General features: G+C 72.1%; 111 protein-coding genes and 2 pseudogenes (2 of these 113 running past the window's edge). 59 read left to right on the top strand and 54 right to left on the bottom strand.

Annotated features, from left to right (window positions below):
* Positions 1-61, bottom strand: the start of a protein-coding gene (locus A4E84_RS36240) for a pirin family protein (RefSeq protein ID WP_062930606.1). The gene continues 905 nt to the left of window position 1, outside the view; 61 of the gene's 966 nt are visible here — the first part of the coding sequence; the start codon lies at positions 59-61; its stop codon lies beyond the left edge, outside the window.
* 112 nt (positions 62-173) lie between these two features.
* Between A4E84_RS36240 and A4E84_RS36235 the strand changes: the two genes are divergently transcribed.
* The 3 genes from A4E84_RS36235 to A4E84_RS36225 all read left to right on the top strand — a co-directional run bounded on the left by A4E84_RS36235 (position 174) and on the right by A4E84_RS36225 (position 1,533).
* Positions 174-656, top strand: coding sequence for a MarR family winged helix-turn-helix transcriptional regulator (locus A4E84_RS36235; RefSeq protein ID WP_062930605.1), 483 nt, complete (start codon positions 174-176; stop codon positions 654-656).
* Positions 653-1,099, top strand: coding sequence for a winged helix DNA-binding protein (locus A4E84_RS36230; RefSeq protein ID WP_062930604.1), 447 nt, complete (start codon positions 653-655; stop codon positions 1,097-1,099). The genes A4E84_RS36235 and A4E84_RS36230 overlap by 4 nt, the downstream gene beginning before the upstream one ends.
* A gap of 74 nt (positions 1,100-1,173) precedes the next feature.
* A complete protein-coding gene (locus tag A4E84_RS36225) occupies positions 1,174-1,533 on the top strand; it encodes a tetratricopeptide repeat protein (protein ID WP_062930603.1) in 360 nt (119 codons plus the stop codon).
* Between the two features lie 64 nt (positions 1,534-1,597).
* Here the strand turns inward: A4E84_RS36225 and A4E84_RS36220 are convergent, their stop codons facing one another.
* Positions 1,598-3,001, bottom strand: a complete 1,404-nt coding sequence (locus A4E84_RS36220; RefSeq protein ID WP_062930602.1) for a PepSY-associated TM helix domain-containing protein — start codon at positions 2,999-3,001, stop codon at positions 1,598-1,600.
* 154 nt (positions 3,002-3,155) lie between these two features.
* Between A4E84_RS36220 and A4E84_RS36215 the strand changes: the two genes are divergently transcribed.
* Together A4E84_RS36215 and A4E84_RS41590 are read left to right on the top strand one after the other, a co-directional pair.
* A complete protein-coding gene (locus tag A4E84_RS36215) occupies positions 3,156-3,800 on the top strand; it encodes a peptide deformylase (RefSeq protein WP_062930601.1) in 645 nt (214 codons plus the stop codon).
* Between the two features lie 74 nt (positions 3,801-3,874).
* A pseudogene (locus A4E84_RS41590) lies at positions 3,875-4,408 on the top strand (ATP-binding cassette domain-containing protein); the annotation flags it as partial.
* A 45-nt stretch (positions 4,409-4,453) separates the two neighbouring features.
* Here the strand turns inward: A4E84_RS41590 and A4E84_RS36210 are convergent.
* On the bottom strand, positions 4,454-5,884 hold the full coding sequence (locus A4E84_RS36210) for a dihydrolipoyl dehydrogenase family protein (RefSeq protein WP_062930600.1): 1,431 nt from the start codon (positions 5,882-5,884) through the stop codon (positions 4,454-4,456).
* Between the two features lie 119 nt (positions 5,885-6,003).
* On the opposite strand from A4E84_RS36210, the gene trxA reads away from it, so the two are divergent.
* Entirely contained in the window at positions 6,004-6,390 is a 387-nt protein-coding gene (gene trxA, locus A4E84_RS36205; RefSeq protein ID WP_062930599.1) for a thioredoxin, read from the top strand.
* A gap of 60 nt (positions 6,391-6,450) precedes the next feature.
* Here trxA and A4E84_RS36200 read toward each other — a convergent pair whose 3' ends face one another.
* The 3 genes from A4E84_RS36200 to A4E84_RS36190 all read right to left on the bottom strand — a co-directional run bounded on the left by A4E84_RS36200 (position 6,451) and on the right by A4E84_RS36190 (position 9,913).
* The gene (locus A4E84_RS36200) at positions 6,451-7,887 is read right to left on the bottom strand and encodes a benzaldehyde dehydrogenase (protein WP_062930598.1); all 1,437 of its coding nucleotides are present in this window, start codon (positions 7,885-7,887) and stop codon (positions 6,451-6,453) included.
* Between the two features lie 225 nt (positions 7,888-8,112).
* Positions 8,113-9,162 carry a LacI family DNA-binding transcriptional regulator gene (locus tag A4E84_RS36195; protein WP_418082242.1) on the bottom strand — a complete coding sequence of 350 codons (1,050 nt, stop codon included), beginning with the start codon at positions 9,160-9,162 and terminating at the stop codon, positions 8,113-8,115.
* Between the two features lie 82 nt (positions 9,163-9,244).
* Entirely contained in the window at positions 9,245-9,913 is a 669-nt protein-coding gene (locus tag A4E84_RS36190) for a TetR/AcrR family transcriptional regulator (RefSeq protein WP_062931756.1), read from the bottom strand.
* A gap of 126 nt (positions 9,914-10,039) precedes the next feature.
* On the opposite strand from A4E84_RS36190, the gene A4E84_RS36185 reads away from it, so the two are divergent.
* Complete coding sequence (locus A4E84_RS36185; RefSeq protein WP_062931755.1) at positions 10,040-10,603, top strand: NAD(P)H-dependent oxidoreductase; 564 nt, start codon at positions 10,040-10,042, stop codon at positions 10,601-10,603.
* 99 nt (positions 10,604-10,702) lie between these two features.
* Here the strand turns inward: A4E84_RS36185 and A4E84_RS36180 are convergent, their stop codons facing one another.
* Positions 10,703-11,608: a LysR family transcriptional regulator gene (locus tag A4E84_RS36180; protein ID WP_062930597.1), complete on the bottom strand. Its 906-nt coding sequence runs from the start codon at positions 11,606-11,608 to the stop codon at positions 10,703-10,705.
* 115 nt (positions 11,609-11,723) lie between these two features.
* Here A4E84_RS36180 and A4E84_RS36175 point away from each other — a divergent pair, with 115 nt between their 5' ends.
* Positions 11,724-11,939 carry a hypothetical protein gene (locus tag A4E84_RS36175; RefSeq protein WP_062930596.1) on the top strand — a complete coding sequence of 72 codons (216 nt, stop codon included), beginning with the start codon at positions 11,724-11,726 and terminating at the stop codon, positions 11,937-11,939.
* A 56-nt stretch (positions 11,940-11,995) separates the two neighbouring features.
* On the opposite strand, the gene A4E84_RS36170 is transcribed toward A4E84_RS36175, so the two are convergent.
* Together A4E84_RS36170 and A4E84_RS36165 are read right to left on the bottom strand one after the other, a co-directional pair.
* On the bottom strand, positions 11,996-12,832 hold the full coding sequence (locus A4E84_RS36170) for a hypothetical protein (protein ID WP_237305052.1): 837 nt from the start codon (positions 12,830-12,832) through the stop codon (positions 11,996-11,998).
* The gene (locus tag A4E84_RS36165; protein WP_062930595.1) at positions 12,829-14,481 is read right to left on the bottom strand and encodes a serine/threonine-protein kinase; all 1,653 of its coding nucleotides are present in this window, start codon (positions 14,479-14,481) and stop codon (positions 12,829-12,831) included. The genes A4E84_RS36170 and A4E84_RS36165 overlap by 4 nt, the downstream gene beginning before the upstream one ends.
* A 419-nt stretch (positions 14,482-14,900) precedes the next feature.
* Between A4E84_RS36165 and A4E84_RS36160 the strand changes: the two genes are divergently transcribed.
* From A4E84_RS36160 to A4E84_RS36150, 4 genes and pseudogenes are all read left to right on the top strand, one after another.
* Positions 14,901-15,875: an alpha/beta hydrolase gene (locus A4E84_RS36160; protein ID WP_062930594.1), complete on the top strand. Its 975-nt coding sequence runs from the start codon at positions 14,901-14,903 to the stop codon at positions 15,873-15,875.
* A gap of 79 nt (positions 15,876-15,954) precedes the next feature.
* Positions 15,955-16,551: pseudogene (locus A4E84_RS45970) on the top strand (PucR family transcriptional regulator); the annotation flags it as partial.
* The gene (locus tag A4E84_RS45965; RefSeq protein ID WP_470661541.1) at positions 16,546-17,367 is read left to right on the top strand and encodes a PucR family transcriptional regulator; all 822 of its coding nucleotides are present in this window, start codon (positions 16,546-16,548) and stop codon (positions 17,365-17,367) included. The pseudogene A4E84_RS45970 and the gene A4E84_RS45965, both read left to right, overlap by 6 nt.
* 109 nt (positions 17,368-17,476) lie before the next feature.
* Positions 17,477-18,667, top strand: a complete 1,191-nt coding sequence (locus tag A4E84_RS36150; RefSeq protein WP_062930592.1) for a CaiB/BaiF CoA transferase family protein — start codon at positions 17,477-17,479, stop codon at positions 18,665-18,667.
* A 22-nt stretch (positions 18,668-18,689) separates the two neighbouring features.
* On the opposite strand, the gene A4E84_RS36145 is transcribed toward A4E84_RS36150, so the two are convergent.
* The 3 genes from A4E84_RS36145 to A4E84_RS36135 all read right to left on the bottom strand — a co-directional run bounded on the left by A4E84_RS36145 (position 18,690) and on the right by A4E84_RS36135 (position 21,152).
* On the bottom strand, positions 18,690-19,670 hold the full coding sequence (locus tag A4E84_RS36145) for a TerC family protein (RefSeq protein WP_062930591.1): 981 nt from the start codon (positions 19,668-19,670) through the stop codon (positions 18,690-18,692).
* Positions 19,671-19,755: 85 nt separating this feature from the next.
* On the bottom strand, positions 19,756-20,400 hold the full coding sequence (locus tag A4E84_RS36140) for a phosphoribosyltransferase (RefSeq protein ID WP_062931753.1): 645 nt from the start codon (positions 20,398-20,400) through the stop codon (positions 19,756-19,758).
* Between the two features lie 92 nt (positions 20,401-20,492).
* A complete protein-coding gene (locus A4E84_RS36135; protein WP_062930590.1) occupies positions 20,493-21,152 on the bottom strand; it encodes a dienelactone hydrolase family protein in 660 nt (219 codons plus the stop codon).
* Positions 21,153-21,270: 118 nt separating this feature from the next.
* On the opposite strand from A4E84_RS36135, the gene A4E84_RS36130 reads away from it, so the two are divergent.
* The 4 genes from A4E84_RS36130 to A4E84_RS36115 are packed head-to-tail and all read left to right on the top strand — an operon-like array spanning position 21,271 to position 24,516.
* Entirely contained in the window at positions 21,271-22,287 is a 1,017-nt protein-coding gene (locus A4E84_RS36130) for a GlxA family transcriptional regulator (protein ID WP_107308426.1), read from the top strand.
* A complete protein-coding gene (locus A4E84_RS36125) occupies positions 22,284-22,886 on the top strand; it encodes a DJ-1/PfpI family protein (protein ID WP_062930589.1) in 603 nt (200 codons plus the stop codon). Before A4E84_RS36130 ends, A4E84_RS36125 begins: the two co-directional genes overlap by 4 nt.
* Positions 22,887-22,942: 56 nt before the next feature.
* On the top strand, positions 22,943-23,398 hold the full coding sequence (locus A4E84_RS36120; RefSeq protein ID WP_062931752.1) for an archease: 456 nt from the start codon (positions 22,943-22,945) through the stop codon (positions 23,396-23,398).
* Between the two features lie 14 nt (positions 23,399-23,412).
* Positions 23,413-24,516: a CapA family protein gene (locus A4E84_RS36115; RefSeq protein WP_062930588.1), complete on the top strand. Its 1,104-nt coding sequence runs from the start codon at positions 23,413-23,415 to the stop codon at positions 24,514-24,516.
* A 246-nt stretch (positions 24,517-24,762) separates the two neighbouring features.
* Here A4E84_RS36115 and A4E84_RS36110 read toward each other — a convergent pair whose 3' ends face one another.
* On the bottom strand, positions 24,763-25,782 hold the full coding sequence (locus A4E84_RS36110; RefSeq protein WP_062930587.1) for a sigma-70 family RNA polymerase sigma factor: 1,020 nt from the start codon (positions 25,780-25,782) through the stop codon (positions 24,763-24,765).
* 107 nt (positions 25,783-25,889) lie between these two features.
* Between A4E84_RS36110 and A4E84_RS36105 the strand changes: the two genes are divergently transcribed.
* Positions 25,890-26,342, top strand: a complete 453-nt coding sequence (locus A4E84_RS36105; protein ID WP_062930586.1) for a YbhB/YbcL family Raf kinase inhibitor-like protein — start codon at positions 25,890-25,892, stop codon at positions 26,340-26,342.
* A 142-nt stretch (positions 26,343-26,484) separates the two neighbouring features.
* Positions 26,485-27,744, top strand: coding sequence for an MFS transporter (locus A4E84_RS36100; RefSeq protein ID WP_062930585.1), 1,260 nt, complete (start codon positions 26,485-26,487; stop codon positions 27,742-27,744).
* A 16-nt stretch (positions 27,745-27,760) separates the two neighbouring features.
* On the opposite strand, the gene A4E84_RS36095 is transcribed toward A4E84_RS36100, so the two are convergent.
* On the bottom strand, positions 27,761-28,189 hold the full coding sequence (locus A4E84_RS36095) for a VOC family protein (RefSeq protein ID WP_062930584.1): 429 nt from the start codon (positions 28,187-28,189) through the stop codon (positions 27,761-27,763).
* Between the two features lie 285 nt (positions 28,190-28,474).
* Entirely contained in the window at positions 28,475-28,924 is a 450-nt protein-coding gene (locus tag A4E84_RS36090; RefSeq protein ID WP_062930583.1) for a hypothetical protein, read from the bottom strand.
* A 263-nt stretch (positions 28,925-29,187) separates the two neighbouring features.
* On the opposite strand from A4E84_RS36090, the gene A4E84_RS36085 reads away from it, so the two are divergent.
* A complete protein-coding gene (locus tag A4E84_RS36085) occupies positions 29,188-30,372 on the top strand; it encodes an SH3 domain-containing protein (protein WP_062930582.1) in 1,185 nt (394 codons plus the stop codon).
* 63 nt (positions 30,373-30,435) lie between these two features.
* Here the strand turns inward: A4E84_RS36085 and A4E84_RS36080 are convergent, their stop codons facing one another.
* The 3 genes from A4E84_RS36080 to A4E84_RS36070 form a co-directional block, all read right to left on the bottom strand.
* A complete protein-coding gene (locus tag A4E84_RS36080) occupies positions 30,436-31,992 on the bottom strand; it encodes a serine/threonine-protein kinase (protein WP_062930581.1) in 1,557 nt (518 codons plus the stop codon).
* A complete protein-coding gene (locus tag A4E84_RS36075; protein ID WP_062930580.1) occupies positions 31,989-32,786 on the bottom strand; it encodes a hypothetical protein in 798 nt (265 codons plus the stop codon). Before A4E84_RS36075 ends, A4E84_RS36080 begins: the two co-directional genes overlap by 4 nt.
* 197 nt (positions 32,787-32,983) lie before the next feature.
* On the bottom strand, positions 32,984-33,940 hold the full coding sequence (locus A4E84_RS36070) for an SCO2400 family protein (protein ID WP_062930579.1): 957 nt from the start codon (positions 33,938-33,940) through the stop codon (positions 32,984-32,986).
* A gap of 347 nt (positions 33,941-34,287) precedes the next feature.
* Between A4E84_RS36070 and A4E84_RS36065 the strand changes: the two genes are divergently transcribed.
* The 4 genes from A4E84_RS36065 (at position 34,288) to A4E84_RS36055 (ending at position 39,416) form a co-directional block, all read left to right on the top strand.
* Positions 34,288-34,737: a hypothetical protein gene (locus A4E84_RS36065; protein WP_062930578.1), complete on the top strand. Its 450-nt coding sequence runs from the start codon at positions 34,288-34,290 to the stop codon at positions 34,735-34,737.
* Positions 34,738-35,643: 906 nt separating this feature from the next.
* Positions 35,644-37,410 carry a hydroxysqualene dehydroxylase gene (locus A4E84_RS36060; protein ID WP_062930577.1) on the top strand — a complete coding sequence of 589 codons (1,767 nt, stop codon included), beginning with the start codon at positions 35,644-35,646 and terminating at the stop codon, positions 37,408-37,410.
* Positions 37,411-38,089: 679 nt separating this feature from the next.
* Complete coding sequence (locus A4E84_RS43135; RefSeq protein ID WP_020277398.1) at positions 38,090-38,230, top strand: hypothetical protein; 141 nt, start codon at positions 38,090-38,092, stop codon at positions 38,228-38,230.
* A gap of 112 nt (positions 38,231-38,342) precedes the next feature.
* Positions 38,343-39,416, top strand: coding sequence for a TauD/TfdA family dioxygenase (locus A4E84_RS36055; protein ID WP_062930576.1), 1,074 nt, complete (start codon positions 38,343-38,345; stop codon positions 39,414-39,416).
* Positions 39,417-39,669: 253 nt separating this feature from the next.
* Here A4E84_RS36055 and A4E84_RS36050 read toward each other — a convergent pair whose 3' ends face one another.
* The 6 genes from A4E84_RS36050 to A4E84_RS36025 form a co-directional block, all read right to left on the bottom strand.
* Positions 39,670-40,317: a CoA transferase subunit B gene (locus tag A4E84_RS36050; RefSeq protein WP_062930575.1), complete on the bottom strand. Its 648-nt coding sequence runs from the start codon at positions 40,315-40,317 to the stop codon at positions 39,670-39,672.
* Positions 40,317-41,096 (bottom strand): CoA transferase subunit A, encoded by a 780-nt coding sequence (locus A4E84_RS36045; RefSeq protein WP_062930574.1) that lies wholly within the window; start codon positions 41,094-41,096, stop codon positions 40,317-40,319. Before A4E84_RS36045 ends, A4E84_RS36050 begins: the two co-directional genes overlap by 1 nt.
* A 103-nt stretch (positions 41,097-41,199) precedes the next feature.
* Entirely contained in the window at positions 41,200-42,360 is a 1,161-nt protein-coding gene (locus A4E84_RS36040; protein ID WP_062930573.1) for a zinc-binding metallopeptidase family protein, read from the bottom strand.
* On the bottom strand, positions 42,357-43,568 hold the full coding sequence (locus tag A4E84_RS36035; protein WP_062930572.1) for a Dabb family protein: 1,212 nt from the start codon (positions 43,566-43,568) through the stop codon (positions 42,357-42,359). Before A4E84_RS36035 ends, A4E84_RS36040 begins: the two co-directional genes overlap by 4 nt.
* Positions 43,569-43,589: 21 nt before the next feature.
* Entirely contained in the window at positions 43,590-44,117 is a 528-nt protein-coding gene (locus A4E84_RS36030; protein ID WP_063827533.1) for an aromatic-ring-hydroxylating dioxygenase subunit beta, read from the bottom strand.
* Positions 44,114-45,466, bottom strand: a complete 1,353-nt coding sequence (locus A4E84_RS36025; RefSeq protein ID WP_159029655.1) for an aromatic ring-hydroxylating oxygenase subunit alpha — start codon at positions 45,464-45,466, stop codon at positions 44,114-44,116. The genes A4E84_RS36030 and A4E84_RS36025 overlap by 4 nt, the downstream gene beginning before the upstream one ends.
* Positions 45,467-45,654: 188 nt before the next feature.
* Here A4E84_RS36025 and fdxA point away from each other — a divergent pair, with 188 nt between their 5' ends.
* The 3 genes from fdxA to A4E84_RS36010 all read left to right on the top strand — a co-directional run bounded on the left by fdxA (position 45,655) and on the right by A4E84_RS36010 (position 47,981).
* Positions 45,655-45,987, top strand: coding sequence for a ferredoxin (fdxA, locus tag A4E84_RS36020; RefSeq protein ID WP_418082241.1), 333 nt, complete (start codon positions 45,655-45,657; stop codon positions 45,985-45,987).
* A complete protein-coding gene (locus A4E84_RS36015; protein WP_062930570.1) occupies positions 45,984-46,982 on the top strand; it encodes an NAD(P)/FAD-dependent oxidoreductase in 999 nt (332 codons plus the stop codon). The genes fdxA and A4E84_RS36015 overlap by 4 nt, the downstream gene beginning before the upstream one ends.
* Before the next feature lie 204 nt (positions 46,983-47,186).
* Entirely contained in the window at positions 47,187-47,981 is a 795-nt protein-coding gene (locus A4E84_RS36010; protein ID WP_062930569.1) for an IclR family transcriptional regulator, read from the top strand.
* A gap of 210 nt (positions 47,982-48,191) precedes the next feature.
* Here A4E84_RS36010 and A4E84_RS36005 read toward each other — a convergent pair whose 3' ends face one another.
* From A4E84_RS36005 to A4E84_RS35990, 4 genes are read right to left on the bottom strand one after another with little or no spacing between them, the layout of a single operon-like run.
* Positions 48,192-48,548, bottom strand: coding sequence for a cupin domain-containing protein (locus tag A4E84_RS36005; protein WP_062930568.1), 357 nt, complete (start codon positions 48,546-48,548; stop codon positions 48,192-48,194).
* On the bottom strand, positions 48,545-49,318 hold the full coding sequence (locus A4E84_RS36000) for an aldolase/citrate lyase family protein (protein ID WP_062930567.1): 774 nt from the start codon (positions 49,316-49,318) through the stop codon (positions 48,545-48,547). The genes A4E84_RS36005 and A4E84_RS36000 overlap by 4 nt, the downstream gene beginning before the upstream one ends.
* Before the next feature lie 27 nt (positions 49,319-49,345).
* A complete protein-coding gene (locus A4E84_RS35995) occupies positions 49,346-50,509 on the bottom strand; it encodes an amidohydrolase family protein (protein ID WP_062930566.1) in 1,164 nt (387 codons plus the stop codon).
* A 26-nt stretch (positions 50,510-50,535) separates the two neighbouring features.
* Positions 50,536-51,396 carry a fumarylacetoacetate hydrolase family protein gene (locus A4E84_RS35990; protein WP_159029654.1) on the bottom strand — a complete coding sequence of 287 codons (861 nt, stop codon included), beginning with the start codon at positions 51,394-51,396 and terminating at the stop codon, positions 50,536-50,538.
* A gap of 432 nt (positions 51,397-51,828) precedes the next feature.
* Between A4E84_RS35990 and A4E84_RS35985 the strand changes: the two genes are divergently transcribed.
* From A4E84_RS35985 to A4E84_RS35970, 5 genes are all read left to right on the top strand, one after another.
* Positions 51,829-52,938 carry a sugar ABC transporter substrate-binding protein gene (locus A4E84_RS35985; protein ID WP_062930564.1) on the top strand — a complete coding sequence of 370 codons (1,110 nt, stop codon included), beginning with the start codon at positions 51,829-51,831 and terminating at the stop codon, positions 52,936-52,938.
* A 250-nt stretch (positions 52,939-53,188) separates the two neighbouring features.
* Entirely contained in the window at positions 53,189-53,563 is a 375-nt protein-coding gene (locus tag A4E84_RS35980; RefSeq protein WP_159029653.1) for a hypothetical protein, read from the top strand.
* A 304-nt stretch (positions 53,564-53,867) separates the two neighbouring features.
* The gene (locus A4E84_RS35975; RefSeq protein WP_062930562.1) at positions 53,868-54,536 is read left to right on the top strand and encodes a nicotinamide mononucleotide transporter family protein; all 669 of its coding nucleotides are present in this window, start codon (positions 53,868-53,870) and stop codon (positions 54,534-54,536) included.
* A 630-nt stretch (positions 54,537-55,166) separates the two neighbouring features.
* Complete coding sequence (locus A4E84_RS43130; protein ID WP_159029652.1) at positions 55,167-55,349, top strand: hypothetical protein; 183 nt, start codon at positions 55,167-55,169, stop codon at positions 55,347-55,349.
* A gap of 1 nt (position 55,350) precedes the next feature.
* Positions 55,351-55,911 carry a flavin reductase family protein gene (locus A4E84_RS35970; RefSeq protein ID WP_062930561.1) on the top strand — a complete coding sequence of 187 codons (561 nt, stop codon included), beginning with the start codon at positions 55,351-55,353 and terminating at the stop codon, positions 55,909-55,911.
* A gap of 845 nt (positions 55,912-56,756) precedes the next feature.
* Here A4E84_RS35970 and A4E84_RS35965 read toward each other — a convergent pair.
* Entirely contained in the window at positions 56,757-57,188 is a 432-nt protein-coding gene (locus A4E84_RS35965; RefSeq protein ID WP_062930560.1) for a nuclear transport factor 2 family protein, read from the bottom strand.
* Entirely contained in the window at positions 57,173-57,625 is a 453-nt protein-coding gene (locus A4E84_RS35960; RefSeq protein ID WP_062930559.1) for a VOC family protein, read from the bottom strand. The genes A4E84_RS35965 and A4E84_RS35960 overlap by 16 nt, the downstream gene beginning before the upstream one ends.
* Before the next feature lie 185 nt (positions 57,626-57,810).
* Here A4E84_RS35960 and A4E84_RS35955 point away from each other — a divergent pair, with 185 nt between their 5' ends.
* Positions 57,811-58,845 (top strand): aldo/keto reductase, encoded by a 1,035-nt coding sequence (locus tag A4E84_RS35955; RefSeq protein WP_079129245.1) that lies wholly within the window; start codon positions 57,811-57,813, stop codon positions 58,843-58,845.
* A 104-nt stretch (positions 58,846-58,949) separates the two neighbouring features.
* On the opposite strand, the gene A4E84_RS35950 is transcribed toward A4E84_RS35955, so the two are convergent.
* The 8 genes from A4E84_RS35950 to A4E84_RS35915 form a co-directional block, all read right to left on the bottom strand.
* Positions 58,950-59,864 (bottom strand): ABC transporter permease, encoded by a 915-nt coding sequence (locus A4E84_RS35950; protein WP_062930558.1) that lies wholly within the window; start codon positions 59,862-59,864, stop codon positions 58,950-58,952.
* Complete coding sequence (locus A4E84_RS35945; RefSeq protein ID WP_063827532.1) at positions 59,861-61,042, bottom strand: ABC transporter permease; 1,182 nt, start codon at positions 61,040-61,042, stop codon at positions 59,861-59,863. Before A4E84_RS35945 ends, A4E84_RS35950 begins: the two co-directional genes overlap by 4 nt.
* The gene (locus A4E84_RS35940; protein WP_062930557.1) at positions 61,039-62,595 is read right to left on the bottom strand and encodes an ABC transporter ATP-binding protein; all 1,557 of its coding nucleotides are present in this window, start codon (positions 62,593-62,595) and stop codon (positions 61,039-61,041) included. Before A4E84_RS35940 ends, A4E84_RS35945 begins: the two co-directional genes overlap by 4 nt.
* Before the next feature lie 30 nt (positions 62,596-62,625).
* Positions 62,626-63,714: a BMP family ABC transporter substrate-binding protein gene (locus A4E84_RS35935; RefSeq protein ID WP_079129244.1), complete on the bottom strand. Its 1,089-nt coding sequence runs from the start codon at positions 63,712-63,714 to the stop codon at positions 62,626-62,628.
* Between the two features lie 549 nt (positions 63,715-64,263).
* Positions 64,264-65,643 (bottom strand): amidohydrolase family protein, encoded by a 1,380-nt coding sequence (locus A4E84_RS35930; RefSeq protein ID WP_062930555.1) that lies wholly within the window; start codon positions 65,641-65,643, stop codon positions 64,264-64,266.
* Positions 65,640-66,662, bottom strand: coding sequence for a quinone oxidoreductase family protein (locus tag A4E84_RS35925; RefSeq protein WP_062930554.1), 1,023 nt, complete (start codon positions 66,660-66,662; stop codon positions 65,640-65,642). Before A4E84_RS35925 ends, A4E84_RS35930 begins: the two co-directional genes overlap by 4 nt.
* Before the next feature lie 253 nt (positions 66,663-66,915).
* Positions 66,916-68,118 carry a PucR family transcriptional regulator gene (locus A4E84_RS35920; RefSeq protein WP_062930553.1) on the bottom strand — a complete coding sequence of 401 codons (1,203 nt, stop codon included), beginning with the start codon at positions 68,116-68,118 and terminating at the stop codon, positions 66,916-66,918.
* Between the two features lie 10 nt (positions 68,119-68,128).
* On the bottom strand, positions 68,129-69,577 hold the full coding sequence (locus A4E84_RS35915; RefSeq protein WP_062930552.1) for an aldehyde dehydrogenase family protein: 1,449 nt from the start codon (positions 69,575-69,577) through the stop codon (positions 68,129-68,131).
* 73 nt (positions 69,578-69,650) lie between these two features.
* Between A4E84_RS35915 and A4E84_RS35910 the strand changes: the two genes are divergently transcribed.
* Together A4E84_RS35910 and A4E84_RS35905 are read left to right on the top strand one after the other, a co-directional pair.
* Positions 69,651-70,733 (top strand): NAD(P)-dependent alcohol dehydrogenase, encoded by a 1,083-nt coding sequence (locus tag A4E84_RS35910; protein ID WP_062930551.1) that lies wholly within the window; start codon positions 69,651-69,653, stop codon positions 70,731-70,733.
* 133 nt (positions 70,734-70,866) lie between these two features.
* Positions 70,867-73,068, top strand: coding sequence for a cytochrome P450/oxidoreductase (locus A4E84_RS35905; protein WP_062930550.1), 2,202 nt, complete (start codon positions 70,867-70,869; stop codon positions 73,066-73,068).
* On the opposite strand, the gene A4E84_RS45910 is transcribed toward A4E84_RS35905, so the two are convergent.
* On the bottom strand, positions 73,038-73,550 hold the full coding sequence (locus A4E84_RS45910) for a GPP34 family phosphoprotein (RefSeq protein ID WP_062930549.1): 513 nt from the start codon (positions 73,548-73,550) through the stop codon (positions 73,038-73,040). The genes A4E84_RS35905 and A4E84_RS45910 overlap by 31 nt on opposite strands.
* A gap of 148 nt (positions 73,551-73,698) precedes the next feature.
* Positions 73,699-75,087: a glycoside hydrolase family 43 protein gene (locus A4E84_RS35895; RefSeq protein ID WP_062930548.1), complete on the bottom strand. Its 1,389-nt coding sequence runs from the start codon at positions 75,085-75,087 to the stop codon at positions 73,699-73,701.
* Between the two features lie 241 nt (positions 75,088-75,328).
* Here A4E84_RS35895 and A4E84_RS35890 point away from each other — a divergent pair, with 241 nt between their 5' ends.
* On the top strand, positions 75,329-76,756 hold the full coding sequence (locus A4E84_RS35890) for an amidase (RefSeq protein WP_062930547.1): 1,428 nt from the start codon (positions 75,329-75,331) through the stop codon (positions 76,754-76,756).
* Positions 76,757-76,992: 236 nt separating this feature from the next.
* A complete protein-coding gene (locus A4E84_RS35885; RefSeq protein WP_062930546.1) occupies positions 76,993-77,439 on the top strand; it encodes a type II toxin-antitoxin system PemK/MazF family toxin in 447 nt (148 codons plus the stop codon).
* Here A4E84_RS35885 and A4E84_RS35880 read toward each other — a convergent pair.
* Positions 77,402-78,247 carry a TIGR02452 family protein gene (locus tag A4E84_RS35880; RefSeq protein WP_062931748.1) on the bottom strand — a complete coding sequence of 282 codons (846 nt, stop codon included), beginning with the start codon at positions 78,245-78,247 and terminating at the stop codon, positions 77,402-77,404. The two genes, A4E84_RS35885 and A4E84_RS35880, sit on opposite strands and share 38 nt — an antisense overlap.
* Before the next feature lie 292 nt (positions 78,248-78,539).
* On the opposite strand from A4E84_RS35880, the gene egtA reads away from it, so the two are divergent.
* The 5 genes from egtA (at position 78,540) to A4E84_RS35855 (ending at position 83,270) form a co-directional block, all read left to right on the top strand.
* Positions 78,540-79,841 (top strand): ergothioneine biosynthesis glutamate--cysteine ligase EgtA, encoded by a 1,302-nt coding sequence (gene egtA, locus A4E84_RS35875; protein ID WP_062930545.1) that lies wholly within the window; start codon positions 78,540-78,542, stop codon positions 79,839-79,841.
* Positions 79,838-81,175 (top strand): ergothioneine biosynthesis protein EgtB, encoded by a 1,338-nt coding sequence (egtB, locus tag A4E84_RS35870; protein ID WP_062930544.1) that lies wholly within the window; start codon positions 79,838-79,840, stop codon positions 81,173-81,175. The genes egtA and egtB overlap by 4 nt, the downstream gene beginning before the upstream one ends.
* Positions 81,175-81,969, top strand: a complete 795-nt coding sequence (gene egtC, locus A4E84_RS35865) for an ergothioneine biosynthesis protein EgtC (protein ID WP_062930543.1) — start codon at positions 81,175-81,177, stop codon at positions 81,967-81,969. Before egtB ends, egtC begins: the two co-directional genes overlap by 1 nt.
* Positions 81,966-82,928 carry an L-histidine N(alpha)-methyltransferase gene (gene egtD / locus A4E84_RS35860; RefSeq protein WP_062930542.1) on the top strand — a complete coding sequence of 321 codons (963 nt, stop codon included), beginning with the start codon at positions 81,966-81,968 and terminating at the stop codon, positions 82,926-82,928. Before egtC ends, egtD begins: the two co-directional genes overlap by 4 nt.
* A gap of 126 nt (positions 82,929-83,054) precedes the next feature.
* Positions 83,055-83,270: a dodecin gene (locus tag A4E84_RS35855; protein WP_033307910.1), complete on the top strand. Its 216-nt coding sequence runs from the start codon at positions 83,055-83,057 to the stop codon at positions 83,268-83,270.
* Positions 83,271-83,273: 3 nt separating this feature from the next.
* Here the strand turns inward: A4E84_RS35855 and A4E84_RS35850 are convergent, their stop codons facing one another.
* Entirely contained in the window at positions 83,274-83,804 is a 531-nt protein-coding gene (locus A4E84_RS35850) for a phosphatase domain-containing protein (protein WP_062930541.1), read from the bottom strand.
* A gap of 315 nt (positions 83,805-84,119) precedes the next feature.
* Between A4E84_RS35850 and A4E84_RS35845 the strand changes: the two genes are divergently transcribed.
* From A4E84_RS35845 to rpmF, 3 genes are all read left to right on the top strand, one after another.
* Positions 84,120-84,566, top strand: a complete 447-nt coding sequence (locus A4E84_RS35845) for a DUF485 domain-containing protein (RefSeq protein ID WP_062930540.1) — start codon at positions 84,120-84,122, stop codon at positions 84,564-84,566.
* Positions 84,560-86,155: a sodium/solute symporter gene (locus A4E84_RS35840; protein WP_062930539.1), complete on the top strand. Its 1,596-nt coding sequence runs from the start codon at positions 84,560-84,562 to the stop codon at positions 86,153-86,155. Before A4E84_RS35845 ends, A4E84_RS35840 begins: the two co-directional genes overlap by 7 nt.
* Before the next feature lie 104 nt (positions 86,156-86,259).
* Positions 86,260-86,430, top strand: coding sequence for a 50S ribosomal protein L32 (gene rpmF / locus A4E84_RS35835; protein WP_031108795.1), 171 nt, complete (start codon positions 86,260-86,262; stop codon positions 86,428-86,430).
* Here the strand turns inward: rpmF and A4E84_RS35830 are convergent.
* Positions 86,413-87,123 (bottom strand): nucleotidyltransferase domain-containing protein, encoded by a 711-nt coding sequence (locus tag A4E84_RS35830; protein ID WP_062930538.1) that lies wholly within the window; start codon positions 87,121-87,123, stop codon positions 86,413-86,415. The genes rpmF and A4E84_RS35830 overlap by 18 nt on opposite strands.
* Before the next feature lie 131 nt (positions 87,124-87,254).
* Between A4E84_RS35830 and A4E84_RS35825 the strand changes: the two genes are divergently transcribed.
* Both A4E84_RS35825 and A4E84_RS35820 read left to right on the top strand, forming a co-directional pair.
* Positions 87,255-88,241, top strand: a complete 987-nt coding sequence (locus tag A4E84_RS35825) for an LLM class flavin-dependent oxidoreductase (RefSeq protein WP_062930537.1) — start codon at positions 87,255-87,257, stop codon at positions 88,239-88,241.
* Positions 88,242-88,252: 11 nt separating this feature from the next.
* Positions 88,253-90,598 (top strand): ATP-binding cassette domain-containing protein, encoded by a 2,346-nt coding sequence (locus tag A4E84_RS35820; RefSeq protein WP_062930536.1) that lies wholly within the window; start codon positions 88,253-88,255, stop codon positions 90,596-90,598.
* A gap of 841 nt (positions 90,599-91,439) precedes the next feature.
* Here the strand turns inward: A4E84_RS35820 and A4E84_RS35815 are convergent.
* Both A4E84_RS35815 and A4E84_RS35810 read right to left on the bottom strand, forming a co-directional pair.
* Positions 91,440-92,255, bottom strand: coding sequence for a lysophospholipid acyltransferase family protein (locus tag A4E84_RS35815; protein ID WP_062930535.1), 816 nt, complete (start codon positions 92,253-92,255; stop codon positions 91,440-91,442).
* Positions 92,255-93,022, bottom strand: coding sequence for a GNAT family N-acetyltransferase (locus tag A4E84_RS35810; RefSeq protein ID WP_062930534.1), 768 nt, complete (start codon positions 93,020-93,022; stop codon positions 92,255-92,257). Before A4E84_RS35810 ends, A4E84_RS35815 begins: the two co-directional genes overlap by 1 nt.
* 219 nt (positions 93,023-93,241) lie before the next feature.
* Here A4E84_RS35810 and gvpO point away from each other — a divergent pair, with 219 nt between their 5' ends.
* The 8 genes from gvpO to A4E84_RS35770 are packed head-to-tail and all read left to right on the top strand — an operon-like array spanning position 93,242 to position 96,829.
* Positions 93,242-93,565, top strand: coding sequence for a gas vesicle protein GvpO (gvpO, locus tag A4E84_RS35805; RefSeq protein WP_062930533.1), 324 nt, complete (start codon positions 93,242-93,244; stop codon positions 93,563-93,565).
* Between the two features lie 37 nt (positions 93,566-93,602).
* Entirely contained in the window at positions 93,603-94,085 is a 483-nt protein-coding gene (locus A4E84_RS35800) for a gas vesicle structural protein GvpA (RefSeq protein WP_062930532.1), read from the top strand.
* A complete protein-coding gene (locus A4E84_RS35795; protein WP_062930531.1) occupies positions 94,082-94,843 on the top strand; it encodes a GvpL/GvpF family gas vesicle protein in 762 nt (253 codons plus the stop codon). The genes A4E84_RS35800 and A4E84_RS35795 overlap by 4 nt, the downstream gene beginning before the upstream one ends.
* A gap of 4 nt (positions 94,844-94,847) precedes the next feature.
* A complete protein-coding gene (locus tag A4E84_RS35790; RefSeq protein WP_062930530.1) occupies positions 94,848-95,105 on the top strand; it encodes a gas vesicle protein GvpG in 258 nt (85 codons plus the stop codon).
* Positions 95,102-95,446, top strand: coding sequence for a gas vesicle protein (locus A4E84_RS35785; RefSeq protein WP_062930529.1), 345 nt, complete (start codon positions 95,102-95,104; stop codon positions 95,444-95,446). The genes A4E84_RS35790 and A4E84_RS35785 overlap by 4 nt, the downstream gene beginning before the upstream one ends.
* Positions 95,443-96,294, top strand: a complete 852-nt coding sequence (locus A4E84_RS35780; protein WP_062930528.1) for a GvpL/GvpF family gas vesicle protein — start codon at positions 95,443-95,445, stop codon at positions 96,292-96,294. The genes A4E84_RS35785 and A4E84_RS35780 overlap by 4 nt, the downstream gene beginning before the upstream one ends.
* The gene (locus A4E84_RS35775) at positions 96,291-96,539 is read left to right on the top strand and encodes a gas vesicle protein (RefSeq protein ID WP_174569486.1); all 249 of its coding nucleotides are present in this window, start codon (positions 96,291-96,293) and stop codon (positions 96,537-96,539) included. The genes A4E84_RS35780 and A4E84_RS35775 overlap by 4 nt, the downstream gene beginning before the upstream one ends.
* Entirely contained in the window at positions 96,536-96,829 is a 294-nt protein-coding gene (locus tag A4E84_RS35770) for a gas vesicle protein K (protein WP_062930527.1), read from the top strand. The genes A4E84_RS35775 and A4E84_RS35770 overlap by 4 nt, the downstream gene beginning before the upstream one ends.
* Before the next feature lie 158 nt (positions 96,830-96,987).
* Here the strand turns inward: A4E84_RS35770 and A4E84_RS35765 are convergent, their stop codons facing one another.
* Genes A4E84_RS35765 through A4E84_RS35755 form a run of 3 tightly spaced genes read right to left on the bottom strand, consistent with a single transcriptional unit; the run spans position 96,988 to position 100,390 of the window.
* Complete coding sequence (locus A4E84_RS35765; protein ID WP_062930526.1) at positions 96,988-97,734, bottom strand: succinate dehydrogenase/fumarate reductase iron-sulfur subunit; 747 nt, start codon at positions 97,732-97,734, stop codon at positions 96,988-96,990.
* A complete protein-coding gene (locus A4E84_RS35760) occupies positions 97,731-99,680 on the bottom strand; it encodes a fumarate reductase/succinate dehydrogenase flavoprotein subunit (RefSeq protein ID WP_062930525.1) in 1,950 nt (649 codons plus the stop codon). Before A4E84_RS35760 ends, A4E84_RS35765 begins: the two co-directional genes overlap by 4 nt.
* Positions 99,681-99,682: 2 nt before the next feature.
* Positions 99,683-100,390 carry a succinate dehydrogenase gene (locus A4E84_RS35755; protein WP_062930524.1) on the bottom strand — a complete coding sequence of 236 codons (708 nt, stop codon included), beginning with the start codon at positions 100,388-100,390 and terminating at the stop codon, positions 99,683-99,685.
* A gap of 82 nt (positions 100,391-100,472) precedes the next feature.
* Between A4E84_RS35755 and A4E84_RS35750 the strand changes: the two genes are divergently transcribed.
* The gene (locus tag A4E84_RS35750) at positions 100,473-101,357 is read left to right on the top strand and encodes a LysR family transcriptional regulator (RefSeq protein ID WP_062930523.1); all 885 of its coding nucleotides are present in this window, start codon (positions 100,473-100,475) and stop codon (positions 101,355-101,357) included.
* A 192-nt stretch (positions 101,358-101,549) separates the two neighbouring features.
* Here the strand turns inward: A4E84_RS35750 and A4E84_RS35745 are convergent, their stop codons facing one another.
* The 4 genes from A4E84_RS35745 to A4E84_RS44940 all read right to left on the bottom strand — a co-directional run bounded on the left by A4E84_RS35745 (position 101,550) and on the right by A4E84_RS44940 (position 106,325).
* Positions 101,550-103,694: a putative bifunctional diguanylate cyclase/phosphodiesterase gene (locus A4E84_RS35745; protein ID WP_062930522.1), complete on the bottom strand. Its 2,145-nt coding sequence runs from the start codon at positions 103,692-103,694 to the stop codon at positions 101,550-101,552.
* Positions 103,691-104,503 (bottom strand): SAM-dependent methyltransferase, encoded by an 813-nt coding sequence (locus A4E84_RS35740; protein WP_062930521.1) that lies wholly within the window; start codon positions 104,501-104,503, stop codon positions 103,691-103,693. The genes A4E84_RS35745 and A4E84_RS35740 overlap by 4 nt, the downstream gene beginning before the upstream one ends.
* A gap of 330 nt (positions 104,504-104,833) precedes the next feature.
* The gene (locus A4E84_RS35735) at positions 104,834-105,826 is read right to left on the bottom strand and encodes an SCO0930 family lipoprotein (RefSeq protein ID WP_062930520.1); all 993 of its coding nucleotides are present in this window, start codon (positions 105,824-105,826) and stop codon (positions 104,834-104,836) included.
* Positions 105,827-106,118: 292 nt separating this feature from the next.
* The gene (locus tag A4E84_RS44940) at positions 106,119-106,325 is read right to left on the bottom strand and encodes a hypothetical protein (RefSeq protein ID WP_179955395.1); all 207 of its coding nucleotides are present in this window, start codon (positions 106,323-106,325) and stop codon (positions 106,119-106,121) included.
* A gap of 280 nt (positions 106,326-106,605) precedes the next feature.
* Here A4E84_RS44940 and A4E84_RS45300 point away from each other — a divergent pair, with 280 nt between their 5' ends.
* The 3 genes from A4E84_RS45300 to A4E84_RS35720 all read left to right on the top strand — a co-directional run bounded on the left by A4E84_RS45300 (position 106,606) and on the right by A4E84_RS35720 (position 108,278).
* A complete protein-coding gene (locus A4E84_RS45300; RefSeq protein ID WP_033308025.1) occupies positions 106,606-106,737 on the top strand; it encodes a hypothetical protein in 132 nt (43 codons plus the stop codon).
* Between the two features lie 54 nt (positions 106,738-106,791).
* Positions 106,792-107,526, top strand: coding sequence for a bestrophin-like domain (locus A4E84_RS35725; protein ID WP_062930519.1), 735 nt, complete (start codon positions 106,792-106,794; stop codon positions 107,524-107,526).
* Between the two features lie 224 nt (positions 107,527-107,750).
* Positions 107,751-108,278, top strand: coding sequence for a hypothetical protein (locus A4E84_RS35720; protein ID WP_062930518.1), 528 nt, complete (start codon positions 107,751-107,753; stop codon positions 108,276-108,278).
* Positions 108,279-108,393: 115 nt separating this feature from the next.
* Here the strand turns inward: A4E84_RS35720 and A4E84_RS35715 are convergent, their stop codons facing one another.
* Positions 108,394-108,915, bottom strand: a complete 522-nt coding sequence (locus tag A4E84_RS35715) for a hypothetical protein (protein ID WP_062930517.1) — start codon at positions 108,913-108,915, stop codon at positions 108,394-108,396.
* Positions 108,916-109,266: 351 nt separating this feature from the next.
* On the opposite strand from A4E84_RS35715, the gene A4E84_RS35710 reads away from it, so the two are divergent.
* Positions 109,267-109,935 (top strand): class F sortase, encoded by a 669-nt coding sequence (locus A4E84_RS35710; RefSeq protein WP_062930516.1) that lies wholly within the window; start codon positions 109,267-109,269, stop codon positions 109,933-109,935.
* A 38-nt stretch (positions 109,936-109,973) separates the two neighbouring features.
* Here A4E84_RS35710 and A4E84_RS35705 read toward each other — a convergent pair whose 3' ends face one another.
* On the bottom strand, positions 109,974-110,767 hold the 3' portion of the coding sequence (locus A4E84_RS35705; protein ID WP_062930515.1) for a polysaccharide deacetylase family protein. Its footprint extends 52 nt past the window's final position; the window shows 794 of its 846 coding nt (coding positions 53-846); its start codon lies off the right edge, out of view; it ends in the stop codon at positions 109,974-109,976.

Raw genomic sequence — 110,767 nt, 5'->3', positions numbered from 1 at the left:
CCACCACGAAGCCACGGCCACCGCACAGGGAGGGGGCCGCTTCGCGCTCAAGATTGCTCATGGCGCACAACCTAGTCCGGCGCGAGGGCCTGCGTCAGCGTCACGTTCGGGCCGCGCCGCGGGGCCCGGAAAAATAGTAGCCATGTACATAGTAGCCAAGTACTGTATTCGCCATGAGCAACGGTACCGAAGGCGCGACGCCCGGCTTCCTGGTGTGGCGACTGTCGATGAAGTGGCGGGTCGCGGTCGACCGTGCGGTGGCCCCGCTGGGCCTCACCCACGCGCAGTACTCGCTGGTCGCCTCACTGCACGGCATGCAGCGCTCCGGCGAACGGCCCAGCCAGCGCCGCCTCGCCGACCACACCGGGCTGGAGCCGCTCTACGTGTCGAAGCTGGCCCGCGCCCTGGAGGGCGCCGGGCTCCTGGAGCGCACCCGGGACCCTCGCGACCCGCGCGCTGTGCAGCTCGCCCTCACCGAGCAGGGCCGCGAGGTCACACGGCGGGCGATCGAGATCGTCCACGGGCTGCTCCAGCAGCTCCTCGGCCCGCTCGGCGGCCTCGACAGCGCGCGCACACGGGCGTTCACGCGCGAACTGACGGCCCTGCTCGACACACCTCTTGAACCCTTCAGCGAGACCGAGACGGAGCAGTCATGACCACCACCACACCCCTCGTCGATCCCCGTGTCATCGCCTTGGCCCACTACGCCGGCCGCGCCCTCCTTCAGCATGTGCTGGACCGGCACGGCATGACCTTCGAGCAGTCCGTCACCCTCCGCCTCGCCGCGATCGCCGACGGCCCGGCCGGGCGCGAGCAGCTCGTCGACGGTGTCACCGAAGCGCTGAAGACCGACGCCAGGGAGGTGCACGGCGTGCTCGACGAGCTGATCGCCGCGCGGTTGCTGGCCCCGGACGGGGAGGCGGACGTACGGATCACGGACGCCGGGCGCGAGCTGTACGCCAGGACCTCCGGCGAGACGGCACCCATCACCGCGCGGATCTACGCCGGTATCCCGGCGGAGGACCTGGCCGTCACGGGCCGCGTACTCGCCCTGATCACCGAGCGGGCCGGCACCGAACTGGCCACCCTGACCCGCTAGGGGCTCTCCCCTGACACCTGCCGGCGGAATACGGGACGGGCGGGCTCGGTTGTCGGCCTCGAAGGAGGCCCCGAGTGAACAACACGCAGGACACCACGTACTACGCTCACGGAACCCCGGCCGAGCGCTGGGAGCGCGCGCAGCTCTTCTTCGACGCCAAGGACTACGCCGCCGCCGCGCGCGTCCTGGTCGGGCTGGTCGAGCAGGTGCCCGAGCAGACCGGGCCCCGCCTGCTCCTGGCGCGCTCCTACTACCACTCCGCCCAACTGCACCGCGCCGAGGGCGAGTTGCGGACGATCATCGAGCGGGACCCCGTGGAGCACTACGCCCGGCTGATGCTCGGCCGCACCCTCCAGCGGCAGAACCGGCACGAGGAGGCGGAGTCGCACCTGCGGATCGCCTCGGCACTCGCGGGTGACTTCGGGGAGCGCTGACCCGGGCCGTACCCGGAGGTGCCCGGCTCCGTGAGGAGCCGGGCACCTGTGTGCCGGGGGGCCGCTACCCGGCCGGCGTGCCGTACGACCGCTGCCCCCGCCGGTAGGCGATCTCCCCCAGCAGGATGTCGACGGCGAGGAACGCGGCCAGCGGGATGCCGAACAGGGGCAGGAAGTACCCGAGGACTGCGGTGCCCGCGAGCAGCGGTACCAGGATCTGCGGCGGGACCTGCTGCCAGGCGCCGCGCGGGACGGGGCGGCCGAAGGCGCTGCCGCGGCCGCGCTGCCACCACATGCGGTAGCCCCAGACGATCAGCAGGATCAGGGACAGCGCGAGCAGCATCAGGGCGATCTGGTTGGGCAGGCCGAAGAGGATGCCGGTGTGCAGGTCGATGCCCCAGCGGGTGAGCTTCGCGAGCACCGGGTAGTCGGCGAAGCGCAGCACGTCGACGACCTGCCCGCCGGCCGGGTCGATGGCGACGGTGTCCTGCTTGGACGGCCAGCTGCGCTGCACCTGTTTGACGACGTACGCCGAGTTCGCGTCGGCGGGCGGCACGATCTCCACCGGGTCGCCGAGCCCCTCGGCCCGGGCCGCCGCCAGGACCTCGTCCAGGCCCACGCCGTGCGCGGCGTCGCCCGCCTGCCCGGCGGCGGAGTCGTGGCCGTCGTGCTCTCCGCCGGCCGCGGCCGACACCGACGGGGTGGCCTGGCCCAGTGAGGTCCGCAGCTCATCGATGTGGGCCCCGGCGTACGCCGACCAGGTCAGACCGGTCGCCGAGAGGAAGAAGAATCCGGCCGCCGCCCACACGCCGACGCTGCCGTGCAGTCCGAGCGTGCGGCGCCGCCCCTTGGTGCCCCGCACCTTGCGCAGGGCACGGCGCCGGGAGAACCAGAGCACCAGTCCGCCCGCCGAGATGACGCCCAGCCAGCTGGCCGCCAGCTCGCTGTACAGCCGCCCCGTCTCCCCCAGGTGCAGGTCCCGGTGGAACTCGTCGATCCAGGTGCGCAACGGCAGGGCGCCGGTCGAGCCGTACTGTTCGAGGGAGCCGCGCACCGTCGCGGTGTACGGGTCGACGAACACGGCCAGCGTGTGGCCCTCGCCGACGCCCGGGACGCCGGACAGCATCACCCTGGTCGTCGCGTCGGCCTCCGGCGAGGGGCGTACGGCCGAGATCGCGCCCTCGGGGTGGGCCTTGCGGGCCGCGGCCACCTGCTCGCTGACCGGCAGCTTCCGCTCTCCGACGGGGACGGTCATCTCGTGGGCGTACACGAGCTTCTCGGCCTGGAAGGAACCGGCGTACAGAAGGCCGGTGACGGCGGCGACGAGGAGGAACGGCGCCACCAGCACCCCGGCGTAGAAGTGCAGGCGGAGGATCAGCGGGCGCAGGGGTGCCCAGGTGCTCTTCGACGGGGCCGGGGCGGCTGGTTGGGGGGCCTCGTCCGTGGTGGTCGAGGGAGCGGTGGTCATCGGCGGGCTTCTCCGGGTGATGTCTTCTGGGCCGTTGCGGTGTCAGCGGTGGCCGTTGCGGTGCAGTAGTCGGGGCGGAGGGGCGTTCAGTTCCCGGGGAAGCCGTGTGACGTGCATCACGCGGGGGTGGGGGGTGCCGTGCCATCCTGAAGCGATGGGAACTCCGGACGATCGCGCACCCCTGGCCGAGCGGGTCGGGCAACTCCTCGACGCGGGGCTGCCGTTGACCATCGTCGCGGCCGGTGACCCGGTGCTGCGGCGCGGCGCCGAGCCGTTCGACGGTCAGCTGGAGCCCGCCCTGCTGGCCCGGTTCGTCGAGGCCCTGCGGATCACCATGCGTGCGGCGCCCGGAGTCGGTCTGGCGGCGCCGCAGGTGGGCGTGGAGCTCCGGATCGCCGTGATCGAGGATCCGGCGCCGGTGCCGGAGGAGGTGCGCCGCGTGCGCGGGCGGGTGCCGCAGCCGTTCCGCGTCCTGGTCAATCCCTGCTACGAGCCTGTCGGTGACGCCCGGGCCGCCTTCTTCGAGGGCTGCCTGAGCGTGCCGGGCTGGCAGGCGGTGGTGGCGCGGCCCGCCGAGGTGCGGCTGACCGGACAGGACGAGCACGGGCGGGCCCTGGACGAGGTGTTCTCGGGCTGGCCGGCCCGGATCGTGCAGCACGAGACGGACCACCTCGACGGTGTCCTGTACCTGGACCGCGCCGCGTCGCGTTCGCTGTCGTCCAACCAGGCGATGGCGGAGCGCTGGGCCCAGCCCACGCCGGAGGAGGCGGCGCGGGCGCTGGGTTTCGAGCTGCCGTAGCGAGCAGATCCGTCCGGCCGCATACGGAGGCGTCCGTCGTGGCGCCTCGCTACCGTGACCGCATCGGCCTGGTCGGCCGCAACGGCGCCGGGAAGACCACTTTGGCTGCGCCTCCTCGCCGGGCAGGACACGCCCGACAGCGGCCGGATGGTCCACGGACACGGTCTGCGCCTGGGCTGCTTCGCGCAGGAACACGACACCCTGGACCCGGGTCGACGGGTTGCGAGCACCTGGCCGGGGGCCGCCCCGCACCTCATCGACGGTGAGGTCCGCCAGGTCCTGGGCGCGTTCCTGGTCACCGGCGACGACACCGGCAAGCGCGCCGGCGTCCTGTCCGGCGGTGAGAAGACCCGGCCGCACCGGCGAGCCTGGTCCACTCGGGCGCGAACGTCCTGCTCCCCGGCGAGCCCACCAACACCCTGGCCCCGTCCTCCCGGGCCGAGGTCCTGGCCGCGGTGGGCACCTGCCCGGGCGCGATCGTGATGGTCACGCACGACGCGGGCGCCGTCGACGCGCTGCGGCCGGACCGGGTGCTGCTCCTGCCGGAGGCGGAGGAGGGCCTGTGGGACGACGACTACCGGGAGCTGGTGGTGCCCGCGCACGCGTAGCGCAACCGTCGCCCCCGTCTCACCCCGGCCCGGACGGACCGCGGGTCACGCGTCCCGGTACGCCTCCAGCAGCCGCAGCCACACCTCGCTGATCGTCGGGTACGACGGGACCGCGTGCCACAGGCGGCTGATCGGGACCTGGCCGGCGACCGCGACGGTCGCGGAGTGGATGAGTTCGCCGACGCCGGGGCCGACGAAGGTGACGCCCCGCAGGATCTCGTCCTCGATGTCGACGACCATGCGGGCGCGGCCCTGGTAGCCGTCGGCGTACAGGCCCGCCCCGGAGACCGTGGACAGGTCCACGTCGACGGCCTTCACCCAGTGCCCCGCCTCTTCCGCCTCGGCCAGGGACAGGCCCACGGCCGCCGCCTCCGGGTCGGTGAAGACGACCTGCGGGACGGCCGTGTGGTCGGCGGTCGCGGCGTGGGCGCCCCAGGGGTCCGCCAGGAGGGTCTCCCCGGTGGCCCGCGCGGCGATGGCGGCGCCCGCGATGCGGGCCTGGTACTTGCCCTGGTGGGTGAGGAGGGCGCGGTGGTTCACGTCGCCGACCGCGTACAGCCAGTCGTGGCCGGTCACGCGGAGGCTGTCGTCCACCGGGAGCCAGGAGCCGGGGTCGAGGCCGATCGACTCCAGGCCGATGTCGTCGGTGCGCGGGGCACGGCCGGTGGCGAAGAGGATCTCGTCGGCCTCGATGCGCTCGCCCGTGCCGGTGACGGCCACGACGGTCCCGTTCTCCCGGGTCACCGACTCCACCGAGGTGCCCGTACGGACGTCCGCTCCGGCCTCCGTGAGCGCTTCGGCGATCAGTTCTCCGGCGAAGGGCTCCATCCTGGGGAGCAGGCCCTTGCCGCGGACCAGCAGGGTGACCCGCGAGCCGAGGGCCTGCCAGACGGTGGCCATCTCGGTGGCGACCACACCGCCGCCGATCACGATCAGCCGGCCGGGCACGGTCGGGGAGCTGGTGGCCTCCCGGCTGGTCCACGGCTTGACGGCGTCGAGCCCGGCGAGGCCGGGCAGGGCGGCACGGCTGCCGGTGCAGACGGCGACGGCGTGCCGGGCGGTCAGGACGCGCTCGCCGCCGTCGGGGCCGGTGACCGTGACCGTGCGCGGGCCGGTGAGGCGGCCGTGGCCGCGGTGGAGGTCGGCACCGATGGAGTCGAGCCAGGCGACCTGGCCGTCGTCCTTCCAGTTCGAGGTGTAGTAGTCCCGGTGGGCGAGGACCGCGGACGCGTCGAGGGGGCCCTGCACCGCCTGGCGCAGGCCGGGCACGCGGCGGGCGTCCGCGCGGGCGATGACCGGCCGCAGCAGGGCCTTGCTGGGCATGCACGCCCAGTAGGAGCACTCGCCGCCGACGAGTTCGCTCTCCACGACCGCGGTGGTCAGTCCGGCGGCGCGGGTGCGGTCGGCGACGTTCTCCCCCACGGGCCCGGCCCCGAGCACCACGACGTCGTACGCGTTGGTTTCCGTTTCCGTCATGGGGTCAGTCTGGTGGGTGGTGTGCGCCCTGGCCACATGGGTAGGGGCGCGGAATACGTGTCCGGTCGGCCGTGTTGTGCCGACGGCTTGACCCCACACCAGGAAGAGGGATTTACGCCATGAGCAGCACCGTGGAGCTCACCAAGGAGAACTTCGACCAGACGGTCACGGACAACGAGTTCGTCCTGATCGATTTCTGGGCCGACTGGTGCGGGCCGTGCAAGCAGTTCGCCCCGGTGTACGAGAAGGCGGCAGGGGAGAACCCGGACCTGGTGTTCGGGAAGGTGGACACCGAGGCGCAGCCCGAGCTGGCCGCGGCCTTCGGTATCCAGTCCATCCCCACGCTGATGATCGTCCGGGACCAGGTCGCCGTGTTCGCACAGCCGGGCGCCCTGCCCGAGGCCGCCCTGACGGACGTCATCGGGCAGGCCCGCAACCTCGACATGGACGAGGTGCGCAAGTCGATCGCCGAGCAGCAGGCCCAGGAAGGCCAGCAGGCGGGCTAGCGGACGCCCCGCCGGAGCGGACGGCCCCGGGAGCGGACGGCCCCGGGAAGGGGACGCCTTCTAGAAGGGGTACGGAGCCACGTCTCCGCGTACCGTCGTCCAGCGCAGTTCGGTGAAGGCCTCCAGGTTGGCCTCACCGCCGAAGCGGGCGCCGGTGCCGGAGGCGGCGACTCCGCCGAAGGGCGCCACGGCCTCGTCGTTCACGGTCTGGTCGTTGATGTGGACGATGCCGGTCGGGATGCGCTCGGCGAGGTCCAGGCCGCGGGCCGGGTCCCTGGTGACGATGCCCAGGGAGAGGCCGTACGGGCTCTGCGCGGCCAGGGCCGCCGCCTCGTCGGCGGTGGTGAAGGAGCGGACGGGCGCGACGGGGCCGAAGACCTCTTCCGCGTACGCGGGGGTGCGGTCATCGACGTGGGCGAGGACCGTCGGCCGGTAGAAGAGCCTGTCGTGAGTGCCGCCGGCGGCGAGCTTGGCGCCCGCGCTCGTGCTGGCGTCGACCAGACCACTGATCTTGGTGAGCTGGGCCGAGTCGATGATGGGGCCCAGGTGGACCTGGTCCCGGTAGGGGTCGCCGACGGCGAGTGAGTCGGCCTTGGCGGCCAGCCGCTCGACGTACTCGTCGTACAGGGACGCGTGCACCAGGTGGCGTCCGGTGGTCATGCAGATCTGGCCCTGGTGGAAGAACGAGCCCCAGGCGGCCGTGGAGATCACCGCGTCGAGGTCGGCGTCCTCCAGCACGATCATGGCGGAGTTGCCGCCCAGTTCCAGGTGGGCCCGCTTGAGGTGGCGTCCGGCCGCCTCGCCCACGGCCCGTCCGGCGGCGGTGGAGCCGGTGAAGGAGATGACCGGCACGCGCGGATCGGCGACCAGGGCCTGCCCGGCGTCCGGGCCGCCAGGGAGCACGTGCAGCAGTTCCTCCGGAAGGCCGGCGGCGGCGAAGACCGCGGCGAGGGACAGCCCTCCGCAGACGGCCGTGCGCGGGTCCGGCTTCAGCAGGACCGCGTTGCCCAACGCCAGGGCCGGCGCCACGGAGCGGATGGACAGGATCAGCGGGGCGTTGAACGGCGAGATCACGCCCACCACACCGGCCGGGACGCGGCGCGTGTACGACAGGCGGGGTGCCTCGCTGGGCAGGACCTGACCGGCCGGGCGGGAGGCGAGTGCGGCGGCCTCGTAGCACTCCTGGGCGGCCACGTGCAGTTCGAAGTCGGCCTTGCCGGGGACGGAACCCGATTCGCGGACGAGCCATTCCCGCAGTTCTTCGGCGTGCGCGGCGAACAGGTCACCCGCCTTGCGGAGCACGGCGGCACGGGCGAAGTGCGGGGTGCGTGCCCACTCCCGCTGTGCGGTGGCGGCCCGCTCGGCGGCGGCCCCGACGTCCTCCGGGGTGGCCAGGGCGAGGGTGCCGAGGGCCTGGCCGGTGGCGGGCTCGGTGATGGTGTACCCGGGCCCCGCGAGGCGGCGGGGCTGCCAGGTCCTGGTGTCGAGGAACGGCATGACGACTCTCCGATCGATCGTCACCGGCTGACGGGGTGGTCTGAACTCCCGTACGTGCGCGGCCGGTTCGGCGGTCACATGGCGGGACGCGCCGAGCGGGCGCAGCCGTGTGCCGCGCCGCCCAGGGGTACGCCCCCGTTTTTGTTGAGCATGCAACATCCTAGCCGTGCCGCGGCACGAAAGCCGGGTCCCCGGTCACGCGTCGGCCGGGCAGGTGCCGTGGCGTCAGCTCGATTCGCGGTGCAGCACCGTCGCCCCCAGCATCTTGTGCGTCTCGGGTTCGGTGGCGGGCTTGCGTACCGCGCGGTCGACCAGTTCGGCGAGTTCACGGCCGCAGGGCAGCTCCAGACGGACCGTACTCAGGCGGGGCCGCATGAGCCGCCCGAGCATCAGGTCGTCGGCGCCGACCACGGCCGTCTCCTCGGGGACGCGGATGCCCTCGTCCAGCAGGGCCCGCATGAGCAGCATCGCGTACTCGTCGTTGTAGGTGAACACGGCGTCCAGGCCCAGGGACCGCCAGCGGGCGGCGAGGCGCGCCGCGGCCTGTTCGTCGTAGGCGAGGGGCAGTTCGGTCACCGTGGCGTCCGTGCCGCGCACGGACTGGCGCACGCCGTCGAGGCGGGGCGCGGAGAACGTCTCCAGACCGGGCTCCTGCGGGACGACGACGCCGATCCGCCGCCGGCCGCGGTCGTAGAGGTGGGCGCCCGCGCTGTGGCCGACGACGTCGTGGTCCATGAGCAGGGCGTGCGCGCCCTCGATGGTCTCGGGGCCGAGGGTGACCACGACTCGCGCCCCCGAGCGCTTGAGCACCGCCACCCCGCGCGGACCGAGCCCGGAGCCCGGCACGAGCACGGCGACGGGCCGCAACTCGGCCCAGGCGCGGGCGGCTTCGTCGCCGTGCGGGCCGCCGGTGCCGTGCTGCACGACCGTGTAGTCCAGGGCGGCGAGCGCGTTCTGGAGGTCGGTGAGGAACCGGCTGTAGAGCGGGCCGACGGGGAAGGTAGGCGCGGGGATCAGGACCATGCGACTGTGCCCGGCGCGCAGGCTGCGGGCCGCCGCGTGCGGTACGTAGCCGAGCTCCTTCGCCGCCTCGTGCACACGGCGGCGGGTGGGTTCGCTGATCCGTACGGCGCTGGTGTTGTTGAGGACGTAGGAGACGGTCGCGCGCGAGACGCCGGCCAGGCGGGCCACATCGGCGCTCGTGGGCACGGAGCGCGACGGTGCGGGAGACGGGGGCGCGGGCGTTTTCGGTATCTGCACCATGACGTACGGCATCTTGGCAGAAGCCCCAATGCGCGCTTCCGGCGGGGGAGTTGTGAGGAAGCCGTGAGCGGTCACGGGGATCCGGGAACGGGTCTCAGCCGGTCGGGGCCGTACCCGTCACCCGGTCGACCAGATCGCTCCACGCCTCCTCCAGACGGGCCATGGGCAGACCGCGCTGCTTGGTCAGGTGGTGTATCAGGGCCGGGTCGAGCTGCCCCATCAGCGCGTGGGAGAGCAACTCGCAGTCGGCGTGCGGGACCGCCTGCCGCAGCAGCATGACGACGTGGTGGCGCAGCACGCTGCGGGCCGGGTTGGTGAAGCGGCGGGACGCGCACGGCTCGGCGGCCAGCTGGAGCTCCAGGTCCTCGGCCGACCGGCGCAGCATCGCACAGCCGAACGCCCGCAGCCGCTCCACGGGCGGCGCTCCGGGCCCGAGCGGTGGCGGGCCGCCGAGGAAGGAGGCCTGGAACTTCTTCTCCGAGTGGTCGAGCAGCGCCGTCAGGAGGCCGGTACGGTCGCCGAACCTGCGGAAGACCGTGCCCTTGCCGACGCGCGCCTCCGCTGCCACCGCCTCCATCGTGACGGCCTCCGCGCCGCGCTCCGCCACCAGCCGTCCGGCGGCCTCCAGCAGCCGGGCGCGGTTACGTGCGGCGTCGGCCCGCAGGCACGGCTCGTCTCCTTCCAGGGCGACCCCCAGCTGCACCAGCTCGGGGTGGCCGACGGGCTCCTGGGGCGTCGGAACGGGGGGCGGGACGGCGGACATGAAGCCAGCGTAAGGCATCGGGAACAAAACTGGACCGCGGTCCGGTTTGATGCTACAAAGTTAAACGGACCCCGGTCCGGATCTTCAGCAGTCGTCAGAGCAGCGCCTCAGATGTGGGAGTTCAGCATGTCCGTTCGTATCCTCGCCCTCGTCGGCAGCCTCCGTGCCGGTTCGCACAACCGCCAGCTCGCCGAGGCGGCCGTCAAGCTCGCCCCCGAAGGCGCCGAGGTGAACCTGTACGAGGGTCTGGCCGAGGTTCCCTTCTACAACGAGGACATCGACGTGGAGGGCAGCCTCCCGGCCGCCGCCGCGCGGCTGCGTGAGGCCGCGAACACCGCGGACGGCCTGATCCTCTTCACCCCCGAGTACAACGGCACCATCCCGGCCGTCCTGAAGAACGCCATCGACTGGCTGTCCCGCCCGTACGGCGCCGGCGCCCTCAGCGGCAAGCCGGTCGTCGTGGTCGGCACCGCCTTCGGCCAGTACGGCGGCGTCTGGGCGCACGACGAGACCCGCAAGTCCGTGGGCGTGGCCGGCGGCAAGGTCCTGGAGGACGTCAAGCTGTCCATCCCCGGCTCGATGACCCGCTTCGCCGAGACCCACCCGGCCGACGACGCCGAGGTCGCCCAGCAGCTGACCGAGGTCATCGCCCGGCTGCACGGTGATGTCTCGGAGGCCGCCGCGGCCTGACCGTCCTCACCCGGTGCCCACGAAGGGGCCGCGGCCGGCAACGGCCCCGGCCCCTCCTGCATGCCGGAGGCGGGGCCGCCGCTCAGGCGCCCGGGCCGTTCAGGCAACCGTCGTGGGCGCGAGGGCCCGCAGCTCCTCCAGTGCCGCCGCCACCGCGGGCCGGGCGTGCCCGCCGCCCCGGGTGCAGGTCAGGAGCTTGCGGTGGGGGTTGCCGGTGCAGCGCACCCGGGCGATCGGCAGGTGCGGGGTCAGATGGGCCAGGCGCGGGATGAGGGCGACGCCGAGCCGGTGGGCCACGAGGTGGGCGCTGACGTTCCAGTCGAGGGCGTGGTGGACGACCTCGGGGGTGAACCCGGCCGCGCCGCAGGCGGACAGGACGTGCGGACGGCAGGGACTGTCCTCCACCGGCGCGATCCACGCCTCCCGCGCGGCCTCGGCGAGATCGACCCGGGCCCGCCCCGCCAGCCGGTGCCCCTCGGGTACGACCAGGTCGAACGGGTCGTCGAGCAGCGGCTGCTGGTCGAACCGCGCGTCGCTCAGCGGCGGGTTGTGCGGAGTCGCCTCGACGACGGCCAGGTCGGTGCCGCCCTCGAAGAGCAGGTCGAAACTCGCCGGAACGCCCGCCTCGGTGATCCGGACGGACAGCCGCGGATGCCGCTCCCCCAGCCGGGCTGCCATCGGCGCCAGCAGTACCGAGACGGCCACCGGGAAGCCGGTCACGCGCAACACACCGGAGGGCGCCCCGTGGTCGGCCCGCAGATCCAGTTCCGCCTGGTCCCAACGGGCCTGGATGGCGTCGGCGTGCGCGAGCAGGCTCTCGGCGGCCGGGGTGAGCCGCACCCCGCGCCCCTGCGGCTCCAGCAGGTCGACGCCCAGGTCCCGGGCGAGCTGCCGGACCTGCTGGGAGGCGGCGGACGGGGTGAAGTGCAGGGCCCGGGCGGCCGCGGTGACCGTGCCGTAGTGGGCGACCGCCCTCAGGACGTGCAGTCGGCGCAGGTCAATCATGAAGGCCAGCCTTCACAGTGACGTTCGCAAAGTCAACCTGGACGTGTACGGACTCCCGGACGCACCCTGGCTGTGTCGCGACGGTCAACCAGCCACGACGTACGAGGAGTCAGCCATGCCCAGCACCGACACCACCGCCTGCCCGCACTGCGGCCGGCCGGACCGGGGCGAGCCGTTCCGGGTGCTGTCCCGGCACACCACCGCGACGGGGCACACGGAGTGGACGCGCTGCGAATGCGGCTCGCTGCAGGTCCGGGTGGCCGACGGCCGCGGCACGCGCGTCGTCTCACGCAGCGGGCCGGCGGCCCGGTCGGGTGCCGCGAGCCACTAGGCGCGGCACCCGGGCTTCCCGAAGCCGCCTCGCACCGCGACACCGGTCACGACCGGTCAGGGGCAGTCGTACGCGAAGCCGGTGGTGGCCGTGCGCACCGTCCCGGAGAGGATGCGCAGTTCGGCCCGTGCCGTGCGGTGTCCCGGGCCCTCGAAGGTCCAGCGCAGGTGGAGGCGAGCCTGCCGCTGGCCCCGGACCAGCTCTTCCTTCAGCACGCCCGAGGCAGTGCCGTCGCTCCGGATCCAGCGGTAGGACAGCGTGCCCGGGCGGCCGTTCGTGGTGACGAGGCCGACGAGGTCCGCGGTGCCGTCACACCCCAGGGCCGTCGGCCGAGCCGTGACCGTCACCGTGTTCACCCTCAAGGGCGGGCCGAGACGCTGCCAGGCGAGGAACGCGAGGACGCAGACCAGGACCAGCGCGGGCAGGGCGTGCCTGCGCAGCCGACGGCCCCGGGGCGCGGGAGGCGGCGGTACGGCGGGGAGCGTCAGGCGGGTGCGCTGCCGAGCGGCGGCGGTCACGCCCGGGCCGAAGCGCAGCACGCTCCCCTCGACCCGGTCGGGGGGCGCCGGCCGCGCCGGTCCCTGCTCCGTGGCCGGCTGCCCGACGGAGGTCCCGTCCGGTCCGGGGCGCTGGATCCAGTGGCTGGCGAGCACGGTGGCGCTGTATTCCGCGTCGTCCGGGCCGGGTCGGTCACTCGGGGCGGGGCCCTCGGCGGGGCCGTGGGCGGGACCATCAGCGGGGTTGAGGACCCGAGTCCGCTCCCCGGCGGGGCTGAGGAGCCGAGTTCGCTCATCGGCGGGGTCGAGGATCCGAGTCCGCTCCCCGGCGGCGTCCAGCACCTCGGTCCGCTCGTCGGCCGACGCGGGTGTGCGGTCGTCGTCGTGTGTGGTCATCTCAGGTCGCACCGCCTGGTCAGGAGCTCCTGCGAGGCGCCGCCGTCGGCGGCGGCGGGGGTCGTGGTGGCCTGCACCGTCCAGTAGCAGCCGAGGGTCTGGAAGGTGTGGTCGACGGTGAGCGTGTACTGGGTGGCGCCGCTGCGCTCGAAGGTCTGTGACGCGCCGTCCGGGGTGCCCGGCTGCCCCGCCGCGTTTCCCGTGAACCAGGAGACGGTGATGGAGACCGGGCCGGGACCGTCCGTGGTGACGCCGAGGGTCGCCGTGGCCGTCGTGGGGCCCGTCTGCCGGAAGGCCGACACGGCGACGTTCTTGACGGCGGGACCGGCGGGCGGGGCCGCGGTGGTGGCCGTCGGCGTCGCGACGGTGGCCGTCGCGCCGGGCGCGGCCGTCTCCTCGCCGCCGGGCGGGGTGGCCGAGGCCGGAGGCGCGCCGGTTCCGGTGGCCGCGGGGTCCGGGGCCGACGGAGTGGGGGACGGCGACGCGCCGTCCGACGCGCTGGGGGTCGCGGACGGGGACGCGGGGGAAGGGGGCGGGGAGGCGGAGGCGGCCGGCTCCGCGCCGGTCCCGGCGCTGGTCGTGGCCAGGGCCCGCGCCGCCCGCTGCGCCGCGGTACCCGGGTCGTACGGCAGTCCGTACGTCAGGAGGGCCCCGATGAGTACGGCGGCGGCGGACACGATCAGCCCGGGGCGGCCGGGCAGCCACGGGTGCGCCGGGCCGGGGTCCGGGGTCCGGCTCAGCACCGTCCGGGCGGTGTCCGCGGTGCTCCGGGGGCCGGTGCGGGCCGAGGGCAGGAGCAGCGGCAGCAGGGCCACCAGCGCGGCGAGCCTGCCCCGGCCGCGTTCCTCCCAGTCGGGGCCGTAGGCGGTGCCGGCGATCGCCTCCAGCTCGGAGACGAACGCCTCGGCCTGTACGGGCCGCTCCGCCGGGTCCTTGGCCAGACCGCGCCGCACCAGTTCCCGCACCGCCTCCGGGGTCTCTTCGGCGGGGACGGGCGCGTCGACGTGTCGCAGCGCGAGCTCCGCGAGGTTGTCGCCCGCGTACGGCTTGTGGCCTGTCAGGCACTCGAAGAAGGTGGCCGTGGCCGCGTACACGTCGGCGGCCGGGGAGGCGGGTGCGCCGGTCCACTGCTCGGGGGCCATGTAGGACGGGGTGCCCGCCACGCCCGCGCTGGTGCCCGCGTCCACCGCGATGCCGAAGTCGACCAGCTTGGAGGATCCGTCCGGAGCGACCAGGACGTTCTCCGGCTTGTAGTCGCGGTGGACGACGCCGACGCGGTGTGCGTCGGCCAGACCGAGCAGCGATCCCTTGAGGACGACGAGCGCGGCCTCGGGAGCGAGCGGGCCTTCCCTCCTGAGCAGCGTGCGCAGCGGGACGCCGTCGACCAGCTCCATCACGATGGCGGCGCCGTCCGGACTCTCGACGTACTCGTACAGCCCGGCGACATGAGGGCTCCCCAGCCCGCCGAGCAGCCGCGCCTCCGCCCGGAAGTCGTGCACGAAGCCCGGCCGGGTGCGCAGCGACTCGCTGAGGTACTTCACGGCCACCGGCACACCGGTCTCCTCGTGCACGGCGAGGACCACCCGCCCGCTCGCCCCCGACCCGAGCTCCAGCGACTCGGTGTACCCGGGCACCGCCCATGCGTTCATTTCCCGTCCCCCCAAGGCGGCCGCTCCCCAGCGGCCGGTCACGCTCGGACCCCCATCTTTCGGCCACTGCGGTCGCGTGGCCAGAAGTACGCGCGAGGCGTACCCGGACCGTGACAGAGGCCGTACGGCTGTGACGGAGAGCGGGCCCCGCGAGGAGACGGCGCCCCGGGAGGGCAGGAGTCGCCGTCCCCTGCGGTGCGGGTCCTCCCGGCCGCTACGCTGACCGCCGAGCCGGCGGCGGGCGTGTGCCCGTGGACGTGTCCCTCCGGCGCCGTGCTCTGCGCGGCGCACCCCGCCCGGCCCCGCCGCGCCACCCGCCGAACGGCGGGCAGGTTCCGCCGCACGGCGGCGCCCGCTGCCGGGGCCACCGGGCCGACCATGGCTGCCCGAGCCGCCGTGACCTCGCGTGAGGAGACGCCATGACACACGTACCGCCCCCGTTCGACCCCGAACTCGCCGCCGCCCTGGAGCTGATCAAGGACATGATCAGCCCGGGGCTGGCCCCCGACGAGATCGCCGAGGTGCGCCAGGGCCCGGGCATCCAGATGCTGGCCGACCTGGACCTGACCATGGGCGGGGCGTTCGAGGTGGAGGACCGGCAGGTGCCCGGGCCGCAGGGTGAGCCGGACATCTCGCTGCTGATCTGCCGCCCGGCCGCGGCGGAGTCCGCCGGGCCGCGTCCCGTGATCTACCACGTGCACGGCGGCGGCATGGTCATCGGCAACAACCGGGTCGGGGTGGACGTACCGCTGGCGTGGGCGCAGGCTCTGGACGCCGTCGTGGTGTCCGTCGAGTACCGGCTGGCGCCGGAGCACCCGCATCCCGCGCCGGTCGAGGACGTGTACGCCGGGCTGCTGTGGACCGCGGATCACGCCGCCGACATCGGCGCCGACCCCGACCGGATCGTCATCGCGGGTGCGAGCGCCGGCGGCGGGCTGTGCGCGGCCCTGGCCCTGCTCACCCGGGACCGCAAGGGGCCCCAGCCGATCGGGCAGGTTCTGATGTGCCCGATGCTCGACGACCGCAACGACACGCCCTCCACGTACCAGATGGCGGGCCTCGGAGTGTGGGACCGCACCGCCAACGAGACCGGCTGGACCGCGCTGCTGGGCTCGCGCCGCGGTGGCCCCGACGTACCGGCGTACGCGGCTCCGGCCCGCGCCGAGGACCTGACGGGGCTGCCTCCGGCCTTCCTCGACGTCGGCTCGGCGGAGACCTTCCGGGACGAGGTCGTCGCCTACGCGTCGCGCATCTGGCAGGCCGGAGGGGTGGCCGAACTGCATGTGTGGCCGGGCGGCTTCCACGGTTTCGACGGGTTCGCGCCTCAGGCGGCGGTGTCGCAGGCGGCTCGCGGGGCGCAGGTGGCCTGGCTGCGGAGGCTGCTGGGGGTGTGACGGCCGGGGTCGGCGGGCCCCGGTGCGGCCGTCGAACGCCGACGGCCGCAAGAGCGGCCGCATACCGCACTATGGGCCTATGAAAGAGCTGGCCGGGCGGCTGACCGCCCTCGATCCGGATGCCGGTGCGGCGGTCCGGGTCATCGCCTACTTCGACCGCCTGGCCGAGTCCAGGGCCGGGGTGGAGGCACTCGTGCGCGGTGCCGCGGTCCTGGCCGGCTGTCCGGCCCGGCTGGTGGACCCGGAGCGGCGCGTACACGTCCGGGTGGAGGCCGACGGCGCTCGGAGTGACACCGACGTCCCGCCGGATCCGGCCTGGCCGTCGGCGGCCTTGAGCCCGGGCGGCGCGGGGGTGTTGTGGCTGGAGCGGGGAGGGGACGGAGCCGGGTCCGGCGGCCTCGCGGCGACGGGGCAGGGCGCGCGCGACGGCGCGGCCGCGCCCGTCGCCCCCAGCGTCGTCGACGCCGTGATCCTCGAACGGGCCGCCGGTGCCCTCCGGCTGGTTCTCGACCGCACGCGTGGGCGTGCCCCGGCAGACGACCCGGCCCTGGTCGAGACCCTCCTCGACGCCACGGCCCCCGAGCAGGCCCGCCTGCACGCCGCCCGCCGCCTCGGTCTGGACCCCACGGCCCCGGCCCGGGTCCTCGCCGCGCTGAACGGCCGGCCACAGGTGATACCCGCCGACGCGGAGACAGCGCCGCTCGCGGGCCGAACGGCCGCGGAAGCCCCCGCCCGGCCACACACCGGCGCAACGAACCCCGCAACCCCTCCACGCCCCGCCACCGTCCACGGCACGACAAACACCGACGCGGCCGACGCCACCGACGCACCGCCCCGGCCCGACCGCGCGGGCGGCGCGACGCCCTCGCGGTCCGGCGATCCAGCCCGCTCGGCCGCCCGGTCAGCGCCGGGACTCCGGACCGGCGCAGGGGTGCTCACCCCCGAAGCCCGCCCATCGGCCGCGCAGGCCGCCGCTCCCCGTCCCCGGACCGGACCGACCGCCGACCCGGCCTCCACCGTCACCGGTCTCCGGCCCGCTCCCCCGGACCCGCGTCTGCCCGCCGGGCGTCTCGGTGTCGGACCCGCCGTTCCCGTGCTGGAGTTGCCCCGGTCCTGGGCCGAGGCCCGGACCGCGCTGCGGTTCACCGCCGAGGGCACGCCGCAGGACCCCGGGCCTCAGGTCGTGCACGCCGACGAGCTGGGCGGGATCGCCCTCCTCGCCGATGTCGTCGCGCCGGGCTCCGAGCCGCCACCCGACGTCCGTGCGCTGGAGGCCGCCGCGGCGAACACCCCCTGGCTGCCGGCCACCCTGCACGCGGTCGCGTCGTCGGGGAGCCTGCGGGCGGCCGCCGCCGGGATCAACGTCCACCACTCCACACTCCAGGACCGGCTGACCCACGCCGAGCACCTCCTCGGCTGGCCGCTGCGCACCCCGCAGGGCCGGCTCCGGCTGCAACTGGCCCTGACGATGCGCAGGCTGGCCCGGCCGTGAACGCCGTACGCCCGACGTGATCCGGATCGCGCCGGCGGCCCGCCCGGCCGCTCGTTCCCTGCGGCAGACTGTCCGGGCGGCCTCTCTACACGATCCGGGAGCTTGAGGCATGAGCGTGCAGCGGTATCCCCTGGCCGGGGTCACGGTGGTCAGTCTGGAGCAGGCCGTGGCGGCGCCCTACGCCACCCGGCAGCTCGCCGACCTCGGCGCCCGCGTGATCAAGGTGGAGCGGCCGGGCGGCGGCGACTTCGCCCGCAGGTACGACACGACGGTGCACGGCCACTCCAGCTACTTCGTCTGGCTGAACCGATCCAAGGAGTCCCTCACCCTCGACCTGAAGGACCCCCGGGGCCACGAGATCCTGCACGACCTCCTCGACGGCGCCGACGTCTTCGTACAGAACCTCGCCCCGGGCGCCGCCGCCCGCCTCGGGCTGGACGCCGCCACCGTCACCGACCGCCGCCCGGGCCTGATTCCGTGCACGATCTCCGGCTACGGCACGACCGGCCCCTGGTCCGACCGCAAGGCCTACGACCTGCTCGTCCAGTGCCAGACCGGGCTGGTGTCGCTGACCGGCACCCCCGACGGGACCGCCCGGACCGGGATCTCCGTCGCCGACATCGCCGCCGGGATGTACGCCTACAGCGGCGTCCTCACCGCCCTGTACACCCGCGCCACCACCGGCGAGGCGCACCCCGTGGAGGTGTCCCTGTTCGAGGCGCTGGCGGAGTGGATGGGCCAGCCCGCGTACTACACCCGGCACGGCGGCACCCAGCCTCCGCGGCTCGGCACGCAGCACGCCACCATCGCGCCGTACGGGACGTACACCGCCGCCGACGGCCAGGAGGTGCTGTTCTCCATCCAGAACGAGCGGGAATGGGTGGCGCTGTGCGCCGAGTTCCTCGGCCGTCCGGAGCTGGTGGACGATCCGCGGTTCGCCACCGGCTCCGACCGTGTCGCCCACCGCGAGGAGCTGAACGCCGTCGTCGCCGAGCGGTTCGCCCGCTCCGGCTCGGACGAGATCCTGAAGGACCTGGAGCGCATCGGCATCGCCTGCGCCGGGGTCAACGACGTCGCCGCCTTCCTGGACCATCCCGTGCTGGCCGCCCGTGGCCGCTGGAGCGAGGTCGAGGTGCCGGGCGCCACCGTGGAGGCCCTGCTCCCGCCCGCCGACCTCGCGGGCCTGCCCGCGCGCATGGACCCCGTGCCGGCCGTGGGCGAGCACACCGATGCGATCCTGACGGAACTGGGCCGCACCGCCGAGGAGGTGGCGGCCCTCCGCGCGGACGGAGTCGTCTGAGAGCAGGCCCCCGGCCGGTCGCCTAGCCGGACTCGGCGGCCGAGCGGGCCGCCTCCTCGGCCGCCTGCTTGCGCGAGGCGCGCAGGCTCGTGAAGGTCGTCACCGCCAGGACCAGCACGATGAAGCTCAGCGAGAACGGGATGCCGATCTCGGGGACGTGGACACCCGACTCGTGCAGCGCGTGCAGCACCAGCTTCACGCCGATGAAGCCGAGGATGATCGACAGGCCGTAGGAGAGGTGGACCAGCTTCTTCAGCAGGCCGCCGATGAGGAAGTACAGCTGGCGCAGGCCCATGAGGGCGAAGGCGTTCGCGGTGAACACGATGTACGGGTCCTGCGTCAGGCCGTAGATGGCGGGGATGGAGTCGAGGGCGAACAGCACGTCGGTCGAGCCGATCGCGAGCATCACGACCAGCATGGGCGTCATGATGCGCTTGCCGTTCTCGGTGATGAACAGCTTCGTGCCGTGGTAGCGGTCGGCCACGCCGAAGCGCTGCTCCGCCATCTTCAGCAGCTTGTTCTCCTGGTACTCCTCCTCGTGGTCCTGCGTGCGGGCGTCCTGGACCAGCTTCCAGGCGGTCCAGATCAGGAACGCGCCGAAGAGGTAGAACACCCAGGAGAAGGTGGAGATGATCGCCGCGCCCGCCGCGATGAACACCGCCCGCAGCACCAGGGCCATCAGGACGCCGATCATCAGCACCCGCTGCTGGTACTGCGTGGGCACCGCGAACTTGCTCATGATCAGGACGAAGACGAAGAGGTTGTCGACACTGAGCGACTTCTCGGTGATGTACCCGGCGAAGAACTCACCCGCGGGCCCGCTCCCATCGAAGTACCACAGCCCCACGCCGAACAGCACGGCCAGGACCACCCACACCACCGTCCACGTCCCGGCTTCTCTGATCGAGACGTCGTGCGGCTTGCGGCCGACGAAGAAGTCCACGGCGACGAGTACGCACAGGGCTGCCACGGTCAGCAGCCACACGGACAGCGAGACGTTCACTTGTTGCTCCTGATGCAGATGTGGGGAAGGGACATCCTCGTCCGGCGTGGCTGGTTTCCGCCACTCCCGCCAGGTGAACAAGCGGTCAAAGCTGCACGTGCAACGCCTCCAGGACGTCCTGGTCCGTCAGTTGCCCGAAGTCCTCGTACCAAAGGCCCACGGCCATGAACGCGGCCGGCCGGTGCAGGCAGATCACCTCGTCCGCCTCGGCGCTCATCAGGTCGGCCCCCTCCGGGGAGCAGACGGGCGCGGCCAGGAGCACCCGTGCGGGTGCCTGCCGGCGTACGAAGCGCAGTGCGGCGCGGGCCGTGGAGCCGGTCGCCAGTCCGTCGTCGACGACGATCACGGTCCGTCCGCGCAGGTCCGGGGCGGGCCGGCCCTGCCGGTACAGCCGCTCGCGGCGCCGCAGTTCGGCGCGCTCCCGCTCGATGACGCCTGCGAGGGCGGCCTCCCCGATGCCGAGGTGGCGCAGGGCGTCCTCGTCGAGGAGCGGCACCTCGTCCCCGGCCATCGCGCCGACGCCGAGTTCTTCCTGGTGGGGAGCCCCGATCTTGCGTACGACGAGCACGTCGAGCGGGGCGTGAAGCGCCTCGGCGACCTCGCGCGCCACGGCGACACCGCCGCGGGGCAGGGCGAGGACGAGGGGATCGGGCAGGGCCCCCTCGCGCTGCCGGGCCCGCAGTGTTTCGGCCAGTTCCTCACCGGCCTGCCGACGATCACGGAACAGCATGACGGTCACCTCTGCTTCCCGCACGGAGAGGGCCCTCGGCCGGTCCGGCTCCCGCGTACCCCCGCGTCCGCCGGACGATGCACACCAACGGGTCACCGGCCATTGGCGGTCTCTACCTGCTGGTCGCACCACTGCCGGGCGGCCTGGGTGACCTCGTCCAGTGCGCCCGGTTCCTCGAACAGGTGGGTGGCGCCGGGCACCACGTGGAGGGTGGGCGGCGTGGGCAGCCGTCGTGCCGCCTCCTCGTTGAGCCGCAGCACGTGCGTGTCCCGGCCGCCCACGATCAGCAGCACCGGGGCCCGTACGGCGTCCAGGGCGTCACCCGCCAGGTCGGGCCGTCCGCCGCGCGAGACGACCGCCCGTACCCGGTCGGGCCGTTGGGCGGCGGCGACCAGAGCCGCGCCCGCGCCGGTGCTGGCGCCGAACAGGACCACGGGCAGGCCCGAGGTGCCGGGTTCCCGCGCCAGCCAGTCGAGGGCGGCCACCAGCCGGCGGCCCAGCAGGGGGATGTCGAAGCGGAGTTCGGCGGTGCGGGCGTCGAGCCGTTCCTCCTCCTCGGTGAGCAGGTCGATCAGCAGCGTGCCGAGCCCGGCGGTGCGCAGGCCGGCGGCGACCTCGCGGTTGCGGGGGCTGTGCCGGGAGCTGCCGCTGCCGTGCGCGAACAGCACGACCGCGCGGGCGTCCGGCGGCACGGTCAGATCGCCGGTGAGGGCTGCGCGGCCCGCGGGCAGGGTGACCGTCCGGGAGATCATCGTCAGCCTCCTCTCCCTCGGTTCCCGTGGTACCCACACCGCGGTGGACGTCCCATGGCGCGATCTGTGGGATGCGTGTCGTTGACGCCGTACGTCGGGCCGGTGGAGCGTGAGGGGCGTGACCGATCGCCGTATCGTCTTCGTCGTCTTCGACGGTTTCCAGCCGCTCGACCTCACCGGACCGCACGAGGTGTTCCACAGTGCGGTCGGGTACGCCTGTGACGTCGTGGCGCCCCGGGCGGGGCCGGTCCGGTCGGTGAGCGGGCTGCTCGTGCACGCCGGGCGCGGCGTCGCGGACCTCGATCCGGCCGGGACGGACACCCTCGTGGTGGTCGGCGGCCAGGGCGTCGACCAGGCTCGCAAGGACGTGGAGCTGGTCGCGTGGGTCGCCGCCGCCGCGGCCGGTGCCCGGCGGGTGGCCTCGGTGTGCAGCGGGGTGTTCCTGCTGGCCGCCGCGGGGGTGCTGGACGGGCGGCGGGCCACCACGCACTGGGCCCGTGAGGAGCAGTTGGCCCGGGAGCATCCCGAGGTGCGGGTGGACTGCGACCCGATCTTCGTCCGGGACGGGCGGGTGTGGACGTCGGCCGGGGTGACCGCCGGGATGGATCTGGCGCTCGCCCTGGTGGAGGACGACCTGGGCCGGGACGTCGCGCATGAGGTGGCCCGCCGGCTGGTGCTGTTCCTGCGCCGTCCGGGCGGTCAGTCGCAGTTCAGTGTGGCGCTGTGGTCGCGGCAGCCGGCGACGGACCCGGTGCGGGCCGCGGTCACCGCGATCCACGCCGATCCGGGGGCCCGGCACGACATCGCCGGCCTCGCCGCGCACGCCGGGCTGAGCCCGCGTCATCTGCAGCGCCGCTTCACGGCGGAGATGGGCGCGCCGCCGGCGGCGTACGTCGAGCGGGTGCGCGTCGAGGCGGCGCAGCGCGCGCTCACGGACGGGGACGAGCCGGTGGAGGCCATCGCCCGCCGCTGCGGCTTCGCCACGGCCGAGACCCTGCGCCGCACGTTCCACCGCCGGCTCGGGGTCACGCCGTCGGACTACCGCGCCCGGTTCCGCTCCACCATGGGACCCCTTGAACCTCCGGGCCCCCTGGGCCCCCTGCCGGATTCCGCAGAGGAAGGACGAACCGCATGACGACCTACGGCCTGCTGGTCTTCGAGGACGCCGAGGAGCTCGACTTCGTGGGGCCCTGGGAGGTCTTCACCGTCTCGGCCCGGCTCCGGGAAGCCGGCGACACGGCGGTGCTGGTCTGCGAGCGCCCCGGGCCGGTGCGCTGCAACAAGGGCCTGCGCGTCCTGCCCGACCACACCTTCGACGACCATCCTCCGCTGGACGTGCTGCATGTGCCGGGCGGGCTGGGCGCGCGCGAGAGCCAGCTGCACAACCCGGCCGTGACCGGCTGGATCGGGAAGACGGCGGAGCGGGCCGCGTGGGTCCACGGTGTGTGCACCGGCACGTTCCTGCTGCATGCCGCCGGACCCGCCCGGGGCCGCCGGGTGGCCACGCACTGGAGCCGGGAGGACACCCTGGAGGCGCGGGGGGACGTGACGGTGGTCCGGGACGTCCGCTACGTCGTGGACGGGAACCTGGTCACCAGCCAGGGCGTCTCGGCGGGGATCGACAGTGCGTTGTGGCTGGTCGGGCGGTTGCACGGACGGGAGCACGCGCGGGCCGTACGGCGCTACATCCAGTACGATCCGGCGCCGCCGTACCTCGCGGACGAGCCCGTCTGATCCGCAACGCGCGGGCCGGGCCGCATGGGAGGGCCGGCCTCGGGCAGGCGATGTTCATGGGCGGTGACACGGACGACGGCGGGCAAGGACGGCAGCCGGGTGAGTGCGGGCACTGGGCGGTGCCGCATCCGGGCGACATCCGGATCGAGGCGTGGGCGGCGTGCAGAGAGCATTGTCTGGCGGAGGCCGTCCTGGCGATGGTGGAGTGTTTCGCGGACGTCTCCGGGGTGCGGCCCACCGCCGTGGACCGGGTACGGCTGCCCGAGGCCAGCGACGACGACCTGCTCGCCGCGCTGCTGGACGAGGTCATCTTCCGGCTGGAGGCGTACGGGCAGGTGCCCGTGGACGTGGAGGCGGACGAGGCCGACGGCGGCCTGGACGTACGGCTGGCCGTCACCGGCATCGCGGACGTGGAGATCACGGGGGCGGTTCCGGTGGCGGTGGCGTGGAACCGGCTGCGGATGGGGCCGGACCCGTACGGGTGGTCGTGTGCGGTGACGGTGGACGCCTGACCTACCGTGGAGGGATGGGCGGCGGCGTCGTGACGCTGTTCCTGTGCGGTGACGTGATGCTCGGGCGCGGCGTCGACCAGATCCTCGCGCATCCCGGTGATCCGGCGCTGCGTGAGGCGTACGCCGAGGACGCCCGGGCCTACGTCCGGCTGGCGGAGTCGGTGCACGGTCCGGTGCCGGCGCCCGTGGCTCCGTCGTGGCCGTGGGGCGAGGCGCTGCGGGTGCTGGACGAGGCCGCCCCGGACGCCCGGATCGTGAACCTGGAGACGTCGGTGACGGGCGGCGGCACGTTCGCGCCCGGCAAGGAGATCCACTACCGGATGCACCCGTCGAACCTGCCGGCGCTGGCCGTGGCCCGGCCCGACGTGACGGTCCTCGCCAACAACCACGTCCTGGACTTCGGCCGCCCGGGCCTGCTGGAGACCCTGGACGTGCTGGCCCGGGCGGGGCTGCGGACGGCGGGCGCGGGACGGAACGCCGACGAGGCGTACGCGCCCGCGACGATCCCGCTCCCGGGCGGCCGGCATCTGCGGGTGTTCGCCCTCGGGGCCTACTCCAGCGGCATCCCGTCCGGCTGGGCGGCGACCGCGCACCGGCCGGGTGTGGCGTACCTGCCCGGCTTCTCGGGAGCCGCCGCCGAGGCCGCGGTCCGGCGCCCGGGAGAGGCCGGTGGCCTCACCGTCGTGTCCGTGCACTGGGGCTCGAACTGGGGGTACCGCGTCCCGCGCGAGCAGATCCGTTTCGCACACGCGCTGGTGGACGGTGGTGCCGACGTCGTCCACGGGCACTCCTCGCACCATCCCCGGCCGCTGGAGGTGTACCGGGGCCGGCTGATCCTCTACGGCTGCGGCGACTTCGTCGACGACTACGAGGGCATCTCCGGATACGAGGAGTACCGCGACGATCTGCGGCTCGCCTTCCTCGTGTCGGTCGAGCCGGACAGCGGGCGGCTGGCCGGGCTGCGCATGGTGCCGTTCCGGGCGCGGCGGATGCGGCTGGAGCCGGCGTCCGGGGAGGACCGTGCCTGGCTGCGCGCGACGCTGGACCGGATCAGCGGTGGGGTGGGGGTGGAGCGGGCGGCCGACGGTTCGCTGGTCCTCGCCGCGCCGGCCGCGTGACGTGGCAGGGCGTGGGAGGCCGGCTGGGCGGGAGGGGGAGGTCAGCCGGGCGTAGGACCACAGCCGGGCGAAGGAGGTCGGCCGGGCGTGGGAAGTCGGCTGGGCGGGAGGGGGAGGTCAGCCGGGCGTGAGACCACAGCCGGGCGAAGGAGGTCGGCCGGGCGTGGGAGGTCAGCCGGGCGGGAGGGGGAGGGCAGCCGGGCGTGAGACCACAGCCGGGTGAGGGAGCTCGGCCGGGCGTGGGGGTCAGCCCGCCCACGCCACCAGCCGTTCGCGGCTTCCCGGCTCCCGCAGCCGGGCGAGTGACTCCTTCTCGAGCTGACGCACCCGCTCGCGGGTCAGCCCGACGCGCCGGGCGACCTCGTTGAGCGTGCGGGTGTGCCCGTCGTGCAGCCCGTAGCGCAAGCTGAGGATCATGGCCTCGCGGGGCGCGAGCGTGCCGACGGCCTCGCGGAGTTCCTCGGCGAGCGCCCGGAACTCGGCCACCTCCGGGGCCTGGAGCACCTCGGTGTCGGCGATGAGGTCGCCGACGACGGTCTCGCCCGCCTCGTCCACCGGCGTGTCCAGGCTGACGGCGTCCCGCCCGACGTGGCGCAGCCAGCCGATCCGGTCCTCGGCGAGGCCGCTCTCCCGGGCCACCTCCCCGACGCTCGGTTCACGCCCCAGGTCGAGGCGGAGCCGCCGCTCGATCTTGGCGATCTTCTGCAGTTGCTCCACGACGTGCATCGGGAGCCGGACGGAACGCGCGTGCGCCGCGAGGCCCCGCTCGATCGCCTGGCGGATCCACCAGGTCGCGTACGTGGAGAACTTGAAGCCCTTGGTGTGGTCGAACTTCTCCACGGCCCGGATCAGCCCCAGGTTGCCCTCCTGGATGACGTCCAGCAGGGGCAGACCGCGGTGGGCGTGCCGTTTCGCCATCGACACCACGAGCCGGAGGTTGGCCCGGACCATGTGGTCCTTGGCCGCCTGCCCGTCCCGGACGGTGTCCTCCAGGTCCCGGCGCCCCTGTGCCGTGAGGTCGTGTTCCCCGGCGTCTGCCAGGTCCAGCCGCTCCAGCGCCCGCAGGCCGGTTTCCATCCGCCGGGCCAGCCGTACCTCGTCCTCCGCGGTGAGCAGCGGGGTCGCCGAGATCTGTGCGAGGTACTGGCCGAGGAGGTCCGGCTCCTCGTCGGGCTCGGGGATGCGGCTGCGCAGCCGGGCGGTGCGGGCCGGTGCGCGCCGGTCCTCACGGACACTCGCCGCGGGGTCTTCTGCCAGGGGAGACATCGTCGGGCTCCTCCCTCCCCCGCCTCGTTCCGGCTCGCCCCGGCGGGTACCCGGGGGAATCGGTCCGAACCGTGTGCCCCGGGGCCCACGGGGGTACTTCGGGCCACATGACCGGCATCGAACTGAGCAGCAACGCGTTCAACGACCACTCCTTCATCGCGCGCCGGCACGCGTACGAGGGACCGAACGTCTCTCCGCCGCTGACCTGGAGCGGTGTGCCGGACGACGCGGCCGAACTGGTCCTGCTGTGCGAGGACCCCGACGCCCCGTCGGGCACCTTCGCGCACTGGGTCGTGGTCGGCATCGACCCGCACAGCGACGGCGTCGAGGCCGGGCAGAGCCCGCCGGGCGGCACGGAACTCGTCAACGGCTACGGGCAGCACGGCTGGGGCGGCCCCCATCCGCCGCCGGGTGACGACGCCCACCACTACTTCTTCCGGCTCTACGCGCTGTCCGAACCGTGCGTCCTGCCCGACGCGCCGCGCGCGGACCAGGTGCACGAGGAGGTCGAGAAGCACCGCCTCGCGGACGGGACGCTGGTGGGGCTGTACCAGCGCTGAGCCTCCACCCCGCGCCACCCGCGCCACAACGGTTGGTTGTGGCGCGGGTGCGGGGCGGTTGTTTGCCCGGCCCGCCCGGTTCTCGCTTGGATGACTCCCGGACAACGCCGGGTTGTCCGGGAGAGCGGGGAGTGCGCCGGGTATGGCGGGCAGACGGTCGCTGGGGCGGCGGTTCGGATGGCTGTGGGGCGCGTACGCGGTCAGCACGGCCGGCACCTGGCTCGCGTTCGACGCGTTCGCCCTGATCGCGGTCCTGGCCCTGGACGCCGGACCGGCGCAGGTGTCGCTGCTGGCGGCGGTGGGGCCGGCGGTCGGCGCTGCGGTGTCGGTGCCCCTCGGGCCGTGGGTGGAGGTCCGCCGCAAACGGCCGGTGATGATCGCGACGGACCTGGTCCGGTGCGCGGTGCTGCTGAGCATCCCCGTGGCGTTCGCACTCGGCCGACTGAGCTTCGGCCAGTTGCTGCTGGTGTCGGTGGCCGTCGCGGCGGCCGACATCACCTTCAACGCGGCGGCCGGGGCGTTCCTCAAAGACCTCCTGCCGCGGCAGGACCTGCTCGTGGCGAACGGACGGTTCGAGGCGACGACCTGGACTGCCAGCATGGTCGGCCCGCCGCTGGGCGGAGCCGCGATCGGCCTGTTCGGCCCGGTGACGACGGTGGTGGCCGACGCGGTGAGCTATCTGCTGTCGGCCCTCGGCATCCGGGCGATCGGCGACGCCGAGCAGCACCCGGCACGACCGGAACCCGCGGTGACCCGGGCCCGCGACCTGCTGGCGGGCTGGCGCCACATCCTGGCCGATCCGGCACTGCGCCCGCTGTTCCTCAACACGCTCCTGGTCAACTCCCTGATCCTGGCGGCGTCTCCGCCGCTGCTGATCCTGATGGTCGACGACCTGCACTTCGCTCCCTGGCAGTACGCCCTCGCCTTCGCGGTGCCCTGCACCGGCGGCCTGCTCGGCTCCCGTCTGGCCCCGCGCCTCGTCGCCCGCCACGGCCGGCACCGGGTCCTGGTCACGGCGGGGGCGCTGCGGGCCTGCTGGCCGATCGGCCTGGCCTTCACCGGCCCCGGCACGCCCGGCCTGGTCCTGGTCATGCTGGTCGAGTTCGGCCTGATCACCTGCTGCGCGGTCTACAACCCGGTCCTCGCCACACACCGCCTCGACCGCACCCCCACGGGCCGGGTCACCCGCACCCTGTCCGCCTGGTCGGCCACCGGCAAGGCCACCACCGCGACGATGACCGCCCTGTGGGGCGTACTGGCCGCCCGGACCGGTCCCCGCACGGCCATCGCACTGGCCGGTGCCCTGCTCCTCGTCACGCCGCTGCTGCTCCCCCGCCGGGAGGACACCACGGAGGCCGGCGATGAACCGGCCTCCGTGGCAGTGCGGTCCGACGGCGGCTGACCGGACCGGGGCCTGGTCAGACCGCCCCGGGCACGTCCTCCGTGACCCCGTTCAGCTCGGAAGCCGGGTCGGTGCCGTACGGGCGGGTGAGGATCTCCAGACCGTGGCCCGCCGGGTCGGGGAAGTAGACGCCCCGGCCCCCGTCGTTGCGGTTGATGCGGCGGGGGTGGTTGCCGTGCGGGTCGGCCTGGATGGGGACGCGGGCCTCGACGAGACGGTCCAGGGCCCGGTCGAACTCGTCCTCGGAGACGAGGAACGCGTAGTGCTGCACGGGGATGTCGGCGTCGACGGTGGCGAAGTCCAGGGTGACGCCGTTGGCGGTCTTCACGGGCAGGAACACACCGGCCGGTGCGCCGACCTCCAGTCCCAGGATCTCTGCGAGGAAGTGAGCGGACTTCTCCCGGTCACGGGACAGAACGATGGTGTGGTTGAACTCGACTGACACGGTTGAATGCCTCCACGGGCATCTCCGCGGCGCCTCCATGCCTCACCCGGACGGTGACCGGCACGCGATGCCGCGCGGTGGATCGTAGACAGGGACCGCGGTGGCCGTCGAGCGGTTTCCGGCCGTGTTCGAGGCCGGCCGAACGGACCGTCCCGCCATGGGCGCCCGCGGCGGCCAGAAGACCGCGGGCGTCCCGGACTGCTGACGCACCGTCGTCCGGACACGCCTGCGGCGGACCACCGCGAGATCGGTGGTCCGCCGCAGGCGTGTGGCCCGTGGTGCGGCTCAGTACCAGGCGGTGTTCACCAGGTCGTGGCCGTCGCACGAGAGCAGGGCGCGCGAGACGCGGCCGTTGAGATTGTTGCCCATCTGCGTGTAGGCGTAGTTGATGCCGGCGTCCACGGTCTCGGAGACCCAGCCGTCGTTGCGGCCCGTGCCGTTGTTGGAGCGCTGCAGTACGGCCACGCAGCCGGGCCGGGAGTTCTCGATCCGGGCGAACGAGCCGCACTTGTCGGAGTAGAAGTACTTCAGGGCCATGCCCTCGGCGTACTGGGTGGGCCCGATCTGCCGGAACGTGCCCGTGCAGAACGAGGTGGTGGGGTACTGCCCCTCCATGCCGTAGAGACCGTAGTTGCCGCCCGAGTGCGCCTGGGCGTGGGCGGAGGTCGGAAGGAGCGCCATCACCGCGGCGGCGCCCCCCGCGGCCAGCAGTGTCGTGAGTGATCGGCGGCTCATGAGTCCTCTTTCGTTTCGTGTGCCGTGGGGTGGTCGGGTCGTGCGCGGCGACCGGCCCCCGTACCGGCCGCCGCTCGCTGTCGTGACCGTACGGGGCGTCACCCCACCGCCGACACCTGACATCTATCAGGGTCGAGGCCGCAGGCCGCCCGCTCCGCCGGAGCCCTGACATCCGTCAGGAGCGCCCGCCCCGCCGGGGCTCCTATCGTGGCGCCGCGGGCCGAGGTCCCGTCGGACAACCGGGCGATCCAGGAAGGGCAACCATGCGCATGCTCCTGCGCGGCGCCGCCGCGCTCGCGGCCGTCGTCACGGTCGCGTCACTCACGAGCGGTGCCGCGGCACACCCCCGAACGCAAGGGGCGGCCGGGACCATCCGGAGCTCCGCAGCGGCCCAGATCCCGCCCGGCGTCACCGCCGGCGTCGCCGTCTTCGACCGCCAGACCGGCACGTTCACCGAACAGGTCAACGACAGCGCGCAGTTCCGGTCCGCGTCGGTCGTCAAGCTCCTGCTGGCGCTGGACTTTCTGTGGGACCGCGGGCCCGACTACGTCATCCCCGCGGCCGACCGCGCCCGGCTGGAGCCGATGCTGCGCGGCAGCGACGACGACGCCGCGAACCACTACTGGTCGACGTACGGCGGCTCGGCGATCATCGAGCGGATGCTCGACCGGCCTGAGGTCGGTCTGCGCGACACGGTGGCACCGCCCGCCGAGTACGCGGGATTCTGGGGCTACACGGCCATGTCCGCCCGGGACACGGTGGCCGTCTACCGGTACATCCTGGAGAAGGCACCCGCGCCCGTCCGCACCTTCATCATGGACAACCTGCGCCGATCCACCCGTTGTTCCGCCACCGACCACTTCGACCAGCACTTCGGCATCGCCGGGTCGTTCGACCGGCCCTGGGCGGTGAAGCAGGGCTGGTCCGGGAAGTTCGCCAAGGGCACGTGCGGCTCCCAGGCAGCGCCCGCGGCGACGCCTGCGGAGTCGGCCGCCGCTCCCCGTGCCGCCGCCGTGGACCTCACCCGCCCCGCGCTGCACACAACCGGCACGGTGGGCACGAACGACCGCACGATCGTGGCCGTGCTGACCCTGCACGCGGTCGGCACGACGTACGGCAAGGCGTACACCGACATCGGCCGGCTGACCCGCTCGCTGAACGTGCCGGGCGGGGTTCGACCCGCCGGGACCTGGTTCGGCACGTGGGGCGAGCTCGTCAACGTCCGCAAGGGACCGGCCACGGGCGACGAGCGGATCACCCGGCTCCCCGCCGGCGTCGAGGTGCTGGTCGGCTGCCAGACCCGGGGCGAGGTGGTCAGTGTGCCGCCCTACACCAACGACTGGTGGGCCTATCTGCCCCAGTACGGGGGCTACATCTCCAACATCTACATCAGCTCGCCGGACAACCGGCTGCCGAACGTCCCGGAGTGCGGCTCGCCGCGGCCGTGACGGGAACGGGGGACGAGCGGTGGGCGGGGCTGCGGCTCCGCCCACCGCTCGCGTTCGTGCCGCTCAGCCCTCGTACTCGGCGAGGTAGCGCATCACCTTGTCCACGTGCGGCCGCACCCGTTCCGGCACGCCGCGTTCCTCGATGACCGTGCGGTCGCTGGTGCGGTACCCGGCCGCGACGAGTGCGGGGAGGTCCTTCTTCGGCAGCCCTGCCTGCTTGAAGCGCTGGTCGAGCCAGCACACGTACAGGCTCATGGTGGAGATCGCGTCCGGTGGTGACATGTGGTCCTTGTCGCCGTCGCCGTCCCCGTCGACGGCCCAGGCCCGGAACACCGACGGCGTCCACATGGCGATGCCGTACTCCTCGCTCTCCGGGCGGGAGGCCTTGGCGTCGAAGTTGCTCTCCGCCTTGATCAGCGCGGCGAGCAGAGCCGGGGTGATCTCCTCGTCGGTGCAGCGGTGGGCCGCGCGGGCGATGACGGGACGCAGCGCGTCGGGTACGTCGGAGTCCTCGGGAATCTCCCCGGGGGGCGCGCTGGGCGTGCTGGTGGCCGTGGGGGTGCCGCGGTCGCGTTCGTCGTCCTGGGTGAGGCCTCCTTCGCCTCCGCCGAGCAGGGCCGCCCCGGCGACAGCGGCGGCGGTCAGGACGACGACCCCGGCTGCGAGGGCGGGCATCCGTCTTCGGGGGCGGTGCGGACCGGCGGTGGCGGCCTCGACCCGGGCGGCGACGCTGCCGGCCGTGTGCGGGAGACGGGCGGCGTGGTCCGGGGCCAGGCAGTCGGCGATCAGCCGCCGCAGGTCCTCGTCGAGGCCGGCGTCGAGCCGCAGGGGGGCGGTGCCGCGGGCGTAGGTCTGGGCGGCGAGCGAGCGGGCCCGGGCCGTCGCGCCCGGGAAGGGGTGGAGGCCGCCGGTGAGGACCTGGTGGGCGAGGACACCGAAGGCCCAGATGTCGGCGGTGGGCCGGACGACGGCGCCCTGGGTACCGGTGCGCTGGGACCACCACTCGGGCGGCAGGTGGTCGAGGGTGCCGAGCGGCGGCAAGTGGGCGTGGGTACCGTCGAGTTCGGCGGCGAGACCGAAGTCCGCCAGCCACACCTCGCCGCCGGGGCCCAGCAGCACGTTGGCGGGTTTGAGGTCGCCGTGCACCCAGCCGGCCTCGTGCATGTGGGCGAGCCCGGCGGCGACTCCGCGCAGGACGCGGTCGGCGTCGGCGATCGGCCCGCCCGTCGCGGCGGCGTCCAGTACGTCCTTCAGGCTGGCCTCGGCCCGGTCCATGACCAGCGCGATCGCGCCGTCCAGGGCGGGCAGTTCCGGTGCCTCGACGGTGCACACGGCGTGGGTGCGGACGAGGTGGGGGTGGTCGGCCTCCGCGCTGAACCGGACCTCGCGCGCCACGAGTTCACCGAGCGCCGCGCGCTGCCCGGGCCCCAGGGCGCCGGTCGGGAGCACCTTCACCGCGACGGGCGTGCCGTCGGCGACCGTCCGGGCCTCGTAGACGGTTCCCCAGCCGCCGGAGCCGATGACCGCGCCCACTTCCCAGCCCTCGATGCGGAAGCCCTCCGGGAGCCCGGGCGGGCGGGGCGCTTCCAGATCGTCGTCCCGTTCCTCGGGCGTCGTCATGCGCGGGCCTCCTGCTGGTCGGTGAGGCGGCCCGCGCCGCGGGGCGGCAGCAGGCCGAGGTGCTCCTCGCCGACGAGACCGAAGCGCAGGGCGACGGAGGCGAGCCGGGTGCGCTTGGCGCCGGTACGGCCGCCGTCGGCCGCGGTCGTGGCTTCCTCCCCGAGGTCCAGGCGCAGTTTGGCGAAGGCCAGGTAGTCGATGTGGTAGTTGACCGCGGAGCGGGTCAGGTCCCGGCAGGACTCCAGGGGCCGCAGCCGCTCCACGATCTGGCCGACGCCGGGCAGTGCCGAGTCGGAGGGGTCGCGCAGGCGGGGTTCGCACAGGGCCACCAGGACGAGGAAGTACTTCGACGTCGGGTCCAGGGCGAAGGGGTGGACGGTCTGTTCGCCGCCACCGGGCACCGACTGCTCGCCGAGATAGGCGTGCTGGGGTGCGAACACCTTGAACGTGGCGGTGCCGGACAGGGCGGGCAGCACCACGCGGGAGAACTCGAAGGGCACGGGCGCCCCGAGCCGCCCGGGCGCGACGGTGAGGTACTCGCCGGCCCCCTCCAGGTTCTCCACCACGTACGACACGCTGCGGCTGAAGTTGGACAGCCGCCAGTAGTCGCCCGCCGCTTCCAGTTGCCCGGCCCGGCGGGAGATCCCGGGGTCGGTGAGCACGATGCGCACTCCCGCCCCGCCGCGTCCGAAGTCCGCGATGTCCCCCGGTCCCAGGTGGATCAGTTCGGGACTGCCCGACTCCTCCGCACCCCACTGGGTGGTGCCGGGCAACTGCACGATGATCGTTTCCACGCGGACTCCCCCGCTGATGTCGCCCCCGATTTGGTCGCGAGGATTGTACGGTCGGCTTCCGCTTGCCGCGGAGCCGGCCGGGCCGCCTCAGGGGCGTTTTCCCGGCGTCGTGCGACGAGCTCGGAGACGGTCGTACAGCGGTTCCGGTCCGGCGGGGCGGCTGGGCGCGGCCACCGGTTGGCGGCGGCCGCGTGCCCTCAGCCGAGGCAGATGACGAGCAGGCAGAGTTCCTTGGGCTTGCTGTCTGCGGGAGACGCCTCGGGCGGAGTGGTCGCCGCGGGCGGGGGTGTCGAGGGGGACGTCGGCTGCTGGGCGTCCGAGCCCGACCCGGCGGCGGGCGCCGTCGTCGGCTCGGTGGCGTCGGACGCGGTGGAAGCGGCGTCGCCGGTGGCCGTGTCGACGGTGTCGGTGACGGTCTTGCGCCGGGGCGGGGTCGTCAGCGGCAGCTCGCGGGGTGCGGCGGCCGCGTCCGTCCGCGTGCCGGCCGGCGCGGTGCGGGGGTCGGCGGCCCGGGACCGCTGGTGGCGCGAGGCTCGGTCGGCGTGCGGCGGAGTGGTGGGGGTGGCCTCGGAACGCGGGGTGCCGGCCTGCCTCGACGTCGGTTCGGCATACGTCGGCGCCTCCCCCACGGAGCCGCCCATGGTCGTGTCCTGCGGCGTCGTGGCCGCCTGCACACCGGGCTTCGCGTTCCCGTTCATCGCGGCGACGGTCAGACCGCCTCCGACGAGCGCGACCGCCGTCGCGACCACGGCCCGGCGCTGGTTCTTCTTCCAGCGGGCCAGCTGGCGACGCCTGGCCGCCCGCCCCTGCGGCCGGGCCTCGAAGCCCTCGGCCGTGTCCGCGTTCGTGTCCATGCCCGCGTCCGTGTCCGTGTCCGTGTCCGTGTCCGGGGAGTCGTACGCGTCGGACGAGCCGGAGGCGGGGCCTTCGTGCGTACGCGCGCGGGTCTCGTCCCACAGGGTGCCGTCGTGCCACGTGCCGGTGGCGGCCGGGTACTCCCAGGTGGCCGGTCCGCCCGGGGTCGTGACGGGCGCGGGGGCCGGGCCGGTCCGGCCGTCGACGACACAGGGGTCGATGTCCGGGGCGTAGGCGCCGCACCCCGGGCAGACCAGGGCGCCGTTGAGGTGCCGACGGCACGACGAGCAGTAATCCATGTGTGGTTTTCCCGATCTGGCTGTTCCGGCGGCTCGCCGGCCGCGCCTGGTCACGTTCGCACGTGGGATCGAGCCGTAACGCTAACGAGACTTTGAAAGGGTGGTGTGCAGTCTGTGTGACACCCCTGCACAGATCCTCGGGATCTCGCGTGTGCCCCAAGTGACTCGTGAGTAAAAGAATCGCAACGTGGGAACGCTCAGACCCCCACCGTCACGGAGCCAGCCCCTCCACTCGTGTCGCCCCTCAACTCCCCCTATTTTCCTGCCGACTGACGCACAACCCTTTGAACGCCCGGCGGGTCACACCATGCAGGAGCAACCACCTCGAAGAGTTGCATGGGGGAAATATGCGATTCACCCGTTCCATCCTGGCAGCGTCCGCCGTGGCGGCACTGTCCGTGGGAACCACGACCGCCCTGGCGTCGCCGGCCTCGGCCGCACCCAACACCACTCCGCAGAAGGTCTGCGGCAGTGGGTACAAGACGGTCAACTCGGCGAAGGTCGGCTCGCTGGGGACCGTCTACCTGACCTACAACGCCTCCAACGGCCAGAACTGCGTCACGACCATCCGCAACAACCCGGGCAAGGCCGTGAACATGTCCGCCTGGATCTCCGTCCCGGACACCGGGGAGAGCCACTACGACGAGGGTCTGTTCACGTCGTACGCCGGACCGACCCACGTCTACGGCAAGGGCCACTGCGTCGACTGGGGCGGCGGCATCGCGAACACGTATGTGCAGGTGTTCGGCTCCAACTGCGGCTCGCTGAAGGAGCACCGGGTCACGTTCACCCGCTGACCCCCTCCGGCCGGGCTCCACGGGCGACCGTGGGGCCCGGCTTCTCCGTGCCGACCAGGCACGGCGGAGCCGAAAGGTCCCGCAGGTCCAGGAAGGTCGCCGCGACCGGCACCATGACACGCCAGGCACCTGCTCACTCGTCCAGCAGCCGGCGCAGCCACTTCAGGCGTGCGGCCAGGGCCGTGCGGGCGAGGGGCGCCTGGCGGCCATGCCGAGCAGCTCAGTGAGCATCGTCGGCAGCTGCCGCCGGGAGGGCGCCATGGAGAGCGGCGGCACGACGCTCAGGTCCGGCCGTCCGGCCGTCCGGCGGTCGTGGCGAGGCCGCCACCGTGCCTCCGAGGACGGCCGGCCAGGTCCACTCGGGGGCACCGTGGGCGGCACGCCGGCAGTCCGAGGGGTTCAGTCCCCAGGCCTATCGGCTCTAATCCGTGCCTGCCCCGGCCCGGGATGGGGGACCGGCAGATCCGCAAGCCGCAGGGCGTCGACGGGGCCGGGCCGGTCGAGAACCAGAGCGCGCATGAAGGGTCTGTGCTCCTGGGCGAGTCGTCATGGGTATGTGGTGCGCCCTCTTCGCCGGGCACAGCGGCTGCCTTTCCGGATCCACGAGGACCCGGACGTGGCCGCATCCGCGTGCCGGCTCCGCCGAGAGGCCGAGGACCCCGGCGCCGCGGGGAGGCCGGCGGGCCGCGGCCGGGCGGGAAGCCCCGCCCGACTCCCGCCGCAGTGCCGCGCTGCGCAGGGCTTCGGTACCGCCCAGACGCGCGACGAGAGCGGACTCGAAGGGCCGGCCACTGTCACCATCAGGGCCTGATGCGGCATCAAGCCAAAGTTGTGCAGGCCGTCTTCCGGGATCGTTGCGCCGCCCATATCCTCGTGCGCCGATGTTACCGACGGTAAGGGGTAGCGATGAGCGGCACGACGCGCAGAACATTCCTGGGCACTGCCGCGGCCGCCGGCGGTGGCGGGGTCGCCCTCGGCATGCCCCGGCGGGCTTCGGCCCAGGACGGCGCGGCGGCGCAGACCGTGGCCGTACTGGGCGGGGGCGTCGCCGGGCTCACGGCCGCGCACGAACTCGCCGAGCGCGGCTTCCGGGTCACGGTCTACGAGCGCAAGGCGCTGGGCGGCAAGGCCCGCAGCATGGACGTACCGGGCAGCGGCACGGGCGGCCGCCGCCCCCTGCCGGGGGAGCACGGCTTCCGCTTCATCCCCGGCGTCTACCACAACCTGCCCGACACCATGCGGCGCATCCCGTTCCCCGGCAACCCCAACGGCGTCCACGACAACCTCGTCGCCCCCAAGGAGATGCTGTTCGCCCGGTCGGGCGGCCGTGAGGACATCCGGATCCCGCTCCCCTGGCCCGGCAACACCCCTGCCGAACTCACCCCCGACGAGATCCGCCGCGCCTTCACCTCGGTCCTGGACACGGCCTTCAGCCTCCCCCTCCACGAGGCCCTCTACTTCGCCAACCGTTTCCTGGTCTTCCTCACCAGCTGCGACGAGCGCCGTGACGACGTGTGGGAGCGGACGCCGTGGTGGGAGTTCGTACGGGCCGGACGGATGTCCGACGACTACCGACGGATCCTCGCCGTCGGCATCACCCGCAACATCGTGGCCACCAAGGCGGAAGAAGCCAGCACCCGTACGGTCGCCACCCTGATGGAGGCCTTCGTCTTCAACCTCCTCGGGCGGGGCGCGGACGGACCACTGGACCGGATCCTCAACGCACCCACCAACGAAGCCTGGATCGACCCTTGGGTGACGTACCTGAAGTCACTCGGGGTCGAGTTCCGCGTCGGCTGGACCGTACGGGACCTGACCCTGGGCGCGGGTGTGATCACCGGAGCTGTCGTGGAGGAACCGGGAGGCGCGCGCCGGACCGTCACCGCCGACCACTACATCTCGGCGATGCCGGTCGAGCACGCCCGCCGCACCTGGAACTCCGCCGTACGCGCCGCCGACCCCCAACTGGCCGAGTGCGACCGCCTGGAGACGGACTGGATGACCGGCATCCAGTTCTATCTGACCGAACGTACGCCGATCCTGCACGGCCATCTCAACCTCATCGACTCCCCGTGGTCGCTGACCGCGATCGCCCAGGCCCAGCACTGGCCTGGCCACGACTTCCCCGCCGACTTCGGCGACGGCACGGTCGCGGACTGTCTGTCCGTGGACGTCTCCGAGTGGGACCGTCCGGGCATCCTGTACGGCAAGACTGCCAAGCAATGCACCCGTACCGAAGTCGCCCGCGAGGTGTGGGCGCAGTTGAAGGCGGCGCTCAACGACAGCGGCCGTACGGTCCTGAAGGACTCCGTGCTGCACTCCTGGTTCCTCGATCCGGCTGTGGACGGACTGGGCACTCCGCACCCGGTCAACGAGGAGCAGCTGCTGATCCATCCGGTGGGGACCTTCCACCACCGCCCGCGGTCGGCCACGAGGATCCCCAACTTCTTCCTGGCCGGCGACTACGTGGCCGTGCCCATCGATCTCGCCACCATGGAAGGCGCCAACTGCTCGGCCCGGCAAGCCGTCAACGCCCTGCTGGAGCAGACCGGCTCGACCGCCGAGCGGTGCACCGTCACCCCCTTGTACCGGGCCCCCGAGCTGGAGGCGTTCAAGCGGCACGACCGCACCCGGTACCGCCTCCGCCTGCCGAATGTCTTCGACGTCGGCTGAGGCCCGTGGAACCGCTCAGCCCCAGGCCGTCACCGGCACGAACGACCTGTCCCGCCGGGAACGTACCGGCTGTTCCGTGGGCGCCGAGCGGCGGCAGAACGTGCTCGGCGACGACGGCCGGGACGTCCGCTGAGGTCAGGGCTTCGGCCAGCGCCGCGGCGAGTTCGCCCATGAGGACTGCCCGCTCGGGCTCGGCCACCCGGCCGAGGTCCGGCGGCGTGCCGGACATGCCCTCGCGGTGCGCGACGACCCAGGCGGCCACCGAACGCAGATAGAACTGCCGCCTCGTCGGGCTCGCCGGACTCCGCGGCGACGAGCACGGACAGCGCGCCGACCGGCCGCCCCCCGGAACCGATGAGGGGAACCGACGCCGTGCCGCCCGCCCCGACGCCGAGGTGATCCCCCTTCATCCTCCGCGATCCCCGGGGCGAGGCCGTCGGCCGCGGCCAGGCGGATGCGCCCGGCCACAGGACGCCACTGGATCAAGGCACCCAAGCCGCCGAGACACGTCGTCGCCTGATCGAGAGCGAGTGTGAGCTTTTCGCGTCCCAGGGTCCGGTCGGGGCGAACAGCCTCCCGCTGGACATCCTGTACTGCATTGCGAGACGACGTTACGCCTGTTGACTTGAACTCGTCCCTCTCATATCGTTGAAACACTTCTCGAAAGGACGGGACCAGCATGGAGACAGTCGCCCTGATCGGCGTTCTGCTCGTGTCGTGCGCTGGCCGCCGGACCTACGACGAGCCGCTCAGCTACTTCCCGCCCCGGGAAGGGCTGCGTCCCGGTACGGCCGCCGGCGAGCCTCAGACCCCCTTCTGAGGGTTCCGAGTGCGGTTCGTCACCCCGCGACGAACCGCTGCCGTACGAGCGTTCGTAGTCCGTCGTGTCCCCCGCCCAGGGGCTTTTCAGCACATTCTCGAGGAGCATCATCATGACCACCACTGCCGGTCTCCAGCCGATCTCCGGGCCGTCCGCCTGGCGCGGCGACGAGCTGTCGAAGTCCACCGAATGGATCTACGTGCTCGGCGACGCCGAGCGCGCCGAGCTTGAGGCCCTCGGACGCCGATTCGTCGCCGATGACCCCGATCTGCGTACCGTCACCGCCGCCGATTACCCGTTCGACGCCTGCCGCGCCCTCAACGACGAGTGCGCCGCGCAGATGGACACCGGCCGGGGCTTCGTCCTGGTGCGCGGCCTGCGCACCGAGGAGTACGGCGACGCCATGGCCGCGGCCATCTTCTTCATCATGGGCCTGCACCTCGGCCAGCCGATCGGGCAGAACCAGCGGGGGGACCTGCTCGACCACGTGATCGCGACGTCGAACAAGACGCTGTCCGACGAGGGGGCACTGCCCTCCCGCGTCCGGGACCGGCTGCCGTTCCACTCGGACAGCTCCGACGTCGTCGCCCTCATGTGTCTGCGCGGCGCCAAGGAGGGCGGAGCCTCCAGCCTGGTCAGCGGCACCACGATCTACAACGAGATGCTGCGCCGCCGGCCGGATCTCGCCCCCCGGCTCTTCGACACCTACCACTGGGACTGGCGGCGCCAGGACCCCGACTCCCCGGAGCTGACGTACACCTCGCCGATCATCGGCTACGTCGACGGAGTCTTCAGCACCTACGCGGGCAACTCGATGATCTTCAGCGCCCAGGAGTACCCCGGTGTGCCGCCACTGACGCCCGACCAGGTCGATGCCATCAACCTCTTCGACGAGATCTCGCAGGAGCCCGGCCTGCCGATCGACATGGACTTCCAGCCGGGAGACGTGCAGTGGCTGCTCAACTACGCCGCACTGCACTCGCGCACCAGCTACGTCGACCACCCGGAGCCGGAGCGTCGTCGGCACCTGCTGCGTCTGTGGCTGAAGCGGGACGTCGGCCGCCCGCTGGCTCCCCGGTTCGGCAAGCACGTCGTCGAGATGGGTGAGCCCACGAAGCCGCTCGTGCCCGGGGGCCGGTTCCGCATCGTCGACGCCGTCAGCGTGAACGACGACTGGGGAGTGTGACCCCACCCGGCGACTCCTGACTGCCGCAGCCATGCCGACGCATGGCTGCGGCAGTTGTCTGTGTGCCCGGGGAAAGAAGTCCGGCCCACTGCCGGGCAGAAGAGCGCGGCGCACCTCGGCATCGGCGGTCTCCGCCGTCACCCAGCCACAACGTGATGCGGCGGCGCGCAGGTGATCAGCGCGCCGCCGTATCAGCGACCGGAGTGCCGGTGGTGTCGTGCCGACAGCGTCGACGAGGTACTGCCCCGCAGGTCTACGAACCTGTCCGGTAAGGGATGAGCACCCTCGCCGCCGTCTTGCCGGCGACCTCCTCGGGGGTGACGCCGGGGGCGGTCTCGACGAGGACCAGACCGTCGTCGGTGACGTCGAGGACGGCGAGGTCGGTGATGATCCGGTCGACGCAGCCCTTCCCGGTGAGCGGCAGATCGCACTCCTGGACGATCTTCGGGCTGCCGTCCTTCGCGGTGTGCGTCATCGTGACGATCACCCGGCGGGCACCGTGGACGAGGTCCATGGCTCCGCCGATGCCGGTCACCATTCGGCCGGGGATCGCCCAGTTGGCGAGGTCACCCAACTCGGAGACCTGCATGGCGCCGAGGACGGCGGTGTCGATGTGACCGCCGCGGATCATGCCGAAGGACAGCGCCGAGTCGAAGAACGCCGCTCCGGGCAGCACCGTGACGGTCTCCTTGCCCGCGTTGATCAGGTCGGGATCGACCTGGTCCTCGTAGGGGAAGGGGCCGGTGCCGAGGATGCCGTTCTCCGACTCCAGCACCACATGGACGCCCGCCGGCAGATGGTTGGGGATGAGGGTCGGCAGACCGATGCCCAGGTTGACGTACTCGCCGTCGCGCAGTTCACGGGCCGCGCGGGCGGCCATCTCATCGCGTGTCCAGGCCATCAGGACCGTACCTCCCTGTCTTCCCTGGTGCTGACTGTGAGGTTCTCGATCTTCTTGTCGACGGCCTGCTCGGCGGTGAGGGCCACCACCCGCTGCACGAAGATGCCCGGCAGATGGACCTGGTCCGGTTCGATGCCGCCCGGCTCGACCAGTTCCTCCACCTCGGCGATGGTGACGCGGCCGGCCATGGCCGCCAGCGGGTTGAAGTTGCGGGCCGACTTGTTGAACACCAGGTTCCCGTGCCGGTCCCCCTTCGCCGCCCGCACCAGGGCGAAGTCGGTGGTGATCCCGCGCTCCAGGACGTACTCATCGCCGTCGAACTCGCGGACCTCCTTGGGCGGCGAGGCGACAACGACGCCACCGTCGGCGCCGTACCGCCACGGCAGCCCGCCGTCGGCGACCAGGGTGCCGACGCCGGCCGGAGTGTAGAAGGCCGGTATGCCGCAGCCCCCGGCCCTCAGCCGCTCGGCGAGCGTGCCCTGGGGGATCAGCTCCAGCTCGATCTCGCCGCCCAGGTACTGCCGGGCGAACTCCTTGTTCCCGCCGATGTAGCTGCCGGTCACGCGCGCGATCCGGCCCGCGGTGAGCAGCACGGCGAGACCGGACTCAAGAGCGCCACAGTTGTTCGAGAACACGTCCAGCCCTGTCACTCCGGCGTCGTACAAGGCCTGGATCAAAGCTTCCGGGACTCCGCTCAGACCGAACCCGCCGACCGTCAGGGAGGCTCCGTCCGGGACGTCCGCGACGGCTTCGGAGGCTGAGGCGACGACTTTGTCCATCCGCCCGCCACTTCCTTTCAGGGCGTCCGCCCTACATGAGTTGTGCACCCGCGGACTTCAGTTCACGGGTGCCTTGATGTCTTACGCAGCTCGACCGTCGGGATCACACCGGTGCACTCAGGAGCTTGCGGTACACGCGGGCGAAGGCGGTCAGCTCCGTCAACGACAGGGAATCGCGACGTGGTTCGTCGGCGGCCGGCTTCGCCTGCGGGCCGAGGCGTACGGTGTCGACGCCTCGGGCACGCAGTACGACGCCGTCGGTCGAGCCCGTCCAGCCGGCGATCGGCGGCGGCTGTGTACCGAACTCGTCGAGCCAGGCCGCGCGTGCGGCCGTCAGCAGCGGGGCGTCGGCCGGCGTGGCCGCGGCGGCTGCGACCGGCTCGGCCTCCACGTCGACCGCGCAGTGACGTAGTGCCGACCGCGCGCACCGCGCCCGCAGCCGGTCGGTCAGCTCCACCGCCAGCGCCTTCGGCTCCACCTGGTCACCGGCGACGACGTACAGATCGATCCGCAGCAGGGCCGGCAGCAGGTCCGGCTTGTCCGGCCATCCCCCGCTGATCGCGCCGATGCCGCATGCCCGGCCGGTCTGCCCCGCCCTGGGGTCGGCGGCCAGGTAGGACGTGCGCCAGTCGGCCAGCTCGTCCAGGACGACGCCGGCCGCGGCGACGACTCCCCCGGGCGGCGTGGCCGACTCCGCCATCATCGCGGCCCCCGACCGGCCCGTCACCCGGACCGTCAGGTAGAACGCGCCCGGCTCATGCCACAGCAGCGTGGGCGGGCCGCACTTGGCCACGATGGCCGAGGGCGGCAGCGGGCAGGTGTCGGCGTACGCCTCCAGGCCGGTGATCCCGCTCCCGCGGCGGTGCGTCCCGGAGCCGGCGAGCAGCAGCCGGCCGGCCCCCGCCTCGGCGAAGGCGACCAGGGCGGCGGCCGCGGGCCCTCGGGCGACGCCGAGGCCGAAGCCGGTCACCGCGTCGTCCTTCACCGCGAGCGGACCGACCGGCGTGGCGTCGCCGGTCACCAGCCGGTTGAACTCACCGCCGTTGTCCAGCGACGTGTCGAGGTGGGAGTACAGCAGCGGCCCGGCTCCGTGTGCGGCCACCAGGCTGCCGCCCGCGGAGCCGTGCTCCAGCACCTGCCACTCGATGTGCGGCCACCGCTCGGCGCACCAGGCGCGCAACCGGTGGGCCGCCGTGCGCTCCTCGCCGCGGGGGGCGGGGGTCGCGTCGAGCAGGTGCAGGACGTCGAGCAGCTGCTGTCTCAAAAACGGCCCCAGTCGTCGGAGGCCGGACGCCACACATCGATGTTGCGCGGGTCGGCCGGCATCCTGCGGGGCCGGTGCGTCTCGTGCTCCTCCGGCGTGAACACCCGGTGCCGGTCGCACAGTTCGTAACGCGGCCCGAAACGGGTGTCATGCATGTAGAACGCGATCGATGTCGACGCCGAGTGGTTGACGATGTCGGAGGCGATCGGCGCGCCCTTGTACAGCGCGCGGGCGCGCATGCGCATGACGTGGTCGAGGCTCTTCATCGCGAAGCACAGGTGGGCGACGTAGTGCTCGGTGTTGTTCTGGATCGCGAGGCTGTGGTGGTAGCGGTCCTCACAGCGGAAGAAGGTGGTCGAGCCGACGACGTGGTCCGAGGGCCGGAACCTCAGGACGTTCTGGTAGAAGTCCACCGACTCCTCGAACTTCGCGGTGGCGATGAAGGGGTGCACCAGGTCGAGCGGCCGGATCTCGAGGTGTGGCGGCTCGGCGTACTCCTGGAACTCGGTGAACAGCTCGACGATGAGGCCGTCGGGGTCCTTCACGGCGAAGCCGTTGTCGCACAGCGCCTTCTGCCGCTCCTGTAGCTCCAGCACCTCCAGTCCGGCGTCGAGGACGCTCTTGTGGAGCTGTTCGAGGACCTCCTCGCTCTCCACGCTGTAGCCGACCGCGGTCGTCCACCCGTCGGTGCGCTCGGGGGTGTGGATCAGCTCGATCGAGTGGTGCTCGATGTCGGCACGCAGGTACGCGTACTCGTCCGTGCGCTGCTCCAGTTGCAGACCGACGTGGTACTCCAGGAAGTCGATCGTGGCCTGCATGTCCGGAACTTCGATGCGGGCGTACTCCATGCCGTACGGGCCGTGCGGGCGTGTGCTCACCGGCGATGTCCTTCCTGCGGAGAGCGGGGAACGCTCGGCGAACTCGAACGAGGTGATGGCCTGCTGGGCGATGACCGGCCGCCAGCGCGTGCGCACGAAGCTCTCGTGGGACTCGCTGCCGAGATAGGCGAGCAGGTCGTCCTGACTGTCGAAGTCGACGGCCATCGTGTGGGTGAAGGTCTGGTCGCGGGTGCTGATGTTCTCGCCGAGGACGAAGCCGCGCATGGCCGGGTACCGGTCCGGGAAGGTACGCAGCTCGGCCAGCACGGACTCCCGCGTGGTCTCGTCGGCCCCGTCGGCGAAACGGAAGGACAGGGTGTGTCGGATCATCGGGTCACCATCCGTCGCCGGCTAGAGGATGAAGCTGAGCCGGGCGCCTGCCGCCAGCGACTCGTGGCCGAGGACCGAGCGCCGCAACCGGAAACGGAGTCCGTCCTCGGTCGGCACCAGGAGGTGGTCGTACCACCCGACGTAGGCGTCGAAGTGACCGTCGCGGGCACGGTGCACCACGAAGGACGCCGAAACCCGGAAGGCATCCTCCGTGTCCCCTTCGGACAGCCGCACGTTGGACACCAGCCGGTGCGTGCGCGAGTGGGGGTTCTCGGCATGTGCCTTGCGTGACTTCAGGCGCTTGACCCGCGCCCGGAGCAGGTCCCAGTCGTCGTCGACGAACGATCCGGTCTCGTGCGGCGACCAGCCGGGGCGGTGGTCGGTGGTCGGGATCTCGTAGCGTGCGCCGGGCTCGAAGAGGGCCAGCCAGCCGTCGTAGTCCCAGTGATCGAGGATGTCCGCCTCGGTGTAGAGGAAGTCCTCCACCTCCTGACGGGTGACGGTGTGTCCGGCGCACCGCACGGATGCGCTGTTGCTGATCATGGTCATCGCACGTCCCTCCCCGCCAGGAAGGACGCCGGACGCTCGCCATGGATCTCGAGGCCGTCGTCGAGCCCTATGGCTTCGACCCACTGTCTCCAGAAGCCCCGCATGGCGCCTTCGTCGATCGAGCGGCCCTGCACTCCCTTCACCTCGTCGGCCATGCCGCGCGACATGTCGCTGTAGTCCAGCTCGGGCTGGACGGTGCCCGCCGTGGCCTGGATGCCGCGCTGGACCGCCTCGTACGCCTCGATGTCGTCCGGTGTGGCGAGTCCGCCCGGGCCGACGAAGCTGACGACCGTCTTCATGCGCAGGGCTCGCGTGTCCGGGTCCTCCTCGCGGGGGACCAGCTGCCAGGCACGTACGTCGGTCTGGTCGGGTGCCACCGGCTCCAGCTGCCGGATCGACAGGCCCTCGATGTCGAACAGCAGCAGGTTGGGGAACACGAACAGGATGTGGCTCTCGTCGGCCACATGATGCGCCCGCTTCTCCCCCAGCCGCTGCGTCATCTCGGCTCGGTGGGCCTCGGTGCGGACCCTCTCGTCCTCGCCGAAGCGCGGTTCCCAGAGCATGCTGATGCGTCCGCCGTGCCCGGTCAGGACCAGGAGCCCGTGGCCGTTGCCGAGGTTGTACGCGTACTGGTTGTCGTCGGTGACGGCGTAGCCGCTCTCGCGCAGGTAGCCCACGAACGTGTTGTGCGTCGGCGCGAAGTGGTAGCCGTCCATGGCGTTCTCGACGGCGAGTTTCCAGTTGCCGCGCACGCTGTAGAGCTGTGTGCCGGGCAGTGTGGTCATGCCGCCGACGTGCTGCTGTTCGATCATCGTCATGTAGTCGGCCGCATCGCCGAGGTACTCCAGCAGCGGTGGAACGTCAGGATCGAAGGCGACGAAGACGAACCCCTCGTGGATCTCCAGGCGCGGCACGCTGCGCAGCCCCATCGAGGCTCCGAACTCCTCGCTCGACTCGTAGGCGCCGGCATCGGGGATCGCGGCGAGCTCGCCGTTGTTGCGGAACGTCCAGGCGTGGTAGAAGCACTGGAAGAGCCTGGTCGAGCCCTCGTTCTCGCGGCACAGCACGGTGCCGCGGTGCGGACACGAGTTCAGGAACGCGTGCACCTCGCCGGCACTGTCCCGGCAGAAGATCAGCGGCCGGCCGCCGAGGGTGCGGACCTTGAAGTCGTTGGGGTTGGGGATCTCGGTCTCGTGCCCGAGGTAGAGCCAGGTGTGCATCCACACCCAGCCGCGTTCCCGGGCAAAGATCTCCGCGTTGCGGTACGCCTCGCGGTTGACCCGGAAGGTGAGCTGGTCCCAGTCCTCGACGATCATCGGCGCTGGGACGGTCCGGGGATTGCTTCCCATGGGGAGTTTGCCTCTCACAAGTCCCGACCCGAGTGACGCCCCGTGAGACGCCATCTCGTATGTCGCATTAGCGTCCCCTAGCACACTCGACGCTGTCAAGCATTCACCGCACGGTTGACACCTCGACCCTGCACCGCCATCATTCCGTTCCACATTGAAATACACCGTCTCGCATTCTGTGCGACCGTGTGAAGGGCAACAAGCTCGTGCCGTACGTCATCACTCAGGCCTGCGTCGACGTCATGGACAAGTCGTGTATGGAGGAGTGCCCGGCCGACTGCATCTACGAGGGCGATCGGATGCTCTACATCCAGCCCGACGAATGCGTCGAGTGCGGGCGCTGCGAACCCGTCTGTCCGCAGATCTCCATCTTCCACCACGAGGACCTGCCGGAGGAGAGCAAGGGGTTCGAGCGCATCAACGCCGAGTTCTTCACCCTCGGCACCGACCCCCTGGGCTCACCCGGCGGGGCCCGCAAGGTCGGCCGGGTCGGCCACGACCACCCGGAGGTGGGAGCATGACCGGCCTCGCGGCCGCAGGCGCCGGTCCGGAACTGTCGGTCGACCTGCTCATCATCGGCGCCGGCCCGACCGGGCTGTACGGCGCGTACTACGCCGGGTTCCGCGGCATGAGCGTCGCGGTCGCCGACGCGCTGCCGGCGGTGGGCGGCCAGATCGCCGCGCTGTACCCCGAGAAGCTCATCTACGACGTGGCCGGCTTTCCGGCCGTCCGGGGTCAGGACCTGGTGGACCGGCTGGCCGAGCAGGCCTGGCGGTGGAACCCCACCTACCTGCTCGGACACGGGGTCACCCGGCTGGACGAGACGGGCGAGAGCATCGTCGCCACCACCGACGCCGGCGCACGGATCACCGCGGGTGCGGTGCTCGTCTGCGGCGGGATCGGTAACTTCATCCCCCGTGAGCTTCCGGTGGGTTCCGAGTACCTGGACCGGGGGCTGCGGTACTTCGTGCCGAGGTTGCACGAGCTCGCCGGACAGGACGTCGTGGTGGTCGGCGGCGGCGACTCCGCGCTGGACTGGGCACTGTCACTGGAGTCGCTCGCGTCGTCGGTGACGCTGGTGCACCGGCGTACGCGATTCCGGGCCCACGAGCGCAGTGTCGAGCAGGTGCACGCATCCTCCGTGCGGGTCCTGACGCCGTACGAGGTCGAGAAGATATCCGGCGACGGGACGGTGTCGGAGATCGTGGTGGCGAGCTCCGACGGAGATCGGATCACCCTGCCCGCCCAGTCCGTCGTGGCCGCGCTCGGCTTCATCGCCGACCTCGGCCCGATCGAGCAGTGGGGACTGGAGCTGCGCCGCAGGCGCATCCTCGTCGACCGTACGATGCGCACGAACCGGGAGCGCGTCTTCGCGGCCGGCGACATCTCCGACTTCGACGGCAAGGTCAGCCTCATCTCCATCGGCTTCGGTGAAGCGGCCCTGGCCGTCAATCACATCGCCGCCCTGCTCGACCCGGCATGCTCGGTCACGCCGGGGCACTCCTCCGACGCGTGAGATCGCCGCACGAGGCAGCGGTGAGCGGGAGTGATCTGCGGCCGTCGGCCGTCAGGCTCCCGTTCACCGCCGCGACGGCGCGGACCAGCGTCCCAGGGCTCTTTCACGCACCATGACCAAACCCTTACCATTGCTCTATTCAAGACGGCGTTTCATTTGACGTCTCAAACTCATTGACTGGGCACGGACAGGAGCGAGACATCCATGGCCACGAAGGCGCAGCACGGTATCGGCGAGCAGGACGGCCCGGACAGGACCGCGCCGACCATCCAGACGGTGCAGCGTGCGGCGCTGATCCTCGGCTCGTTCACGGTCGGCAAGCCGCACATGAGCCTCAACGAGATCACCGCGCGTCTCGGGGCGAGCAAGGCGACCGCGCACCGGTACACCAAGGCACTGCGGGCGGCGAACCTGCTCCGGTACGACGAGCGCACCTCGCTGTACTCCCTCGGGCCCCAGGTGCTCACGCTCGCCACGGCGGCCCGGGCCGGCCTGCCGATCGTCGCCGCCGCCGAGCCGTACATGGAGGAACTGGTCAGGCGCATCGACGAGACGATCGTGCTGTCGGTCTGGGACGGTGAATCGGCGACCGTGGTGCGCTCGGTGGACAACACCGACCACATGGTGCGCATCAGCGTCCGGGTCGGCTCACGCCTGAACCTCACGTCCTCGGCGCAGGGACGCGTCTTCCTCGCGTTCCTGCCCACGGAGCAGGTACCGACGCTGCCGCGTTCGGTCCGCAAGTCGGAGCTCAACGAGGAGCTCGAGGCCATCCGGAAGCACGGGCTGTCGGTCAACTCCCCCACCGTCAACGGGGTCCGCACCGTCGCGGCGCCGATCTTCGAAGGGGACAAGATCAGCGGAACGCTCGCCATCGTCGGCACGACGGCGACCGTGCCCGACGACGTCGCGTCGCCGATGGCCCAGGCACTGCTGGAGACCGCCCGCGCGCTGTCACAGCGGCTGGGCACTTCCGAGGACGCACCCAACGGCGGCTGATCCGGTCCCGACGACAGCTCGAAGGGCCCACCGCTCAGGCGGTGGGCCCTTTGACTTTCGGCTCCGGCCACCGGGGACGAGGTCGCCCCACGGGCAGCGCCATGTCACGGCGACTGAGCCATCGCCCCGGCTGCGGCGCTGTGTCAGACAACGCCCCCGGGTCGCCGTCCGGTCAGCGAGGGCCCGCGGAGCAGCGCGCCGGTATGCCGCTCAGGGAAGCAGGTCGGCCCGCGGCGGGACGAAGAAGTCGATGTTCACGCAGGGGCTCTCCGTCGGCTCCACGTAGTGCTCGCTGCCGCGGGGAACCAGCAGGAACGATCCGGCACGCATGTCGTGCGCGACACCGTCCACGTAGTAGTTGGCGCGCCCCTCGGCTATGTGGACCAGTTGGTCGAAGGTTTCGTGCCGGTGCGGGTTGAGGGTCATGCCGACGTCGAGCTCGTGGTGGCAGATCATCACCTCGTCCGTCGCGTAGACGCGACGGCGGACCCCCGGCCGCACCTGGGTCACCGGTAGCTCGTCCCAGTTGACGACGGTGTCGAACAGCGCTGCGTTGCGTGTGCTCACTGGTTCTCCTCTCGGACGGCCGCCCGCAGGCCGGCCGCCAACATCTGCAGGTCCGAGCCGACGACCAGGTAGTCGGCGTCGGCAAGGCCCAAGTCCTTCGCGGCCCCCCGGGCCGGTGCCCAGCCGCCGAACGCCACCGCCGCGGAGCGGGCGGCGTCACGAACCCGGTCCACGGCGCCGCGCAGCTCCGCCGGGTCCGCCGACAGGCCCAGGTCGACCGCGAGGTCCGTGCTGCCGACGAAGCACACGTCGAGAGCGGCGAGCAGATCCGGCAGAGGATCGGTGGACGCCGTCTCGATCTGGCCGACGAGCACCGGCGGGTCGTCCTGCTCGCGGCGGAGGAACCCGGCCAGCGGGGTCGCACCGAACCGGGCGGCCCTGTTGGCCAGGCTCACCGAACGGCGGCCGGATGGAGCGAACCGGGTCGCGGCGACGAGTGCGTCGGCCTGGGCGACGCGGGTGAGCATGGAGAGCTGGATGCCCGCCGCCCCGGCCTCCAGGAGCCGATTGACCGCGGCGGCGTCCACCTCCGGCACGCGGACCAGGGCCGGCAGCCCGCACACGTCGGCGTGGCGCACCAGGTCGACGGCGTCTCGTTCGGTGAGGGTGGAATGTTCGAGGTCGACGACCACGAACGCGAATCCGGCCGCCGCGGCCAGTTCCACCACGTCGGGCGACGCCAGCTTGACGAACGTGCCGACAGCGGGTTCCTCCGCCGTCAGGGCCGCGCGAAGGCGGCGCCGCAGCAGGTGGACGTCACCGGCGGTCATGGCTTCCTCCCGGGATGTGCGTGCTTGTCAGGCCGTCTTCAGCCCCCGCCACGGCACGATGTCGACCTCGGCGCCACCGTGCAGCACCACGGTCGGCTCCAGGCGCGGCGCGACGATCGTGTTGCCGGCGGCGTCGGGCAGGGTGACCTCGTCGGTCCAGTCGACGACTGTCACGTCGGCCCGCCCGCCGACCTCCAGGCGCCCGTAGCCCTCGGCATCGAGCCCGAGCAGCTGGGCCGGCGCGACGGTGGCCCGCCGGACGCACTCCTCCAGCGGCGCACCGAGCGCGACCAGCTTGGAGATGCTGGTGAGCAGGTCGAACACCGGGCCTCGCCAGTTGCGGGCGCTGGTGTCGGAGCTGAGGACGTCGGGCAGGAATCCGTCGGCGATCGCCCGGCGCGCCACCTCGAAACTGAGGTTGCTCTTGCCGTGAGCGGAGTCGAAGAGGACGCCCCGCTCACGAGCCGCGTTGACGGCGGGCTGCACCTTGTCGCCGTCGAGGATGCCGTAGGGCTTGCCGGTGTAGCAGTGCGCCACGATGTCGCCGGGGCGCAGGTAGTCCAGGACGACGGGCAGCGGCTCCGAGGTCTCGCCGATGTGCAGCATCAGCGGCAGCCCGGCCTGTTCGGCCAGCGCCACGGACTTCTTCAGCAGCGACTCCCAGTTCTCGCCGACGACGTCCTCGGACAGGCGGATCTTGAAGCCGCGCACGATGTCGGGGTGGGCCTCGGCGGTCGCGAGCGCGTCTTCGGGGACCAGGGTGTCGGGGTTCAGCAGCTCGCCGAACCTGAAGTCGATCAGGCCGAGCACCGAGACGTTGAGGAAGTTGACGATGCGCAGCGGGTTGGCCTCGACCACCAGCTTGCGGAAGGCCGCGAACGTAGAGGCGCCGGCCGTGCCCGCATCGGCCGCGGCGACCACACCGCGGCGCAGATGGGCCTCCTCGGCCGGGGCGCCGACGGCGGAGACGTACTGGAAGATGTGGGTGTGGCCCTCGACGAGGCCGGGCAGCACGGTGGAGCCGGTGACGTCGATCGTGCGGGCCGCGTTCGTCGCCAGGCCCTTCCCGATCGCGGCGATGCGGTCACCGGTGACCGCCACGTCGAGCCGGGCGTTGGTGTCCGACGCCGGATCGATGACGGTGCCGCCGGCCAGGACGAGGTCGTAGGACGGGGCGGAGGAGATGGACATCGATGTGCACTCCAGGGTGAGAGCGGTCAGCTGACCGGTTCGGTCAGTCGGTGGTCGCGCAGTGAAGCGTCCTCAGGACGCACGACGCGGGTGATGAGGGGCAGCACGCCGTCCACCTCGACGCGTACCTCGTCGCCGTCGGCGAGGAAGCACGCACGGTCCTGGCCGGTGCCGGCCGGGGTTCCGGTGAGGACGACATCGCCGGGTTCGAGCGCGGTGAACCACGACAACCGGCTCAGCAGATCGGGCACCGGGAAGATCATTCCGGCGCTCGTGTCGTCCTGCACCAGCTCGCCGTTGACCAGGGTCCGTACGCGGATCGTGTCGCGGTCAGACAGGTCGTCGGGAGTGCGGAGCGAGGGGCCGAGCGGCGTGAAACCCGGGTAGCTCTTGGCGAGGGCGGGCACGGACGTGGTGCGCATGACGTCCCGCGCCGTCATGTCGTTGGCCGCGGTGATGCCCGCGATCGCGGGCCAGACCTCGGACTCGTTCGCCCGGTACAGCCGGCGCCCGACCACGACCGCGATCTCGCCCTCGTAGTCGGGTTCGGCCGCGGCCTGCGGGATCACCACCTGCGCGCCGGGTGCCGACACACCGGACGACGCGGCCAGGTACAGGATCGGCTGCTCGGGCAGTCCCCGGCCGGTGCGGGCCGCCTTCGACACATAGTTGAGCCCGACGCCCCACACCGCGCGGGGACGGCCCAGCGGCGCCACGAGGGTGGCCTCGTCGATCGGGATGCGTCTGCGCACCGCGCAGGACGCCAGACACCGCAGCGAGCCCTCCTGTTCGAGGACCACTCCGATGTGCGGAAAAGCAGTGTCCAGCAGGGCGACAGCCCCGTCCTCGATCCGGCCCAGGCCGGCATCCGTCGTCACTACTCGCATGGCGAGCATCTTTCAATGCGAGATGGCATCGTGTCAAGCGATACGGACACGCCGGTGCGGACAGACCGGCAGCCCTCCCTGGAATCTTTTGACGAGTCGTCAAATACCTTCCACTGAAGCGTAGTTGTCGACGCGACCTCGACGATCTCCAACAGGACGGCCGGCCCTTCAGGATCGGGACGGGTCTCGAAGCAGGTAATTTCACCGTCGGCCCGGGGCACCACCTCCCGCTCCCCCGAGGCCGCCCGTGGGGCGTGCAGTCGCCCGAGGAAGCCGCCCGCCTCGCACGAGTCCAGGGAACCTATTGCGAGATGCCATCTCTTATCTCGTACAGTAGCTCCGCTCGACGCCGGGTCCGCCTCCGTCTCGGCTATTCAGTCAGTGGGCCGCAATGCATGCCCACCTCCCGATCGCGCCCGAAGTGAGCTCCCGATGCGTCGTACCGCCCTGCCCGTGACCATCGCGACGATCTCTGTCTCGCTCGTCGGCTGTGGCGGGCTCGACCCGACGGGGAGCAGCGCCGACGGACGCCCGGCCAAGGGGGACGACATCACCGTGGGGCTGCTTCTGCCGGAAAAGTCGAACCCTCAGTACGAGCAGTTCCACTATCCCGTCATCAAGGCGAAGGTCGAGTCCCTCACCCGCGGCCGGGGCCGGGTCGAGTACGCCAACGCCGAGGCCGACGCGGACGAGCAGACCCGGCAACTGCAGCAGATGATCGACGAACGGGTCGACGTGATCCTGCTGGACCCCGTCGACACGCATGCCATCGCAGGCGGGGTGAGGAAGGCCAAGGAGGCCGGCATCGCGGTCATCGCCTACGACCGGCTGGCCGAGGGCCCGATCGACGCGTACATCACCTTCGACAACGAGCTCGTCGGCGAGGTACAGGGCCGCTCCCTGCTGGAGGCCCTGGGCGAGGACGCCGGCCCCTCCGACAAGATCGTCATGATGAACGGCTCACCCACCGACCCGAACGCCGCGCAGTTCAAGGCGGGCGCGGTCCTCGCCCTCGACGGCAAGGTGACGATCGCCAAGTCGTTCGACACCAAGGACTGGAAGCCGCAGACCGCCGAGAAGAACATGGCCGAGGCGATCAACGAAATCGGAAAGGACGACATCAAGGCCGTCTACGCCGCCAACGACGGCCTGGCGGGCGGCATCATCGAAGCACTGAAGGCCGCGGGCGTAACCGACCTGCCCCCGATCACCGGGCAGGACGCCGAGCTCTCGGCGGTTCGGCGGATCATCACCGGCGAGCAGTACATGAGTGTGTACAAGCCGTACCCGGAGGAGGCCGAGAACGCCGCGGAGATGGCCGTGGCGAAGGCCCAGGGCAGAGACATTCAGTTCGAAGCCCTCACCTCCAGCAGAGTCGACAGTCCAACCCGTAAGGACATTCCCGCACATCTCGTGCCGGTCGTCGCCCTGACGAGGGACAACATCAAGGACACGGTCATCGGGAGCGGCATGTACAAGCTGTCCGAGATATGCACGCCCCGACTCGCGGCCGACTGTGCGGCGACAGGCCTGAAGAAGTAGTCCCGCTGAAGCGAGGGAACAGGGGCCGCGGGGGCCGTGCGGCGGCACCCCCCGATGGGCCGCATCCCGTCCGTGAGCCACCCGCGGGCGCGGCCCGACAATAGACATACAGCACCTTTCGGAGCACTCTTGCCACATGCCCCGATTCAGAACCTATTGGCACACAGCTGACGCGCTGCCGGATTCACGCCTCGTACAAGCCCGCTGGACTCCTGCACCGAGCGGCATCCGCAGCGATCATCTCCTCCTCGTGCGGCATGTACACCCCACGCTCTTGCGGGAACTGGACGAGTTCTGCCGGCACCTGGCGAACTCGGAACAGTACGTGCTGCGACCCGAGCTGGCGGCCACACCGCCGGAGTTCCGCGTCCAGTACGAGCGCGTGGCGCCCGACCTGTTGCCCCTCCGCACGTTCGGCATCAAGATCAGCAAGGACCGCAAGGACTACACGTTCTGCGTCCGCGCGGACATGATGTCGGCGGCCCTCGCCCGGGAGATCAACACCGAATTCCTGCCGGTCCAGCAGGGCGCGCTGCGCATGAGGGGCAGTGTCCCCGAGGCCGCGGAGCCGGTCGATCTCGAAACCCTCGGCGCGCTCTCCGGGCAGCACCGGACGGCGCACTGAACAGGCGGACCGGCCGACGCACTGAACAGACGGACCGGCCGACGCGCCGAACACGCCCGCCGTGGCCCGGCCGTACACCCGGGCCACCCTCCGGACACGGCCGCACCCGAGGCCGTATCCGCGGCTGCTCCACGGCGTCACGCCTGATTTCCTTAAATTGCGACCTGCCAGGTGTCAATGCTAGACAAAACGGGTATACAGCGCCGAAGCTGGGGCGCATGGATCGCTTCCGAGACCTGATACCCGACGAGACGCCGGACGGCAGGCTCACGTCCCCCTCGCTCGAGACGGGCCCGGCAACCCGGTGAACGGGCTGAACTCCGAGGCGTTCGCCCTGTTCGGCCAGCACATCCTGTGGTCCGACATGATCGGCAACATCCTGGGCCTGGCCGCCCTCGCCCTGGGCTGGCGCCGCTCCCTGTGGACCTGGCCGGTGCAGTTCCTGTCCGGCCTCATCCTCTTCGGGGCGTTCTTCGGCCACCTGACCGGCAGCGCCGGCAAGCAGGCCGTCGTCATGACCGTGGCCATGTACGGCTGGTGGCGGTGGAACCGCGACAGGGGCCGGTCCCGGGACGGTCAGATCACCCCGCGGTTCGCCACCTGGTACGAGCGCGCGGCGATGGCCGGCGCCGTTGCCCTCGGCACGGTCGCGGTGGCCCTGTTGTTCAAGGCCTACCCGACTCTGTCCTGGGACCCCTGGCCGGACGCCTACATCTTCGTCGGCACGGTCGTCGCCATGTACGCCCAGGCACGCGGCATGGTCGAGTTCTGGATCGCCTGGCTGCTGGTCGACCTGGTCGGCGTCCCGCTGACCTTCGCCAACGGCTACGCCTTCTCGGGCTTCGTCTACGTCATCTACGGCGCGCTCGTCCTGTGGGGCATGCGCGACTGGTGGCTGCGCTCCCGCAGCGGGCCGCAGCCCACTGTGGAACTGCCCGGTGCGCCCGCGTCCGAGGGAGTGTCGACGCAGTAGGGGGGCGGTCGAGACGCCGTACGCCGGGCACGAGCCGGCAACGGGCCCACCACAGCCCATGACGAACCACGCGGACACAGCACTCCGTGTCCGGCTCGGGCCCGCGGGACGGTCAAGCATGGGCCGCCATGCCCAGCGTCAAGTGGCGGTGCAGCCGGGACGGTGACGGTCCTGGCACTCGCCCGAGGTGCCCTTCTGCTCGCACGCTGGAAGCACCCGCCGGACAGCAGACGGCGCAGCGGGAGATCCCATCCGGTCTGCTCACCACGCTGAGCGAGAGCCCAGCGCCGGCGGTCCTCGCGACGCCAGGGCCGGGCCCCGACCCGGCCCCGGGCACGCATCCGACGACCGTCATTCCCCCCCGGCCGGGAGCGGCCAGGCTCCGCGGGGAACCGGCAGCGGAACGACCCACGTCCAGGCGCTTCCGGCGACGGCGCGGACACCCGGCCGATCTCGGGACCGGACAACACCACCACGACGAGCGAGACGGTCGGCAGAGCCAGGCGGCCGCCGCGAACGGCCTCGCCGACGCCGGGGACCGCCTGCAGCCAACTTTCGCGAGATGGCATATTGACATGCGAGATAGCCCATCCTACCGTCGGGGCATCCCTCAACAAAAGGCAAGCCTTGATGAGATCCACTTTCTCCCCGTCGGCTTCCCGGCCGACCTTCCTGCCCCATGCGGCGACACGACGGCCGTTCCGGATCGCCGTCGACGGCGACGCCCCCCGCGCACCCGGCCACATCCGCGAAGCCACCGGACCAACGGCCGGCGGCGTGCCGGAGTGTGCCGACGAGATGGCGGTGGTCTGACGTGCCCAGCTCCGCGAAGGACCAGACCGTCACGCCCCGGCCTGTGACCGGCTACGACCCGCAGGCGTACCGGGACGGGCTGTCCTCGATGGTCACGTCTGTCTGTGTGGTCACCACCGAAGTGGACGGAAAGCGGTACGGCTTCACCGCCAACTCGGTGACGAGCGTGTCGATGGACCCGCCGCTCATATCGGTCTGTCTGGCCGACAACGCCGACGTCCACCCGGCCTTCAGTCATGCGGAGTCGGTGGCCGTCAACGTCCTGGCCTCCGACCAGCGCCCGGTGGCGACGGCGTTCGCGACGCCCGGCGCCGACAGGTTCGCTGTGGCGGAATTCCGTCCGGGAAAGCTCGGTCCACCCCTGCTCGACGGTGCCACCGTGTCGCTCGAAGGCGTCGTTCACCAGCGCCTCACCGCCGGCGACCACACGATCATCCTGATCGAGGTGGCCGGCGTGGTGGTCGGCGAACCGGAGCCGCTCACCTATCAGGGTCGCAGGTTCCACACCCTGAACCCGCTGGAGCCATCCGCACTGCAGCCGGCCGGAAAGGACCCGGCGTGACCACGCGGACGGCCTCGGCGCTGTGCGGCCGCCCCCGGCTCCGCCGAAGCCTCGGCGGACCGTCCGGCACCCGACACGCTCACGGACCCCGGCCACTTCGCCGTCCGGGCGCTGACCAGGACCGGTCCGGGCGCCCCGCACCGGTACCGCACGACATCGGCCAGGTCGTGCCGCGCGGGGCGTTCGTCGGCCTGACCGGCCCGAGATGCCGCGCCGGCCGACGGTACGCGTAAGCGCCGCCCCGCCGACATGATCAACGAGTCGGCGGGGCGGCTCAGCACACGTCGGCGCGGCGTGGCGCGCCTTGCAGGGGGGTCCGGGGGGTGCCGACGCCGGTCCGCCTCGACGACGGCTCGGGCAAGTACCCCGGCGAGCTGTCCGAGGACAGGGCGGCAGCAGGTGGGACGCGCCTCGGCCTGCGGCCGAACCTTCTCTCGAGCCCTTCTCCGGGCTGAGCGAGTCCGCGCGCAAGGCGATGCGCCTGCGCCTGCTCGGCCTCCGGCAGCGGACGCGCATCACGGACGTCTTCGTCACCCACTCCGTGGCCGAGGCGGTCACGGTGCGGACCTCCTGCACGCATGGCAGCCCTGCGCGCCGCCCACCTGCCCCGTTGCCTGACCGGTCGTCCGGGGCTGGTCGCAGGCGTCGGCTGATCATCCCGGCAGACCCGCGTACGGCGGCCATGGCCCGGTCGACCCCCAGGTACCGCCCGGGTACCACTTTCGCGACGCAGCATGGTTGAGCCCGACGCCCACACCGCAGGGCCGGCCCCCGGTCCGGGCAGACACGGGCACCCCGTCCGCACAAGAGGCGGGCGGGGTGTCACGAGGGCAGGTTCCGCCGGCTCAGGGCGGCGATTCGGCACCTTCCGGCCGGGGGCCGCAACCGAGCTGTCGCTGCACCTCGCCGCTGTCCCAGTAGTCCGTGCGGCGCGTGATGAGACCGTCGGCGACGGTGAACACGAACACACCGCGGATGCGCACGGGGCGATCGCCCGCAGAGCGCATCCTGAATGTCATGACGTACGGCACCGCGGCCGATTCGCCGTCGATGACGATACGCTCCGGCGCGTAACGCAGGTCCCGGAAGTCCTCCAGGAACCCGGTCAGCGCCGCGCGGTACTCGGTGCGGCCCGTGCGGCTGCGTCCCATCGCCGACGTGTGTTCGTTGACGAAGTCCTCGGCCACACAGGCGGCCACGGCATCGGCGTCGTGCGCGTTCAGTGCCGCGAGGTATGCCTCGATCGCGGCACGGGTGTCTTTCAGGACGAACCCCACTTCTGCCGGACCGTGTCGAAGACACGCTGGTCGTGGGAGATCTCGACGACGTTGCCGTCCGGGTCCTTCAGAGCGCAGATGTAGCCGATGGGGTCGGGCATCTGCCGGGGCTCCCAGTGCAGGCAGCCCAGTTCACGGGCCCTGTCCGCGAGCGCGTCGACGTCCCCGCGCTCCGGCACCTCGATGCCGATGTGCGCGAACGGATGCAGCAGGCCCAGCTGGTTGCCCTTGTCCTTGTTGAACGACACCAGGACGAGCACGAAGGGCGTCTCGGCCTGCTTGTCGTTGGAGAGCCAGACGCTTTCGCCGTCGGCGTCCTTGAACCGCTCGACGACGACCAGGGGAGTCAGCGAGGTGTAGAACTCGATCGCCTTGTCGAGATCGCCGGTCGGCAGCGCGACGTGAGTCCAGCGGGCCGACGTGAGACCGGTGGCCACGGTACCTCCTGTGAGTGGTGCGGGTTTCCTCGAGCGTAGGTCCGCGCGACCGGCAGGTCGATGTGCTGCGGACACAACGCGTACGCCGGGAACGCTGACCCCGCGCGACATCGGATCCGGCCCTGCCGCCGTGCCAGTCTGCGGCATGACAGCGACGGGCGTCGCCGGGGAAGACGAGGGGAAACGTGCACTACCGGATTCTGGGCGGGACGGGCATCGAGGTGAGTGAGCTCTGTCTCGGGTCGATGATGTTCGGTGCCTGGGGCAACACCGATGAAGCGCAGTGCCACCGGATGGTGGCGACGGCGCTGGACGCCGGGGTCAATTTCGTCGACACCGCTGACGTGTACGCCTTCGGCGAGTCGGAGGAGATCCTCGGCCGGGCGCTGAAGGGACGGCGCGACGACGTCGTCCTGGTGTCGAAGTTCCACAACCGGATGCCCGGAAGGGCGCTCGACCGCAACCGGCGCGGCAACTCCCGGCTCTGGATCACGCGTGCCGTGGAGGACAGCCTGCGGCGGCTGCGGACGGATCACCTCGACGTCTACCTCGTCCACCGCCCCGATCCCCGGACCGACATGGAAGAGACCCTCGGTGCGCTCAGCGACCTGGTGCGGGCGGGCAAGGTGCGTGCGATCGGGACCTCCAGCTTCCCGGCCGAGGAGATCGTGGAAGCGCAGTGGGCGGCACAGCGCGGTGGCCGCGAACGGTTCACCGTGGAACAGCTGTCGTACTCGATCCTGGCCCGTCACGCCGAGGCCGCCGCCCTGCCCACCGCGCGGCGGCACCGCATGGGCGTCATGGTCTGGAGCCCGCTGAACGGCGGCTGGCTGTCGGGCAAGTACAGGGCCGGCGCCCAGCCGGCGGAAGACTCACGCGCGCGGTCCCACGGCGACCACTTCGACTACGCCGACGAGCAGATACGCGAGCGCAAGCTGGCAGTCGTCGAGGAACTCGTGCGCCTCGCCGCCGACGAGGGCTGCACACTCGTCGAGCTGGCCTTGCGGTTCGTGCTCGCCCATCCAGGCGTCACCTCGGCGCTCATGGGCCCGCGCACCCACGACCAGCTCCTGACGCAGCTGACCGCGGTCGACCGGCCACTGTCGTCAGAGGCGCTGGACCGGATCGACGAACTCGTCGCGCCGGGCAGCGTGCTCAATACCCGCGACGTCGGCCACACGCCTCCGGCGCTGGAGACGGTGGCGCTGCGCCGCCGCTGACGCCGGTGTTCCACGGCGGACGCCGGCCCCGCGCTATCGCGGGGCCGGCGTCCGCCGAGTGGTGCATTCATCCGGATATCGTTGGCTTTCTCCGGAAGGTACCGTCAGGCCGACCCCCGCTCGAAGGGCCGGCCGAGCGCGGCGGGTTCTCGGTGCTGGGTGGTGAACAGCAGCATGGCGAGGAGCGCGAGCAGATACGGCGCCGCGACGAGCAGTTGGGCGTTGAGGGTGACGCCGAGCGCGGGAAGGGCCAGGCGCATCGCGTCGGAGAGACCGAACACGAGGCAGCCGAGCATGGTCCGGCCGAGCCGCCAGGCCCCGAAGATCACCGCGGCGATGACGATGTAGCCGCGTCCGGCGGTCATGTTCTGATTGAACGAACCGACCTCGCCGACCGCGAGGTACGCGCCGCCGAGACCGGCCAGCGCGCCGCACCACAGCAGGGCCTGCCGACGCCGCACGTTCACCTTGATGCCCGTGACGTCGGCGGCCTGCGGGTTCTCCCCCACCGCCCGGAGTTCCAGGCCCCAGCGGCTGCGCTCCACCAGCCACCAGGTGAGCGGTATCAGCAGGATCAGCAGGTAGGCGGGCCAGCGTACGGAGAACAGCGGCTTGCCGATCAGCGGGATGTCCTCGAGCAGCGGGATCGACAGCACCCCGACCTGGTGCGAGGCGAACTGCTCGGTCGTGATCAGGTAACTCGTGAGCCCGAGCACCAGCGCGTTCAGCACGAGGCCGACGACGAAGGTGTTGATCTGGGCCCGGTGGGAGAGGTTGCCGTGCACGAAACCGACGACGAGGCCGGTCATGACGCCGGCCACGAGGCCGACGGTGGCACTGCCGGTCGCGCCGGCGGTGGCGACCGAGGTGAACGCGGCGCTGAGCATCATCGCCTCGACGGAGATGTTCATCGCGCCGGCGCGCTCGGCCAGGTACTCACCGCAGGCGGCGAAGGCCAACGGCACGGTCAGCCGGACACCGCTCGCGAGAATGGTCGTGGTGCTGTCCAGAACGCTCACGCGGCTGCCCCCGTCTTGGTCGGCACTACGGAAACGGCGGGCGCCGCCTGCGGTGTGGCACCGCGACGCCCCTGGAAGAGGTCGACGAGGACGGGCGGTGCGACGAAGGCGAGGACGAGCAACGCCTTGACGATGTCGACCAGGTAGGACGGCACGCCGGTGGCCGAGAGGAAATCGCCGCCCGCGCGCAGCACGGCGAACACGAACGACACCGGGATCGCGGCCAGAGGCCGGTTGCGAGCCACCAGTGCGACGAGGAGGCCGTCCCAGCCGACGTTGTCGGAGAGCCCGGCCTGCAGCCGGTTGGTGCTGACCGGACTGGCCAGCAGCAACCCTCCGGCCAGCCCGGCGAAGGCGCCGGACAGCGCCAGCGTGAGACCGCCGAGCGCGGCCACCCGGACACCGGCGTGCTTGGCCGTGCGCGGGTTCAGTCCGACCATGCGCACCTTGAAGCCCCACCGGCTGCGGCTCAGGAGGAGGGCGACCGCGACCGTGGCGACGAGCGCGAGGAACAGGCCCGTGTTCAGTTGCAGCGAGGGGTACTGCCCGAAGCTCGCGAGCTGGGCGTTGGCCGGCAGGGCGTTGGACTGCGCGTCGGCGATGTCCCCGGCGCCCTGCACGCTCTCCTGCAGGACCCACGGCGTACTGACCGCGAAGGTGACGAGCTGGATGGCGAGGAACGTCATCAGCAGCGTGCTCACCGGGACGTTGACACCGCGGAAGCGGAGCATCAGGGCGCTGAGCGCGGCCCAGGCGGCGCCGCCGACCGCGGCGGCACTCAGCACCACCACGACCAGCATCGGGCCGGGCATGGCCAGACGCAGCCCCACCCAGGCTCCGGCCAGGCCGCCGATGAGCACCTGTCCCTCCTGGCCGATGTTGAACGTGCCGGCGGACGCGCAGACGCACGCGCCGACGGCGACCAGCAGCAGGGGCGCCGTGTTGAGCAGCGTCGTGGTCCAGCCGGTGGCGTTGGCCAGGGACCCGGTCCATATCGCGTTCAGCGAAGCGCTCGGTGAGGCACCGGTCAGCGTGAGCAGCAGTGCGGACACGCCGCCGGCCGCACTGATGAGCACGGCGGTGAGGCCCGCCGTCATCCAGTCACGGCGCCCTGGCCGGAGCCGGGCCAGGATGCGCCTGCCGAGGTCGTCCGGATCCGTCAGTGCCAAGGCGCTCATGCGGCCTCACCGCCGACCAGCATGCCGAGCCGTTCGGGGGTCGCCTCGGAGACGGGGAGTGCTCCGGTGATCCGCCCGGAGCAGATCACCGTGATCCGGGTTGCAAGGGCCATGACTTCCTCGAATTCGGTGGAGATGAGCAGCACTCCGACGCCCTCGGCGGCCGCTTCGCGCAGCCGGGAATACATGTCCTCGATGGCACCGACGTCAAGGCCGTGGGTGGGCTGCGCGGCCACCAGGACCCGGGTGTCACCGGACAGTTCCCGGGCGAGTACGACCCGCTGCTGGTTGCCGCCCGACAGGCTGCGCACAGGCGCGTCCAGCGACGGTGTGACGATGTTGAACTCGTCAGCGAGGCGACGGGCCTGGGCGAGCATGGCGCGCCGCCGCAGCAGGAACCGGCCGCTGACCTTGTCGAGCGACTTCATCGCCAGGTTTTCGGCGACGCTCATGTCGAGGACGACGCCGCTGTGGTGCCGGTCCTCGGGCACGATGCCCAGACCGGCCTTCGACAGCGCGCCGGGCCGGGTCACGTCGACCCTGCGCCCGGCGACCTCGACGGTGCCGGCGGTCGGCGGGACCAGCCCGGCGAGAACATCACCGAGCGTCGCCTGGCCGTTGCCCTCGACGCCGTAGAGGGCGACGATCTCGCCCGCGCCCACGGACAGGTCGACGTCTTCGAGAAGACTGACCCCGCCCTGCTCGACGGTGAGTCCGGCGAGGCTGAGCACGGGTGGCCGCCGGTCGCGGCTCACGCCGTTGTCCGTGCGTGCCTGCCTCGTCGGCAGCATGCCGAGGGCGGCGGCATCGTCGCCCAGGGAGACCTCACGGCCGACCATCTGCCGGGCGAGCAGCTGTGGGGTGGTGTCGGCGGTGACCGCCCGGAAGGCGATACGGCCCTTGCGCAGGACCGTCACCCGGTCGGTGGCCTGGGCGATCTCGGCGAGCTTGTGGCTGATGAGGATGACAGCGCGTCCCTCCTCCTGCACCACCCGGCCGAGCACGGCGAACAGCTCCTCCGACTCGGCCTGGGTCAGCACCGAGGTGGGCTCGTCCAGGATCAGGATCTGGGGGTTGCGCCGAAGGCACTTGACCACCTCGACCCGCTGCCGCTCACCGGCCGAGAGGGCGTCGACGCGTGCGTCGGGGTCGATGGGCAGCCCGTACCGCGCGCAGACCTCGGCGATGTCGGCGCAGATGGCCTGCTTGTTCACCTTGCCGTTGTCGCCGAGGGCCACGTTCTCCCACACGGTCAGCCCGTTGATGAGGCTGAAGTGCTGGTGGACCATGCCGATGCCCAGCTCGGCCGCTTCCTGCGGACTGTCGAGCGCGACCTGTTCGCCGCGCACCAGGACGGTGCCGGCATCGCGCCGGACCAGCCCGAGCAGGACCTTCATGAGGCTGGACTTGCCTGCCCCGTTCTCACCCAGGAGGCCGTGGATCTCGCCGGCGTCGACCCTGAGGTCCACGCCGTCGCAGGCCTTGACGGGTCCGTATGACTTCGTGATGCCGCGCAGCTCGAGAATCGGAACCGCTGAGGTCGTCGGTGTCATCGCTGATCTTTCCTCGTCGCTGTCGGCGCGTCAGCCGAGGCGCTTGACCTCGGCAGCCGGATCGATCTTGTCGGTGCCGATCTTCTTCATGAACTCGTCGAGCCGCTTCGCCTCGTCGCCCTCGGACCGGCAGATCCTGACGGTCGGGTAGGGGTCGACGCCCAGCTTCCACACGCGGGTCGTGCCCATCTTCAAGTTGCCCTTGGCGAACTCCTCCAGCGCTGCGCGGAAGTAGTCACCCGGGCTGAAGACCACGGAGATGTCGTACTTCGGGCTGGTCGAGTCGCACCGGTCGGTGCCCGGCGTCAGGGTCAGCGCACCGCCCGCGTTCGCCAGTTGCGCCGCGGCGTCGGTCGCGCCGCCGAGGTAGGGGTAGATGACTTTGATGCCCTGGCTGATCTGCGCCTGAGTGGCCTCCTTGGCCTTCGCCGAGTCGTTGAAGTCGCCGGTGTAGGTGCTCGTGACGGTGGCCTTCGGGACGACCTCCCGGATGCCGGCCTGGAAGGCCTTGGCGGCGGCGACGCTGAACTCGGCCTTGTTGCCGGTGATGAACCCGGCCTTGGTGTAGCCGGCCGCCTTCATCTTCAGGCCCGCGGCATAACCGGCGGCGAGCAGGGACTGGTTGGGGTCGTCGGCGGACAGCAGGACCCGCGGGTGCGTGTCGGTGCCCGACGCCGAGGGCAGGTACCAGGCGGTCTTGCTGCAGACCGGCTCCTCGGAGGCGGGTATCGCGGTCTTGAGCTCGCTCGCGCCGAGCGCGACCAGGTCGACGTGCTGCTGGCACATCGCGCGTGCCGCGGTGAGCGCGTCGCTCGGCGGCACACTGCCGCGCTTGATGATCGTCCAGCCCTTCTCCTTGGCGAAGGCGTCCGCCGAGTCGACGAAGCTCTGGTAGTAACCGTGGTCGTTGATGTCGCCGGGGCTGAGGACACCGACGACGACCTTGCCGTCGCCGTTGACGTCCGGCTCCTTGAGGGCGGAGTCACTGCCGCCGCTCGCCGCGGGGGTCGCCTGGGATGCCGTCGCCGCGTTGCCCGCGCAGCCGGAGAGCGCAAGGGCTCCCACGAGGGCTAGGCCGGCTGCGGCCCGACGACGCCAGAGCATGCTTGTCGTAGTCATGTGTGTGCTTTCGTTCGATGGGTGGCACCGCCCTCCGGGGCGGTGGAGACGCCGGGGGTGGTGGTGGGTGGTGATGCGGACGGCCTCTTCGAGCGCGATGGAGCGGGCCCGGGAAGCAGGTGCCGGGGTCGCCACGGTCGATCAGCTCGTGCCCGTGGCACTGCGGGTGGCGGGGCTGTCGGCAGGGCGCGTGTCGCCGGTAGGCGATGTCCCATGTCGTCGACGCCGCGGGGGGGTGATCGCGGGCTATCGGGTGGAGGTGAACGGTGATCCCGATGGTCGTGACGTTCGGGACGAACTCGCCGGTGCGTTTCGATGGTGAGCCAGGCCCCCTCCGGCTCCGGGGTGTCCGGCCTGCGGACGGCTGCGGTGACCACGATCGACGGCGGTTTCCCGCTGACCGGCAGGAAGTCTCCGTACGGCGCGATGTCGGCCCCTGTGGCACGGTCGCGCCGAATCGATCACGGCGGCCGGCCGCCGCGACAGTGGGCCCTGCTTCTTCGCCGGCGGAAGCCCGGACATGTCGATGGCGTTCAACGGCGCGTCTCCTTACCGGCCGGCCGCCGGCTCCGTGGGCCACGTCGGGCGGGGTGTGATGCCGGCGCGCCTCAGGAGGGCGGTGGAGCGTTCGGCGGCGGCCTCGGCGACGGTCGTGAGATCGACGCCGGTCGGTCGCCGGTCGCGGACGACCACGCGGCCGTCGACCAGTACGTCGCGGACGGTGCGCGACACGTGACCCCAGACGAGCTGGCGGGCCAGGTCGCCCCGGGGCGTCCAGGCGGGGTCGCGGGTGTCGAGCACGACGATGTCGGCGGCCTTGCCCACCTCGAGCGACCCGATGCGGTCACCCAGACCGATCGCCCGGGCCCCGTCGATCGTCGCGAGCGCGAAAGCCTGCTCGGCACGGACCGGGTCGGGAAGATCACGGTCGCGTTCCAGGCCGGCGAACAGGTAGGCGGCCAGCAGGACGTCCGGGCCGTCTCCGGCGTTGTGTGCGTCGCAGCCCAGTGCCACCCGGCCGCCCCGTCGGACCAGTTCGGCGTGGCGGGAGGCGCGTGTGTAGCCCTGGGCGAGACGGAGGTAGGCCCCCGGGCAGGCAGCGACCGCGGTACCGGTCTCGAGGATCGCGTCGACCTCCGCGTCATCGAGCCACACGGCGTGCCCCAGCAGCAGGCGCGGGCCGAGTACTCCCAGCTCGCGGAAGTGGACCAGCGGCCGCCGCGCGCAGCGCAGGGCGTATGCCTCGACATCGGCGGGCCCCGGCGAGATGTGCCAGGTCAGTCCGACGTCGAGCCTCTCGGCAAGGCTCGCCGCACCGGCGAAGAGGTCGTCGCTCGCGAGGTCGTGGCCGACGAGCGTCACCCATCCGGTGACCGGCCCGGTGGCCGGCAGGGACCGGACGATGTCCTCCTGCCGGGCGAGCACCTCGCCGGCGGGCGCCCCGAACGGCACACCCTCGGCGTCCCAGCCCCAACCGCCGACCCGCGCGCGGATGCCCGCGGAGCCCAGCCCCGCGGCGACTCGTTCCGGGTAGGCCACCGTGCCGGGCTCCAGCACGGTGGTGATGCCCCGGGACAGGCAGTCGACCGCGGTGACGGTCGCGGCCAGTTCGTCGTCGTCGCCGTCGGCGTGGGCGTGCAGGGGGACGATCCAGTCGAATATCGACTCCTGGGAGCCGATGTGGTCCGGGATCATGCTGCGCACGAGGGGGTCGACGGTCGTGTGCTGATGGGCGTCCACCAGCCCCGGAATCACGACACAGCCCGATGCGTCGATCTCCCGCGCACCCGGGAAGCGGGCCCGCAGGTCCTGGGCGGTGCCGAGCGCGGCGATGCTGTTCCCGGACACGGCGACGGCCGCACCGGTGAGGACCCGCCGTGCGGAGTCCATCGTGACGACGTCGCCGCCCACGATCAACAGGTCGGTCATGGCTCGATCACGACCTTGCCGATCGTCTCGCGGGCGGCGAGCACGTCCCAGGCATCGGCCAGATCCTCGAGAGGGAACCGGGCGGCGGTGGGCAGGTGCAGGCCGTCGGCGAAGCAGGCTGATGTGGCGGCGACGAAGTCGGCCGAGCTGTATCCACCGGCGCCCAGCAGTTTCAGGCCACGGTGGAAGACTTCTTGGAGCGAGAAGGCCACCTGGTCGCCGCTGGTGTTGCCCATCAGGAGCAGGCGTCCGCGGATGCCGAGGCAGTCCAGTGAGGTGCGCCAGGTCTCGGTGCCGACGTGATCCAGGACCAGGTCCGCGCCGGCGCCGTCGGTGAAGTCCGACACCGTTTTCACCGCGTCGCGGTCCCCGTTGGGCAGCACCAGGTCGGCACCCGCCGCACGGGCCGCGTCCCGTTTCGCGGCGCTGCCGGCGAACGCGACGACCGAGGCGCCGGCCCGCTTGGCCAGCGCGATGGCCGCCAGACTGACGGCGCTCGCGCCGGCGTGCACGACGAGGGTCTCACCGGCAGCGAGTGACCCGACCGTGTGCACGGCGTGCCACGCTGTCGCGGCGGCGGTGGGGAGGGTGACGGCCGCGGCGAGCGGCAGGGACTCGGGTACCTGCACGATCGATTCCGCAGAAGCCAGTACGTATTCGGCCAGGGCTCCGGGGGCGTTGCCGCCGAGAACCCTGGGGCTCGGGCAGTACGCCCGGTCACCCACGGCGCAGAGCGGGCAACTGCCGCAGCCTTGGGTGGGATCGGCGATGACCCGGTCACCGGGGACGACCGAGCTGACCGCGGACCCGGTCGCCACCACCGTTCCGGCGAAGTCCATGCCCGGCACGTGCGGAAGGCGGAAGCCGGGGATCAGGCCCGGCCCCTTGCGCTGCAGCAGGTCCAGGCGGTTCAGCCCGCAGTGGGCGACCTCGACGACGACGTCGCGTGGTCCGCACACCGGCTCCGGGACGTCCTGTAGGGACACGGCCTCGGGCCCGCCGAAATCGGTCTGCACCATGGTTCGCACCGCGCTGCCCTCCTCACCCTATGCGTCTCGCATTGCGAGTCAGTGGAACGTATTGCGAGAACAATGCCCCCGCGGCCCGGTGCTGTCAACGCTCCCGGGGAACATCTTGACTTCTTCGGTGTCTTGCCTGCTCAGAGGCTTACGGACCACGCCGCGGCAGGTGGGCGCGGGTACCGCGACAGGCCATAAGGCGCGTGCGCAAGGGCTCGTCGCCGCACCCCGCGGGGGCGCAGCGTGTACGGGCTCAACGCCCGGCCGGAACCGGTTCGTCGTCGCCGCGCAGCCGCAGGTCGTCGGCGGCTAGCAGGTCCAGGGCGGCGAGGGCCAGGTGGAGTTCCGCCGAGGCGGTGGGAAGCAAGGGGTCCGTGCCCAGGAGGTTCTTGATCTGACGTACCCGGTAGCCCACCGAGTTGCGATGCAGATGGAGCTGTCGGGAGACGCTCTGCCGACTGCCCCTCTCGGCCAGCCAGGCCCGCAGGGTCGCCATCAGCTCCGGACGCTGGCAGATGGGTCCGAGGTGCGCCTCGGCGAACGCCTCGAGCTGCGCGCGCGGGAGGGGCAGCAGCACCTGGACGACCCCGCAGCGGTCGAAGGTGAGCAGCGGGACCATCCGGGTCCGGGCCAGGCCGAGCAGCCGCTCGGCCTCATCGAAGGACCGGGCCAGGCCAGGGGATGAGCCGGGGTGGGAGCCGCTCGCCGCCACGACGTGGTCGGCCGGGTCGTCGCCGCCGGTCATCAGACGCAGCCGGTTCCGCAGGCGGGCGAGCGCGAACTCGTCCGGCACCACCGTCCACGCCGTGCGCCCCTCCTGCTGCACCGGGTGCTCGAGCCAGCTCAGGGCGGTGCGCCAGGCTCGCAGGCGGGAGCCGCTGTAGTGCAGTACGGCACCGGCCGGTGGTGACTGAAGATCGATCCCGAGCCCCGCGGCCGCCGCGCACACCGAGGGGCTCACCGTCCCGGACCGCAGCGCGGCGACGACGTCGGCCGGTGTGTGCTGCGACGAGACCTGGGCAGAGCCGTCCCTCGCGCGGACGGCATCGATGAGCAGCGGGGTGACGGCGGCGCCGGTCAGCGACCGCACGCGCGGGTCACCGGGGCCGACGGTCAGGAGCACGCCGGCCACCGTCGCCCCCGCACGCACGGGTAGCGCCGTGGCGCGCAGCCCGTCCAGCGTGTCGACCACCGGTCCGGTCGCGTCGGCGAGCACTCCGGCCGCCACCGCGGCCGGCACTCCGGCGCCGCCGTCGGTGCTCGCCAGCGGCGCACCCGCGACGGAGAGCAGGCGCACCTGCCGGCCGGTCGCCCGGCGAAGCGCATGGAGCACGTCCGAGCACCCGGCGCCGGCGAGAACGGCCTCGGTCAGTTCTCGCTCCAGTGCGGCAGCCGAGGCGTCCGGCCCCGTTCCGTCCCGGGCCGGTTCCGAGCGTGCCCCGGTGATGGTTTCCATGGTGTCGGCCTCAGCGGGCCAGCAGGCGGATGGCTACGCCCTTTTCCTGGGTGTACTCGCGCAGCGCCGTGTACCCGCCGCCTCGGCTGAAGCCGCTGTCCTTCTGCATGTTGAAGGGGAAGCCGATCACTCCGGCGTCGTGGAACTGGTTGACCGCCACCTGCCCGGAGCGTGCGTCCTTCGCCAGCCGCAGGGCCCGGGAGACGTCGTTGGTCCAGATGCAGGCCAGCAGTCCGAAGTCGGTGGCGTTCATCTGCTCGGTCGCCTCGGCGGTGTCGCGGAAGGACTGTACGGCCAGGACCGGGCCGAAAATCTCCTCGCGGGCGACGCGCATGTCCGCGTCCACCCGGTCGTAGACGGTCGGCCGGACGAACCACCCGTCGCCGACGGGCGCTCCACCGGTGACCAGCCGCGCGCCCTCGCGACGTGCGTCCTTGAGGAAGCCGCTGACGCGCGCGAACTGCGCGGCGCTGACCAGTGGCCCCATCTCCAGGTCGGCTTCCCAGGGCCCGGTCCTGATCGCTGCCATGGCTGCGGCCACCCGCTCCACGACCTCGTCGTGCACGGAGGCCTGAACGAGCAGCCGGGATCCGGCGTAGCAGTTCTGCCCCGCGTTCTCGGTGATCGAGGCGACGATCGCCGGGATCGCCGTGTCGAGGTCGGCGTCGGCGAAGAGCACGTTCGGCGACTTGCCGCCGAGTTCCAGCTTCACCGGGACGAGGTTCTGCGCGGCGGCCGACATGATCGCCCGCCCGGTGCCGGTGGAGCCGACGAAGCTGATGTGGTCGACATCCGGGTGCGAGGTGAGCGCCACGCCCGCCTCCGGGCCGAGGCCCGCCACGACGTTGATCACGCCCGGCGGGAAGCCGGCGCGGCGGGCCAGTTCGACGAGCGCGAACGGGGCCAGCGGCGCGATCTCGGACGGCTTGAGGACGACGGTGTTGCCCGCGGCGAGCGCCGGCGCGACGTTCGCGGCGGTGAGCACGGCAGGGACGTTCCACGGGATGACGACGGCGCACACGCCGTACGGCTCGGGAACCGTGTAGCCCAGGTAGTCGGGGCTGCGGGTCGGCAGCGTGACTCCGGTGAGCTTGTCGGCCGCGCCGGCGAAGTAGTCGATGATGCCGTGGGCGATATAGATGTTCGTCCGGCCGCCGGACAGTGGTTTGCCCACGTCCTGGGCCTCGACGGCCGCGAGTGCCTCGACCTCGGCGATGATCAGGTCGGCCCAGCGCCGGATCAGCGCCCCGCGCTCGCTCGGGTTGGTCGCCGCCCAGGCGGGGAAGGCGCGGCGGGCCGCTGCCACCGCGTCGTCGACATCGGCCGCGCCCGCCCGGGCCACCTTGGTGATCACCTGTCGCGTGGCCGGGTCGACGATGTCGAGTGTGCCGCCGTCGCGGGCCGCGACCCACTTGCCGTCGACGAAATGCTGATAAGGAGGGAAGTCAACTGACGCCATACAGCGAACCTTGACCCCCCATATCGCGCATGTCAAGATGCGGTCTCGCAATGCGAGTCACTGAGGAGGTCCTGTGCGCGCCACCGCCGCTCTGCTGGAACAACCCGGAGAGCCATTCGTCCTGACCGAGGTGGACCTTGACGAACCCCGCCCGGACGAGGTGCTCGTCCGTGTCGCCGGCGTCGGCATCTGCGGTACCGACCTCGAGTTCGCAGGCTTCTTCCCCACGCCCGCGCTGCTCGGACACGAGGGGTCGGGCATCGTCGAGAAGGTGGGCGCGCACGTCACCTCCGTGCGCCCGGGCGACGCCGTCGCCATGTCCTTCGCGTCCTGCGGCACGTGTGCGTTGTGCCGTACCGGCTCGCCCGCCTACTGCCGCAGCTTCGACGCGGTGAACTTCTCCGGCCGCCGGCCCGACGGCTCCACCGCGGTGACCCATGAGGGGCGGGAGGTCAACGCCCACTTCCTCGGCCAGTCGTCGTTCGCCAGTCACGTCGTCGCACCGGAGCGGGCCGTCGTGAAGATCGACCCGTCGTTGGACCTGCTGCGGGCCGGGCCCTTCGGCTGTGGCTTCCAGACCGGGGCCGGCGGCGTGCTCAACGTGCTCCAGCCGCGCCCCGGCTCGTCCATCGCGGTCTTCGGGGCAGGAGCGGTCGGTGTGGCCGCGATCATCGCCGCCTCGCTGAGCGGCTGCGAGGTCGTGGTGGCCGTCGACGTGAACCCGGCCAAGCTGGAAGCCGCCCGCGGTTTCGGAGCCACGCACGCCGTCGACTCCTCGGCCGGGGCGGTCGCCGGGCAACTGGCCGCCCTCGTCCCCCAGGGGTTTGACTTCGTGGTCGACACCACCGGGCGCGAGGACGTCCTGCGCACCGCGGTGGAGGCTCTCGGGCCGCTCGGTCGCGCCGGTGTCATCGGCATCGGCCCCAGCGAGTCGATGAGCTTCGAGTGGCGCAGCATCCTCAACGGGCGCACCGTCACCGGCATCATCGCCGGGTCCAGCCTGCCGCAGCTGTTCCTGCCGCGGCTGCTCGAACTCAACGCACGAGGCCGGTTCCCGGTCGAGAAGATGATCAGCTACTTCCCGTTCGAGCAGATCAACGACGCCGTCGCGGCCGTCAGGTCCGGCTCGGTCGGGAAAGCAGTGCTGACCTTCTGAAGGCCGTCCACGAAACGTTGTCACACGAGTCATCGGCGCCTTAGGGTGACCGACGCCCGATGAGGCAGCAGACATCCGGTGGCGCGGCCGGACAACACCGCGCACAGGTCCGAGCACGTGGAGCGTGCCAACCATGTCCGCCGACATCGACTTCGACCACCACTCCGACGAGGCCAACGCCGATCCGGTCGCCTACTACGCGCGCTTTCGCGAGACCTGCCCGGTGGGCCGCTCCGACGCCCATGGCGGCTTCCACTACACGACGCGGTACGCCGACGTGGCCCGCGTCGCCCGCGACGACGCGACGTTCTCCTCGGCCCGCAGCGACCACGGCGGGCAGGGCGTCGGGATCGTCATCCCCAAAGGACCAGGGCTGGAGCAGTATCCGATCGAGCTCGACCCGCCGCGTTCGACCGAGTACCGGCAACTGATCAACCCACTGCTGACCCCCGAGGCGGTCGAGCAGCTGGTCCCCATGATCGAGCGCCACGCCGCCCGCGTCGTGGACGACTTCGTCGAGCTCGGCTCCTGCGACTTCGTCCGCGACCTCACCAACCCGCTGCCGGCCGCGGTCACCCTGGACTGGCTCGGTTTCCCCGAGGAGGACTGGGCGAAGCTGGCCGGCCCGATCCACGACATCTTCGCCGCACCGGCCGGCAGTGACCGCGCCGTGCGCGGGGCCGCCGGACTCGCCTACATGGACCGGCGTATCCGCGAGCTGATCGCCGAGCGCCGCTCGGCACCGCGGGCAGACGCGGTCAGCACGCTGGTGGGCGGCCGGCGCGCCGACGGCGGCGAGTTCGGCGAGGACGAACTGGTATCGGTGATCGGCCTGCTCATCGCGGGCGGCGTCGACACCACCACGTCGCTGACCGGATCGACGCTCGTGCACCTGGCCCGCCATCCCGAGCAGCGCCAGAGGCTGATCGACTCCCCCGATCTGCTGGACACCGCGACCGAGGAGTTCCTCCGCGCGTTCGCCCCGTCGCAGTCGATGGCGCGCACCGTCACCCGGGACGTGGAGGTCGGCGGTTGCCCGATGCGCTCGGGCGACCGGGTGCTGATCCCGTGGGTCGCCGCGAACCACGACCCCGCCGTGTTCCCCGATCCCGAGCAGGTGCGGCTGGACCGCGACGCCGGCCGGCATCTCAGCTTCGGGATCGGATCGCACCGGTGCGCCGGCGCACACCTCGCGCGGGCCATGTTCCGCGCGATGATGTCGCAGGTCCTGACCCGGTTGCCCGACTACCGGGTGATCGAAGAAGGGCTCGTCCCCTACCCCACGCGCGGCAACCAGTCCGGCTGGGACGCGGTCCCGGCGCTCTTCACCCCCGGCCCCCGGGCGACCACGGCGGCAGGCCGGGTCCGCACACTGACCACGCCCACGCCGCTGCGGGTGACCGCGATGCGCGCGGCGGCCGAGGGCGTCCTGGCCGTCGACCTCTGTCTGCCCGACGGAGGGGAACTCCCCGCGTGGCGGCCCGGCGCGCACATCGAGCTGCGTCTGCCCTCCGGCAGGCTGCGCCAGTACTCGCTGTGCGGTGACCCCGCCGATGTCACGACGTGGCGCATCGGCGTCCTGCGCGAAGCACAGGGCCGGGGCGGGTCGGCCGAACTCCACCAACTCGCCCGCCCCGGAGTCACCTTCTCGGTTCGCGGGCCGCGCAACCACTTCCCGCTCATGGAGGCGCCGTCCTATCTGTTCCTCGCCGGCGGCATCGGCATCACCCCGATCCTCGCCATGGTCCGCGAGGCCTCCGGCCGCGGCACTCCCTTCACCGTCGTGTACGGCGGGCGCACGCGCTCGACGATGGCGTTCGCCGACGAGCTCGCCGCCGTCGCCGGTGACGCGCTCACCCTGCTCCCGCAGGACGAGGCCGGGCTGCCGGACCTCCCCCGGCTGCTGGGCGGACTGGACGCGGACACCGCCGTCTACGCGTGCGGGCCGGGACCGATGCTGGCGGCCGTCGAGCGCGAGTGCGCCCGCCTCGATCTCACCGACCGGCTGCACCTGGAGCGCTTCGCCGGCGGCGACAACCTCGAGACAGTGTTCGACGCCGCTCAGAACCGGCCCTTCGAGGTCCAGCTCGCGCGTGCGGGAACCACGCTCGCCGTACCTGCCGATCGCCGTCTCATCGAGGTCCTGCGCGATGCCGTCAGCGGCCTGTCCTACGACTGCGAGAAGGGGTACTGCGGCGCCTGCGAGACGCGTGTCCTCGCCGGGACACCCGAGCACCGGGACTCCGTGCTCAGCGACGAGGAACGTCTTGCCGGGCGCACGATGATGGTCTGCGTCGGCCGCTGTCAGGGCGACCGGCTCGTGCTCGACCTCTGAGCCCCGGTCGGCTTGCGGAGCGCGTTCCTCGGCCGGTCCCCGCTGCCCGGCACCGCGCGGGCGGCAGGACCGGCCAAGGCCCGGCTGCCCGCGCCGGGGATTGCCGCCGTGGATGACGACCACGGCCCCAAGCACAAGTTCGCCCGGACTCGTTGCCATCCGGCCTCCGTGGCAACCTCTGGGTGCGCCGTGTGGCGCGAGGCGAATGAATGGCTCTTTTCGCGCAGCTCGGCGCCGGTGTGCGTGACCCGAATCCGCACGAGAACCTCGCGGAGCACGCGGTCGCGCGGCTGAGCGCCGTCGACGGCGACAGCATGTCCGTCAACGATGCGGATGAAGCCGCCCAGAGCCGGTTCCATCAGCACCGCACCGCTCAGACCGAAGTTCAACCCGGTGCGATGGCTCGGAACACGGCCGCGTCCGTCCAGGTACACAGCCAGCATGAAGTCGCGCGCAAGGCTCGTCGTCGCACCCGCTGTCACCCCGTCCTCATCAGTACTGTGCTTCGGCTCGCTTCCGTGCGTCCAGACCGGGTGGCCGATACGGATCCGAAGGCCTGCGCAGCACTGTGGAGGTACGGAAACCGTTCGTCAGTGCAAGGCACCATCCCGTTATGCAGAATGGTCGTGATCAGGCCCAGGGCGTCACCGGCACGAACGAACTGTCCTGCCGGAACAGGTCCGTCCCGTCGGAGCGCTCCACGCGGAGCTGGTAGGCGTAGTGCCGCAGGTAGCGACCCGGGTAGTTGTACGACTCGAAGCGGACGGAACCCGACGCCGTCCCGGCCCGGAGGATGAACGTGGCGTCCTTGGCGAAGGTGCTCGTGCCGTCGTTCGGGTCGAAGCGGGCGCGGAAGTCCCAGTGGCGCAGGTAGTTCCCGGCGGCGTCGCGGAAGGAGCAGCCGCTGCCGTCGGCGAGGCCGGCGACGACCGTGAAGGTGGCGGCCTGCTTCGCGGCGGTGGTGCTGGAGGCGCTGACCACGGGCAGGTTGAGCAGTGAGGACTGCTGCTGCCAGTAGCGGGTGGAGTAGTTGGCCGAGCGGAAGGAGCGTGTGACGTTCCGGGCCAGGGCCGGGCCACCCGAGACCGTTTCCTTGACGACCGTGAAGTGCCGTGCCGTGCCGGAGATCGCGGGCAGTGCGGCCGGGGCGGACCAGGTGGCGAAGGTGTCGTAGCTGTCGCTGTAGTAGTAGTTCCCGTCGCCGTAGCCGTCGAAGAAGATGCGCCAGCCGTCGTTGTCGAGCCGGACCAGGGCGGGGCCTTCGCGGTAGCTGCCCCAGCCCGCCCAGTCACCGGTCCGGCGGATCGTGTACGGGCCGGTGAGGTTCGAGGCGGTGGCGTACTCGATGTACTTCGTCGTCTCGTTCTTCGGGAACGCGTGGTACGTCGAACCGGTCTTCACGATGAACGTGTCGATGTGATTGGCGCCGATGCCGGAGAGGGCGACGGGTGAACTCCACGCGGTCAGAGCCGAGTTCGTGGCCCGCAGCAGGTAGGGCGTGAAGATCCACTCGTCGTTCGTGGTGGAGCAGGACACGATGATGCTCACGCTGCCGTCGCTGTCGACGAACCACTCGGGCGCCCAGGCGCGGGAGAGGCGCGAGACCGGGACGGTGTAGTCGTACAGGAACGTCCAGTTGACGCGGTCGGAGCTGCGGGCGAATCCGATGGTCGTGCTGGGGTCCTGCCAGGTGTGGGTGGTGTAGGTGACGTAGTAGTAGCCGTCGGTGTGTCTGATGACGGAGGCGTCGCGGATCCGGTTCGCGGGCGGGGTATACGCGGAGGAGCGCAGCAGCCGGAAGTCGGTGGCGTCGTCCGACTGGTAGACGTTGACCGTGCCGTCGTTGCTGTTGAGGAACGGCACGATGGTGTACCGGGTGGCCGAGCCGTTCGGGGGTGCGGCGGCCAGGGCGGTGCCGAGGAGTCCGGGTGTCTCGCCGAGCAGGACCGCCGAGGCGGGCAGGGCGGCCAGGGCGCGCAGCAGCGTGCGGCGGGACGGGGTGGCGGGGTGTGAGGTCACGGACGGCTCTCCCGGGGGGCACCTGAATTCGACATACCGAACAGGGTTCGGAAAATCGATCGACAGTAGGGGCTCAGAAGGTAAGGGCGACAGGAAGGGCCGTCAATGGTTTGGACAGGGGCTGATGCGCCCGGTGAGGAAGCCGTGGCCGGTGGGTGGACTTACACTCCTGTCGTCGGCATTCCGCCACCGGCCACCGGACGTTACCGTTCGGTAGACAGCCGATTCCGGAGGTGTCCGTATGGTGCTCGACCGTTCCGAAGGCCTGGTGGAGACCGCCCGCGCGCTGGCCGCCGGGGAGGTGACGTCGCGGGCGCTGGTCGAGCGGACGCTCGCGCGGATCGAGGCGTCCCAGGGGAGTCTCAACGCCTTCCGGATCGTCCGGGCCGAGGCCGCGCTCGCGGAGGCCGACGCCGCGGACCGGCAGCTGGCGTCCCCGGGCGCACGGAGGCCGCTGCTCGGCGTCCCCGTCGCCGTGAAGGACGACATGGACGTGGCCGGTGAGCCGACCGCGTTCGGCTGCTGCGGGGAGTTCCCGCCGGTCGCCGAGGACGGCGAGGCGGTGCGGCGGCTGCGCGCGGCCGGGGCCGTGATCATCGGCAAGACCAACACCTGCGAGTTCGGGCAGTGGCCCTTCACCGAGGGGCCGGCCTTCGGTGCGACCCGCAACCCGTGGAGCACGGAGCACACGCCCGGCGGTTCCTCGGGCGGGTCGGCCGCCGCGGTCGCCGCCGGCCTGGTGCCCGCCGCGCTCGGCTCGGACGGCGCCGGCTCGGTGCGGATCCCGGCCGCCTGGACCCATCTGGTCGGCATCAAGCCGCAGCGCGGCCGGGTCTCGACGTGGCCGCGCGGGGAGTCCTTCCAGGGCATCACCGTCAACGGCACCCTGGCCCGTACGGTCGCCGACGCGGCCCTGCTGCTGGACGCGGCGAGCGGCAACCACGCGCAGGACCCGCACCGGCCCCCGGCCCTCGACGTGTCCGGGGCCGTCGGCCGCGATCCGGGCCGGCTGCGCATCGCGCTCTCCCTCAAGCCGCCCTTCACGGCCGTGCCCGCCCGGCTCCTGCCCGAGGTGCGGACCCGTGTGGTCGAACTGGCCGAACGGCTCGCCGCGCTGGGGCACTTCGTCGAGGAAGCGGATCCGCCGTACGGGCAGATCGGGCTGACCTTCGTGCCGCGTGCGACGGCCGGGATCGCCGAGCGGGTGGGCGAGGCGCCCTTCCCGGCGCTGCTGGACCGGCGCACCCGGGACGCGGCCCGGCTGGGCCGGCTGCTCGGCGGTGCCCCGCTGCGGGCGGCCCGGCGTGCGGAGACCGCGCTGCACCGGCGTATCGGCTCCTTCTTCACCTCCTACGACGTCGTGCTCGCGCCGACGACCGCCGCTCCCCCGCCCCGGATCGGCGCCCTGCTCGAACTCAGCGGGTTCGCCACCGACCGGGCGATGATCGCGGCCTGCCCGTACGCCTGGCCGTGGAACGTGCTGGGCTGGCCCGGCGTCAACGTGCCCGCGGGTTTCACGCCGGACGGCCTGCCGGTCGGCGCGCAGTTGCTGGGCCCGGCCCACAGCGAGCCGCTGCTCGTGCAGGTGGCCGCCCAACTGGAGGCGGAGCTGCGCTGGGCCGAGAAGTGGCCGTCGCCGCCGGTCACGGCACGTTCCGCCGCCGCCTGAGCGACCGTACGCCGTCCTCATGGCGGACGCGTCGAGCTGCTCGTGTCGATGGACCCCAACGGTCGGGCGCCGCAGGACGCCTCCGCCCTCAACGGTCAGGTCCAGAAGGCGCCGATGGACGACAAGTGACCCGGGCGGCTTCACCTCTTCGCCCTGACGGGCGGACCCGGAAAGCGCCGTGGGACGACAAGTGACCCGGGCTGCGTGCTCGCGGAGGCGGCCTCTAAGGTGCCTGCGTGAGCACGTTTGCCGACGAGAACGTCCCCGGCCGTCACGGCCCCTCCGCCACCGTCCAGGCCGACCCGCGCGAGGTGGGCCGGGTGCGGACGGAGTACTCCCCAGCGCACGACGGCGATCCCGACCCCGGGGAGATCGTCTGGACGTGGGTGCCCTACGAGGAGAACGACGGCCGCGGCAAGGACCGCCCGGTGCTCGTGGTCGCCCGCGAGGCCGGCGGCACCGTCCTGGCGGTGCGGTTGTCCAGCAAGCGGCACGACGGGGACCGCGAGTGGGTGCCGATCGGCAGCGGACCATGGGACCGGACGGGCCGGGACTCGTGGGTCGACGTGGACCGGGTGCTGCGCCTGCACGAGGCCGGCATGCGCCGGGAGGCCTGCGCCCTCGACCGCATGCGGTTCAACCTGGTCAGACGCCGGCTGCAGGAACGCTACGGCTGGTGCTGAACGTCTCCTGGAAGGCGCCCAGCACCGCACGGCTGGGTGTCCGGTCCAGGATCCCGAACGTCACGTGCTCGAAGGCCCCGGCGAACCGGCCGCCCGGCCCCAGCAGGGCCCGGAACGCCTCAGCCACCTGCGCGGGGTCGTTGCGGAAGACCCCGCAGCCCCAGGCACCGAGGACGAGCCGGCGGTAGCCGTGGGCGGCGGCCGTCTCCAGGACGCGCCCGGCGCGGACCGCGAGGGCCCGCGGCAGTTCGGAGGCCCGTTCGGGCGCCGTGCGCAGCACCACGCCCGCGTTGGGCGCGGGCGAGGTCAGGAAGCCGGCGGTCCAGGGCTCGGCCAGCAGGGCGCCCCGGTCGTCGCGGAAGACGGGCACGGCCGGTGAGTGGATGACACGGTCCGTGTAGAACGGGTCGCGGTGGGCCCGGTGGTGGTCGTAGAAGGCCCGGGCCTCAAGGAGGCACGTGTACAGCGCGGAGGCCCGGCACAGGGCCTCTTCCTGGGCCTGTGCGCCGTTCAGATAGCCGCCGCCGGGATTTCTGGCCGAGGCGAAGTTCAGCACGGCCACGTGCCCGCCGAGCCTGCGGGCGGCCGCCAGGCTGCTCTCGTCCGTAACCTCCACCAGCGTCTCCCGCGTCCCGGTCACCCGATCGGCGGACACCGGCACCGGTTCCGGCCCGTACAGGCGCGTGCCCTCGCGCGCCGCACGCAGCTCCGCCGCGATCGAGACCTCACGCCCGTTTGGCGCGCGGTAGCACCCGGCCGCGACGATCTGCTCGGTCTGCTGCGCGATACCGCGCAGGCGCGCGCTCACGGCGCCACCCCCGTAGTCGCCGTGACCGCGCACCGCGCGGCCCTTCTTGTCGTGCTCACGCAGGCATGGTGGGTGATGCCGGATCTTCGGGGCAACAGAGTTTTCGCCACCGGAAGAATTCCCGGGAAAGTCACTGGAAACTCGGGACCGGCCCGTATGACCGACCGGGAACGCCCCGGTTCGCCCCCTTGTGCCGAGCGACAGGAGCGTCTTGGGTGGGACGAGTGATCCCGGCCCGGGCCGCCGAAGAGCCCGGACCGGTGGCATGGTGGAATCTCAGGAGGATCCCGACATGTCCGATTCGGTACGTGGCTGTACCCGGCCACGCACGTCGATGTCCGAAGCCGAGGTCGAGGCTCTGGTCCGCGGCATCTGCTTCAAGACCGGCCCTCCACGCCGCCTCGGTGTCGAGGTGGAATGGCTCGTCCACGAGTTGCGCGCACCGCAGCTCCCCGTCACACCCGAACGCCTCGAAGCGGCCTACGCCGCACTGCGGACCGTGCCCCTGAGGTCGGCGCTCACCGTGGAACCCGGCGGCCAGCTGGAGCTGAGCTCGCCCCCCGCCGACTCGCTGACGGAATGCATCGGTACCGTCTCCGCCGACCTCGACGCCGTCCGCGCGGTTCTGCGCGACGACGGCCTCGCCCTCGTCGGCCTCGGCCAGGATCCCTGGCACGAACCCCGCAGGTTCCTGCGTCAACCGCGCTACGACGCCATGGAGGCGTGCCTGGACCGCACGGGCCCCGCCGGCCGCGCCATGATGTGCACCTCCGCCTCCGTGCAGGTGTGCCTGGACGCCGGTCACGAGGAGCCCGGGCCGCTCGGCCTGGTGCGGCGCTGGTGGCTGGCCCACCATCTGGGCGCGGTCCTCGTGGCCGCGTTCGCCAACTCGCCGCTCGCCGGGCACCGCCCGACCGGCTGGCTGTCCACCCGGCAGCTGATGTGGACCCGGATCGGCGCCGGACGGGCGGGCGGACCACGGCTGGACACCGACCCGCGCGGCGCCTGGGCGCGGCACGTGCTGGACTCCCCCGTGATGTGCGTACGCCGGGACCGCGGGCCCTGGGACCTCCCCGAGGGCCTCACCTTCCGGGACTGGATCCGCACGGGCGCTCCCCGGCCGCCCACCCGGGAGGATCTCGACTACCACGTCACGACGCTGTTCCCGCCGGTCAGGCCGCGCGGCCACCTCGAACTGCGCATGATCGACGCGCAGCCCGGGGACGACGGCTGGATCGTCCCGCTCGCCGTGACGGCGGCGCTGTTCGACGACCCGGAGGCCACCGAGACCGCCTACCGGGCCGTGAAGCCGCTGGCCGAGCGGACGCTGGGACTGCCCGCGCCGCACAACCCGCTGTGGCTCGACGCGGCCCGCGGCGGACTGGTCGATGCGGAACTGCGCGAGGTGGCCGTCACGTGCTTCACGACCGCACTGGACGCCCTGCCCCGGCTCGGCGCCGCCCCCGAGGTCATCGAGGCCGTCACGGCCTTTCTGGACCGCTACGTCGTCCTGGGCCGCTGCCCCGCCGACGACCTGCTCGACCGACAGCGCGGCACGGACGGTCGCGCCCACGGGAAGGACTTCCGCCCATGACCGACACCGAGCCCGCCGTCGACGCCCAGGCCGTCGACCCCGAGGTGCTCCGCGAGCGGGCGGTCGCCTCATTGGTCGTGGCCCGTGACCGCACGACGCTGCTGACGAGCTGCGTGGAGGATCCCGACCTGACCGCGCAGCACTCGCCGCTGATGTCGCCGCTGGTCTGGGACCTCGCGCACATCGGCAACCAGGAGGAGCAGTGGCTGCTGCGGGCCGTCGCCGGGCACGAGGCGATACGCCCCGAGATAGACGGCCTCTACGACGCCTTCGAACACCCGCGTGCGGAGCGGCCGAAGCTGCCCCTGCTGTCACCGGCCGAGGCCAGGACGTACGCGGCCGACGTACGCGGCCGGGCCCTGGACGTGCTGGAGCGGGCCGCGTTCCACGGGACGCGGCTGACGGAGGCCGGTTTCGCCTTCGGGATGATCGCGCAGCACGAGCAGCAGCACGACGAGACCATGCTGATCACCCATCAGCTGCGCACGGGCCCCCAGGCCCTGACCGCCCCGGACCCGGAGCCGGTGCCGCTGTTCACCGGTCCGGCCGAAGTCCTCGTCCCCGGCGGGCCGTTCACCATGGGCACCTCCGGTGAGCCGTGGGCGCTGGACAACGAACGCCCCGCGCACCGGCGGGAGGTGGCGCCCTTCCGCATCGACACCACCCCGGTGACGAACGGCGCCTACCGGGCGTTCATCGAGGACGGCGGCTACGACGACCCGCGCTGGTGGGCGCCCGAGGGCTGGGCGCACATCCGCAGGCACGGCATCGAAGCCCCGCTGTTCTGGCGGCGCGACGGCACGCAGTTCCTCAGGCGCCGGTTCGGAGTCACGGAGGTCGTCCCGCCGGACGAGCCGGTGCTGCACGTGTGCTGGTACGAGGCCGACGCCTACGCCCGCTGGGCGGGACGCAGGCTGCCCACGGAGGCCGAGTGGGAGAAGGCGGCCCGGCACGACCCGGCCGGCGACCGCTCGATGCGCTACCCGTGGGGCGACGCCGACCCGGGACCCGAGCACGCCAACCTCGGCCAGCGGCACCTGCGTCCGGCACCCGCCGGGAGCTACCCGGCCGGTGAGTCACCGCTCGGCGTACGGCAGTTGATCGGCGACGTGTGGGAGTGGACGGCGAGCGACTTCCTGCCCTACCCCGGATTCAGGGCGTTCCCGTACAGGGAGTACTCGGAGGTCTTCTTCGGGTCCGACCACAAGGTGCTGCGCGGCGGTTCGTTCGCGGTGGACGCGGTGGCCTGCCGGGGCACCTTCCGCAACTGGGACTACCCGATCCGGCGGCAGATCTTCGCCGGCTTCCGCACGGCCCGTTCGGAGGACGCCTGATGTGCCGTCATGTGGCGTATGTGGGGCCCGCGGTACCGCTGGGCCGGCTCCTCGTGGAGCCCCCGCACGGGCTGTACCGGCAGTCGTGGGCACCCCGGCACCAGCAGTACGGGACGGTCAACGCCGACGGTTTCGGCGTCGGCTGGTACGCGGAGGGCGACCCGGTGCCGGCCCGCTACCGCAGGGCGGGGCCCGTCTGGGCGGACCTGTCGTTCGCCGACCTCGCCCGGGTCGTGAAGTCCACCGCGCTGCTCGCCGCGGTGCGGGACGCGACCCTGTCGGGTGCCGACGCGGAGGCTGCGGCGGCGCCGTTCGCCGCGGGGGCCTGGCTGTTCAGCCACAACGGGGCGGTCAGGGGCTGGCCCGGCTCACTCGCCACGGTGTCCCGGACGCTCCCGCACGAGGACCTGCTGTCCCTGGAGGCCCGCAACGACTCGGCGCTCGTCTGGGCGCTGGTGCTGGCGCGGCTGCGCAGCGGCGACGAGGAGGGCCAGGCGATGGCCGACACGGTCCTGGAGGTCGCCGCCGCGGCCCCCGGTTCCCGGCTCAACCTCCTCCTCACCAACGGCGACACCATCACCGCCACCGCCTGGGGCGACACCCTCTGGTACCTCACCCGGCCCGGCGGCGGCACCGTCGTGGCCTCCGAGCCCTACGACGACGATCCGCACTGGCGGGAGGTCCCCGACCGCACCCTGCTCGCGGCGAGCCGCACCGACGTGCTGCTCACGCCGCTGAAGGAGCCGTCCGACGCCTCCGTGCCCTCCCCCTCGCCGAAGGAGCCCCGTACGTGAGCCCGTTCCACCTCACCCGCACCCTGCCCGAGGACGCCACGGACGCCGCGCTGCGCGCCGATGTCCACCGGGGTCTGACCGGCCGCCCCAAGACCCTGCCGCCGAAGTGGTTCTACGACGCGCACGGCAGCGACCTGTTCGAGAAGATCACGGAACTTCCGGAGTACTACCCGACGCGCGCGGAGCGGGAGATCCTCCAGGCGCGCGCCGGTGACATCGCCGCGGCGACCCGGGCGCGGACCCTGGTCGAGCTCGGCTCCGGCTCCTCGGAGAAGACCCGGCACCTGATCGACGCCCTCACGGAGCTGCATACCTACGTCCCGGTCGATGTCAGTGAGAGCGCCCTCAGCCAGGCCGGGCAGGCGCTCGCCGCCGAGCGGCCCGGGCTGGACGTGCATGCGCTGATCGCCGACTTCACCGCGGAACTGACCCTGCCGGACACGCCGGGCCCCCGGCTGGTGGCGTTCCTCGGCGGCACGATCGGCAACCTGCTGCCCGCCGAGCGCGCCGCGTTCCTGGCGTCCGTGCGTGCCCTGCTCGCCCCGGGCGACGCCCTGCTGCTGGGGACGGACCTGGTCAAGGACGAGGAGGCGCTGGTCCGGGCGTACGACGACGGGGCCGGGGTGACGGCCGCGTTCAACAAGAACGTCCTGGCCGTGATCAACCGCGAGCTGGGCGCCGACTTCGAGCCCGCCGCGTTCGACCACGTGGCGGTGTGGGACGCCGGGCACGAGTGGATCGAGATGCGGCTGCGCTCCCGGACGGCGCAGACGGTGAAGGTGCCGGCGCTCGATCTCGCCGTCGACTTCGCGGCGGGTGAGGAGATGCGGACCGAGGTGTCGACGAAGTTCCGCCAGGAGGGCGTGCGCACCGAACTGTCCGCGGCGGGGCTGGAGCTGGCCCACTGGTGGACGGACGACGCGGGCCGGTTCGCCTTGTCACTGAGCGTGGCGCGCTGACGCGCCGGGCCCTCAGCGGCGGCGACGGCGGGAGACGACGTCTCGCGCTTCGCCGCCGCTTGGGGCACGGTGGAATGACGCGTGACACTCCCGTCACAGGAACGTCATGGGAAGAGGAGCAGCGGCATGTCGAACCACACGTACCGGGTCACGGAGATCGTCGGCACCTCACCGGACGGCGTCGACCAGGCCATCCGCAACGGCATCGACCGGGCCTCGCAGACGCTGCGCAACCTGGACTGGTTCGAGGTGACGCAGGTGCGTGGCCAGCTCGAGGACGGGCAGATCGCACACTGGCAGGTGGGGCTCAAGGTGGGCTTCCGCCTCGACGAGTCGGAGTAGTGCTCAGGTCCGCCCTTCGCGCTCCTGCGCCGCCTTCATCTCGGCGGACCGGGTCACCCAGTCCGCCCGTACGACGGTGAACCCAGCGCGCCGGGCGTCCGCGCAGACCAGTTCGTCGTCGTCCACGAGGACGCGGATCTCGCGGGTGCGGGCGAGCCGCCGCAGGATCTCCAGCTTGGTGAAGCGGGCGGGGCGCCGATCGGCGTCCCGCCGCATGTGCACGCGCCCTTCGGGCAGTCCCTGGGCGGCGAGCCAGTCCAGCGTGTCGCGCCGGCAGCGCTCGGGCCGCCCGGTGAGGTAGACGATCTCGCACTCCCGCGCACTCTCCTGGACCAGCGCGATGCCCTCCGGGACCGGCGGGTCCTGGGGCGCGGCCGAGAAGAACCCGTCCCAGTCCTTCGGCCTGCGTTCCAGGAACCTCTGCCGGTGCGTGGTGTCGGCGAGGGTGTTGTCCAGGTCGAACACGGCCAGCGGGGCCTTGCTGCGGTCGTCGCTCACGCCGCCCAGCGTAAGGGGTCCTTGCGCTGGGCGCATTTGAGACAGCGCGCGTGAACAAGCCATGTGCGCCGGTCGATTCACCCTCACAGTTGATGGCTCAAGGACAGCACTGACATACTCCGCTCTCAGCCTCGCCACCACCGCGGCCGGGGCTGGTCGGGGAACTCCACACAGAACCCCGAGGCCGTCTGCGTGAAGCCGGGCAGTGCGTTTTTCCGGATTCACGCCCCCCCATATAGCCCGCACCCCCACCGCGCGTCCGGCACCCCTTCCCCCTGCCCGAAAACCGGACGCGTCCCCTGACCCGACGGGGTCGAGTGCGGGGCACGATGCAGCGAAGAAGGTGCGCCTGTGCCCGAATATTCACCGCGGCGGGATGACACTCCCACATTCCCGCTTCCGCACATCGAACATACTCCGCAGTCTCATATATCCGACCATCCCGAATTTCACTCTCTGCGTCGCGCGCAGCGCCGGTTCGGCATCCGCGCGACGGTCCTGTCCGTCGGTGGATTCCTGCTGTACGTAGTGCTGTCGAGTTTTGTGCCCGCGGTGATGAACCAGCCGCTGTTCGGCCGCCTCACCGTCGGACTCACCCTCGGTCTCGGGCAGTTCGTCATCATGGGCGTGACCGCCTGGTGCTATGTCCGGCACATGCGCACCCGGGTCGATCCGCTCGCCCGCGGACTGAGGTCCCGGCTGCACGAGACCGAGAGCCGCCGTGCCCGTACGACGGTGCCTCCGCAGGGGGCAGGGCAGCCGCTCCGGCACGGAACGAGGGGGTTCCGCACGTGGTGACCGCCGCCGCCATCGACGACAGCAGCCTGCAGCTGACGTTCGTCCTGTTCCTGACCGTGGTTGTGATCACCCTGTTCACGGCGCTGCTGACGGCTCCTCAGCGCGACGAGATCAGCGAGTTCTACCTCGGCAACCGCGCGATGTCGCCGCTGCGCAACGGCCTCGCCATGTGCGGCGACTACCTGTCCGCCGCCACGCTGCTGGGCAGCACCGGACTGGTCGCGCTGACCGGGTACGACGGGCTGATGTACCTCGGCGGCACCACCGTCGCCTGGATGATGGTGCTGCTGCTGATCGCCGAACCCCTGCATCGCACGGGCAGGTTCACGCTGGGCGACACGGTGGCGCTGCGCCTGCCGCGGCAGCAGCGGCCGGTACGCGTCGCGCTGTCGGTCTGCATCCTGGCCATCGCCACGCTGTACCTGGTGGCCCAACTCGTGGGCAGTGTGGCCCTGCTGACGCAGTTCACCGGTGTGCCGAGCGGCAGCACCCGCACCCTGTGCGTGGTCGTGATCGGCGCCTTCGTGATTCTGTACGCCTCCCTCGGCGGCATGCCCGGCGCGACGGTCATCCAGATCATCAAGGCTGTGATGCTGGTGGTGGGCGTGCTCTTCACCGCGGGCTGGGTGCTGCACCACTTCGACTGGAACCCCAACGCGCTGCTGGAGAGGGCGTCCGAACGCAGCGGTTCGGGTCTGAGCTTCCTCGAACCGGGCCTGCGCTACGGCGGCACCGTCAGCAACAAGCTGGACTTCCTCAGTCTCGAACTGGCCATCGTGCTCGGCCTCGCCGCCCTGCCGCACGTGCTGATGCGGCTGCTCACCCCGCGCAACAGCGGCGTGCTGCGCTCCTCCGTGCTGTGGGCCGTCGGCCTGGTCGGCGCCGTCTGCTTCGGGGCCGGCATCATGGGCCTCGGCGCCACCGCGCTGCTCGGCCGGGACACCATCGAGAGCACGGACCGCACCGGCAACGCCTCCGTCCTGCTGCTCGCCCACGAGCTGGGCGGCAGTGTCCTCACCGCGCTGCTGACCTGCCTGGCGTACCTGACGCTGCTGGCCGTGGCGGTCGGTCTCACCCTGGCCGCTGCTTCTTCTCTGGCGCACGACCTGTACAGCGAGGTGATCCGCAAGGGCCGGGCGAGTGAGACGGAGGAACTGACCGTGGCCCGGCTGTCCGGGGTGGTCATCGGAGTCCTCGGCATCCTGCTGGCCCTCGTCGCCTGGGGTGCGAACACCGCGACGCTCGCCTTCCTGGCCTTCGCCATCGCGGCGTCCGCGATCCTGCCGACGATCATCTACACCCTCTTCTGGCGGCGCTTCAGCGCGAAGGGCGCCCTGCTCAGCCTCTACGGCGGCCTGCTCTGCTCCGTCCTGCTGGCCGCCTTCTCCCCGGTCGTCTCCTCGGCCCCGGGCTCGTTCTACCCCGAGGCCGACTTCGCCTGGTTCCCGCTCCAGAACCCCGGCATCGTCTCCATCCCGGTGGGCTTCCTCCTGGGCTGGCTCGGCACGGTCCTGGACAAGGGGCCGGCCGAAGAGGCCTCCGCACATGAGGAGTTCGAGGTGCGGATGCTCGTGGGCGCGGACGACTGACCCGCATCCCGGGGCAGCGGCGGCCGGGCACCGGGGACGCGCATTGTTAATGGGATCCATTTTCATGTAGCGTCCTCGGTGCCCGTCCCACCGAGGAGGAGTCCATGGCTGTCCCGAAGCGGAAGATGTCCCGCAGCAACACCCGTCACCGCCGCGCCCAGTGGAAGGCGGCCACGCCGACCCTGGTCCCCGTCACCGTCGACGGCGTGCGTCACCTCGTCCCGCAGAACCTGGTCAGGGCCTACGAGCGGGGGCTGCTACGCCCCGACGGCTGAGCTCGCGCCCGCCGCCCAGCAGTGCGCCCGGACCCGGCGCAGCCAGGCCTCCACCGGCGCCTCGTCCGGCTCGTCCGGCAGCGCCGTGGGCCCCGCGCCGAAGGCCTCCTCGTAGTGTCTGAGCAGGGGCAGGGCCTGCGACGGGTCGGCGGCGACGCGCTCGCCGAAGGCGTGGTACTCGTCCGGGTTCCCGACGCGGATCGTCAGCCGCCCGGTGGTGTACAGCTCCAGGCCCTGCGCACACAGCCGTTTCAGATGCCGAGCGTGCTTCGCGGTGCGCTTCCGGGTGTCGGCGGAGAACGCCCCGTCGCCGCGCGTCTCCAGCCGCCGGAACTGCTGGGTGGCGTAGCCGAGATAGGCGTCCCTGACCCGCTTGGCGCTCAGGAACTCCGTACGGATGCCGATGAGCTCGTCGCCGAGCGGGGTGCGCACCTCGTACAGGTCGTCGGGGAGCCACACCAGCTCCATCGCGGTCGGGTTGCCGCCGAGGGCCAGCCGGCACCACTTGGCGGCCTCGTGCAGGGTGCGGTCCGGCGCCGTGCTGACGTGCGACTCCCTCGGCCGGTGCAGACCGTGCAGTTCCTCGGTGGGTGCGGCGAAGAGGCCGAGGCGGTCGATGTCCGATCCCGGGCGGGCGAGACCGTAGGCGGTCGATCCGACGATGCCGGAGAGCAGGATGTTGGGGACGGTCACGGCCGGCCGCCTTTCGCTTCTGGATACCGGCACATTGTGCTGACGTGCCGGGACGCGGTCACCCGGTTTTTTGGCGGTGATCGCCGAGGGGCCGTGGAATACCGGCGGCCCCGTCCGGCGTAGAACCTGGTATGGATTCCGTGCGCCTGTCCGTCCTCGACCGCTCCCGCACCCGCGAGGGGCACACTCACCCCGAGGCGCTGCGCGACACCGTGCGGCTGGCGCAGGAGCTGGAGCGGCTCGGCTACCACCGGCTCTGGGTCTCCGAGCACCACGGCGTGCCCGGGGTGGCCGGTTCCGCGCCGACCGTGCTGGCCGCCGCCGTCGCGGGCGCCACCCGGACGATCCGGGTCGGTACCGGCGGGGTGATGCTGCCCAACCACCGGCCGCTGGTCGTGGCCGAGCAGTTCGGGGTGCTGGAGTCACTGTTCCCCGGGCGGATCGACATGGGCCTCGGCCGGTCCGTCGGCTTCACGGACGGGGTGCGCAGGGCCCTGGGCCGCGACAAGGGCGACGCCGAGGACTTCGAAGCCCAGCTCGCGGAGCTGCTCGGCTGGTTCCGGGGCACCTCCCCCACCGGGGTGCACGCCCGCCCCGCCGAAGGCCTGACCGTGCCGCCGTTCGTCCTGGCCATGGGAGAAGGCGCCGGCATCGCCGCGCGTGCGGGTCTGCCCATGGTCATCGGCGACCTCAGGAACCGGGAGAAGATGCTGCGCGGCATCGGCCACTACCGCGAACATTTCCGCCCTTCCCTTTGGGCACCTGAGCCCTATGTCGTCATCTCGGGCACGATCGCCGTGGCCGGCACCCCCGAAGAGGCGCGGCGGCTGCTGATCCCCGAGGCCTGGTCGATGGCACACTCCCGCACCCGCGGCACCTTCCCACCGCTGCCGCCCGCCGAGCGCGTGGAGGCCCTCACGATGACCGGCAAGGAGCGGGACCTCTACGAGTCGGGCCTGACCGGGCACATCGCCGGCACCGAGGAGCAGGTCGCGCACGAACTGGAGACGGTGCTGAAGGAGACGGGCGCGCAGGAGGTACTCGTCACGACCAGCACGTACGACCGTGAGGCCCTGCTGGACTCCTACCGGCGGCTGGCCGCGATCACCTCCGGTTAGAGTCGTTTCCCATGCACGACCGCGACCCCCATGACCCGTTCGTCCGCGTGCGCGGAGCCCGCGAGCACAACCTCCGGGGCATCGACGTCGACATCCCCCGGGACGTGCTGGCCGTGTTCACCGGCGTGTCCGGCTCGGGGAAGTCCTCGCTGGCGTTCGGCACGATCTACGCGGAGGCGCAGCGGCGCTACTTCGAGTCGGTCGCGCCGTACGCGCGGCGGCTGATCCACCAGGTCGGCGCGCCGAAGGTCGGGGAGATCACCGGTCTGCCGCCGGCCGTGTCGCTCCAGCAGCGCCGCGCCGCCCCCACCTCGCGCTCCTCCGTCGGCACGGTCACCAACCTCTCCAACTCCCTGCGGATGCTGTTCTCCCGGGCCGGCACCTACCCGCCCGGCGCCGAGCGGCTCGACTCCGACGCCTTCTCGCCCAACACGGCGGTGGGGGCGTGCCCGGAGTGCCACGGGCTCGGACGGGTGCATCGTACGAGCGAGGAGCTGCTGGTCCCCGACCCCTCGCTGTCGATCCGCGACGGGGCGATCGCCGCGTGGCCGGGCGCCTGGCAGGGCAAGAACCTGCGGGACATCCTCGACGCGCTCGGATACGACGTGGACCGGCCGTGGCGGGAGCTGCCGGCCGACGAGCGGGAGTGGATCCTGTTCACGGACGGGCAGCCGGTGGTCACGGTGCACCCCGTACGCGACGCCGATCGCATCCAACGGCCGTACCAGGGCACGTACATGAGCGCCCACCGGTACGTGATGAAGACGTTCTCGGACTCCAAGAGCCCGGCCCTGCGGGCGAAGGCCGAGCGGTTCCTCACCAGTGCGCCCTGCCCGGCGTGCGGCGGCAGCCGGCTGCGCCCCGAGGCCCTGGCGGTGACGTTCGGCGGCCGGACCATCGCCGAGCTGGCGGCAGTGCCGCTGGCGGAGCTGTCCGCCGGTCTCGACGGGACCTCGGAGGCCGCCCGGGTCCTCACCGACGACCTGCGGTCCCGGATCGCGCCGGTCGTCGAGCTGGGCCTCGGCTACCTCAGCCTCGACCGGCCCGCCCCCAGCCTCTCCCCGGGCGAGCTGCAACGGCTGCGCCTCGCCACCCAGCTGCGCTCCGGGCTGTTCGGCGTCGTCTACGTCCTCGACGAGCCGTCGGCCGGACTGCACCCGGCGGACACCGAGGCGCTGCTCACGGTGCTGGAGCGGCTGAAGGCGTCCGGGAACTCGGTGTTCGTGGTGGAGCACCACCTCGACGTCATGCGGGGCGCCGACTGGCTGGTCGACGTGGGGCCGGCAGCGGGCGAACACGGCGGGCGCGTGCTGCACAGCGGCCCCGTGGCCGAGCTGGCGGGTGTCGAGGAGTCGGCGACGGCCCGCTACCTCTTCAGCCACTCCCCCGCCCCGGCCCGGGACGTGCGCGGGGCGACCGGGTGGCTGAAGACCGGCCCGGTCACCCGGCACAACCTGCGCGGCGTGACGGCGGAGTTCCCGCTCGGTGTGTTCACCGCGGTGACCGGGGTGTCCGGCTCCGGCAAGTCCACGCTCATCGGCGAGATCACGCAGGACTCGGCCGGCGTGGGCCGGCTGGTCTCGGTCGACCAGAAGCCGATCGGCCGCACGCCGCGCTCGAACCTCGCCACGTACACGGGCCTCTTCGACGTCGTACGCAAGGTGTTCGCGGCCACCGACGGGGCCCGCGAACGCGGTTTCGGCGTCGGGCGGTTCTCCTTCAACGTGGCGGGCGGGCGCTGCGAGACCTGCCAGGGCGAGGGGTTCGTCAGCGTGGAGCTGCTGTTCCTGCCCAGCACGTACGCGCCCTGCCCGGACTGCGGCGGGGCCCGCTACAACCTTTCGACGCTGGAAGTGACGTACCGGGGGCGGAACATCGCACAGGTGCTGGATCTGACGGTGGAGAGCGCGGCGGAGTTCTTCGCTGACATCCCGGCCGTGGCCCGCAGTCTGGCCTCCCTGCTCGACGTCGGCCTGGGCTACCTCCGCCTCGGCCAGCCCGCGACCGAGCTCTCCGGCGGCGAGGCCCAGCGCATCAAGCTGGCGAGCGAACTGCAGCGCGGCCGGCGCGGCCACACGCTCTACCTCCTCGACGAACCCACGACGGGCCTCCACCCGGCCGACGTGGACGTCCTGATGCGCCAGCTGCACGGCCTCGTCGACGCCGGGCACACCGTGGTCGTCGTCGAGCACGACATGTCCGTCGTCGCGCGCGCGGACTGGGTGATCGACCTCGGCCCCGGCGGCGGTGACGCGGGCGGCCGCATCGTGGCGGCGGGCCCGCCACGGGACGTCGCCCGGTCGCAGGAGAGCCGGACGGCCCCCTACCTGGCGCGCACGCTGTCCGGGAGCCGTTGAGGCCCGTCCGGTGCGGGCGGACGTGAGGGCGTCGCAGGCACACGGCACGCGGCCGCCGCCGCGGGCATCCGGCCTCGGCGGCAGCAACGCTGCCTGTCCGCCGCTGTCGGCGTCCCACCCGGCGACCGACTGCGGCCGGCCGCGCGGGGGCGGGCGAGACGCGCCGCGCTCGATGCCGCGTCGCCTCCCGGCCGGGAGGCACCCAGGCCCCAGGCCCCCAACACCGTGCGCGTCGATACGCAGTACGCCCACAGCCGCCGCCCCGCTCCGGCAACCCGCTGCCACCGGCCCTGCGAGGAGACCCCGTTCGACGGCCGGGCCGCGCCCCGGCTCCGGTGGCCCGCATCGTCCCGGGCGCGCCACGCGGCCGGACCGAACCGCCGCTGGGCGGGACGCCCGCCTTCGCTGCCGGGTCATCGCCCGGTCGGGACTCCCACGCCACCAACACCGTGCGCGTCGATACCCAGTACGCCCGCACAGCCGCCGCCGACGTCCTGCCCCGGCAACCGACTGCCGCCGGCCCCGCGAGGACACCCCCTTCGACGGCCGGGCCACGCCCCGGCTCCGGTGGCCCGCATCGTCCCGGCCGCGCCGCGTTCGATGCCGGGCCGACGCCGGCCTACGCCGAAGCGCGACCGTACGTGCCCGCAGCCGCCGCTGCCGACGTCCCGGCCCGCAACCGACTGCCCCAACCCCACGAGAACACCCCGTTCGACGGCCGGGCCGCGCCCCGGCTCCGGTGGCCCGCATCGTCCCGGGCGCGCCGCGCAGCCGGACCGAGCTCCCCGGCGGGGCCGGACGCCCGCGTTCGATGCCGGGCCGCCGCCCGGCCGGGACGCGTCTACGCCACCAGCACCGTGTGCGTCCAGGACGGCGCCGTCGTGTCCGGTGGCTGGGCCGCGCGGGCGAGGGCGCGGCGGTCGGGGCCGGCGTCCGGCGGGACGGGGGCCCGTACCTCGACCTCCGCGATCAGACCGCGGGCCGTCGCCACCCGCCACAGGGAGGCGAGCAGCGTGTCGTCGCCGACGTACGCGGGGGCCGTGGTGGCCGTGCCGTCGCTGAGCCGGTAGCCGATCCGTACCGGCTGGACCGGCACCCCGGCGTCCAGGGCCGCCTGGAAGACGGCCCTGCGGAAGGTGCCCTGAGCCCGGCCGCACCAGGTGCTGCCCTCCGGGAAGGCCGCGACCGCGGCGCCCTCGCGCAGGGCCCCGGCGATCCGGGCGACCGTGCCGGGCAGGGCCCGCAGCCGGTCCCGGTCGATGAACAGGGTTCGCCCGCGGGCGGCCAGCGCACCGGCGACGGGCCAGCGCCGTACCTCGGTCTTGGCCAGCATCCGGGCGGGCCGTACGGCGGCGAGCAGCGGGATGTCCAGCCAGGAGATGTGGTTGGCGACCAGCAGCAGTCCGCCGGTGGGTGCGGCGGCGCCGCTGATGCGGACCCGGACGCCGGCGGCCCGCACGATCCACCGACACCACCGCCGGACCAGCGACGCCGGTATCCGGCCGCCGAAGGGCGTCAGCGCGATCCCCGCGAGGAGGAGCAGAAGGACCGCGGTGAGCCGCAGCACGGCCCGCGGCACGGCCCGTGCCCGCACGGCCGCCGGCGCCTCGACGCAGGCCTGCGGCGTGCAGGGCGCGGCGGGCAGCCAGGCGCTCATCAGGCTGGTACGAGGGAGAGGAAGTGGCGCAGGTACCGGGCGTTGACACGGTTCATCGGCAGCAGCACGTACAGGTCGGCCACGCCGAAGTCCGGGTCGTGGGCCGGTTCGCCGCACACCCAGGCACCCAGGCGGAGGTAGCCGCGCAGCAGGGCGGGCAGTTCGACGCGGGCGGCGGGCGCGGGACCCGGCGTCCACGGCAGCAGCGGCCGCACCCGGAACTCCTCCGGCGAGAGGTGCTTGTCGCGCACCCGGTCCCAGGTGGCGGACGCGAGGGTGCCGCCGTCGGCGAGCGGGACGGAGCAGCAGCCGGCGAGCCACTCGTGGCCGCGGTCGACCATGTAGCGGGCGATGCCGGCCCAGATGAGGCTGATGACGGCCCCGTCGCGGTGGTCGGGGTGCACACAGGAGCGGCCGACCTCGACGAGCTGCGGCCGGATCCCGTCGAGCGCGGCCAGGTCGAACTCGCCCTCGGAGTACAGCCGCCCCGCGACCGCGGCGCGCTCGGGCGGCAGCAGCCGGTAGGTGCCGACGACCTGGCCGGTTATCTCCTCCCGGACGAGCAGGTGGTCGCAGTACGCGTCGAACGCGTCGACGTCGAGGCCGGGCTGCGGGCCGGCCAGCAGGGCGCCCAGCTCCCCGGCGAAGACGTCGTGCCGCAGCCGCTGGGCGGCACGCACGTCCTCCTCGTTGCGGGCGAGGGCGACGGTGTAGCGGGTGGGGGCCGTGGGCTGTGCGGGGCGGTCGACGGTCAGTACGCCGGTCATGGCTCTCTCCTGGTCACGGGCCGGTTCGGCGAGGCGGGGCGGGGCGCTGAGCGGTGTCGTGCGGTCCTGCGCCTCTGTTCTTCCGATGCCGACTGACCTGCGCGTGTCATGTGCAGAGAGAACGGGTGTGAGGTTGCTGAACGGCTCGCGCCCGCCGGCGCGGCCCGGATGGCCTAGCTGGGCACGCGTACACCGGCTCCTGCGGCGAGAGTGGGCTGCATGACAGAACCCGGAGCCGGCGGGCGACGCGGTGGCTCGGCCCCGTCCACCAAGCGCCGGCGCACCGTACGTGGTGCCGGTGAGGCCGCGCGGCGCGCAGCGGAGGCGCTGACGGAGCTGATCAGCCACCGCCTCGAAGGGGTGTCCGCGGTGTGCCCGGGCGAGGACGACGGCTGGGTCGTCGACGTCGACGTGCTCGAACTGGCCCGCATCCCCGACACCACCAGCCTGCTCGCGACGTATCAGGTGGAACTGGACTCGTCGGGCGAACTGGTGCGGTACCGCCGGATCGCGCGCTTCCGGCGCGGCGCCCAGGACCAGTGACCGGACCGCCGCACCCGCTGACCGGAAGGACCGCCGCATGACCGTCTACAGCGATGAGATCGTCTGTTCGCCGCGCGCCGGAACGCTCTACGACGTGCTGGAGCTGATTCTCGACCGCGGCATGGTGATCGACGTCTTCGTGCGCGTGTCGCTGGTCGGGATCGAGATCATCAAGATCGACGCACGCATCGTGGTCGCCAGCGTGGACACCTACCTGCGCTTCGCGGAGGCGTGCAACCGCCTGGACCTCGAGAACGACCCCCGCTCCAAGACCGTGCCCGAGCTGTTCGGCGGGCCGGTCTCCAAGGCCGTCGGCAAGGCGGGGGCCAAGCGTGCCGCCGGTTCCCTGACCGACAAGGTGCGCGACTTCCTCACCCCGGAGGACGACACCGAGGAAGACGTGGACGACGACGCGGCCGAAGCCCGCACCGAGCGCGCCACGCGGCCGGCCCGCAAGCGCCGCAGTGACGACGACAGCCCGCGGCCCCGGCGCCGCAAGGCCGAGGAGGAACGACCGTGACGGCCACCACAGCCCTCACCACCGCCGGCACGCTCGGCACCCTGTACGTGTACGGCATCGCCCCCGAGGGCGTTAGGACCCCGCGGGCGCCCGGGGTGGACGGCGCGGCGGTGCGGCTGCTGACCGAGGACGGGCTCTGCGCGGCCGTCTCGGACGCCCCGGAGTCCGTCCGGGCGCGGCGACGCGACCTGATGGCCCATCAGGCGGTGCTGGGCGAACTCGCCGCACAGGGCCCCGTCCTGCCCATGCGGTTCGCCGTCCTGACTCCCGACGCGGAGTCGCTGCGCGGGCAACTGCGCACCGACCGAGTGCGCTTGGCGGCACAGCTCGACGTGGTACGGGGCTGCGTCGAGATGAACGTGAAGGGTGCCGTCGTGCACGGGTACTTCGCCGACCTCGTACGCCGGGACGACGCCCTGCGCGCGCTCGCCCGCCAGACCCGGCACCGCCCCGGCTACGAGGCGAACGTGCGGCTGGGCGAGGCGCTCGCCAAGGGTGTCACGCGCGAGGCCCGGGGTGCGGCACGGGAGGTGCTCGCCCGCCTGGCTCCACTCGCCGTGCGCACGGCGCCGGGTCCGGTCGACGACGAGCAGGTGCTGAGCACGTCGTTCCTGGTGCGTTCCGCCGACGAACAGCGCTTCCGGCAGGCGGTGGCCGCGCAGGCGCGCGAGGTCGGGGACCGGCTGGCGCTCAGTGTGACCGGTCCGCTGCCGTGCTACAGCTTCGTCGACGCGCCGTCCGCCACGGCAGGCCGGTGATCCGGTGGGACTCGTGACCGAGCTCTTGCTGCTGCCGCTCGCCCCGGTGCGCGGCACGCTCTGGGTCGCCGACCACCTGCTGCAGGAGGCCGAACGCCAGGCCGGCGATCCGCGTGCGGTGCAGGCGCGCCTGGCGGCGCTCAACCGGGCCTTGCAGGAGGGCACCATCGACGAGGCGGCCTTCGAGGCAGAGGAGGAGCGGTTGCTCGCCCGCCTCGACAGTCCGGTCCGGTACACAGGACATCGCGGGGGCGCTTCGTGACCGACCTCGGCACCTGGCCCGCGGGCCCCGGAGTACAGCCGGCCGGGCCCCCCTCCGGAAGCCTCGCGGACCTGCTCGAACGCGTCCTGGACAAGGGCATCGTCATCGCGGGCGACATCAAGATCGACCTGCTCGACATCGAACTGCTCACCATCCGGCTGCGCCTGTTCATCGCCTCGGTCGAGACCGCCAAGAAGGCGGGCATCGACTGGTGGGAGACGGACCCGGCGCTGTCCTCACGCGCCGCGCGTGACGCGCTCACCGAGGAGAATGCGCGTCTGCGCGCGCGTCTCGCGGCCCTGGAGGACGCCGACGCCGACACCTCCGAGGTGACCCGATGAGCACGCTGCCGGCCGACCGGGTGTCCGCGACCGGGCCGGACAGGCCGCACCCCACCGTCACCTGCGTGTTCGCCGTGACGGACACGCCTCCGCCGCACGAGGCGGTGTCGATGACACCGGGCCATGACGGCGGCGGTCCGCTGCGCGTCCTGGCCGCGGGTCCGCTGCACCTGATCGTGCAGGACGTTCCCGCGGCGACCTTCGGCGAGCGGGCGCTCGCGGAGCGGCTGAACCGGCCGTACGAGTTGGAGCGCTGCGCCCGCGCCCATCACCGGGGCGTGGAGACGGCCGCGAGCGCGGGCCCCGTCGTTCCCCTGCCGCTGGCGACGCTGTACCTGGACGACCAGAACGCGGTGCGGTCCGTCACCGCCCGGGCCGCGTCCCTGCGCAGCCTGCTGGACCGGCTGCGCCACCGCACCGAGTGGTCCGTGAAGGTGCACGGCCCAGGAATCGCGCGGGCGTCCGGCGCCGCCGGGGACGGGCCCGCCGACGGGCGGTCCTACCTGCGCCGGGTGAGCGAGCGGCGGCGCACCGAGCGCGAGGAGCGCGAGCGGGCCCTGGCGCAGGCCCACGCCGTCTACCGGGAGCTGCGGCGATACGCCGTCGCTGCGACACGGCACCGGCCGCAGAACGAGCAGTTGACCGGCAGGAGCGTCCCGCAGCTGCTCAACGCGGCGTATCTGGTCGACGACGCACGGCGCGCCGAGTTCGCCCGGGCCGTCGGCGAACTGGCCCGCGAAGCCCACCGGTCGGCCGTGGAGGTCACCATGTCGGGGCCCTGGATCCCGTACTCCTTCGCCCGCTCGGACGAGACGGGGCGCGACGCGCACGAGGAGGTCGGCGCATGACGGTACCCGTCGCCGGCGGGACCGACCGCACGGCGGTGCCCTGGGACGGCCCGGAGCCGTACGCGCCCATCGGGGTGCCGCTCGTGGACCTGCTCGACCGGGTGCTGGCGACCGGCGTGGTGGTCAGCGGCGACCTGGTGCTCGCCATCGCCGACGTGCCGTTGGTGCGGATCTCCCTGCACGCCCTGCTGGCGTCGGTCAGCGACCGGGTCCCCGCGCCCTGGCCGGACAGCGGGCCGCTGTGACCGCGCCGCGCACCCACACGCTGGATCTCGATCCCGAGCGCGTCACGAACGACCTGGCGGCCCTGGTACTGACCGTGGTGGAGCTCCTGCGGCAGCTCATGGAGCGCCAGGCGGTGCGCCGTTTCGACGAGGGGACGCTCAGCGCCGAGCAGGAGGACCGGCTCGGCACCGCGCTGATGCTGCTGGACGAGCGCATGGACGAGCTGTGCGCCCAGCACGGGCTGCGGCGCAGCGACCTCAACCTGGATCTCGGCCCACTGGGTCCCCTCCTGGCCGATCCCGGCCCGTGACGAACAGACGCGAGACGGGGCCGGAGAGCACCACTCCCGGCCCCGCCCGTCCGCACCTACCGGCGAACGTTCACTGCACCCCAGGGGCGCGGGAAACTGCGCGACCAGCCACAACCCACCCGCAGCCGCCGAACGACCGTCCCGGCAACGGCGCTGCGCTACCGCTTAGCCTTCCGCGCAGCGCGCAGCCACTCCTTGTTCATGCTCGTGATGGACATCAGCGGGATGCCCTTCGGGCACGCGGTGGCGCACTCGCCCGCGAGCGTGCACCCGCCGAACCCCTCCTCGTCCATCTGCTCCACCATGTCCAGCACCCGCGTCTCGCGCTCGGGCGCCCCCTGCGGCAGCACGTTGAGGTGGTTGATCTTCGCCGAGGTGAACAGCATCGCCGCCCCGTTCGGGCAGGCCGCCACGCACGCCCCGCACCCGATGCACTCGGCGTGCTCGAAGGCGAAGTCGGCGTCCGGCTTCGGCACCGGCGTGGCGTGCGCCTCGGGAGCCGCACCCGTCGGCGCGGTGATGTACCCGCCGGCCTGGATGATCCGGTCGAAGGCCGACCGGTCCACGACGAGGTCCTTGATCACCGGGAAGGCCGACGCCCGCCACGGCTCGACGTCGATCGTGTCGCCGTCCTGGAACGACCGCATGTGCAGCTGGCAGGTCGTCGTCCGCTCGGGGCCGTGCGCGTCGCCGTTGATGACGAGCGAGCACGCGCCGCAGATGCCCTCCCGGCAGTCGTGGTCGAAGGCGACCGGGTCGTCGCCCTTGACGATGAGTTCCTCGTTGAGCGTGTCGAGCATCTCCAGGAACGACATGTCGGGCGAGATCCCGTCCACCTCGTACGTGGACATCGTGCCGTCGGCGTCGGCGTTCCGCTGCCGCCAGACGCGCAGGGTGAGCTTCATGCGTAGCTCCGCTGGGTGGGGTGGACGTACTCGAAGACCAGGTCTTCCTTGTGCAGCACCGGAGCTTCGCCCGTGCCGGTGAACTCCCAGGCGGCGGCGTAGGCGAACTGCTCGTCCTCGCGGGCGGCCTCGCCGTCGGGCGTCTGGGACTCCTCGCGGAAGTGGCCGCCGCAGGACTCCTCGCGGTGCAGCGCGTCGAGGCACATCAGCTCGGCGAGCTCCAGGTAGTCGACGATGCGGTTGGCCTTCTCCAGCGACTGGTTGAACTCCTCGCCGGTGCCGGGCACCTTGATGCGCCGCCAGAACTCCTCGCGGATCTGCGGGATGCGCTCCAGCGCCTTGCGCAGTCCCGCGTCGGTGCGGGCCATGCCGCAGAACTCCCACATGAGTTCGCCGACCTCGCGGTGGAAGGAGTCGGGGGTGCGGTCGCCGCCGGCGGACAGCAGCAGGTGGAGGCGGTCCTGTGTGCCGGCCAGCACCTCCTGGACGTCGGGGTGTTCGTCGGTCACCGTGTCGTGGTGCGGGTGGCGGGCCAGGTAGTCGTTGATGGTCGAGGGAAGGACGAAGTAGCCGTCCGCGAGTCCCTGCATCAGCGCGGAGGCGCCGAGGCGGTTGGCTCCGTGGTCGGAGAAGTTGGCCTCGCCGATCGCGAACAGCCCGGGGACGGTGGTCTGGAGGTCGTAGTCGACCCACAGGCCGCCCATCGTGTAGTGCACGGCCGGGTAGATCCGCATCGGTACCTCGTACGGATCCTCGTCGGTGATCCGCTGGTACATGTCGAAGAGGTTGCCGTACTTGGCCTGGACCGCCCCCCGTCCCATGCGGGCGATGGCGTCGGCGAAGTCGAGGTAGACGCCCTGGCCGCCGGGGCCCACTCCCCTGCCCTCGTCACACACGTTCTTCGCGGCGCGCGAGGCGATGTCCCGCGGGACGAGGTTGCCGAAGGAGGGGTAGATGCGCTCCAGGTAGTAGTCGCGCTCGTCCTCGGGGATGTCGTTCGCGGGCCGCTGGTCGCCCTTGGCCTTCGGCACCCAGATGCGCCCGTCGTTGCGCAGCGACTCGCTCATCAGCGTCAGCTTGGACTGGTGGTCGCCGGTGCGCGGGATGCAGGTGGGGTGGATCTGGGTGAAGCAGGGGTTGGCGAACAGGGCGCCGCGCCGGTGGGCCCGCCAGATGGCGGTGGCGTTGGAGTTCATGGCGTTCGTCGACAGGTAGAAGACGTTGCCGTAGCCGCCGGAGGCGAGGACGACGGCGTCCGCGAAGTACGTGTCGATCTTCCCCGTGACCAGGTCCCGGGCGACGATGCCGCGCGCCCGCCCGTCGACGACGATCAGGTCGAGCATCTCGGTGCGCGGGTGCATCTCGATGTTCCCGGCCGCGATCTGCCGGCTGAGGGCCTGGTAGGCGCCGAGGAGGAGCTGCTGACCCGTCTGGCCGCGGGCGTAGAACGTGCGCGACACCTGCACGCCGCCGAACGACCGGGTGTCGAGCAGGCCGCCGTACTCGCGGGCGAAGGGCACGCCCTGGGCCACGCACTGGTCGATGATCTCGACGGAGATCTGCGCGAGCCGGTGCACGTTGGACTCGCGGGCCCGGAAGTCGCCGCCCTTGACCGTGTCGTAGAACAGGCGGTGGACGGAGTCGCCGTCGTTGCGGTAGTTCTTCGCGGCGTTGATGCCGCCCTGCGCGGCGATGGAGTGGGCGCGGCGGGGCGAGTCCTGGTAGCAGAACTGGACGACGTGGTAGCCCTGTTCGGCGAGGGTGGCCCCGGCGGAGCCGCCGGCGAGGCCGGTGCCGACGACTATCACGGTGTGCTTGCGCCGGTTGGCGGGGTTGACCAGCTTGGCCTCGAAGCGGCGCTTGTCCCAGCGCTCGTTGATCGGCCCGGCGGGGGCCTTGGTGTCGGAGACCGGTTCCCCGGTCGTGTAGTCGGCGTAGGAAGTCATGTTCAGCTCACCACTCCGGTCATGACGCCCACGGGTACGGCGATGAAGCCGGCCGTGAGCAGCAGCGCGAGGACGCCTGCGGCGGTCTTCAGGACGCGGTCGCGGGTGCGGCTGCCCACGCCGAGGGTCTGGGCCGCACTCCAGAAGCCGTGCCGGATGTGCAGGCCGAGGGCGAGCATCGCGACGATGTAGATGACGTTGCCGTACCAGGTGGAGAAGGTGTCCACGACGTTCTGGTACGGACGGCCCTCCTGGAAGCCGCCGGAGTGCACGGTGCCGGTCGTCAGGTCGAGGATGTGCCAGACGATGAACAGGCCGAGGATGACGCCGCCCCACCGCATGGTGCGCGTGGCATAGGAGGCCCGTGCCTTCTTGTGCACGTACTTGCTCGGCCGTGCCCTGATGTCGCGCCGGCTGAGCTGGTACGCCGAGGTGGCGTGCGCGACGACGGCGACGACCAGCACGATCCGGACGAGCCAGAGCGTCCACTCGTAGTGCATGAACGGCTCGCCGACCGTGCGCAGCCAGTGCGCGTAGTGGTTGAACTCTCCCGCCCCGAAGAAGATCTTCAGGTTTCCGATCATGTGGACGACCAGGTACAGCAGCATGATCAGACCACTGACCGCCATCACGGTCTTCTTGCCGACGGTGGAGTCCCACACGGTGCGTGCGAGGGACGGCCGTCGGTCCGTCCGCGTTGCCAGAGCCATGCGCAGCACGCTACGGACGCACGGCCGATCGGTCCAAGACATGGTCCGGCTTGAGTCCATAGGCTGGGGCTATCGTAGGAGTATGCAGTTCCAGCAGCTCCAGTACTTCGTGGCCGTCGCCGAGACCCGGCACTTCACCCGGGCCGCCGATCTGGTCCATGTCGCGCAGCCGTCGCTGTCGCAGCAGATCAAGGCGCTGGAGCGGGAGTTGGGTGCGGACCTCTTCCTGCGCGCCCGCGGCAACATCACGCTCACGGACGCCGGGGAGGCTCTCCTCCCGCTGGCCCGGCGCATCCTGGCCGACGCGGACACGGCGCGGCACGAGGTGCAGGAACTGGCGCAGTTGCGCAGCGGCCGGGTGCGGCTGGGCGCGACGCCGAGTGTGTGCACCGGTCTGCTGCCGGATGTGCTGCGGGCCTTCCACGACCGCTACCCGGGGATCCGCCTGCTGATCGAGGAGGGCGGCTCGCACGACCTCGTGCGGGAGCTGGCACGAGGCGCGCTCGATCTGGCCCTCGTCGTGCTGCCGCTGCCGACGCCGGCGCCGGCGCTGACCACGGTCGAGCTGCTGCGGGAGGATCTGGTCGTGGTCTCGTCCCCGGACGCGCCGCGCCCCGGCCAGGGGAAGCGCACGGTGCGGATCTCCGACCTGGAGGGTGAGCGGCTGGTGATGTTCCGGCACGGGTACGACCTGCGGGAGCTGACCGTGGCCGCCTGCCGCGCCGAGGGCTTCGAACCCGACTTCGCCATGGAGGGCGGGGAGATGGACGCGGTGCTCGGTTTCGTGCGGGCCGGGCTGGGGGTGGCCGTGGTGCCTCGGATGGTGGCGGCGAAATCCGGGCGCGGGCTGCGGGTCACCCCACTGGCCCGGCCCGGACTGCATCGCACGATCGCGCTGGCGCACCGCAGTGATGTGGCTCCGCCTCGGGCCGCTCGGGAGTTGCAGCGAATGTTGCTCGAGCGGTGAGATGGCCGGTTCCTTGAGCGCCGTTGGTGCCGAGCGCCGTGCGGGGGGGTCGTCGTGGTTGTTCGCGCAGTTGCCCGCGCCCCCCAAATGCGCAGTCCCCACGCCCCAAATGCACGGTTTCCCGCGCCTCCAAATGCGCGGCACCCCGCGCCCCCGAAAGCGCGGTTTCCCGCGACCCTGAAGGCCTTCCCCCTAGCCCGTTGCGTCGACCAAGGCCAGTTCGTGCAGCCTCTCCGGGGGGCCCGGGCGGGCGTAGTACCAGCCCTGAGCCGTGTCGCAGCCGAGTACGCGCAGCTGTTCGGCCTGGGCGCCCGTCTCCACGCCCTCCACCGTCACCGCCAGGTCCAGGCTGTGGGCCAGGGAGACGATGCCCTCGACGATCTTGAGGTCGACGGGGTCGGCCGGGAACTGCTGCATGCTCTGGGTGAAGGACCGGTCCAGCTTCAGGATGCTGACCGGCAGCCGGCGCAGGTTGGCGAGGTTGGAGTAGCCCGTCCCGAAGTCGTCCAGGGCGATGTCGACGCCCATCTCCGCCAGCCGCCGCAGCGGCTTCAGCAGATCGTCGTCCGCGCCGATCAGCGCCGACTCCGTGACCTCCAGGCACAGCGCGTCCGGCTCGACGCCCGTGCGCTCCAGGATGTCGACCGTGTCCTGGACCAGACCGGGATGCGTCAGCTGGCACGGCGACAGGTTGACGTTGATCCGCAGCGGCCCCATCTCCTCGGGGCCGCCGTGCAGTTCCCTCCACTCGCGGGCCTGGCGCACCGACTGCTCCAACACCCACCGGCCCAGCGGCACGATCAGGCCCGTGTGCTCCGCGAGCGGGATGAACCGGTCCGGCCCGAGCACGCCGTGCTGCGGATGCAGCCAGCGCACCAGGGCCTCGGCACCCCGGACGCTGCCGTCACCGAGGTGGACCAGCGGCTGGTACTCGATGAAGAACTCGCCGCGCTCCAGCGCCGTCGGCAGCGCCGTGGTCAGCCCGTGCCGGGTGATGGCCCGGGCGTCCGCCTCCGGGTCGGCGAGCTCGAAGCGGTTGCCGCCCGCCGACTTGGCCCGGTACATGGTGATGTCCGCGCTGCGCAGCACCTCCGCCGGGCTGCGTTCCCCGGCAGGGCCCTCGACGATGCCGATGCTGCCGCGCACGGTCAGCTCCCGGCCGTCGACGCTGATCGGCGCGAGCAGCGCGTTCATGATGCGCCCGGCGAGCTCGTCGACGTCGCCCTGGGTGTCGGGCCCGGTGGTCAGCGCCACGAACTCGTCGCCGCCCAGCCGGGCGACCATCTCGCCGGGCGCCGTGGCGCAGGACTGCAGCCGGTCGGCGACCTCCACCAGCAGCCGGTCGCCGGCAGCGTGGCCGAGGCTGTCGTTGATGGTCTTGAAACCGTCGAGGTCCAGGTAGCACAGCCCGAACCGCTGGCCTTCTCCGGCGCTCAGTGCCTTCTCCAGGCGCTCGAAGAAGAACGTGCGGTTCGGCAGACCGGTCAGCGCGTCGTGCGTGGCCTCGTAGCGCAGCCGCAGGTTGAGCAGCCGCCGCTCGGTGGTGTCCTCCATCAGGGCCAGCTGGTACTGGGGCTCGCCGTCCGCGTCCCGCAGCAGGGAGACCGTCAGGTTGGTCCACAGGACGGTTCCGTCGGGCCGGTAGAACGCCTTCTCCAGGTGGTAGTGCTCGCGGTCGCCCCGCACGAGTTCGTCGTAGAGCCGCCAGGTCTGCGGGGCGTCGTCGGGGTGGGTCCACTCGCGGACGTTGCGGCTGCGCAGCGTCTGGTCCGAGACCCCGAACATGCGCAGCAGCGCACCGTTGACCTGCAGTATGTTGCCGTCGAGGTCGGCCATGCCGATGCCTATGGCCGCGCCCTCGAAGACGGCGCGGAAGCGCGCCTCACTGGCGTGCAGGGCCTGGGCCACCACGCCCTGCGCCTGGAGGGCGGCCTGTGCGATGGCCTCCTGCTCGGCCAGGGTCCGCTCGCGCAGCGCCCGGGCGAAGCCGGCGGCCATCGCGTGCTGGAGCCGCGCGCACCGGGCCCGCAGGTCCTCCTGGTCGCCGTCGCCGCCGCAGTACAGGACCAGATAGGCGTCGACGCAGTCCAGGGTGCGGCTGAGCGCCTCCGGGTCGGTGCAGTGCGCGTCCACGAGGGCGGCGCCGACCGCCCTGCCCGCGTCGGAGTCGAAGGCCCGGGCCAGCAGGGCCTCGCTCAGCCGCCGGGCCAGGGGCAGCAGGTGCGCCTCGAACTCGGTGCGGGTCGACGACGTCGAGGTCACCGGGAAGACGGCCCGGCTCCAGATCGTCGCGAATCTGCGCAGTCTGTCCTCCGGCCCGTCCGGTTCCGCGGTCACGCCGTACGCCCCACGCCCGCGAACCCGGAGAACGCGTACGGATCCTCGTCCTCCGGTGCGGTGTCGGGGCGCCAGCGCGGCATCGCCACCAGTCCGGGTTCCACCATGTCGTACCCCTCGAAGAACCGCGCGATCTCCTCGCGCGAGCGCATGATCAGCGGGTTGCGGATGTCCCCGTACACGTCCACCGCACCCCCGGCCCGCTCCGGCGGCAGCGGGATCCCCTCGTAGGAAGCGTGGGTGAGCACGAGCAGGCTGCCGGGCGCGAGCGCCTCGCGCAGTTCCGCCACGGCCCCGTACGGGTCGTCCTCGTCTTCCACGAAGTGCAGTATGGCAACGAGGAGCAGCGCCACTGGCTGATTCAGGTCGATCAGCCGCTCCACCTCGGGGCTGCGCAGGATCTCCTGGGGCTTGCGCAGGTCCGCGGCGACGACGCCCGCGTCGTCGTTGGCCTCCAGGACCGCCTGGCTGTGCGCCACGGCCACCGGGTCGTGGTCGACGTACACCACGCGCGCGCCGGGGCGGGCGGCCTGCGCCACCTCGTGCACATTGCCGAAGGTGGGGATGCCGGAGCCGATGTCCAGGAACTGGGTGACGCCCTGGCCGGCGGCGTAGCGCACGGCGCGGCGCATGAACGCGCGGTTCGCCTGCATGATCTTGGGGAGCCCCGGCATGAACTCCATGGCCTTGCGGGCCGCTTCCCGGTCGACCTCGAAGTTGTGCGATCCGCCCAGGTAGTAGTCGTACATCCGGGAGACGCTGGGCACCGATATGTCGATGCTCCGTGGGGCCCAGGCGGGACGCTCCATCTATCTCTCCAAGGCGTAGGCGATCCGGTGTTCGAGCAGAGGCTACTGATCGCCCGCCAATGGAGCGACCCGAAACGGAAATTGACCATCCGTTCCCGGTCACTGCCTGCGGCACGTGCCGAATTGATACCCCTCCGCATGCCCTTCGAACATATGACGAACAGTGTTCGAGGCATTCCGGGGAGTTCCGGTCCGGAAGGGTAAAGGTGTTAGTAATTCGATGAGTTCAGGTGAAGCACGGCAAAACGGTCCGCCCCTCCGTGGGGCACGGAGGGGCGGACCGGGTCTGCGCTTCGGCTGGACGAGACGATCAGCCCTGGGGAGGTTCCTCTACTTTTCCGAGGCGCCGACCGGCTTCCCGTCGGGGCGGATGGCGTACCAGGTGCCGCCGACACCCTGACCGTTGGTGTCACCGGCCTTCTTGTCACCCGCGAAGGTGTAGATCGGGATGCAGTCGATGGTCTGCTGCTTGATGCCGTCAGGGCGGTCGAAGACGACGTAGCCCCGGTTGGGCGTGGACCCCTGAAGGTCGATCCCCTTGGTGTCCTTCTCGTCGACCGGCGCGATGACCGGCCACTTCTCCAGGCAGTCCCCCGTGCACGCGGTCTTCATCGGCCACTGCGAGTCCTTCATGAACCGGTAGACCGTCATGCCGTTCTTGTCGATGACGATCTCGCCCAGCTTGGGGTCGTTGCGGGTGGACAGCCCGGGCAGCGCCCCGACCTCCTCACCGCCGGCCCCGCCTCCCTGCGCCTTCTTGCCGTCGGGGGCCAGCGCGTACCACTTGCCGCCGACACCCTGGCCCTTGACGTCACCGGCGTTGACGTCCTTGGCGTAGCGGTAGGCCGGCCAGCCGGCGACGGTGAGCTGCTTGGTGCCGTCGGCGCGGGTGACCGAGCCGAGCAGCGCCTTGTCGATGCCCTCGCCGGCCTCGGCGTCGTCGGCCGGGACCGGCGGCCAGGTCTTGGCGCAGTCGCCGTCGCAGTTCGACTTGGGCGGCTGCTCGGTGTCCTGGTCGAACCGGTACAGGGTGAGGCCGAGGCTGTCGGTGACCACCTTGCCGACCTTCTCGGCGGTGGAGACGGACAGCTTGCCGGCGGGGTTGGACGGGCTGGAGGCGCTGGGCGCGGCCGGCTGACCGGTCGCGGCGCCGCCCGCAGCGCCCGCGGTTCCCGAGCCGATGCTTCCGTAGTCCCCGGGCGCGGCCGTGGCGCCCACGTTCTGGCTGGCCGCCGGTGGGCTGTCCTGACCGCACGCCGTCGTCAGCGCCAGGACCGCCGCGGCGCTCGCCACGAGTGAGGCGCTCCGCCAGGAGGTCTTCATCGTCAACTCCCCATAATCGCAAGGGTGTTGCAGCGCCCTGCTGCGCCGCCGCACGGTCATGAGTACGCACGGGGGCAGCGATTGTGTTCAACCCTCGGCCAAATTTCTTTCCGGAACCTCCGACGAGCCCCGCACGGAGTCGCACACACGTACACATCGAGCCCCCTGCGGGCTACCGCTGATCAAACCGGCGACACCCGAAGATCCCTCATTCGGGGCAATCCCCTTGCGCCCCGGCACGTCCTGGCGGCACAGGGCTCATGATCTTCGTCGTGCATGGACCCCTCTCGACTCAACCCGCCCTTGCGGCACGGGCCTTGGCGGCGGCGACGCTGACCTGGGCGCTCGTGGGCGCGCCGGCCGGGATTGCGGTGGCCGACGCCTGCGCGTACGCCTCGACGGGGCCGGACGGCACCGAGGCGGTGGCGTACGCCGGAAGCAAGAAGACCTGGCCGACCAAGCCGCCGTGCCCGACACCCACGCCGAGCCCCTCCCCCACGCCGAGCCCTCCTCCGAAACCTCCGCCGCCCAAGCCGACGCCCCCGCCGAAGCCGACCCCGACAGCGGAGCCGCCGCCTCCGAAGCCTGCGCCCCCGAAGCCGACCCCCACGGCCGAACCCGCGCCGCCGCCCGCGCCGCGACCGGTGCCGGCCACGCCCCGGCCGGCCCCGAAGCCCGTGCCGCCGGCACCCGCTGCGCCGGCACCCGCTCCCCCGGCACCCGCTGCCCCGGCGCCTGCTCCGCCGGCCACCCCCGCGCCGCGTCCGTCCGCGACGCCGGTGCACTACCCGCGCTACCGCGCCGCGCCGCCCCGGCCCCGGCCGGCGAACGGCACGCTGTCGCCGCTCACCTTCGTCCTGCTCGTCACGGTGCCCGCGGTGGTGGCCGTCGCCGCGCTGCGCGCGCGCTGATCCCTGAAGCCCTGGAGGTACCCCTTGCCGGAATGGCTTGTTCTCACCCTCGCGATGCTGGCCGCCTGTGCCGTGGTGGTCGTCATCACCTTCGTACGCCACCGCGCGGCGCCCGAGGACGAGGACCCCAGTGAGACTCCGGATGTCATCGAGTACATGACGATGTGGATCGGCGTGGTCTACGCCATCGTCCTGGGCCTGGCGATCGCCGGTGTCTGGGAGGGGCGCAGCGCCGCGCAGGACCACGTCCAGGCCGAGGCGACCGCGCTGCACGAGATCTCGGAGCGGGTACGGGTCTATCCGGCGGAGGAACGCGACCGCATCCGGGACGACATCCGCACGTATGTGAGCCATGTCGTGACCACCGAGTGGGACACGATGGCAGACGAGGGCGAGGTCACCGAGCGCGGCGCCCGGCTCTTCGAGCGGATCCGCCAGGACGTCACCGACTACGAGCCGGCGACGGACTTCGAGGCCCAGGCCTACCAGCCGCTGCTGGACCAGGTGACCGCGGCGAACCAGGCCCGCATCTCCCGGGCGGAGTCGACCGGGGAGACCATGCCGGGGGTGGTGTGGTTCGGGCTGATCGCCGGGGCCGTCGTCACCATCGGGATGATCTTCGCCCTGCAGATCCGCAGAACGACACGCGAGCTGGTCCTGGCAGGGCTGTTCTCGGCACTGATCGCCTTCCTGCTGTTCCTGATCTGGGACTTCGACTCTCCCTACAGCAGGGGCGTGACCGCCTCGGCCGACCCGTTCCTGAACCTCTTCCCGGGCGTCGGGGACTGACGCCGCCCCGCACCACGGATTCCGGCCGGGGGGCGCGCGACACACCGTCGCCGTCCCCCGGACGCGCGGCCGGTGTCCCCCGGCCGGCCCACGCCCGTGCCCCATTCGCACTACTGCGATCGCGCCGCCCCGCGCACGTTCTTAGCGTTTCAGGCATCGAGGTGCATTTGTGACGTGAGCGGAACAGGTCCGCGATTGCTCCTCGGGGACCCGGAGGATCCACCATGCGCGCGATATGCCTCGCTTCGGCCGTAGTGCTGGGCGCCGGCGCCCTCACCTCCTGCGTGCCCGCCGCCGACGCGGCGATCCGGACCGACTTCGGTTTCAGCGTCGAGCCCTCCACCGTCAGGGCCGGGGGCGACGTCACGCTGCGGGTGGTGCGCAACGAGGCGTGCCAGGGTGAGGCGGCGGTCGACTCACCGGTCTTCGACCTGGTCACCATCCCGCCGCAGGAGTCCTGGGCGACGGCCACCGTCGACTGGGACGCCAAGCCCGGTGCCGTGTACGACGTGGAGTTCGAGTGCGACGAGTCGAGCGGCACCGCGCATCTGACGATCGCGGGCGGCCGCCCGACCCACCACCCCACCCATCACCCGACGCGCCACCCCCACAAGGGGGTGCACGCCGGGGAGGGCGGCACCGTCGCCGGCTTCGACCTCAAGGAGATCGGCCTCGGCGCCGCGCTCATCGCCGGGTCGCTCGGCGTCGCCTACCACTTCGCCCGCCGCCGCACCGACGAGGACGCCGGCTGACACCTCCCGCACCGCAGGGGTCTTCGCCCCGGCTCTCCCTCATGAGGGAGAGCCGGGGCGAAGACCGTTTCACGTGCGAGGTGACGGCGCGTCGAAGATGCGTGCGGCGATGGCGTCAGATGTTCCGCTCGGTCCGGCGGCGCATCCAGAACACACCGCCGCCGACCACCGCCGCGGCCACGAGACCGCCTCCGATGGCCATGTCGGTCGGCGTCGCACCGGTGGTGCTGCTGCCGCCGATACCGCCACGGACACCGCCGATGACGGTGAAGGCCTGGGGCTTGGTCAGCGTCCCGCCGTCACAGGTGACCGTGACGTCGTACGGCCCCGGGCGGGCGTTGCTGTTGACGGTGGCGGTGCCCCGCGCGGTCCCGTTACCGGCGCCGCCCCGGTCGCCCTCGTTGCCCTTGCCGCCGCCGCTGACCGGCGAGAGCCGCGTCGGCGAGAACGCGTTGGACGTCGCCGTACCGCCGTTGCGGCAGCCGTCGACCGTGATGGTCAGCTGGCCGCCACGGGCGATCACACTGGGCAGGACGACGATGTTGCTGGGCTTGTCCCACGCGACGGCCGCGGGGGCGGAGAGGCCGAGGGCGGCGACCGCTGCGCCGGCGACCGCCAGGGCACGAGTGTTACGCATGTGAACCTCCGCGGAAGACGCCCCGGGACCCGTCCCCGGTCGATCGGCGAGAAAGCGCCTCCCAGAAAGACAGTCAGTTGCCGTGCCCCGAGCCGCATTTCGACAATGGTCCGTACCGGTGAGCGAAGGCCGTGCAGGGAAGGCTCCCATTCGGACATCACCGCAGGTCACGGGCCGTCAGAAATTTCCTCGCGACGGCAACTCGGATGGCGCACCACATGTCGCCGCACCGCCCCGTGCCTCCCCCGGCCACCCGTTCGCCGCCGCCCCGTCGCCGGTTTCCCGCACGCCACTTAGCGTGTCGCTATGCGCGATGGACACGGCGACGGCCGCGTCGAGAGGGGATGGCGAATGTCTGCGTCCGAGCTGGCCGAGGCGGAAGAGGAGGCGCGGCGGAAGAAGCGTGCCCCGTGGGGCGTGATAGCGCTGGTTCTGCTGACCGGCCTCGCGCTCATCCGGAACGGTTCGGGGGAGTTCGACGAGGGCCCGCCGCAGCCGGCGACGGCGGCCGCGGCGGACAGCCGGGTACCGGGCGGCACCTTCGCCGGGACCGTGCGGCCCTTGCCCTACGCCCTCCCGGACCGGGTCCGGATCCCGGCGATCCAGGTCGACGCGCCGATCGTCCCCGTCGGGCTGGACGCGGACGGCTGGGTCGGCGCACCGCCGCCGGAGGATCCCAACCTGGCCGGCTGGTTCACCGGGGCCGTCACCCCCGGGGAGAAGGGCACCGCGGTCGTGGTCGGCCATGTCGACAACCAGCAGGGCCCTGCCGTGTTCTACGGACTGGGGGCCCTGAAGCAGGGACATCGCGTCGAGGTCGCCCGGCAGGACGGAAAGACGGCCGAGTTCGAGATCTACGGCGTCGAGGTGTTCGAGAAGGACAATTTCCCCGGCGACCGTGTCTACGCGTCCAAGGGCGCGGCGGAATTGCGGGTCATCACCTGCGGCGGCGGTTTCTCCGAACAGGAGGGATATGCGGGGAACGTCGTCGCCTTCGCCCGCCTGGTCGAGGTGCGCTGAGCGTTCCCGGCCTGGCGGGCGAAAGCCCCGCGACGTCCTTACGCGTAATGCCGCCGGGGCACCGTGACGTGGTAGCCGGAGTCCAGCAGTTCGGGGAGGTAGCGCCGCAGGGCCCGCACGCTCTGTGAGCGGTCGCCCCCGGCGTCGTGCGCGAGCACCACGACGCCTGGGGCGGCGCCGCGTTCGACCCGGTTCGCGATGGACCGGGCCCCGGGGGTGGTCCAGTCGAGGGTGTCGACCGTCCAGGCGAGGGGTTCCATGCCCAGTTCGGCGCCGATCTGGAAGGCGGCGCGGTTCCAGGCTCCGTAGGGCGCGCGGAACCACTCGGGGCGCTCCCCGTAGGCGTCCTCGATGACGTCGGAGGTGCGTTCCATCTCGGAGCGGATCTGCCTGCGGCTGAGGCGGGTGAGCAACGGGTGGGACCAGGTGTGGTTCCCCACGACGTGGCCTTCGTCCGCCATCCGGGCCAGCATCCTCCTGCCGCCGGCGACCATCTCGCCGCACACGAAGAACATCGCGCGCACGTCGTACTCGGCCAGGGTGTCCAGGATGTCCGGGGTGTAGCGGGGATCGGGGCCGTCGTCGAAGGTCAGCACCATGGTGCGGCCCCGGCCGGACACGCGCAGCAGCGGTTCGCGGCGCACCAGGGTCCGCCGGGGCGCCGCGCGCGGCGGGCCGTAGCCGGTCAGGGGCTGCAGCCGGTACGCGGAGGACTTGACGAGGCGGCGGGTCTGCGGGCCCGCGGCCGGAGCGGAGGTGACGGTTCCGTCCCCGGTGACAGCCGTGACCACTCCGGCCGTGGCGGCCGCTCCCACGGCGCCGGCCCCCGCGA

The organism is Streptomyces qaidamensis (genome assembly GCF_001611795.1).
Classification (GTDB): Bacteria; Actinomycetota; Actinomycetes; order Streptomycetales; family Streptomycetaceae; genus Streptomyces; species Streptomyces qaidamensis.
Note: the sequence above shows the minus strand (reverse complement) of the source record. Positions and strands in the feature narration are given on the sequence as shown.

Excerpts from the sequence above, each read along its gene's own strand:
- A4E84_RS36235 (WP_062930605.1), top strand. The coding sequence starts at position 174 with ATGAGCAACGGTACCGAAGGCGCGACGCCCGGCTTCCTGGTGTGGCGA.
- A4E84_RS36230 (WP_062930604.1), top strand. The coding sequence starts at position 653 with ATGACCACCACCACACCCCTCGTCGATCCCCGTGTCATCGCCTTGGCC.
- A4E84_RS36220 (WP_062930602.1), bottom strand. The coding sequence starts at position 3,001 with ATGACCACCGCTCCCTCGACCACCACGGACGAGGCCCCCCAACCAGCC.
- A4E84_RS36215 (WP_062930601.1), top strand. The coding sequence starts at position 3,156 with ATGGGAACTCCGGACGATCGCGCACCCCTGGCCGAGCGGGTCGGGCAA.
- A4E84_RS36210 (WP_062930600.1), bottom strand. The coding sequence starts at position 5,884 with ATGACGGAAACGGAAACCAACGCGTACGACGTCGTGGTGCTCGGGGCC.
- trxA (WP_062930599.1), top strand. The coding sequence starts at position 6,004 with ATGAGCAGCACCGTGGAGCTCACCAAGGAGAACTTCGACCAGACGGTC.
- A4E84_RS36200 (WP_062930598.1), bottom strand. The coding sequence starts at position 7,887 with ATGCCGTTCCTCGACACCAGGACCTGGCAGCCCCGCCGCCTCGCGGGG.
- A4E84_RS36195 (WP_418082242.1), bottom strand. The coding sequence starts at position 9,162 with ATGCCGTACGTCATGGTGCAGATACCGAAAACGCCCGCGCCCCCGTCT.
- A4E84_RS36190 (WP_062931756.1), bottom strand. The coding sequence starts at position 9,913 with ATGTCCGCCGTCCCGCCCCCCGTTCCGACGCCCCAGGAGCCCGTCGGC.
- A4E84_RS36185 (WP_062931755.1), top strand. The coding sequence starts at position 10,040 with ATGTCCGTTCGTATCCTCGCCCTCGTCGGCAGCCTCCGTGCCGGTTCG.
- A4E84_RS36180 (WP_062930597.1), bottom strand. The coding sequence starts at position 11,608 with ATGATTGACCTGCGCCGACTGCACGTCCTGAGGGCGGTCGCCCACTAC.
- A4E84_RS36175 (WP_062930596.1), top strand. The coding sequence starts at position 11,724 with ATGCCCAGCACCGACACCACCGCCTGCCCGCACTGCGGCCGGCCGGAC.
- A4E84_RS36170 (WP_237305052.1), bottom strand. The coding sequence starts at position 12,832 with ATGACCACACACGACGACGACCGCACACCCGCGTCGGCCGACGAGCGG.
- A4E84_RS36165 (WP_062930595.1), bottom strand. The coding sequence starts at position 14,481 with ATGAACGCATGGGCGGTGCCCGGGTACACCGAGTCGCTGGAGCTCGGG.
- A4E84_RS36160 (WP_062930594.1), top strand. The coding sequence starts at position 14,901 with ATGACACACGTACCGCCCCCGTTCGACCCCGAACTCGCCGCCGCCCTG.
- A4E84_RS36150 (WP_062930592.1), top strand. The coding sequence starts at position 17,477 with ATGAGCGTGCAGCGGTATCCCCTGGCCGGGGTCACGGTGGTCAGTCTG.
- A4E84_RS36140 (WP_062931753.1), bottom strand. The coding sequence starts at position 20,400 with ATGCTGTTCCGTGATCGTCGGCAGGCCGGTGAGGAACTGGCCGAAACA.
- A4E84_RS36135 (WP_062930590.1), bottom strand. The coding sequence starts at position 21,152 with ATGATCTCCCGGACGGTCACCCTGCCCGCGGGCCGCGCAGCCCTCACC.
- A4E84_RS36125 (WP_062930589.1), top strand. The coding sequence starts at position 22,284 with ATGACGACCTACGGCCTGCTGGTCTTCGAGGACGCCGAGGAGCTCGAC.
- A4E84_RS36120 (WP_062931752.1), top strand. The coding sequence starts at position 22,943 with ATGGGCGGTGACACGGACGACGGCGGGCAAGGACGGCAGCCGGGTGAG.
- A4E84_RS36115 (WP_062930588.1), top strand. The coding sequence starts at position 23,413 with ATGGGCGGCGGCGTCGTGACGCTGTTCCTGTGCGGTGACGTGATGCTC.
- A4E84_RS36110 (WP_062930587.1), bottom strand. The coding sequence starts at position 25,782 with ATGTCTCCCCTGGCAGAAGACCCCGCGGCGAGTGTCCGTGAGGACCGG.
- A4E84_RS36105 (WP_062930586.1), top strand. The coding sequence starts at position 25,890 with ATGACCGGCATCGAACTGAGCAGCAACGCGTTCAACGACCACTCCTTC.
- A4E84_RS36100 (WP_062930585.1), top strand. The coding sequence starts at position 26,485 with ATGGCGGGCAGACGGTCGCTGGGGCGGCGGTTCGGATGGCTGTGGGGC.
- A4E84_RS36090 (WP_062930583.1), bottom strand. The coding sequence starts at position 28,924 with ATGAGCCGCCGATCACTCACGACACTGCTGGCCGCGGGGGGCGCCGCC.
- A4E84_RS36085 (WP_062930582.1), top strand. The coding sequence starts at position 29,188 with ATGCGCATGCTCCTGCGCGGCGCCGCCGCGCTCGCGGCCGTCGTCACG.
- A4E84_RS36080 (WP_062930581.1), bottom strand. The coding sequence starts at position 31,992 with ATGACGACGCCCGAGGAACGGGACGACGATCTGGAAGCGCCCCGCCCG.
- A4E84_RS36070 (WP_062930579.1), bottom strand. The coding sequence starts at position 33,940 with ATGGATTACTGCTCGTCGTGCCGTCGGCACCTCAACGGCGCCCTGGTC.
- A4E84_RS36065 (WP_062930578.1), top strand. The coding sequence starts at position 34,288 with ATGCGATTCACCCGTTCCATCCTGGCAGCGTCCGCCGTGGCGGCACTG.
- A4E84_RS36060 (WP_062930577.1), top strand. The coding sequence starts at position 35,644 with ATGAGCGGCACGACGCGCAGAACATTCCTGGGCACTGCCGCGGCCGCC.
- A4E84_RS43135 (WP_020277398.1), top strand. The coding sequence starts at position 38,090 with ATGGAGACAGTCGCCCTGATCGGCGTTCTGCTCGTGTCGTGCGCTGGC.
- A4E84_RS36055 (WP_062930576.1), top strand. The coding sequence starts at position 38,343 with ATGACCACCACTGCCGGTCTCCAGCCGATCTCCGGGCCGTCCGCCTGG.
- A4E84_RS36050 (WP_062930575.1), bottom strand. The coding sequence starts at position 40,317 with ATGGCCTGGACACGCGATGAGATGGCCGCCCGCGCGGCCCGTGAACTG.
- A4E84_RS36045 (WP_062930574.1), bottom strand. The coding sequence starts at position 41,096 with ATGGACAAAGTCGTCGCCTCAGCCTCCGAAGCCGTCGCGGACGTCCCG.
- A4E84_RS36035 (WP_062930572.1), bottom strand. The coding sequence starts at position 43,568 with ATGATCCGACACACCCTGTCCTTCCGTTTCGCCGACGGGGCCGACGAG.
- A4E84_RS36030 (WP_063827533.1), bottom strand. The coding sequence starts at position 44,117 with ATGACCATGATCAGCAACAGCGCATCCGTGCGGTGCGCCGGACACACC.
- A4E84_RS36025 (WP_159029655.1), bottom strand. The coding sequence starts at position 45,466 with ATGGGAAGCAATCCCCGGACCGTCCCAGCGCCGATGATCGTCGAGGAC.
- A4E84_RS36015 (WP_062930570.1), top strand. The coding sequence starts at position 45,984 with ATGACCGGCCTCGCGGCCGCAGGCGCCGGTCCGGAACTGTCGGTCGAC.
- A4E84_RS36010 (WP_062930569.1), top strand. The coding sequence starts at position 47,187 with ATGGCCACGAAGGCGCAGCACGGTATCGGCGAGCAGGACGGCCCGGAC.
- A4E84_RS36000 (WP_062930567.1), bottom strand. The coding sequence starts at position 49,318 with ATGACCGCCGGTGACGTCCACCTGCTGCGGCGCCGCCTTCGCGCGGCC.
- A4E84_RS35995 (WP_062930566.1), bottom strand. The coding sequence starts at position 50,509 with ATGTCCATCTCCTCCGCCCCGTCCTACGACCTCGTCCTGGCCGGCGGC.
- A4E84_RS35990 (WP_159029654.1), bottom strand. The coding sequence starts at position 51,396 with ATGCGAGTAGTGACGACGGATGCCGGCCTGGGCCGGATCGAGGACGGG.
- A4E84_RS35985 (WP_062930564.1), top strand. The coding sequence starts at position 51,829 with ATGCGTCGTACCGCCCTGCCCGTGACCATCGCGACGATCTCTGTCTCG.
- A4E84_RS43130 (WP_159029652.1), top strand. The coding sequence starts at position 55,167 with ATGAGATCCACTTTCTCCCCGTCGGCTTCCCGGCCGACCTTCCTGCCC.
- A4E84_RS35945 (WP_063827532.1), bottom strand. The coding sequence starts at position 61,042 with ATGAGCGCCTTGGCACTGACGGATCCGGACGACCTCGGCAGGCGCATC.
- A4E84_RS35940 (WP_062930557.1), bottom strand. The coding sequence starts at position 62,595 with ATGACACCGACGACCTCAGCGGTTCCGATTCTCGAGCTGCGCGGCATC.
- A4E84_RS35935 (WP_079129244.1), bottom strand. The coding sequence starts at position 63,714 with ATGACTACGACAAGCATGCTCTGGCGTCGTCGGGCCGCAGCCGGCCTA.
- A4E84_RS35930 (WP_062930555.1), bottom strand. The coding sequence starts at position 65,643 with ATGACCGACCTGTTGATCGTGGGCGGCGACGTCGTCACGATGGACTCC.
- A4E84_RS35925 (WP_062930554.1), bottom strand. The coding sequence starts at position 66,662 with ATGGTGCAGACCGATTTCGGCGGGCCCGAGGCCGTGTCCCTACAGGAC.
- A4E84_RS35920 (WP_062930553.1), bottom strand. The coding sequence starts at position 68,118 with ATGGAAACCATCACCGGGGCACGCTCGGAACCGGCCCGGGACGGAACG.
- A4E84_RS35915 (WP_062930552.1), bottom strand. The coding sequence starts at position 69,577 with ATGGCGTCAGTTGACTTCCCTCCTTATCAGCATTTCGTCGACGGCAAG.
- A4E84_RS35905 (WP_062930550.1), top strand. The coding sequence starts at position 70,867 with ATGTCCGCCGACATCGACTTCGACCACCACTCCGACGAGGCCAACGCC.
- A4E84_RS35890 (WP_062930547.1), top strand. The coding sequence starts at position 75,329 with ATGGTGCTCGACCGTTCCGAAGGCCTGGTGGAGACCGCCCGCGCGCTG.
- egtA (WP_062930545.1), top strand. The coding sequence starts at position 78,540 with ATGTCCGATTCGGTACGTGGCTGTACCCGGCCACGCACGTCGATGTCC.
- egtB (WP_062930544.1), top strand. The coding sequence starts at position 79,838 with ATGACCGACACCGAGCCCGCCGTCGACGCCCAGGCCGTCGACCCCGAG.
- egtC (WP_062930543.1), top strand. The coding sequence starts at position 81,175 with ATGTGCCGTCATGTGGCGTATGTGGGGCCCGCGGTACCGCTGGGCCGG.
- A4E84_RS35855 (WP_033307910.1), top strand. The coding sequence starts at position 83,055 with ATGTCGAACCACACGTACCGGGTCACGGAGATCGTCGGCACCTCACCG.
- A4E84_RS35850 (WP_062930541.1), bottom strand. The coding sequence starts at position 83,804 with ATGCGCCCAGCGCAAGGACCCCTTACGCTGGGCGGCGTGAGCGACGAC.
- rpmF (WP_031108795.1), top strand. The coding sequence starts at position 86,260 with ATGGCTGTCCCGAAGCGGAAGATGTCCCGCAGCAACACCCGTCACCGC.
- A4E84_RS35825 (WP_062930537.1), top strand. The coding sequence starts at position 87,255 with ATGGATTCCGTGCGCCTGTCCGTCCTCGACCGCTCCCGCACCCGCGAG.
- A4E84_RS35820 (WP_062930536.1), top strand. The coding sequence starts at position 88,253 with ATGCACGACCGCGACCCCCATGACCCGTTCGTCCGCGTGCGCGGAGCC.
- A4E84_RS35815 (WP_062930535.1), bottom strand. The coding sequence starts at position 92,255 with ATGAGCGCCTGGCTGCCCGCCGCGCCCTGCACGCCGCAGGCCTGCGTC.
- A4E84_RS35810 (WP_062930534.1), bottom strand. The coding sequence starts at position 93,022 with ATGACCGGCGTACTGACCGTCGACCGCCCCGCACAGCCCACGGCCCCC.
- gvpO (WP_062930533.1), top strand. The coding sequence starts at position 93,242 with ATGACAGAACCCGGAGCCGGCGGGCGACGCGGTGGCTCGGCCCCGTCC.
- A4E84_RS35800 (WP_062930532.1), top strand. The coding sequence starts at position 93,603 with ATGACCGTCTACAGCGATGAGATCGTCTGTTCGCCGCGCGCCGGAACG.
- A4E84_RS35780 (WP_062930528.1), top strand. The coding sequence starts at position 95,443 with ATGAGCACGCTGCCGGCCGACCGGGTGTCCGCGACCGGGCCGGACAGG.
- A4E84_RS35775 (WP_174569486.1), top strand. The coding sequence starts at position 96,291 with ATGACGGTACCCGTCGCCGGCGGGACCGACCGCACGGCGGTGCCCTGG.
- A4E84_RS35765 (WP_062930526.1), bottom strand. The coding sequence starts at position 97,734 with ATGAAGCTCACCCTGCGCGTCTGGCGGCAGCGGAACGCCGACGCCGAC.
- A4E84_RS35760 (WP_062930525.1), bottom strand. The coding sequence starts at position 99,680 with ATGACTTCCTACGCCGACTACACGACCGGGGAACCGGTCTCCGACACC.
- A4E84_RS35755 (WP_062930524.1), bottom strand. The coding sequence starts at position 100,390 with ATGGCTCTGGCAACGCGGACGGACCGACGGCCGTCCCTCGCACGCACC.
- A4E84_RS35750 (WP_062930523.1), top strand. The coding sequence starts at position 100,473 with ATGCAGTTCCAGCAGCTCCAGTACTTCGTGGCCGTCGCCGAGACCCGG.
- A4E84_RS35740 (WP_062930521.1), bottom strand. The coding sequence starts at position 104,503 with ATGGAGCGTCCCGCCTGGGCCCCACGGAGCATCGACATATCGGTGCCC.
- A4E84_RS35735 (WP_062930520.1), bottom strand. The coding sequence starts at position 105,826 with ATGAAGACCTCCTGGCGGAGCGCCTCACTCGTGGCGAGCGCCGCGGCG.
- A4E84_RS35725 (WP_062930519.1), top strand. The coding sequence starts at position 106,792 with ATGCTGGCCGCCTGTGCCGTGGTGGTCGTCATCACCTTCGTACGCCAC.
- A4E84_RS35720 (WP_062930518.1), top strand. The coding sequence starts at position 107,751 with ATGCGCGCGATATGCCTCGCTTCGGCCGTAGTGCTGGGCGCCGGCGCC.
- A4E84_RS35715 (WP_062930517.1), bottom strand. The coding sequence starts at position 108,915 with ATGCGTAACACTCGTGCCCTGGCGGTCGCCGGCGCAGCGGTCGCCGCC.
- A4E84_RS35710 (WP_062930516.1), top strand. The coding sequence starts at position 109,267 with ATGTCTGCGTCCGAGCTGGCCGAGGCGGAAGAGGAGGCGCGGCGGAAG.